General features: G+C 71.2%; 113 protein-coding genes and 1 pseudogene (2 of these 114 running past the window's edge). 69 read left to right on the top strand and 45 right to left on the bottom strand.

The features are described from left to right. The 3 genes from dapD to ABD875_RS20220 all read left to right on the top strand — a co-directional run. Positions 1–759, top strand: the 3' portion of a protein-coding gene (gene dapD, locus ABD875_RS20210) for a 2,3,4,5-tetrahydropyridine-2,6-dicarboxylate N-succinyltransferase (RefSeq protein WP_345181637.1). Its footprint begins 192 nt before the window's first position; only the last 759 of its 951 coding nucleotides appear in the window; its start codon lies beyond the left edge, outside the window; the stop codon is at positions 757–759. A gap of 40 nt (positions 760–799) precedes the next feature. Further along, positions 800–1,765 carry a VldE C-terminal domain-containing protein gene (locus ABD875_RS20215; protein ID WP_345181639.1) on the top strand — a complete coding sequence of 322 codons (966 nt, stop codon included), beginning with the start codon at positions 800–802 and terminating at the stop codon, positions 1,763–1,765. Between the two features lie 113 nt (positions 1,766–1,878). Further along, complete coding sequence (locus tag ABD875_RS20220) at positions 1,879–2,052, top strand: DUF5999 family protein (protein WP_345181640.1); 174 nt, start codon at positions 1,879–1,881, stop codon at positions 2,050–2,052. On the opposite strand, the gene dapC is transcribed toward ABD875_RS20220, so the two are convergent. Both dapC and fdxA read right to left on the bottom strand, forming a co-directional pair. After that, positions 2,049–3,167: a succinyldiaminopimelate transaminase gene (gene dapC, locus ABD875_RS20225; protein ID WP_345181908.1), complete on the bottom strand. Its 1,119-nt coding sequence runs from the start codon at positions 3,165–3,167 to the stop codon at positions 2,049–2,051. The genes ABD875_RS20220 and dapC overlap by 4 nt on opposite strands. Beyond that, positions 3,164–3,490, bottom strand: a complete 327-nt coding sequence (gene fdxA / locus ABD875_RS20230; protein WP_345181642.1) for a ferredoxin — start codon at positions 3,488–3,490, stop codon at positions 3,164–3,166. Before fdxA ends, dapC begins: the two co-directional genes overlap by 4 nt. Positions 3,491–3,547: 57 nt before the next feature. Between fdxA and ABD875_RS20235 the strand changes: the two genes are divergently transcribed. Continuing rightward, a complete protein-coding gene (locus ABD875_RS20235; protein ID WP_345181645.1) occupies positions 3,548–4,474 on the top strand; it encodes a GNAT family N-acetyltransferase in 927 nt (308 codons plus the stop codon). A 1-nt stretch (position 4,475) separates the two neighbouring features. On the opposite strand, the gene ABD875_RS20240 is transcribed toward ABD875_RS20235, so the two are convergent. Beyond that, positions 4,476–5,444: a DUF389 domain-containing protein gene (locus ABD875_RS20240; RefSeq protein ID WP_345181647.1), complete on the bottom strand. Its 969-nt coding sequence runs from the start codon at positions 5,442–5,444 to the stop codon at positions 4,476–4,478. A 33-nt stretch (positions 5,445–5,477) separates the two neighbouring features. Here ABD875_RS20240 and ABD875_RS20245 point away from each other — a divergent pair, with 33 nt between their 5' ends. Next, positions 5,478–6,650: an AGE family epimerase/isomerase gene (locus ABD875_RS20245; RefSeq protein WP_345181649.1), complete on the top strand. Its 1,173-nt coding sequence runs from the start codon at positions 5,478–5,480 to the stop codon at positions 6,648–6,650. On the opposite strand, the gene ABD875_RS20250 is transcribed toward ABD875_RS20245, so the two are convergent. The 6 genes from ABD875_RS20250 to ABD875_RS20275 form a co-directional block, all read right to left on the bottom strand. Further along, positions 6,628–7,455 (bottom strand): esterase/lipase family protein, encoded by an 828-nt coding sequence (locus ABD875_RS20250; RefSeq protein ID WP_345181651.1) that lies wholly within the window; start codon positions 7,453–7,455, stop codon positions 6,628–6,630. The genes ABD875_RS20245 and ABD875_RS20250 overlap by 23 nt on opposite strands. Positions 7,456–7,703: 248 nt before the next feature. Next, on the bottom strand, positions 7,704–9,440 hold the full coding sequence (locus ABD875_RS20255) for a VanW family protein (protein ID WP_345181653.1): 1,737 nt from the start codon (positions 9,438–9,440) through the stop codon (positions 7,704–7,706). Beyond that, positions 9,437–9,763, bottom strand: coding sequence for a hypothetical protein (locus tag ABD875_RS20260; protein WP_345181656.1), 327 nt, complete (start codon positions 9,761–9,763; stop codon positions 9,437–9,439). Before ABD875_RS20260 ends, ABD875_RS20255 begins: the two co-directional genes overlap by 4 nt. Continuing rightward, on the bottom strand, positions 9,764–10,672 hold the full coding sequence (gene mshB / locus ABD875_RS20265) for an N-acetyl-1-D-myo-inositol-2-amino-2-deoxy-alpha-D-glucopyranoside deacetylase (protein ID WP_345181658.1): 909 nt from the start codon (positions 10,670–10,672) through the stop codon (positions 9,764–9,766). 36 nt (positions 10,673–10,708) lie between these two features. After that, positions 10,709–10,987 (bottom strand): SPOR domain-containing protein, encoded by a 279-nt coding sequence (locus ABD875_RS20270; protein WP_345181659.1) that lies wholly within the window; start codon positions 10,985–10,987, stop codon positions 10,709–10,711. A gap of 4 nt (positions 10,988–10,991) precedes the next feature. After that, on the bottom strand, positions 10,992–11,369 hold the full coding sequence (locus tag ABD875_RS20275; protein WP_345181661.1) for a (deoxy)nucleoside triphosphate pyrophosphohydrolase: 378 nt from the start codon (positions 11,367–11,369) through the stop codon (positions 10,992–10,994). 22 nt (positions 11,370–11,391) lie between these two features. Here ABD875_RS20275 and ABD875_RS20280 point away from each other — a divergent pair, with 22 nt between their 5' ends. Beyond that, positions 11,392–12,249 carry a hypothetical protein gene (locus ABD875_RS20280; protein ID WP_345181662.1) on the top strand — a complete coding sequence of 286 codons (858 nt, stop codon included), beginning with the start codon at positions 11,392–11,394 and terminating at the stop codon, positions 12,247–12,249. Positions 12,250–12,524: 275 nt separating this feature from the next. On the opposite strand, the gene ABD875_RS20285 is transcribed toward ABD875_RS20280, so the two are convergent. Then, positions 12,525–15,131, bottom strand: a complete 2,607-nt coding sequence (locus ABD875_RS20285) for a beta strand repeat-containing protein (RefSeq protein ID WP_345181664.1) — start codon at positions 15,129–15,131, stop codon at positions 12,525–12,527. 229 nt (positions 15,132–15,360) lie between these two features. Here ABD875_RS20285 and ABD875_RS20290 point away from each other — a divergent pair, with 229 nt between their 5' ends. Then, positions 15,361–16,968, top strand: coding sequence for a hypothetical protein (locus ABD875_RS20290; RefSeq protein WP_345181666.1), 1,608 nt, complete (start codon positions 15,361–15,363; stop codon positions 16,966–16,968). Between the two features lie 6 nt (positions 16,969–16,974). Here ABD875_RS20290 and ABD875_RS20295 read toward each other — a convergent pair whose 3' ends face one another. Then, positions 16,975–17,787, bottom strand: coding sequence for a thioesterase family protein (locus ABD875_RS20295; RefSeq protein WP_345181667.1), 813 nt, complete (start codon positions 17,785–17,787; stop codon positions 16,975–16,977). A 22-nt stretch (positions 17,788–17,809) separates the two neighbouring features. Between ABD875_RS20295 and ABD875_RS20300 the strand changes: the two genes are divergently transcribed. Next, on the top strand, positions 17,810–18,163 hold the full coding sequence (locus ABD875_RS20300; protein ID WP_345181669.1) for a YidH family protein: 354 nt from the start codon (positions 17,810–17,812) through the stop codon (positions 18,161–18,163). On the opposite strand, the gene ABD875_RS20305 is transcribed toward ABD875_RS20300, so the two are convergent. Beyond that, entirely contained in the window at positions 18,160–18,627 is a 468-nt protein-coding gene (locus ABD875_RS20305; protein WP_345181671.1) for a hypothetical protein, read from the bottom strand. The two genes, ABD875_RS20300 and ABD875_RS20305, sit on opposite strands and share 4 nt — an antisense overlap. A gap of 146 nt (positions 18,628–18,773) precedes the next feature. On the opposite strand from ABD875_RS20305, the gene uraD reads away from it, so the two are divergent. The 9 genes from uraD (at position 18,774) to ABD875_RS20350 (ending at position 26,190) form a co-directional block, all read left to right on the top strand. Beyond that, the gene (uraD, locus tag ABD875_RS20310) at positions 18,774–19,265 is read left to right on the top strand and encodes a 2-oxo-4-hydroxy-4-carboxy-5-ureidoimidazoline decarboxylase (protein WP_345181672.1); all 492 of its coding nucleotides are present in this window, start codon (positions 18,774–18,776) and stop codon (positions 19,263–19,265) included. Then, entirely contained in the window at positions 19,262–19,552 is a 291-nt protein-coding gene (locus ABD875_RS20315; RefSeq protein WP_345181673.1) for a hydroxyisourate hydrolase, read from the top strand. Before uraD ends, ABD875_RS20315 begins: the two co-directional genes overlap by 4 nt. A 1-nt stretch (position 19,553) precedes the next feature. Beyond that, entirely contained in the window at positions 19,554–20,399 is an 846-nt protein-coding gene (gene pucL / locus ABD875_RS20320) for a factor-independent urate hydroxylase (protein WP_345181675.1), read from the top strand. Next, on the top strand, positions 20,396–21,706 hold the full coding sequence (gene allB, locus ABD875_RS20325) for an allantoinase AllB (protein WP_345181677.1): 1,311 nt from the start codon (positions 20,396–20,398) through the stop codon (positions 21,704–21,706). Before pucL ends, allB begins: the two co-directional genes overlap by 4 nt. Continuing rightward, entirely contained in the window at positions 21,703–22,890 is a 1,188-nt protein-coding gene (locus tag ABD875_RS20330) for a pyridoxal-phosphate-dependent aminotransferase family protein (RefSeq protein ID WP_345181679.1), read from the top strand. Before allB ends, ABD875_RS20330 begins: the two co-directional genes overlap by 4 nt. Then, positions 22,887–24,125, top strand: coding sequence for an allantoate amidohydrolase (locus tag ABD875_RS20335; protein WP_345181681.1), 1,239 nt, complete (start codon positions 22,887–22,889; stop codon positions 24,123–24,125). The genes ABD875_RS20330 and ABD875_RS20335 overlap by 4 nt, the downstream gene beginning before the upstream one ends. Beyond that, positions 24,122–24,931 carry a MurR/RpiR family transcriptional regulator gene (locus ABD875_RS20340; RefSeq protein WP_345181683.1) on the top strand — a complete coding sequence of 270 codons (810 nt, stop codon included), beginning with the start codon at positions 24,122–24,124 and terminating at the stop codon, positions 24,929–24,931. Before ABD875_RS20335 ends, ABD875_RS20340 begins: the two co-directional genes overlap by 4 nt. Next, positions 24,928–25,407 carry a nucleoside deaminase gene (locus ABD875_RS20345; protein WP_345181684.1) on the top strand — a complete coding sequence of 160 codons (480 nt, stop codon included), beginning with the start codon at positions 24,928–24,930 and terminating at the stop codon, positions 25,405–25,407. Before ABD875_RS20340 ends, ABD875_RS20345 begins: the two co-directional genes overlap by 4 nt. 96 nt (positions 25,408–25,503) lie before the next feature. Then, positions 25,504–26,190 carry a flagellin N-terminal helical domain-containing protein gene (locus tag ABD875_RS20350; RefSeq protein ID WP_345181687.1) on the top strand — a complete coding sequence of 229 codons (687 nt, stop codon included), beginning with the start codon at positions 25,504–25,506 and terminating at the stop codon, positions 26,188–26,190. Between the two features lie 2 nt (positions 26,191–26,192). On the opposite strand, the gene ABD875_RS20355 is transcribed toward ABD875_RS20350, so the two are convergent. Further along, complete coding sequence (locus tag ABD875_RS20355) at positions 26,193–26,741, bottom strand: TetR/AcrR family transcriptional regulator (protein ID WP_345181690.1); 549 nt, start codon at positions 26,739–26,741, stop codon at positions 26,193–26,195. Positions 26,742–26,796: 55 nt separating this feature from the next. Between ABD875_RS20355 and ABD875_RS20360 the strand changes: the two genes are divergently transcribed. Continuing rightward, complete coding sequence (locus ABD875_RS20360) at positions 26,797–27,123, top strand: DMT family transporter (RefSeq protein WP_345181692.1); 327 nt, start codon at positions 26,797–26,799, stop codon at positions 27,121–27,123. On the opposite strand, the gene ABD875_RS20365 is transcribed toward ABD875_RS20360, so the two are convergent. From ABD875_RS20365 to ABD875_RS20385, 5 genes are all read right to left on the bottom strand, one after another. Continuing rightward, on the bottom strand, positions 27,117–27,965 hold the full coding sequence (locus tag ABD875_RS20365) for an ABC transporter permease (protein WP_345181694.1): 849 nt from the start codon (positions 27,963–27,965) through the stop codon (positions 27,117–27,119). The genes ABD875_RS20360 and ABD875_RS20365 overlap by 7 nt on opposite strands. Next, positions 27,962–28,765: an ABC transporter permease gene (locus ABD875_RS20370; protein WP_345181696.1), complete on the bottom strand. Its 804-nt coding sequence runs from the start codon at positions 28,763–28,765 to the stop codon at positions 27,962–27,964. The genes ABD875_RS20365 and ABD875_RS20370 overlap by 4 nt, the downstream gene beginning before the upstream one ends. Then, positions 28,762–29,583, bottom strand: a complete 822-nt coding sequence (locus tag ABD875_RS20375) for an ABC transporter ATP-binding protein (protein WP_345181698.1) — start codon at positions 29,581–29,583, stop codon at positions 28,762–28,764. Before ABD875_RS20375 ends, ABD875_RS20370 begins: the two co-directional genes overlap by 4 nt. 6 nt (positions 29,584–29,589) lie before the next feature. Then, a complete protein-coding gene (locus ABD875_RS20380) occupies positions 29,590–30,723 on the bottom strand; it encodes an ABC transporter substrate-binding protein (protein WP_345181700.1) in 1,134 nt (377 codons plus the stop codon). Between the two features lie 211 nt (positions 30,724–30,934). Next, positions 30,935–32,581: an FAD-binding dehydrogenase gene (locus ABD875_RS20385; protein ID WP_345181703.1), complete on the bottom strand. Its 1,647-nt coding sequence runs from the start codon at positions 32,579–32,581 to the stop codon at positions 30,935–30,937. Between the two features lie 203 nt (positions 32,582–32,784). On the opposite strand from ABD875_RS20385, the gene ABD875_RS20390 reads away from it, so the two are divergent. After that, a complete protein-coding gene (locus ABD875_RS20390; RefSeq protein WP_345181705.1) occupies positions 32,785–35,382 on the top strand; it encodes a putative bifunctional diguanylate cyclase/phosphodiesterase in 2,598 nt (865 codons plus the stop codon). Positions 35,383–35,529: 147 nt separating this feature from the next. Here ABD875_RS20390 and ABD875_RS20395 read toward each other — a convergent pair whose 3' ends face one another. The 7 genes from ABD875_RS20395 to pilM form a co-directional block, all read right to left on the bottom strand. After that, the gene (locus tag ABD875_RS20395) at positions 35,530–37,542 is read right to left on the bottom strand and encodes a sensor domain-containing protein (RefSeq protein ID WP_345181708.1); all 2,013 of its coding nucleotides are present in this window, start codon (positions 37,540–37,542) and stop codon (positions 35,530–35,532) included. Between the two features lie 124 nt (positions 37,543–37,666). Beyond that, positions 37,667–38,452: a prepilin peptidase gene (locus tag ABD875_RS20400; protein WP_345181710.1), complete on the bottom strand. Its 786-nt coding sequence runs from the start codon at positions 38,450–38,452 to the stop codon at positions 37,667–37,669. Beyond that, a complete protein-coding gene (locus ABD875_RS20405; RefSeq protein WP_345181712.1) occupies positions 38,449–39,123 on the bottom strand; it encodes a hypothetical protein in 675 nt (224 codons plus the stop codon). The genes ABD875_RS20400 and ABD875_RS20405 overlap by 4 nt, the downstream gene beginning before the upstream one ends. Next, positions 39,123–39,650 (bottom strand): hypothetical protein, encoded by a 528-nt coding sequence (locus ABD875_RS20410; RefSeq protein WP_345181715.1) that lies wholly within the window; start codon positions 39,648–39,650, stop codon positions 39,123–39,125. Before ABD875_RS20410 ends, ABD875_RS20405 begins: the two co-directional genes overlap by 1 nt. Before the next feature lie 2 nt (positions 39,651–39,652). Continuing rightward, complete coding sequence (locus tag ABD875_RS20415; RefSeq protein WP_345181717.1) at positions 39,653–40,318, bottom strand: type IV pilus inner membrane component PilO; 666 nt, start codon at positions 40,316–40,318, stop codon at positions 39,653–39,655. Beyond that, the gene (locus tag ABD875_RS20420) at positions 40,318–41,001 is read right to left on the bottom strand and encodes a hypothetical protein (RefSeq protein ID WP_345181719.1); all 684 of its coding nucleotides are present in this window, start codon (positions 40,999–41,001) and stop codon (positions 40,318–40,320) included. The genes ABD875_RS20415 and ABD875_RS20420 overlap by 1 nt, the downstream gene beginning before the upstream one ends. Further along, complete coding sequence (pilM, locus tag ABD875_RS20425; RefSeq protein ID WP_345181721.1) at positions 40,998–42,101, bottom strand: type IV pilus assembly protein PilM; 1,104 nt, start codon at positions 42,099–42,101, stop codon at positions 40,998–41,000. Before pilM ends, ABD875_RS20420 begins: the two co-directional genes overlap by 4 nt. 131 nt (positions 42,102–42,232) lie before the next feature. Here pilM and ABD875_RS20430 point away from each other — a divergent pair, with 131 nt between their 5' ends. The 14 genes from ABD875_RS20430 (at position 42,233) to ABD875_RS20495 (ending at position 57,270) form a co-directional block, all read left to right on the top strand. Continuing rightward, positions 42,233–43,366 (top strand): type IV pilus twitching motility protein PilT, encoded by a 1,134-nt coding sequence (locus ABD875_RS20430; protein ID WP_345181724.1) that lies wholly within the window; start codon positions 42,233–42,235, stop codon positions 43,364–43,366. Beyond that, on the top strand, positions 43,363–43,860 hold the full coding sequence (locus tag ABD875_RS20435) for an RsiG family protein (protein WP_345181727.1): 498 nt from the start codon (positions 43,363–43,365) through the stop codon (positions 43,858–43,860). The genes ABD875_RS20430 and ABD875_RS20435 overlap by 4 nt, the downstream gene beginning before the upstream one ends. Then, a complete protein-coding gene (locus ABD875_RS20440) occupies positions 43,857–45,551 on the top strand; it encodes a GspE/PulE family protein (RefSeq protein WP_345181729.1) in 1,695 nt (564 codons plus the stop codon). Before ABD875_RS20435 ends, ABD875_RS20440 begins: the two co-directional genes overlap by 4 nt. Positions 45,552–45,706: 155 nt before the next feature. Further along, positions 45,707–46,915: a type IV pilus twitching motility protein PilT gene (locus ABD875_RS20445; RefSeq protein WP_345181731.1), complete on the top strand. Its 1,209-nt coding sequence runs from the start codon at positions 45,707–45,709 to the stop codon at positions 46,913–46,915. A gap of 2 nt (positions 46,916–46,917) precedes the next feature. Continuing rightward, complete coding sequence (locus ABD875_RS20450; RefSeq protein ID WP_345181733.1) at positions 46,918–48,138, top strand: type II secretion system F family protein; 1,221 nt, start codon at positions 46,918–46,920, stop codon at positions 48,136–48,138. Between the two features lie 2 nt (positions 48,139–48,140). Then, a complete protein-coding gene (locus tag ABD875_RS20455; protein WP_345181736.1) occupies positions 48,141–49,406 on the top strand; it encodes a carboxypeptidase regulatory-like domain-containing protein in 1,266 nt (421 codons plus the stop codon). A 44-nt stretch (positions 49,407–49,450) separates the two neighbouring features. Further along, positions 49,451–50,128: a hypothetical protein gene (locus ABD875_RS20460; protein ID WP_345181738.1), complete on the top strand. Its 678-nt coding sequence runs from the start codon at positions 49,451–49,453 to the stop codon at positions 50,126–50,128. Further along, complete coding sequence (locus ABD875_RS20465; protein WP_345181741.1) at positions 50,125–51,903, top strand: hypothetical protein; 1,779 nt, start codon at positions 50,125–50,127, stop codon at positions 51,901–51,903. The genes ABD875_RS20460 and ABD875_RS20465 overlap by 4 nt, the downstream gene beginning before the upstream one ends. Before the next feature lie 153 nt (positions 51,904–52,056). Continuing rightward, positions 52,057–52,524: a type IV pilin protein gene (locus tag ABD875_RS20470; protein WP_345181743.1), complete on the top strand. Its 468-nt coding sequence runs from the start codon at positions 52,057–52,059 to the stop codon at positions 52,522–52,524. A gap of 24 nt (positions 52,525–52,548) precedes the next feature. Further along, entirely contained in the window at positions 52,549–52,932 is a 384-nt protein-coding gene (locus tag ABD875_RS20475) for a hypothetical protein (protein WP_345181746.1), read from the top strand. Between the two features lie 10 nt (positions 52,933–52,942). Further along, positions 52,943–54,595 carry a peptidoglycan DD-metalloendopeptidase family protein gene (locus ABD875_RS20480; RefSeq protein WP_345181748.1) on the top strand — a complete coding sequence of 551 codons (1,653 nt, stop codon included), beginning with the start codon at positions 52,943–52,945 and terminating at the stop codon, positions 54,593–54,595. Between the two features lie 38 nt (positions 54,596–54,633). Further along, the gene (locus tag ABD875_RS20485; RefSeq protein ID WP_345181750.1) at positions 54,634–55,362 is read left to right on the top strand and encodes a FliA/WhiG family RNA polymerase sigma factor; all 729 of its coding nucleotides are present in this window, start codon (positions 54,634–54,636) and stop codon (positions 55,360–55,362) included. A 4-nt stretch (positions 55,363–55,366) separates the two neighbouring features. Then, the gene (locus ABD875_RS20490) at positions 55,367–55,951 is read left to right on the top strand and encodes an LOG family protein (RefSeq protein ID WP_345181752.1); all 585 of its coding nucleotides are present in this window, start codon (positions 55,367–55,369) and stop codon (positions 55,949–55,951) included. A gap of 68 nt (positions 55,952–56,019) precedes the next feature. Further along, the gene (locus ABD875_RS20495) at positions 56,020–57,270 is read left to right on the top strand and encodes an MFS transporter (RefSeq protein WP_345181755.1); all 1,251 of its coding nucleotides are present in this window, start codon (positions 56,020–56,022) and stop codon (positions 57,268–57,270) included. Between the two features lie 6 nt (positions 57,271–57,276). Here the strand turns inward: ABD875_RS20495 and ABD875_RS20500 are convergent, their stop codons facing one another. After that, positions 57,277–58,245, bottom strand: coding sequence for an alpha/beta hydrolase (locus ABD875_RS20500; protein ID WP_345181756.1), 969 nt, complete (start codon positions 58,243–58,245; stop codon positions 57,277–57,279). Between the two features lie 71 nt (positions 58,246–58,316). On the opposite strand from ABD875_RS20500, the gene ABD875_RS20505 reads away from it, so the two are divergent. From ABD875_RS20505 to ABD875_RS20515, 3 genes are all read left to right on the top strand, one after another. Then, complete coding sequence (locus tag ABD875_RS20505) at positions 58,317–60,842, top strand: hybrid sensor histidine kinase/response regulator (RefSeq protein WP_345181759.1); 2,526 nt, start codon at positions 58,317–58,319, stop codon at positions 60,840–60,842. A 108-nt stretch (positions 60,843–60,950) separates the two neighbouring features. Continuing rightward, on the top strand, positions 60,951–63,491 hold the full coding sequence (locus tag ABD875_RS20510) for a hybrid sensor histidine kinase/response regulator (RefSeq protein WP_345181761.1): 2,541 nt from the start codon (positions 60,951–60,953) through the stop codon (positions 63,489–63,491). Between the two features lie 100 nt (positions 63,492–63,591). Next, a complete protein-coding gene (locus ABD875_RS20515; RefSeq protein WP_345181764.1) occupies positions 63,592–66,126 on the top strand; it encodes a hybrid sensor histidine kinase/response regulator in 2,535 nt (844 codons plus the stop codon). A gap of 53 nt (positions 66,127–66,179) precedes the next feature. Here ABD875_RS20515 and ABD875_RS20520 read toward each other — a convergent pair whose 3' ends face one another. Then, positions 66,180–66,584, bottom strand: coding sequence for an ArsI/CadI family heavy metal resistance metalloenzyme (locus ABD875_RS20520; protein WP_345181766.1), 405 nt, complete (start codon positions 66,582–66,584; stop codon positions 66,180–66,182). A gap of 77 nt (positions 66,585–66,661) precedes the next feature. Here ABD875_RS20520 and ABD875_RS20525 point away from each other — a divergent pair, with 77 nt between their 5' ends. From ABD875_RS20525 to ABD875_RS20545, 5 genes are all read left to right on the top strand, one after another. Further along, a complete protein-coding gene (locus ABD875_RS20525) occupies positions 66,662–67,021 on the top strand; it encodes a metalloregulator ArsR/SmtB family transcription factor (RefSeq protein ID WP_345181767.1) in 360 nt (119 codons plus the stop codon). Next, complete coding sequence (locus ABD875_RS20530) at positions 67,018–67,689, top strand: aquaporin (RefSeq protein WP_345181769.1); 672 nt, start codon at positions 67,018–67,020, stop codon at positions 67,687–67,689. The genes ABD875_RS20525 and ABD875_RS20530 overlap by 4 nt, the downstream gene beginning before the upstream one ends. Continuing rightward, positions 67,689–68,087: an arsenate reductase ArsC gene (locus ABD875_RS20535; protein ID WP_345181772.1), complete on the top strand. Its 399-nt coding sequence runs from the start codon at positions 67,689–67,691 to the stop codon at positions 68,085–68,087. The genes ABD875_RS20530 and ABD875_RS20535 overlap by 1 nt, the downstream gene beginning before the upstream one ends. Next, on the top strand, positions 68,084–68,590 hold the full coding sequence (locus tag ABD875_RS20540; RefSeq protein ID WP_345181774.1) for a GNAT family N-acetyltransferase: 507 nt from the start codon (positions 68,084–68,086) through the stop codon (positions 68,588–68,590). The genes ABD875_RS20535 and ABD875_RS20540 overlap by 4 nt, the downstream gene beginning before the upstream one ends. 102 nt (positions 68,591–68,692) lie before the next feature. Further along, positions 68,693–68,830 carry a hypothetical protein gene (locus ABD875_RS20545; protein ID WP_345181776.1) on the top strand — a complete coding sequence of 46 codons (138 nt, stop codon included), beginning with the start codon at positions 68,693–68,695 and terminating at the stop codon, positions 68,828–68,830. A gap of 14 nt (positions 68,831–68,844) precedes the next feature. On the opposite strand, the gene ABD875_RS20550 is transcribed toward ABD875_RS20545, so the two are convergent. After that, entirely contained in the window at positions 68,845–69,192 is a 348-nt protein-coding gene (locus ABD875_RS20550) for a MerR family transcriptional regulator (protein WP_345181778.1), read from the bottom strand. A 62-nt stretch (positions 69,193–69,254) separates the two neighbouring features. On the opposite strand from ABD875_RS20550, the gene ABD875_RS20555 reads away from it, so the two are divergent. Further along, positions 69,255–69,728 carry a VOC family protein gene (locus tag ABD875_RS20555; RefSeq protein WP_345181780.1) on the top strand — a complete coding sequence of 158 codons (474 nt, stop codon included), beginning with the start codon at positions 69,255–69,257 and terminating at the stop codon, positions 69,726–69,728. A 136-nt stretch (positions 69,729–69,864) separates the two neighbouring features. After that, positions 69,865–71,253, top strand: a complete 1,389-nt coding sequence (locus ABD875_RS20560; RefSeq protein ID WP_345181782.1) for a recombinase family protein — start codon at positions 69,865–69,867, stop codon at positions 71,251–71,253. 1,330 nt (positions 71,254–72,583) lie between these two features. On the opposite strand, the gene ABD875_RS20565 is transcribed toward ABD875_RS20560, so the two are convergent. Then, the gene (locus ABD875_RS20565; protein ID WP_345181784.1) at positions 72,584–72,889 is read right to left on the bottom strand and encodes a hypothetical protein; all 306 of its coding nucleotides are present in this window, start codon (positions 72,887–72,889) and stop codon (positions 72,584–72,586) included. Between the two features lie 459 nt (positions 72,890–73,348). On the opposite strand from ABD875_RS20565, the gene ABD875_RS20570 reads away from it, so the two are divergent. Then, positions 73,349–74,176, top strand: coding sequence for a serine/threonine-protein kinase (locus ABD875_RS20570; RefSeq protein ID WP_345181786.1), 828 nt, complete (start codon positions 73,349–73,351; stop codon positions 74,174–74,176). Then, the gene (locus ABD875_RS20575; protein WP_345181787.1) at positions 74,176–75,327 is read left to right on the top strand and encodes a hypothetical protein; all 1,152 of its coding nucleotides are present in this window, start codon (positions 74,176–74,178) and stop codon (positions 75,325–75,327) included. The genes ABD875_RS20570 and ABD875_RS20575 overlap by 1 nt, the downstream gene beginning before the upstream one ends. Here the strand turns inward: ABD875_RS20575 and ABD875_RS20580 are convergent. The 5 genes from ABD875_RS20580 to ABD875_RS20600 form a co-directional block, all read right to left on the bottom strand. Then, entirely contained in the window at positions 75,310–76,023 is a 714-nt protein-coding gene (locus tag ABD875_RS20580; protein ID WP_345181789.1) for a hypothetical protein, read from the bottom strand. The two genes, ABD875_RS20575 and ABD875_RS20580, sit on opposite strands and share 18 nt — an antisense overlap. A 120-nt stretch (positions 76,024–76,143) precedes the next feature. Then, complete coding sequence (gene darG / locus ABD875_RS20585; protein WP_345181791.1) at positions 76,144–77,211, bottom strand: type II toxin-antitoxin system antitoxin DNA ADP-ribosyl glycohydrolase DarG; 1,068 nt, start codon at positions 77,209–77,211, stop codon at positions 76,144–76,146. A gap of 14 nt (positions 77,212–77,225) precedes the next feature. Beyond that, the gene (locus ABD875_RS20590; RefSeq protein ID WP_345181792.1) at positions 77,226–77,921 is read right to left on the bottom strand and encodes a DUF4433 domain-containing protein; all 696 of its coding nucleotides are present in this window, start codon (positions 77,919–77,921) and stop codon (positions 77,226–77,228) included. Between the two features lie 87 nt (positions 77,922–78,008). Beyond that, a complete protein-coding gene (ychF, locus tag ABD875_RS20595) occupies positions 78,009–79,088 on the bottom strand; it encodes a redox-regulated ATPase YchF (protein WP_345181794.1) in 1,080 nt (359 codons plus the stop codon). Between the two features lie 39 nt (positions 79,089–79,127). Continuing rightward, positions 79,128–79,985 (bottom strand): MOSC domain-containing protein, encoded by an 858-nt coding sequence (locus ABD875_RS20600; RefSeq protein WP_345181796.1) that lies wholly within the window; start codon positions 79,983–79,985, stop codon positions 79,128–79,130. A 91-nt stretch (positions 79,986–80,076) separates the two neighbouring features. Between ABD875_RS20600 and ABD875_RS20605 the strand changes: the two genes are divergently transcribed. The 4 genes from ABD875_RS20605 to ABD875_RS20620 are packed head-to-tail and all read left to right on the top strand — an operon-like array spanning position 80,077 to position 84,332. Further along, positions 80,077–81,990, top strand: coding sequence for a multicopper oxidase domain-containing protein (locus tag ABD875_RS20605; protein ID WP_345181799.1), 1,914 nt, complete (start codon positions 80,077–80,079; stop codon positions 81,988–81,990). A 34-nt stretch (positions 81,991–82,024) separates the two neighbouring features. After that, on the top strand, positions 82,025–82,804 hold the full coding sequence (locus tag ABD875_RS20610) for an exodeoxyribonuclease III (protein WP_345181801.1): 780 nt from the start codon (positions 82,025–82,027) through the stop codon (positions 82,802–82,804). Positions 82,805–82,839: 35 nt separating this feature from the next. After that, complete coding sequence (locus tag ABD875_RS20615) at positions 82,840–83,880, top strand: DNA recombination protein RmuC (RefSeq protein WP_345181803.1); 1,041 nt, start codon at positions 82,840–82,842, stop codon at positions 83,878–83,880. Next, positions 83,877–84,332 (top strand): DUF6542 domain-containing protein, encoded by a 456-nt coding sequence (locus ABD875_RS20620; protein WP_345181805.1) that lies wholly within the window; start codon positions 83,877–83,879, stop codon positions 84,330–84,332. Before ABD875_RS20615 ends, ABD875_RS20620 begins: the two co-directional genes overlap by 4 nt. Here the strand turns inward: ABD875_RS20620 and ABD875_RS20625 are convergent. Further along, positions 84,278–84,901, bottom strand: a complete 624-nt coding sequence (locus tag ABD875_RS20625; protein WP_345181808.1) for an L-threonylcarbamoyladenylate synthase — start codon at positions 84,899–84,901, stop codon at positions 84,278–84,280. The two genes, ABD875_RS20620 and ABD875_RS20625, sit on opposite strands and share 55 nt — an antisense overlap. Then, the gene (locus ABD875_RS20630) at positions 84,901–85,899 is read right to left on the bottom strand and encodes a 4-hydroxy-3-methylbut-2-enyl diphosphate reductase (protein WP_345181810.1); all 999 of its coding nucleotides are present in this window, start codon (positions 85,897–85,899) and stop codon (positions 84,901–84,903) included. The genes ABD875_RS20625 and ABD875_RS20630 overlap by 1 nt, the downstream gene beginning before the upstream one ends. 46 nt (positions 85,900–85,945) lie before the next feature. Between ABD875_RS20630 and xseA the strand changes: the two genes are divergently transcribed. The 3 genes from xseA (at position 85,946) to ABD875_RS20645 (ending at position 89,944) form a co-directional block, all read left to right on the top strand. Next, positions 85,946–87,193: an exodeoxyribonuclease VII large subunit gene (xseA, locus tag ABD875_RS20635; protein ID WP_345181811.1), complete on the top strand. Its 1,248-nt coding sequence runs from the start codon at positions 85,946–85,948 to the stop codon at positions 87,191–87,193. Next, complete coding sequence (locus ABD875_RS20640; protein WP_345181812.1) at positions 87,177–87,416, top strand: exodeoxyribonuclease VII small subunit; 240 nt, start codon at positions 87,177–87,179, stop codon at positions 87,414–87,416. Before xseA ends, ABD875_RS20640 begins: the two co-directional genes overlap by 17 nt. 209 nt (positions 87,417–87,625) lie before the next feature. Continuing rightward, positions 87,626–89,944, top strand: coding sequence for a hypothetical protein (locus tag ABD875_RS20645; protein WP_345181814.1), 2,319 nt, complete (start codon positions 87,626–87,628; stop codon positions 89,942–89,944). Between the two features lie 13 nt (positions 89,945–89,957). Here ABD875_RS20645 and ABD875_RS20650 read toward each other — a convergent pair whose 3' ends face one another. Next, a complete protein-coding gene (locus ABD875_RS20650) occupies positions 89,958–90,524 on the bottom strand; it encodes a DUF4245 family protein (protein ID WP_345181816.1) in 567 nt (188 codons plus the stop codon). Positions 90,525–90,558: 34 nt separating this feature from the next. Here ABD875_RS20650 and ABD875_RS20655 point away from each other — a divergent pair, with 34 nt between their 5' ends. From ABD875_RS20655 to glpX, 6 genes are read left to right on the top strand one after another with little or no spacing between them, the layout of a single operon-like run. Next, the gene (locus ABD875_RS20655) at positions 90,559–91,794 is read left to right on the top strand and encodes an SLC13 family permease (RefSeq protein ID WP_345181818.1); all 1,236 of its coding nucleotides are present in this window, start codon (positions 90,559–90,561) and stop codon (positions 91,792–91,794) included. A gap of 24 nt (positions 91,795–91,818) precedes the next feature. After that, positions 91,819–92,214, top strand: coding sequence for a TOBE domain-containing protein (locus ABD875_RS20660; RefSeq protein ID WP_345181820.1), 396 nt, complete (start codon positions 91,819–91,821; stop codon positions 92,212–92,214). Continuing rightward, positions 92,211–92,954: a molybdate ABC transporter substrate-binding protein gene (modA, locus tag ABD875_RS20665; protein ID WP_345181823.1), complete on the top strand. Its 744-nt coding sequence runs from the start codon at positions 92,211–92,213 to the stop codon at positions 92,952–92,954. The genes ABD875_RS20660 and modA overlap by 4 nt, the downstream gene beginning before the upstream one ends. Further along, entirely contained in the window at positions 92,951–93,721 is a 771-nt protein-coding gene (locus tag ABD875_RS20670; RefSeq protein ID WP_345181825.1) for an ABC transporter permease, read from the top strand. Before modA ends, ABD875_RS20670 begins: the two co-directional genes overlap by 4 nt. Further along, positions 93,718–94,743 carry a sulfate/molybdate ABC transporter ATP-binding protein gene (locus ABD875_RS20675; RefSeq protein WP_345181827.1) on the top strand — a complete coding sequence of 342 codons (1,026 nt, stop codon included), beginning with the start codon at positions 93,718–93,720 and terminating at the stop codon, positions 94,741–94,743. The genes ABD875_RS20670 and ABD875_RS20675 overlap by 4 nt, the downstream gene beginning before the upstream one ends. A 20-nt stretch (positions 94,744–94,763) precedes the next feature. Continuing rightward, on the top strand, positions 94,764–95,780 hold the full coding sequence (glpX, locus tag ABD875_RS20680; protein WP_345181829.1) for a class II fructose-bisphosphatase: 1,017 nt from the start codon (positions 94,764–94,766) through the stop codon (positions 95,778–95,780). Here the strand turns inward: glpX and ABD875_RS20685 are convergent. Next, positions 95,745–96,581, bottom strand: a complete 837-nt coding sequence (locus tag ABD875_RS20685; protein WP_345181831.1) for an esterase/lipase family protein — start codon at positions 96,579–96,581, stop codon at positions 95,745–95,747. The genes glpX and ABD875_RS20685 overlap by 36 nt on opposite strands. Before the next feature lie 88 nt (positions 96,582–96,669). Between ABD875_RS20685 and ABD875_RS20690 the strand changes: the two genes are divergently transcribed. Continuing rightward, positions 96,670–97,575, top strand: a complete 906-nt coding sequence (locus ABD875_RS20690; protein WP_345181834.1) for an alpha/beta fold hydrolase — start codon at positions 96,670–96,672, stop codon at positions 97,573–97,575. A 63-nt stretch (positions 97,576–97,638) separates the two neighbouring features. On the opposite strand, the gene ABD875_RS20695 is transcribed toward ABD875_RS20690, so the two are convergent. Continuing rightward, the gene (locus ABD875_RS20695) at positions 97,639–98,721 is read right to left on the bottom strand and encodes an ABC transporter ATP-binding protein (RefSeq protein WP_345181836.1); all 1,083 of its coding nucleotides are present in this window, start codon (positions 98,719–98,721) and stop codon (positions 97,639–97,641) included. 170 nt (positions 98,722–98,891) lie between these two features. Between ABD875_RS20695 and ABD875_RS20700 the strand changes: the two genes are divergently transcribed. Genes ABD875_RS20700 through ABD875_RS20715 form a run of 4 tightly spaced genes read left to right on the top strand, consistent with a single transcriptional unit; the run spans position 98,892 to position 103,156 of the window. Next, complete coding sequence (locus ABD875_RS20700; RefSeq protein WP_345181838.1) at positions 98,892–100,154, top strand: extracellular solute-binding protein; 1,263 nt, start codon at positions 98,892–98,894, stop codon at positions 100,152–100,154. Beyond that, the gene (locus tag ABD875_RS20705) at positions 100,151–101,107 is read left to right on the top strand and encodes a carbohydrate ABC transporter permease (RefSeq protein ID WP_345181840.1); all 957 of its coding nucleotides are present in this window, start codon (positions 100,151–100,153) and stop codon (positions 101,105–101,107) included. The genes ABD875_RS20700 and ABD875_RS20705 overlap by 4 nt, the downstream gene beginning before the upstream one ends. Further along, entirely contained in the window at positions 101,107–101,946 is an 840-nt protein-coding gene (locus ABD875_RS20710; protein WP_345181842.1) for a carbohydrate ABC transporter permease, read from the top strand. The genes ABD875_RS20705 and ABD875_RS20710 overlap by 1 nt, the downstream gene beginning before the upstream one ends. 4 nt (positions 101,947–101,950) lie before the next feature. Next, positions 101,951–103,156 carry an ABC transporter ATP-binding protein gene (locus tag ABD875_RS20715; protein ID WP_345181844.1) on the top strand — a complete coding sequence of 402 codons (1,206 nt, stop codon included), beginning with the start codon at positions 101,951–101,953 and terminating at the stop codon, positions 103,154–103,156. Here the strand turns inward: ABD875_RS20715 and ABD875_RS20720 are convergent. After that, the gene (locus ABD875_RS20720) at positions 103,143–103,763 is read right to left on the bottom strand and encodes a DUF1707 SHOCT-like domain-containing protein (RefSeq protein WP_345181846.1); all 621 of its coding nucleotides are present in this window, start codon (positions 103,761–103,763) and stop codon (positions 103,143–103,145) included. The genes ABD875_RS20715 and ABD875_RS20720 overlap by 14 nt on opposite strands. 12 nt (positions 103,764–103,775) lie before the next feature. On the opposite strand from ABD875_RS20720, the gene ABD875_RS20725 reads away from it, so the two are divergent. After that, positions 103,776–105,485, top strand: coding sequence for a fumarate hydratase (locus ABD875_RS20725; protein ID WP_345181848.1), 1,710 nt, complete (start codon positions 103,776–103,778; stop codon positions 105,483–105,485). Positions 105,486–105,529: 44 nt separating this feature from the next. Here the strand turns inward: ABD875_RS20725 and ABD875_RS22620 are convergent. Continuing rightward, positions 105,530–105,763, bottom strand: a pseudogene (locus ABD875_RS22620) (DUF559 domain-containing protein); the annotation flags it as partial. Positions 105,764–105,779: 16 nt separating this feature from the next. After that, complete coding sequence (locus tag ABD875_RS20730; protein ID WP_345181850.1) at positions 105,780–105,989, bottom strand: hypothetical protein; 210 nt, start codon at positions 105,987–105,989, stop codon at positions 105,780–105,782. Between the two features lie 70 nt (positions 105,990–106,059). Here ABD875_RS20730 and ABD875_RS20735 point away from each other — a divergent pair, with 70 nt between their 5' ends. The 3 genes from ABD875_RS20735 to ABD875_RS20745 are packed head-to-tail and all read left to right on the top strand — an operon-like array spanning position 106,060 to position 108,432. After that, positions 106,060–106,338 (top strand): TFIIB-type zinc ribbon-containing protein, encoded by a 279-nt coding sequence (locus ABD875_RS20735; RefSeq protein WP_345181852.1) that lies wholly within the window; start codon positions 106,060–106,062, stop codon positions 106,336–106,338. Positions 106,339–106,366: 28 nt separating this feature from the next. Continuing rightward, complete coding sequence (locus ABD875_RS20740; protein ID WP_345181854.1) at positions 106,367–107,050, top strand: spermidine synthase; 684 nt, start codon at positions 106,367–106,369, stop codon at positions 107,048–107,050. Then, positions 107,047–108,432, top strand: coding sequence for a class II fumarate hydratase (locus ABD875_RS20745; protein ID WP_345181856.1), 1,386 nt, complete (start codon positions 107,047–107,049; stop codon positions 108,430–108,432). Before ABD875_RS20740 ends, ABD875_RS20745 begins: the two co-directional genes overlap by 4 nt. Before the next feature lie 6 nt (positions 108,433–108,438). On the opposite strand, the gene ABD875_RS20750 is transcribed toward ABD875_RS20745, so the two are convergent. From ABD875_RS20750 to ABD875_RS20760, 3 genes are all read right to left on the bottom strand, one after another. Continuing rightward, positions 108,439–109,107, bottom strand: a complete 669-nt coding sequence (locus ABD875_RS20750) for an aggregation-promoting factor C-terminal-like domain-containing protein (protein ID WP_345181858.1) — start codon at positions 109,105–109,107, stop codon at positions 108,439–108,441. 209 nt (positions 109,108–109,316) lie between these two features. Further along, complete coding sequence (phoH2, locus tag ABD875_RS20755) at positions 109,317–110,687, bottom strand: RNA 5'-3' helicase PhoH2 (RefSeq protein ID WP_345181860.1); 1,371 nt, start codon at positions 110,685–110,687, stop codon at positions 109,317–109,319. A gap of 255 nt (positions 110,688–110,942) precedes the next feature. After that, complete coding sequence (locus ABD875_RS20760) at positions 110,943–111,719, bottom strand: isoprenyl transferase (RefSeq protein WP_345181862.1); 777 nt, start codon at positions 111,717–111,719, stop codon at positions 110,943–110,945. 95 nt (positions 111,720–111,814) lie between these two features. Here ABD875_RS20760 and trhA point away from each other — a divergent pair, with 95 nt between their 5' ends. Both trhA and ABD875_RS20770 read left to right on the top strand, forming a co-directional pair. After that, positions 111,815–112,534, top strand: coding sequence for a PAQR family membrane homeostasis protein TrhA (gene trhA / locus ABD875_RS20765; protein WP_345181864.1), 720 nt, complete (start codon positions 111,815–111,817; stop codon positions 112,532–112,534). 195 nt (positions 112,535–112,729) lie between these two features. Further along, positions 112,730–113,537, top strand: the 5' portion of a protein-coding gene (locus ABD875_RS20770; RefSeq protein ID WP_345181866.1) for a methyl-accepting chemotaxis protein. It continues 761 nt past the right edge of the window; 808 of the gene's 1,569 nt are visible here — the first part of the coding sequence; its start codon is at positions 112,730–112,732; the stop codon falls past the right edge of the window.

A 113,537-nucleotide genomic window follows, 5' to 3' on the forward strand; every position in this document is an offset into this window, starting at 1 on the left:
GAGATCGCCGACCTCCAGGCCGCGCCGGCCACGACCGAGGACGTCTGGCTGCGCCTGCACCTGCTCTCGAGCCGCCTGGTCACCCCGCACTCGGTGTCGCTGGAGGGCCAGTTCGGCCTGCTCGCCAACGTCGTGTGGACCAGCGCCGGCCCGTGCGCGGTCGAGGGCTTCGAGCTCGTGCGCGCCCGGCTGCGCACCAACGGCCGGCACCTCACGGTGTTCGGGGTCGACAAGTTCCCGCGGATGGTCGACTACGTGCTGCCCGCCGGCGTGCGGATCGCCGACGCGGACCGGGTCCGGCTGGGCGCCCACCTGGCCGAGGGCACCACGGTCATGCACGAGGGCTTCGTGAACTTCAACGCCGGCACGCTCGGCGCGTCGATGGTCGAGGGCCGGATCTCGGCCGGCGTCGTGGTCGGCAACGGCTCGGACGTCGGCGGTGGCGCCTCGATCATGGGCACCCTGTCCGGCGGCGGCACCCAGGTGATCTCGGTCGGCGAGCGCTGCCTGATCGGCGCGAACGCCGGCGTCGGCATCTCCCTTGGCGACGAGTGCGTCGTCGAGGCCGGCTGCTACGTCACCGCGGGCACCAAGGTCACCGTGCTCCACCCGGGCGCCGAGCCGAGGGTCGTCAAGGCCCTCGAGCTCTCCGGGGCGAAGAACGTGCTGTTCCGCCGCAACTCCGTCACCGGCGCGGTCGAGGCGGTCCCGTGGCGCAGCGGCGGCATCGAGCTGAACGCGGACCTGCACGCCAACTGACGATTCGTCGCCGTTTTCCCCTCCCCCGCAAAATGGCTGCATGAAGGTGCGGACGGGCGCGGCCCTGGTGGCGCTCGTCGGGGTCGGCGTCGCCGCCGCCGTCGGGTACGGCGTGCACCACCACGTCACGCCGCTGCTCGACCTCGGCCCGGACGACTGCACCGCGACCGTCGGCGGCCGCACCGTCGAGGTGACCACCGAGCAGGCCGAGAACGCCGCGCTGATCACCGCGATCTCGGTGGGCCGCGGCATGCCGGCGCGGGCGGCCACGATCGCGCTCGCCACGGCGTACCAGGAGTCGAAGCTCTACAACATCGAGAGCGGTGACCGGGACTCGCTCGGCCTGTTCCAGCAGCGGCCGTCCCAGGGGTGGGGCAGCCCCGAGCAGGTCCTGGACCCGTACTACTCCGCGAACGCGTTCTACGACGAGCTCGCCGAGGTCGAGGGCTACGAGACCATGGAGGTCACCGACGCCGCGCAGGAGGTGCAGCGCTCCGCCTTCCCCGAGGCGTACGCCGACCACGAGGCCGACGGCCGGATCCTCGCCTCCGCACTCACCGGCAACTCCCCCGCGGCGTTCAGCTGCACGCACACCGACGAGCCCGACTCCGAGTCCGACCGCCTCAACGACGCTGGGCTCACGCACCGCGCCGCGGTCGTGCGCCGCGAGGTCGACGGCCTGTTCGGCAACCCGTTGGGCGGCTTCGCGCCCGGCGGGGTGACCACCGGCCACATGCCCGGCTCGGCGCACTACGACGGCCGCGCGATCGACATCTTCGTCCGGCCGGTGAACGCGGAGAACACCACCCGCGGCTGGGCGATCGCGCAGTACCTCGTCGCCCAGGCCGACCGGCTCGGCATCAAGACGGTGATCTTCGACGACCGGATCTGGACGTCCGGGAGCCGCTCGGACGACGGTTGGCGGGACTACGACGCGCCGGACGGACCGGGTGACCGGGCGGTCCTGGAGCACCGCGACCACGTGCACGTCGACGTCTTCGACTGACTGTGGAAAGTGCCCCACATTTGTCGGCGGGGAGGCGCATGCTGGGAGACAGACAAAATCTCTCAGCCCACGTCGGCGGCGTCCGATGTGAAAGGCAACACACGGAGGACGACATGTGCAACCACACACCGCGCTGTCCGACCACCCAGGACTCGGACTGCTGTACCGCCCACGTGGTCGCCGACCGCAGCGACCAGGGCTGGTGCCAGCTCTGCAACGGCGTCATCTTGTTCGATGACGGCCACTACCTGACTCCGGACGGCCGCGACCACCCGATCTCGGCCTAGCCCCCTGAGGACAGCCGCGCGACCGCGGCGTCGACGCGCTCGTCGGTCGCCGTGAACGCCACCCGCACGTGCCGGCGGCCGGCCGTGCCGTAGAACGCTCCGGGCGCGACCAGGATCCCGCGCTCGGCCAGCCAGCCCACCGTGTCCCAGCAGTCCTCGTCGCGCGTCGCCCACAGGTACAGCGATGCCTCCGAGTGGTCGATCCGGAAGCCCGCCGACAGCAACGCCTCGCGCAGCTTGGCGCGACGAGCGGCGTACCGAGCGTGCTGCTCGACGACGTGGTCGTCGTCGTCCAACGCCGCGACCATCGCGACCTGCTGGGGGCCGGGCATCTGCAGGCCGAGGTTCTTGCGGACGGCGAGCAGCTCGCCGACCAGCGCCGGGTCGCCCGCGACGAACGCACACCGGTAGCCCGCGAGGTTCGACCGCTTCGAGAGCGAGTGCACGGCGAGGATGCCCTCGTGGGAGCCGCCGCAGACGTCCGGGTGCAGCACGGAGAGCGGCGTCTCGTCCCACGCGCACTCGAGGTAGCACTCGTCGGACACCAGGATCGTTCCGCGCTCACGACACCACTCGACGACCTTGCGCAGGTGCTCGAGCGGCAGCACCTTGCCGGACGGGTTCGAGGGCGAGTTGATCCAGAGCAGCGCGGGCGTCTCCGGGCCGAACGACGTGAGCGAGTCGGTCGCGACCGCGCGGGCGCCGGCGAGCGCGGCGCCGACCTCGTACGTCGGGTACGCGAGCTCGGGGTAGCCGATCAGGTCACCGGCGCCGAGGCCGAGGTGGCCGGCCAGCGAGGCGATCAGCTCCTTTGAGCCGATCACCGGCAGCACGCCGTCGAGGCCGAGGCCGGTCACGCCGTGGCGGCGCGCCAGCCAGTCGACGCAGGCCTGGCGGGTCTCGGGGCGCCCGATCGTGAGCGGGTACCCCGGCGAGTCCGCGGCGGCGCGCAGGGCGGCCTGGACGACCTCGGGGGTCGAGTCGACCGGCGTACCGATCGAGAGGTCGACGATGCCGTCGGCGTGGGCGCGGGCCCGCTCCGCCGTCGGGAGGAGGCGGTCCCAGGGGAAGTCCGGGAGCCGGGACGAGACCGGCGCAGTCGGTCGGCCGATCAGTGGTCGGTTTCCTGCGGCGGGAGCGCGGCGATCATCGGGTGGTCCTTGTCGATCTCACCCATCTTGGCGGCACCACCCGGCGAACCGAGGTCGTCGAAGAACTCGACGTTCGCCTTGTAGTAGTCCTTCCAGTTCTCCGGCACGTCGTCCTCGTAGAAGATCGCCTCGACCGGGCAGACCGGCTCGCACGCACCACAGTCGACGCACTCGTCCGGGTGGATGTAGAGCATCCGCTTGCCCTCGTAGATGCAGTCGACGGGGCACTCGTCGACGCAGGCCCGGTCCTTCAGGTCGACGCACGGCTGGGAGATGACGTAGGTCACCGGATTCCTCCTGGAGCTCAAGGGAGCAGGTGCTCGGGCACAGCCTAGTATCCCCGCGTGGCTTCTGGAGACGCACCCCACGATGTGGCCAAGCACATGCTTGGTCCGCACGTGGTCGGGCAGCGCATCGTGGTCCGCCGGGTGCTCCCCGGCGAGACCGGTCCGAGCGGGGGTCCGGCGCTCACGGACGTCCTCGGCGTCTGCCTCTCCTGGGCCGACGGCACCTGCGTGGTGCAGCGCGAGGACGGTACGTCGGTCACGATCGAGACGGCCCACATCGTCTCCGGAAAGCCCGTCCCGCCCCGGCCCCCGGCGCGGCACCGGGTCTCCGCCCAGGAGGCGCAGCGGCGCGCCCTCGCGCTCTGGCCGGACCTGGAGACGGCGCCGCTCGGCGACTGGGTCCTGCGGCACTCGGCGACCTCGACCGCGCGCCGGGCGAACTCGGTCCTGGCGGCCGGCCCGTCCGGGGTCGACGACGCCTACGACCGCGTGCTCGCGTTCTACGCCGGGCACGGCAGCCGCCCGATCGCCGCGGTCCTGCCGGACTCCGACGAGGACGCCCTCTTCCGCGGCCACGGCTGGGTGCTGGAGAGCCACGACGCGGACACGCTGTTCCAGATCGCGTCCGTCGCCTCGGCTCGGCGGGCGGTGTCGAGACGGGCGCCCGAGCGCCTTCCTCATCCACCGTCCTTCGAGGAGGCCGGCGACCTGGTCACGGTGCGGATCGGGGACCGGGCCAGCGGCGTCGCGGCGTACGCCGACGACTGGGTCGGCTTCCGTGGCATCGAGGTCTCCCCCGAGCACCGGCGGCAGGGCCTCGGGCTCGCGGTGATGGACGCGCTGCTGGAGTGGGGCGCCGAGCGCGGCGCGACGACGGCGTACCTCCAGGTCCTCGCCGACAACGCACCCGCGCTGGGTCTGTACGACCAGCTGGGCTTCGCGACGCACCACGCGTACCGCTACCTGGCCCCGCCGCACTCCTGAGCTAGACGCCCAGGTCGGCCTGCCGCCCGAAGAACCGCTCCGACCAGCGGGTCAGCCACGCCCAGCGCCATCGCATGAGCAGCAGCACGGCGGCGCCGGCGAGCACCATGCCGGCGATGTTGACCCCGAGCTGGGCGAGCGAGCCGCGGATCTCCCCGGTGTCGCCGAACGCCAGGCCGAGCGCGAGGTTCCCGGCGGCCGGCACGGTGGTCACGCTGATGAAGACGCCGACCATCGTCGCCGACCGCGACACCGCGAGGGCCAGCGCACCGGCCGCGCCCGCGAGCAACGCGACGATGAACGACCACTCGTCGGGGTGCCAGATGAAACCCGTGTTCGGCCGCGGCCGCGTGATCTCGTCCGCGGTGATCAAGCCCGTCCCGCGGGCCAGCAGGGAGAGCGCCGTGACCACCGCGACCGCGAACGCGAAGGAGTAGGTGAGCAGCCGGAGCCCCCGGCCGATCAGGCCCCACCGGGCGAGCGCGATGCCGGCGCTCGCGGCCGCGACGGCGCTGTACTCGGGACCCACGACCATCGCGCCGACGACCAGGACCGCCGAGTCCGTGATCACCGCGATCGCGGCCAGCGCGACCGCCAGAACCAGGAACAGGTGGTACGACACCGTCGGCACCGCCCCCGACGCGGCCTGCGCCTCCACGGCCTCCCAGATCACGGCGTCGTCGGGATGGCCCGGTGCCGCGGCCTCGAGGCGCCGCGCGGCCTCGAACGGGGTCCCGGTGGGCGTCGTGACGACGATGCCGCCAGCCCGGTCCAGGCCGAGCTCCTTGAGCTCGTTGAGGAGCACACCGGCCTTCTCACGCGCGACGTCGCACTCGACGAGGTCGCCCGGAGGCTGCACGACGACGCCCGGCTGCAGGGTGACGTTCGTGACCCACTCGCGCTTCCCGAGCGCGTCGACGAGGGCCCCGGTCAGGTCGGATGGCGAGGTCAGCCGGAAGTGGACGAGCACGCGCGCAGCGTACGACTCCCTAGGCTGGCGCCCATGGATCTCGAGCAGGAGGGCGAGCGGCTGCTGGCGTTCGCGCGGGGGTCGGTTCACCCCGACGGCGGCTTCGGCTGGCTGTCCGAGGACGGCGCCCTCGAGCCGGAGCGCCCGGTGGAGCTGTGGATCAGCTGCCGGATGACCCACGTGTTCGCGCTCGCGCACCTGATGGGCCACGACTGGGCCGGCGATCTCGTCGACCACGGGGTGAGCGCGCTGACCGGCCGGTTCCGCGACCACGTCAACGGCGGGTGGTACGCCGCGGTCGGCCCGGACGGGCCCGTGACACGGGCGAAGACGGCGTACGAGCACGCGTTCGTGCTGCTCGCCGCGTCCTCGGCCGCCGTCGCCGGCCGACCCGGCGCGGACGCGCTGCTGGCCGACGCGCTCGACGTGCTGGACCGGCACTTCTGGGACGAGGACGCCGGGATGGTCGTCGAGGAGTGGGACGAGGCGTGGACGACGCTGGACGACTACCGCGGCGTCAACGCGAACATGCACACGGTCGAGGCGCTGCTCGCCGTCGGCGACCTGGCCCGCGCCGAGCGGATCGTGACCCGGGTCGTGCACGGCTTCGCGCGCGAGCACGACTGGCGCATCCCGGAGCACTTCGACGCGGCGTGGAACCCGCTCCCCGACTACGACCGCGACGATCCCGCGCACCCGTTCCGGCCGTACGGCGCGACGGTCGGCCACTGGTTCGAGTGGAGCCGGCTCACGCTCTCGCTGCGCGCGGGCCTCGGCGACGCCGCGCCCGCATGGATGCTCGACGACGCCGCCGCGCTGTTCGACGCGGGCGTGCGCGAGGGGTGGGCGGTCGACGGCGCCGACGGGTTCGTCTACACGGTCGACTGGGACGCGACACCGGTCGTGCGTCAGCGGATGCACTGGGTGGTGACCGAGGCGCTGGCGGCGGCCGCGACCCTCGACAGGCTCACCGGCGACCCGGCGTACCGGGAGTGGCACGAGCGCTGGTGGGGGTACGCCGACGCGTACCTCGTCGACCGCGAGCGGGGCTCGTGGCACCACGAGCTAGGGCCGGACAACCGGCCGGCGGCCGGGACGTGGGCCGGGAAGCCCGACGTCTACCACGCGTTCCAGGCGACCCTCGCGCCGCGGCTGCCGGCGTACCCGCCGTTCGCCCGCGCGCTCAGAGACCGCAGGCGGGCCTGAAGGCCGGGTCCGCCGGGCCGGCGTGGGTGAGCGCGTCGAGCGTGACCGCGATCGCGGTGCGGCTCATCGGGATGAGGACGTGCTCGGCGAGGTCGGCCGGGCAGAGGTCCTGGATGGTGACGTTGGTGGTGCGCGGGCCCTCGGCGAGGTACGCGGAGGTGTAGGGCACCACGACCTCGTCGTACCGGGTGGTGATCTGGGTGTAGCTGACCAGGCCCGGGGTCTCGTCACCGGCGTTGAGCCGGGTGAGGAACGGCGAGCCGGCCGCCTGCTGCGTGCACGCGGTGCAGAAGCCACCGGTCGCCGAGCCGGGCGAGCCCGAGCCCGTGAGCGTCGTGCCGTGGTTCGACGGCGAGAGGCCCACGAGGTCGTCGACGACCTTCGCACCGCCGAGGAACCTGATGTAGTAGCGCGGCATCATGCCGCCCTGCGAGTGCCCGACCATCGACACCTGCGCCGCGCCCGTGGCGTCGAGGACCTTGCGCACGAACTTCTTCAGCTGCCTGGCCGATGCTGCGATGTCGCCGGTCCCGCGGTTGCCGTAGTCGAGCGAGTAGACGCAGAAGCCGTCGTCGACCATGGCCGACGAGAGGCGGTCGAGCAGGCTCTTCTTGTCGCCGAACGTGCCGTGCACGATGACCACCGGTGTCGGACGATCGGCGGACGGCCGGCAGAACCAGTCGTTCGCGCCGGTCGGGTCGCCGAACGGCGAGGTCGGCAACGGCAGCGGGTCCGCGTCGGCGGGCGTGGAGAGCCCGACGACGGCGAGCAGCGAGACGAGCAGGAGTCCGAGGGCGCGGCGCATGCTCGCTCAACGAGCGGGCCGAGGGGCGGTCACGGCGGCGGTGGTTTCGAGGCTCGTCGCTAGCGCTCCTCGCACCTCAACCACCGAGCTCCTGGTCGAGGTGCAAGCCAAGCGAGCCCCGCCACCTCGGCGAGTCGGTGGTTGAGGTGCGAGCGAAGCGAGCCTCGAAACCACCACCCCCGCCACCTCGGCGAGTCGGTGGTTGAGGTGCGAGCGAAGCGAGCCTCGAAACCACCGCCGCTGCGGCCTCAGCCCTTCGGCGGCTTGCAGATGACGGTGTCGGACGGCGTGTACGCCGTGTGGAACTTCTCGGTCTTCACGACCTCGTCCGACCCGGGCCTGCGGAACGTGCGGGTCACGTCGACGTCGAACCCGCTGTACCCGGTGTTCGGGTAGCAGTCCGGCGTGTCCAGCGTGCGGGTCGCCGGCGGCCGGAAGTTGTAGCGGTCCGAGGTGGTGGTCGAGATGTCCCAGTACTTCGTGGAGTACATCGACACCGTGACCACGCCCTGCGAGGACGGCGTGCTCGGCGTGACGGTCGCGTGGACCAGGACGCCGTACGGCGTGTCGTTCTGGAACCGCAGGTCGACCGACCCCCAGGCCACGGTGGCCTCCCGGCCGACCGGGTAGCGGTCGATGTAGAACGAGTGCGGCTTGTGCTCGATGTCCTTCAGACCGGCGAAGAACATCGCGTTGAACGTCGTGGTCGCCATCTGCGAGACGCCTCCGCCGAGGTCCTCCTTGAAGATGCCGTTGCTGATGATGAAGCCCTCGGTGAAGCCGTTCTCGCGGGTGCGCTCACCGACGATGTCGTTGAGCGAGAAGATGTCGCCGGGCTTGAGCACGGTGCCGTCGATGATCTCGGCGGCCCGGCCGATGTTGATGTTGCGGTACTCCGCGTAGGGGTAGTACGTCGTGAACGTCGACACCCGCTCCTTGATCTTCAGCGCGCGGGCGTCGGCGGTGGTGAAGTCCGGCTCCGCGACGGTCGCCTCGACCTTCATCTCACGCTCGCCGCTGGGCTTGGTGACGAGCTCGAGGAACGTCGCGCTGACGTCCTCGGGGTCGTAGGTGACGCCGGGCTTCGCGGGGATCACCTTCGGCTTGCCGTCGACGAGCTCGACCGTCGCGTCGACGGGTGCGCCGTCCTCGCCGACCCCCTGGTCGACGAGCTTCGTGAGCAGCTTCTCGTCGAGGCTGGGCACGAGCTCGCCACCCTCGGGCTCCAGGGCGAGCACGTTCGAGAACTCGCGCGGGAAGAGCTGGACCGGCGAGTCGCCGAACACCAGCGTGACCGGGCCGGACATCGCGGGGTTCGCGAACTCGTCGAGCGCCTGCTGCACGTCGGTGTCGTCGATCTCCGGCTCGGCCGGCGTGAGCTCCAGCTCGACCGCCTCGGCGTCCTCCGCGAGGTAGGCGTCGGTGATCGCCGCGCGGGCGTCCCCCGGGTCCACCGCCTCGCCGGCGACCGGCTCGGTCGTCTCGATCTCGCCGTCCTCGAACGACACCGCGCCGTCGACGGGCGGGGTGCCGACGTCGTCGGTCAGCCCGGCGAGCGCATCCTCCATCGCGGCCTCGTCGACGACGACCACGGCGTCCAGGTCGTCGCCGCCGGTCCAGTAGGTCCAGAGCCGGCCCGGGCTCCAGCTCTTCTCCGCGCCGGCCTCGTCGATCGAGGCGGCGTAGTCGACCGACAGGCCGGCCGCGCTCGGCTCGACCTCGCTGGTGGCGCCGTCGACGCTCACCGCGACCGGACGCTCCACGCGGTCGGCCAGCCCCGCCACCAGCGCCGCCTCCGCCTCCTCGGCGGAGCGGCCCCCGACGTCGACCCCGGAGATCGTGGTGCCGCGCGGTGTCTTGTCACCGGCGGCGGCGTACGCCGCGAAGTAGCCGCCGAGGCAGAGCAGGGCCAGGCCGGCGAGCATGAGGAGGATGACCTTGGCGCCGGCCTTCTCGGGAGTGGGCGAGGTCTCGGGCGAGGTCACGAACGCATCCTAGGTCGCGGCAGGGTGGCGACCGCGAACACCACGAGGACGACGCCCAGGCCGAGCAGGGAGTAGCCGGCCAGGTCGGAGCTCACGAGGTAGTCCCCCGCGTCGCGTGGGACGGTCAGCCAGCCGAGCATCGCCGCCCAGCCGGCGACGAACGCGAGCCGGGACCACCAGCCCGGCGGCAGTGCGTACGCCGTCACGAACGTCGCCGTGAACGCCAGCACGAAGCCCCACCAGATCTGGTGCAGCCCGACGGTGGCGATCGCGGTCGCGGCGCCGACCAGCAGCAGGCCGGCCGCCGCCAGGGCCTTCCTCACTCAGAGTCCGGCGAACAGGTCGGTCTCGAGGCCGTCCTCGCCCAGCGGGCCGAGCTCGCCCTTGACGATCCGGTAGTACTCGATGCCCCAGGCGGTGCTGCCGACGTTGTTCGAGAGCGCGAAGAACGGGCCGTCGGTGGTCACCTGGGTGCGGTGGGCGCGCAGCGCGTCGAGCTTCTGGTCCACGTGCTCCTGCGCGTCGATCGCGGCGGAGAGGTTCTCGTCGGCGGTGACGAACGGCGGCAGCGGGCCGTCGGGGTCCATCCCCTCGAAGCTGGTCGCGTCGCCGGCGTCGCGCAGCGCGCGCAGCCCGGCCCGCATCCGGCTCTCCGACATCGCGTTCCAGTAGATCTTCGCGATCTCCCACGGGTCACCGAGGTCCTTGCGGTACGACGGCACGGCCGCCAGCTGCGCGGCGTACATCGCGACCCGGTGGGCCTGGATGTGGTCGGGGTGGCCGTAGCCGCCGAACGGGTCGTACGTCGCCAGCACCTGGGGGCGCACCTCCCGGATGATCTCGACGAGGTGGTCGGCGGCGACGTTGAGGTCGGCGTTCCAGAAGGCGTTCTCGTGGACCTCGTCGGCGGCCACGGCGTGGCCGTCCTCGTGCCACTTCATGCCGGAGTCGCGGAACGTGCCGAAGCCGCCGAGCCAGCGGTGGTCGGTCACGCCGAGGACCTTCATGGCCTCGGCGATCTCGCCCTTGCGGTGCTCGCCGAGACGGTCCTCCTGGTCGGCGGCGAGGTGCTCGAGCTCGGGCACGAGGATCTCGCCCATCTCGCCGGCGGTGCAGGTCACGAGGGTCACGCCGCGACCCTCGGCGACGTACTTCGCCATGGTGGCACCGTTGCCGATGCACTCGTCGTCGGGGTGGGCGTGGACGAGCAGGAGGCGCTGGTCGGACGTCATGGTCTCGATCCTAGAGAGAGGGGCAGACACTCCCTCTCAAACGTCGTGGGGGCGCTTGATCTTCCGCGGCCCGGTCGGAAGATCCAGCGGCGGCAGCGGCGCCGGCTCCTCGCCGAGGTCGAGCCAGCCGTCGTACTCGTCGACGAGCAGCTCGAGGACCAGCTCGGGAGCGTCGGTCAGGACCGCCCAGGGATGGTCCTCGTCATCGTCCTCGCCGGACAGCCGCTCGCGCTCGGTGTGGGCGTCGTAGCCGTCGGCGACCAGCCGGGCGACCACGGCCCGGGCGTCGTCCTCGTCGAAGAAGATGCCGCGCACCGGGTCATTCTCCCAGCCCGAGGTGCTCGAGGAAGGGGCGGTCGGGCTCGAGCCAGTCGACGCTGCCGAGCTCGGTCGGCCCGAGCCAGCGCACGGCGTCGTGCTCCGTCGGCGTCGGCTCGCCAGTGACCAGCTCGGCGACGGCGACCGTCAGGACGTGCCGCTCCCCGATCGCGACCTGCCCCGGGAGCCAGCGCCGGACCGCGACCACGCACCCCAGCTCCTCGGCGACCTCGCGCACCAGCGCCTGCTCCGGGCTCTCCCCCGGCTCGACCTTGCCGCCCGGGAACTCCCAGCGGCCCGCGGCCTGCGCGGGGAACGTCCGCCGCGCGGCGAGCACCTGGCCGTCCCGCACGATCGCCGCACCCACCACGCTCCGCACGCCACGACGCTACCGTTCCCGCGTGCACCTCACCCGCACCGACGACCACGGCACGCAGGTCGACGCCCTGCCCGGCCGCGTGGGTCTCGCCGCGGTGCTCGACGACCTGGACCGGCGGCTGCGTCGTACGGTCGCCCCCTGCCGGACCCCGCACCGAGCCTGGACGTGGGAGACCCTTGACCAGCGGGACCCGGTCTGGTGGCCGCAGGGCATCTCGGTCGGCGCAGAGCCCGCGCAGGTGCTGGTGTCGTGGTACTCCACGGAGGGCGGCAGCCGGGTCAGCGTCCTCGACCTGCGCTCGCGCCGCTACCGGCACGTCGAGCTCGTCCGCCCCACGGCCGACGGCTACGAGCCGCTGCGGGTGCACGCCGGCGGTCTGGCCTGGCGGGGCACGACGCTGTACGTCGCCGCCACGAGGGCCGGGCTGTGGGTGTGCGACACCGGCGACGTCGTGCGCACCGCGAACGGCTACGTGCTCCCGGTGCGGCACCGGCTCGCGCCGTCGGAGCCGTTCCGGTTCTCGTTCGTCGGTCTCGACGGTGAGGCGCTGGTGTTCGGGGAGTACGACAACGCGACCGCCACGAAGCGGCTGGGGCGCGGGCTCCCCGACGGCCCGATCGCCGTGCACGAGGCCGGGGTACGTCGCGCGCAGGGCGTCGCCCACGTGGACGGGCGGTGGTACGTCACCGCCTCCAACGGCACCCGGCGTCTCGGGACCGTGTGGAGCGGTCCGGAGGGCGGCCTGCGCGAGCACCGCAACGCGGTGCCGGTGGGTCCCGAGGACCTGGCCTACGACCCGGCGTCCGACCGGCTGTGGACGGTCACCGAGCACCCGGGGCGGCGCTGGGTCGTCTCCGTCAGGCGCCGCCGGTTCGGCTGATCCTGGCTGATCCTGGCTGGTCCAGACATGCAAGAAGCGCCACCGAGGTGGCGCTTGCTTACCGAGTGTTCGAGACCGTTTGCCCTAGGGTGAGACAGGCGGTCCGGACCATTCTCGCGCAGCGGCAAACAGAGAATGGCCCGGACCGCGTCTGTGTGTCCCGACTTGTTGCTTCAGTTGTTGCTCGGGGGTTGCGGGAGCAGCGCCCCCTGCGAGGCTGGTTCCGGGACAGTCACTCAGCTGTCCCGGAACCCGCCCGTTGGACGATCAGATCGTCACTTGATCTTCGCGCTGGCCTTGTCCGCAGTGGTCAGGTCGGTCGCCGAGATCTTGACGACGTACTTGGTCGCCTTCTTGCCGTTCTTGTCCTTGATGGAGAACGTGAAGTTGCCCGACTCGTTGAGCGTGCCGGTCTTCTTCTTGACACCGCCCACCCAGAGGGTGGCCTTGGCGCCGGCGGCGTCAGCGATGGCGTTGGCCTTGACCTTGTCGGTCTTGCCACCCTTGCCCGACACCACGAGCTTCGGGTCGACCGGCTCGGGCTCGGCAGCCTCGATCACGGTGGTGGCCGACGCCTGGTTGGCCGAGACGGTGAAGCCCGGAGCCGAGTTGGCAGCAGCAGCCGAGTCGAGCTGGTTGGCGCCCGCACCGAACTGGTTGGTCACAGCGTTCGGCAGACCGGTGACCGTGATCCCGACCTCGCCCTCGGCGTCAGCGTCCGCACGGACGTTGACGGTGAGCTCACCGGCGGCGTTGGTGACGCCGCTGCTGTCCTGGAACTGGCCGGGGCCGGTCACCTGGATGTTGAGCGACGAGACCGCGACGTTCGGAACACCGTTGCCGAAGGCGTCGGTGACCGTGACGGTGAACGGAACCTGCGTGGTGCCGGACTCGACCGTGTCCTCGCCCTCGACCGCGACGTTGCGGGCCGTGGTGGTGTCGGTCTGCGCGGAGACGGTGAACTGCGCCGTCTCGGTGCGGTTGGCCGAGGTGATGGTCAGCGTGGTCACACCGGACTTGGTGCCGATGATCCGCAGGCCCTCCGCCGTAAGGATGTCGCCACCACCGTCGGTGTTGACGGTGACGCTCGACTTGCCCTCCGCGACAGTGTCGCCACCGGCGGTGGCGTCGACGATCAGCGCACCGTTGTCGACCGACAGGGTGACAGCCTGGCCCGCCTCGCCGTCCAGGAGCTCGATGGCGACGAACTCGGTGGCGTCGGTGTCTGCCACGCCGTCCGAAGCGAGCGGAGCGACGGTGACGTCGGACGCCTTGTAGGTCGGAACACCGGTGTTCTTGGTGTCCAGGAAGGTGTTGAAGTCAGCACCCTGGCCCGTGGCCGTGTACTTGATCGTGGCCGTGTCGGTCTTGGCCTGACCGATCGGGGTGAACTGGTCCGGAACCCACGCGAGGGTCACGGTGTCCGACTGACCGACGGCCGCGTTGGTGTCGGTGAAGTCGAAGGACACCGTGCCGTCGGCGCCGACCGGCTTGATCTGACCCGGAGGCGTCTCCGCGTTCGGAGCAACCGCGTCACGGAAGGCCGAGACGAAGCCGGTGGTGATCGGGTTGCCGAACTGGTCCACGACCGTGCCGGTCACCGTGGTGGTGGCCTTGAGCGCCGAGAAGTAGATGTCCTGCCCGATGACGACGGCGGAACCGGCGGCGCGCTGGAAGACCAGGTCCTCCGTGAAGCCGCTACCCGAGACCGCGATCTCCTCGTTCTCCTGGACCGTGCCAGTGTCCGGGGTGATCGTGATCGAGCCGTTGCCCTGGGCGTCCAGAACGGTGGAGACCGTGGACGTCGCCTGACCACCGAAGGTGATCTGGTTGGGGCCCGCGTGGCCGTCGAGGTTCAGCGTGACGGTGGCGCCGGCGTTGCCCGCGCCGCCCTTGATGTCGATCTTGATGCTGCCCTGGTCCACGCGGACCAGGGTCTGGGTGTTGTCGCCGTCGACGTCCGGGTTGTTGCCGAAGCCGTTCCACGAGTCCGCGGCGGTGACGATGTCGACCATCGCGTCGGTCAGGGAGGCAGCCGCGCCAACCGTCAGGCTCGCGGTGGCGTTGGGAACGCCGGCGCGCGACGGGTCCAGGGTGATCGTGTGAGCGCCGGTCGGGGTCGCACCCGTCGTGGTCGCCTTGAACTTGAAGGTGCCCAGCGGCGCCTCGGCGGCGGAGATCGTGTCGTCCGCGTCGTTCGTGTCGATCGAGGCGTGGTCGGTCGAGATGCCGATCGTCTCGGCCGGGGTGCCCTGGAGCTGCGTGGTCCGACCAGCGGAGTCCTTCAGCGTCACGGTGTAGTCACCCGAGGTGTTGCCCGCGGCGACAGTCTGCGAGGCCGGAGCGATCTCGACCGAGGCGAGTGCACCCGAGGTGGTCTGCGAGACCTGGACGCGAGCCTCGGAAGCCTGAACGGTCTGGTCGTCGCCACCGGTAGTGGCGTCGTCCATGTAGATCGCGTAGGCCGCCGCCGCACCGGGGTCGGAGGTCGTCACGGCGACACGAAGGGTGACCTCGTCGTAACCGTCGGTCTTGTTGGAGTCGTTGGCAGTGCCCGACTCCACCCACACCGGCACGCCGACGAGCGAGACCGCCTGGTTGGCGTTGGTCGGGCTGCCGTTGAGGTTGGTGTTGCTCAACTGGAACGCCGCGGTGTTCGCGGCGCCCGGGTCGCCCTCAGCCTGGGCCTCGGAGATGTTCTTCGTCTTGAGGACGACAACACCACCGGTGGTGCCACCGTTAAGGGTCGGGCCAACCGAACCGAGGACGATCTCGTCGCCCGGCTCGGCGGACGCAGAAGAGGCGAGGAGCGGAATGCCCGCGATCGCCAGTGCGGAGACGGCGGTAGCCGCCAGTCCCCGCTTGATGCCGCTGCTGTTCATGCTGTGTTTCCTTCCGGAGTGAATGAGCGGGAATGTCTCCCGGCTCCTTACATGAAGCCCGAGAGCTTCGTGTGTCGACACACGGACACGGATCTCCGAGCGCCGTGGGAGAGACTAGGGGATGCCTGGCACTCCACGGGGCTGTTCTTGCGGTGTCGATCGAAAACTGCAATAAAAGAGGCAGATGGGACGGGGAGCACGACCAGTGCAGCCCGACGATCGGGGGATCATGCCAGCAGAGCTCACGCCCGCGCCAGCCCGGCGTCGGGGGCGTCCGCAGCGCCTGCCTGAGGACCCGCACACCGTCGCCTCCGGCCAGGTGGGCTGCGACCAGCGGATCGCCTGGCTCCTGAGCGTGAACCGGGTGCTCGGCCCCGACCCCGACCTGGCCCGTCGCGACGGGTTCATCGCCGCCCTGCGGGAGAACGGCGTCGCGGTCGATGCGTCCCGGGTGTCGCGCTGGGAGTCCGGCCTCCAGCCGCTGCCGAGCCGGGTGGTGGCGACGTACGAGCAGGTGCTCGGCCTGTCGTCGGGCTCGCTGGTCTCGGTCGCCGCGGGGCTCCGCCGCTCGTTCGGCTCCGGGCCGACCCCGCGCGAGAACGCGCTCAGCGACACCGAGATGTCCGACGCCGAGCTGAACCGGCTGATCGACCTGACCGAGGCGGGCAACGCGACCGGGGCGGACTGGCTGCGTCTCGCCGACCACCTCAGCCGGTTCGACCGGGTGTTCCTGCGCGAGCAGGACTGGACCGCGCTGTGCCACGAGCTGGTCACCGAGCTCGGGTCCGCGGTCGGCGCCGGCTACGTACGCCGCTACGAGGCCGCGGCGGCGTTCATCCGGCACACCAACGCGCGCCGGCACCTGATCATGGCGATCGGCCGCTTCGTGACCCACCCCGACGCCCAGGTCGTGGCGCCGGTCCTGAACCTGCTCAGCGAGGTGCCCGACCCCGCGGCCGCCGCGCTCACCCTGCGGATGCTGGCAGCGGACACCGACAACATCTACCTGCGTCGCGCGGCGTCGTCGGTCGCCGCGGTGAAGCTGGCCCGCGGCCACTTCGACGACGCCGCGCTCCCCCGGCTGGAGTCCCACGTGCTCGGCGCGCTGCGCCGTGGCGAGTCGCTCGACGGTCGCCTGGACTCCTTCGACCTCGCGGTCCGGCTCCCCGCCTCCTCCTGGCAGCAGGTCACGGGTGGCCTGCGGACCCGCCGCGCGCACGGGCTCGTCGAGCAGGCCCGCCAGGGTGACGAGCTGGTCCCGTCCGCCCGCGCCGCGTCGGTGGTCGCCGAGCTCGCTCCGTCGATCCAGGCCGCCACCCCCACCCACCAGGCGCAGGACCCGGACCTGATGCTGCGCCGGTTGCTGCGCGAGGCACTGCTGCACTCGCACAAGCCCCGGCGCCACCACGCCGCCCTGCTGATCGCCGCGTCGCCGTACGCCCCGGCCGCAGCCCGGCTGCTCCTGGACCTCGCCGCCGACACCAACGACCTGATGGCTGCGCGGGCCTGGACGGTGCTGATGCGTCTCGGCGACGGTGGCCGGCGCGACCGCGTCGTCGAGCTCGCGGCCAAGGAGGAGCGGCCCACGATCCGCGCCCGGGCGCTGGTCAACGCCGGCCTCGGGGGCGCGATGACCTCGGAACAGAACCGCGCGATCACGGCCGGGTACGACGAGCGGCGCAGCCTGGAGCGGCACGCGACCCTGTTCGCGCTCGGGATGGCCGGAGCGCCCGAGCTGGGCGAGCTCGCCGACCACCCCGACCCCGAGACCCAGCGCGCCGCGAAGTGGTGGCTGACCCAGGGGCCGGCCATCCACGACGCCGACGTCGCTCGCTGACCCGCGCTACCTCATCCCGCGGGGCTGGCGCGCGAGCTGCCGGCTCTGCGCGACCAGCCGGCCCGCGGAGTCCCACACCTCGCAGTCCTCCTCGAACATGCCCCCGGCCAGGTTGCGGGTCGCGTGCCGGACCGTGAGCCATCCGGGCGCCGGCTTCGCACGGACGTGCGCGGTCAGCTCGATCGTCGGGGCCCAGCCGATCACCCCGAGGTCGAACGTCACCGGCGGCAGGGCGTCGACGACCGTCAGCAGCGAGATCGGGTCCGGCTCGCGGCCGTCGGCGAGCTTGAACCACGCGCACAGCTCACCGCGCCCGCTCGGCGACCCCACCGCCCACCCGACGTGCTGCGGGTGGAAGCGCATGTCGAAGCGCTGCATCAGCGGTGCGATCTTGAGCAGCTCCGGCGGCGCGAACGTGTTCGGCACGCACTCGTCGACCGGCGGGATGCTCGGCGGCTCGGCGGTGGTGCCCACGTCGTCACCCAGCTTGTCGAGGTCGCCGTACGACGCGAGGGCGGTGATCCGCGCGACGCCGTCCTGCGTCAGCGACGCCGACACCGTGGAGATGGTTCCACCGTCGCGCAGCGGCTCGATCTCGATCCGCGCCTGGCCCGGCTTCGACGCGGACAGGTAGTACGCCGAGAGCGCGACCGGGTCCGGCTTGTCGGGGAACGTCCGCTTGATCGCGTTGCCGAGCACGGAGAGCAGGTAGCCGCCGTTCAGTCCGCCGCCGACCACCCAGCCGGGGTACAGGTCGGCGGTGTAGGCGTGCTTGGACTCGCGGGACACCGCGATCTGGCGATCGAACTCGAAGGTCACGGCGCGACTCTAGAGTTGCCGTGTGACAGACCGGCACCCGCGGTGGGTCTACGACGCGGGCGACGAGCCCGATCCGCGCTACTCCCTGGCCAACGAGCGGACGTTCCTCGCGTGGGTGCGCACCGCGCTGGCGCTGGTCGCCGGCGGGATCGCCCTCCACGCGATCGGCGTGCCGGAGACCGATTGGCTCCGGTCCACGCTCGCGGTGACCCTGGTCCTGTTCGGCGGGCTGACCACGGCGCTCGCCCTGGCCCGCTGGGCGCGGGTCGAGCGGGCGATGCGGACCGGGCAACCGCTGCCGGCGTTCACCCTCGGCTACCTCATGGTGGCGGCCGTGGTGATCGGCGCGGCGCTGCTGGCGGTCGCGTTCCTCTAGTCCTCGCAGGTGAAGGTGGCCACCACCTGGAGCGTGACCGGCTTGTTCTTGATCGTCCCGGTCACGTCCGTGTCCACCTCGGCCCCGCTGCCGTCGGGGTCGGCGTTGATGCCCTTGGCGTTCGGCTTCGACTGGAAGATGTCGCCGGCGACGGCCACCGTCACCGACCCAGGCTGCTTCTTGACCCCGGAGCTGACCAGCACGTTCGCGTCGCCGTCGGCCGTCGAGTACGTCACCCCGCCGCCGCCCTCGGTCAGGTCGGCTCCGCCCTCCCACGACTTCTCGGCCTTGCCGGTGATCTCCACCGTGGCCGTGCAGGGCGCCTCGTACGCCGGCGTCTCGCTCGCGGAGGCGCTGCTGTCGCCAGCGTCGCCGCCGTCACTACCGTCGCTGCCGCTGCAGCCGGTCAGCAGCGTTGCGGCGCAGAGTGCGGTCACGGCCAGAGTGCGTCGGGTCGAGAACATGGCCTGCAGTCAAACAGAGCCGCACAAACGGTGCACATCGGCGCCGGCGGGGTTTCGAGACAAGCGCGAGAGCGCCTTCCTCAACCACCGTGAAACCAGTAGCGTCCGGTGAAACGATTGTTTCGCCGGACGCCGGAGGACGCGACGTGCTGCTCGACGAGTTCAACGCGATGACGCCAGAGGACGCGGCCGCGGCCGTGCGCCCGTGCGCGGACATCGACTCGTGGGTCGACGCCCTGGTCGCCGGGCGGCCCTACTCCGACGTCGGCGCGCTGCTGATCCTCGCCGACGCCCACGCCCGCACGTGGAGCGGAGCGGAGGTCGAGGCCGCGCTGGCCGACCACCCGCGGATCGGCGAGCGACACACCGGGAGTGGCACCAGCGCGGCGATGTCGGGTCGCGAGCAGGGTGGGGTCAGCCGCGACGCCGACGTGCAGGCGCGGCTGACGGCGGGCAACGCGGCGTACGAAGAACGCTTCGACCGGATCTTCCTCGTGCGCGCGGCCGGTCGCGACGCCGACGAGATCCTCGCGCTCCTCGAGGAGCGCCTCGAGAACGACCCGGAGACCGAGCTCGGCGTCACCGCCGGGCAGCTCCGCGAGATCGCCGTGCTGCGGCTGAAGGGACTGTTCGCGTGACGACGCTCTCGACGCACGTGCTCGACACGGCAGCGGGGGCACCGGCCGCCGACATCGCGGTGGTCCTCGACGGAGGCGCTGCGGAGGGCCGCACCGACGCCGACGGACGGTGCCGCTTCGACGTCGACCTCGGCCCTGGGACGCACCGGTTGACGTTCGACACCGGCGCCCGCTCCGCGTTCTACCCGGAGGTCACGGTCACCTTCTCGGTCCCGGCTGACCGCCCGCACGTCCACGTGCCGTTGCTGCTGAGCCCGTACTCCTACTCGACCTACCTGGGGAGCTGACATGGCCGGACGGATCGTGCTCGGCGCCAACCAGTACGGCAAGGCCGAGGTCCGCCTGGTCCGGGTCGACAGGTCCGCCGACCGGCACACCATCAGCGACCTCAACGTCACGACGCAGCTGCGCGGTGACTTCGAGGCCTGCCACACGCAGGGCGACAACAGCCAGGTGGTCGCGACCGACACCCAGAAGAACACCGTCTACGCGTTCGCGCGCGAGCACGGCGTCGGCGCGCCCGAGACGTTCCTCCTCACCCTCGCCCACCATTTCGTCGACGGCTTCGACCAGGTGACCGGCGGGACGTTCAGCGCCGAGCAGTACGCCTGGGAGCGCATCGAGGACGGGGACCACTCCTTCGTCCGCAGCGGCCGTGAGACCCGCACCGCGACGGTCGAGGTCGACGGCGACGAGGAGGTCGTGGTCGCAGGGCTCAAGGACTGCACGGTCCTCAAGACCACCGACTCGGAGTTCCACGGCTTCCCGCGCGACCACTACACGACGCTCGCCGAGACCACCGACCGGATCCTCGCGACGAGCATCACCGCGACGTGGCGGTACGCCGCCTCGTGGATCGACTACGACGCGACGTACGCCGGTGTCCGCGACACCCTGCTCGCGACGTTCGCCGACCACCACTCGCTGGCGCTGCAGCAGACGATCTTCGAGATGGGCAAGGCCGTGCTCGAGCGGTACGACGCGGTCACCGAGATCAGCCTGTCCTGCCCCAACAAGCACCACTTCCTCGTCGACCTCGCGCCGTTCGAGCTCGACAACCCCGGCGAGGTGTTCTACGCCGCCGACCGGCCGTACGGGCTCATCCAGGCGACGGTCCGCCGGGAGCCTGAATGACGGTGGATGCCCTCAGGAGCCGGCGGGTGCTGGTGGCCGACGCGTTCGTGCCGGCGACGGTGGTCATCCGGGACGGCCGGATCGACGCGGTCGCGCCGTACGACGGCGAGGTGGCGGGCACCGTGCTCGACGTGCCCTGCGTCCTGCCCGGGGTGGTCGACACGCACGTGCACGTCAACGAGCCCGGCCGCACCGAGTGGGAGGGCTTCGTGACCGCGACCCTCGCTGCGGCGGCCGGCGGCGTCACGACGATCGTGGACATGCCGCTGAACTCCGTCCCGCCGACGACGACGCTGGAGGGGCTACGGGCCAAGCAGGAAGCGGCGTCCGGCGAGTTGGCGGTGGACGTCGGGTTCTGGGGCGGCGCGGTGCCCGGCAACGTCGCGGATCTCGAGCCCTTGTGGGACGCGGGGGTGTTCGGCTTCAAGTGCTTCCTGTCGCCGTCGGGGGTCGACGAGTTCCCGCACCTGTCTCCGCCCGAGCTCCGCGACGCGCTCGCGGAGGTGGAGCGCCTCGGCGCGCTGATGATCGTGCACGCCGAGGACGCCGCGGTGCTCGCCGCCGCACCGGCGCCCCCGAGCCGGGCCTACCAGGACTTCCTGCTCTCCCGGCCCGATCGCGCGGAGACCGAGGCGATCGGGCTGCTGCTCGACGGCGCCCGCGAGACCGGCGCCCGCGTGCACGTCTTGCACCTGTCGAGCGCCCGCGCGCTCGACCAGCTCGCCGAGGCCAGGGCCGAGGGGCTGCCGGTCACCGTCGAGACCTGCCCGCACTACCTGTGCTTCGCCGCCGAGTCGATCCCGGACGCGGCGCCGGCGTACAAGTGCTGCCCGCCGATCCGCGACCGCGGCAACCGTGATGCCCTGTGGCAGGGGCTGGTCGACGGGATCGTCGACGTCGTGGTCAGCGACCACTCCCCCGCCACCGAGGCCGAGAAGTCCCGTGGCGACGGCGACCTCCAGCAGGCGTGGGGCGGCGTCGCCGGGCTGCAGGTCGGCTTCACCGCCGTCACGCACGAGGCGCGGACGCGCGGGATCGGCCTGGAGCAGGTCAGCCACTGGATGTCGCGCGGCACGGCCGACCTCGTCGGGCTGACGCGCAAGGGACGGATCGAGGCCGGCGCCGACGCCGACCTGGTGGTGTACGACGAGGCCGCCGAGCTCGTCGTCGACGCGCGCGAGCTCGCGCACCGCAACCCGATCTCGGCGTACGACGGCCAGCGCTACGTCGGCCGCGTCGTCGACACCCTGGTCCGCGGCCGAGCCGGAGCGACCGGCTGGGGCCAGCAGCTGAGGAGGACCGCATGACCGCGCTCGACCCGCCGCGCCGCCTGCTGATGGGGCCAGGCCCGATCACCGCCGACCCGCGCGTGCTGCAGGCGATGTCGAAGCAGCTCGTCGGGCAGTTCGACCCGTGGATGACCGCTGCCATGAACGACACGATGGCGCTCTACCGCCAGGTCTTCCGTACCGCGAACGAGCAGACGTTCCTCGTCGACGGCACGTCGCGCGCCGGGATCGAGGCCGCGCTGGTGTCGCTGATCGAGCCGGGCGACCGGGTGCTGGTGCCGGTGTTCGGCCGGTTCGGCCACCTGCTCGCCGAGATCTCCGAGCGCTGCCGGGCCGAGGTGCACACGATCGAGGTGCCGTGGGGCGAGGTGTTCGAGCCCGACGCCGTCGAGGCCGCGGTCCGCGACGTACGCCCGAAGGTGCTGGCGATCGTCCAGGGCGACACCAGCACCACGATGTGCCAGCCGCTGGCGGACATCGGCGAGATCTGCCGGCGGCACGACGTGCTGCTCTACTGCGACGCGACGGCGTCGATCGGCGGCAACGAGTTCGAGACCGACGCGTGGGGCCTCGACATCGCGACCGCCGGGCTGCAGAAGTGCCTGGGCGGCCCGTCGGGAAGCGCGCCGATCACGATCTCCCCACGGGCGGCGGACCTGATCAACGCCCGCAAGCACGTGGAGGCCGGGATCCGCGACGACTCCGACACCGACGTCGGCACCCGGATCGCCAGCAACTACTTCGACCTCGCGCAGGTCATGGACTACTGGGGACCGCGGCGGCTCAACCACCACACCGAGGCGACCACCATGCTGTACGGCGCGCACGAGTGCGCGCGGCTCCTCGTCGAGGAGGGCCTCGACACCGCGATCGCGCGCCACGAGCTGCACGGCCGGGCGATGCTCGCCGGGGTGCGCGGTCTCGGGCTCGAGGTGTTCGGGGACGTCGAGCACAAGATGCACAACGTGGTCGCGGTCGAGATCCCCGACGGCGTGGACGGCGACCGGGTCCGCGCGGAGCTGCTCGACGACTTCGGGATCGAGATCGGGACGTCGTTCGGTCCGCTGCACGGCCGGGTCTGGAGGATCGGGACCATGGGCTACAACGCCCGCTCCGAGGCCGTGCTGACGACGCTCGACGCGCTCGAGAAGGTGCTCGGTCGCGGCGGCGGCGTCGCGGCGGCCCAGGAGGTCTACGCATGACGACCGCCCGCGAGGTCCTCGACCGCTGCGTGCTGCTGGACCGGATCACGTCCGACCCGCCGCGGCTCGAGCGGGTCCACCTGTCGGCCGAGCACGCCGCCGCCAACGCCCTGGCGGCGACGTGGATGGAGCAGGCCGGGCTGCGCAGCTGGCAGGACGCCGCCGGCAACCAGTGCGGCCGCCGCGAGGGCCGGACCCCCGGGCTTCCCGCGCTGCTGCTGGGCTCCCACCTCGACACCGTGCCGGACGCCGGGTCGTACGACGGGATGCTCGGCGTGGTGCTCGCGATCGCGGTCGCCGAGCGGCTGCGGGACGCCGACCTGCCGTTCGCGCTGGAGGTGATCGGGTTCAGCGACGAGGAGGGCACCCGCTTCGGCACCGCGCTGCTCGGGAGCGCGGCGGTGGCCGGGCACTGGCGCGAGGAGTGGTGGGACCTGCGCGACCGCGACGGCGTCACGCTGCACCAGGCGTTCACGAAGTTCGGGCTCGACCCGCGCCGCGTGGGCGAGGCCGCCCGCGCGCCCGAGGAGCTGGTCGGCTACCTCGAGGCGCACATCGAGCAGGGGCCGTTCCTCGAGGCCGCGGACCGCTCGCTCGGCTACGTCACCACGATCGCCGGCGCCCGGCGGTTCCGGCTCTCGATCATCGGCGAGGCGCGCCACGCCGGCGGGACGCCGTACCCCCGGCGGCGCGACGCGCTGGTCGGCGCCAGCGAGGCGATCACGACGATCGAGCGGATGGCGCGCGCGACGGGAGACCACGGCTGCATCGCGACCGTCGGCCGGATCGAGGTGCAACCCGGCGCGGTGAACGTGATCCCCGGCCGCGCGGACCTCAGCCTCGACCTGCGGGCCGCGACCGACGCCGAGCGGGACGCGATGTGGGACGCCATGCGTGGCGAGATCGAGACGCTGTGCGCGGCGCGCGGGCTGCGGCTCGAGGTCGTCGAGCACCACACCGCACCCGCGGTCCCCTGCGCGCCGTGGCTGCAGGAGGCGGTCTGCGACGGCATCCGCAGCACCGGCGACGAGGACCCGATGGGCCTGTGGAGCCGGGCCGGGCACGACGCGATGGCGATCGGCCTCACCACCGACGTCGGCATGCTGTTCGTCCGCTGCCACGACGGCATCAGCCACCACCCCGACGAGGACGTGCGCGAGTACGACGTGGCCGCGGCGCTGGACGCGTTCGAGGCCGCGGTCCTGCGGGTCGCCGCGGCGGTGGAGGCGCGATGAGGATCGACGAGCGCATCACCGAGCGGTACGCCGCCCTGTCGCCGCAGGAGCAGCGGGCGGCCCAGACCCTGCTGGAGCACCTGGACGAGCTGGCGACGTACCGCTCCGCGGAGCTCGCCGAGCTGGCCGGGGTGTCGAAGGCGACGATGAGCCGGCTGTTCCGGCACCTCGGGTTCACCGACTTCGACGAGGTGCGCGAGCACCTGCGCGAGCTGCGCTCGGCCGGCGAGCCGCGCCGCGTGGACGGCACGCCCAGCCTCGCCGCACACCTCGCGCACGAGACCGACGCGGTGCGCACCGCGCTGGACAGCCCGGCGATCCCCGAGGTCGTCGCGCTGCTGGCGGCAGCCCGGCGGGTGCTCGTGGTCGGCTGGCGCAACAGCCATCCCGTCGCGCTGCACCTGCGCCAGCAGCTCACGCACGCACGCGGCGACGTGCGCCTCGCGCCGCTGCCGGGGCAGGTCGTCGGCGAGGAGCTCGCGGACCTCGAGGCCGGTGACGCCGTGCTCGCGGTGGGCTTCCGGCGTCGGCCGGCCGGCTTCGGCGACTTCCTCGCCGAGGCCGCGAGCACCGGCGCCACGGTGGTGCTGCTCGCCGACGGGACCGCCCGCCAGCACGCGGCGCGGGCCGCGCACTGGATCGAGTGCCCGGTGTCGAGCACGCTCGCGTTCGACAGCTATGCAGCAGCCATGAGCGTGGCGAGCGTGCTCGCGGACGGCGTGCTGTCCGCGTCCGGGCGGTCCGCCCGGGACCGAGCCTCGGGGATCACCGCGGCGTACACCCGACTCTCGGAGGTGGAGAAGTGACCGACCAGGCGCACGACAGGGCATGGCTGGAGAAGGCCGTGTCGCTGGCCGTCGACAACGTCGCCGAGGACGGCGGCCCGTTCGCGGCGCTGATCGTCCGCGGCGACGAGCTGGTCTCCGTCGGGACGAACCGCGTCACGCGCGACCTCGACCCGACCGCGCACGCCGAGGTGGTGGCGATCCGGGAGGCGTGCGCGAAGCTCGGCGACTTCTCGCTCGCCGGGTCGGTGCTCTACACGTCCTGCGAGCCGTGCCCGTTGTGCGTCGCGGCCTGCCTGTGGGCCCGGCTCGACCGGGTCGTGTACGCCGCCGACCGGCACGACGCGGCCCGTGGCGGCTTCGACGACCACGAGTTCTACGAGCTGATGGACCGCGACCGCGAGCTCTGGCCGATGCCGGTGCACCAGGGCGAGCGCGACGGATCCTTCGCGCCGTTCGCGGCCTGGCTGGCGAAGCCGGACCGCGTCGAGTACTGACCCTCAAGTCGAGGCCCGGATCGACCGATACCTCGTGGTAGGTGGGACGCGTCCACGGACGGACGCGGTGTGGCTCGGCATTCAGGAGGAGCGTCGATGAGTCTCAGCATCAACCCGGACGAGATGGGGGTCCAGGACTCGTCGCGGCTGCAGCAGCTCTGGGAGGTCGCGCTCCTGGGCAACGCGACGGCGGCACCCCGACCGCCGGAGGCCACCGACGAGGTGGCGGTCGCGCCGCTCACGGTCGTGTCCGGGAGCCTCGGCGCCGGCGCCCGCAGCGCCCAGGACGGCCTGGCGGTCGTGCAGACCGCCGACAGCGCCTACGGCGACGTCGCCTCGCTGCTGCGGCGGATGGACCTGATCGCCGCGCTCTGCGGCGCCGCCACCCCCTTGAGCCCGACCGCGCAGAGCGCACTGCAGGCCAAGTTCGAGGACCTGCAGGTCGAGGTGCAGCGGATCCAGGCCGCCGCGAGCTGGAAGGGCCTCGACGTGCTCGCCGGCCACGACCTGACGTTCAAGGACGGACCGGCCACCGAGGACAACGTCACGCTGGACGGCGCGACGACGCTCACCCCGGTCGACGTCTCCGACGCCTCCGTCGCCGATCCCTCCTCGGTGACGGCGGCGCTCGAGTCGGTCCAGGGCAAGCGCGCCGACCTCGCCGTGGCCAAGGACCGCCTCACCGAGGGGCTCCGGGCGTTCGGGGCCGTCGAGCAGCAGGTCGGCGTGCCGTTCCCGCGCCAGAACGACGTTCCGGGCGCCGGGCTCTCGCTGCTGCTCTGAGGTCAGCCGGCCAGCGCCTGCGCGGCCCGCGCCAGGTCGTCGACGCCGCGCGCCAGCTCGTCGGGCCGGTCGGTGGCGAGGTCGAGGTGGAAGCCGTACAGCGCGGAGTCGACCAGGGTCACGATGCGCCCGACCCGCCGCGCCGGGGCGCCGCTGCGCACCAGGTACCCGGCCAGCGCATCGGCCCAGCGCGCGTTGCTCGCGCGCGCCTCGCTGAGGTACGGCTCGCTGCCGAACAGCCCGCTGGCCGCAGCCTGGACGTAGACGTCGAGGCAGCTGTTGAGCGGCTCCTCGCCGTACGCCGTCCAGAGCCGGTTCACCGCGGACCGGACCGACGGCGCGCCGGGCATGGCGTCGACGTACGCCACTGACCGCTCACCGGAGTGCGCGACGACCGCCGAGACCAGGGCGTCGCGGTTCTGGAAGTGGTAGATGAGCATGCGGTCGCTGGTGTCGATCGCGGCCGCGAGCGGGCGCAGCGTCAGCCCGATCAGCCCGTGCTGCAGCACGTGGTCGGTGGCCCGCTCCAGCAGCTCCTCGCGACGACTCATACCTCCAATCGTAGCGACTGCTACATTTGTAGCAACTGCTACAGAAAGGTGCGTCATGCTCGGCGCAATGGTGCTGCTGGTCGTCGCGATCGGGATCGAGGTCGTGGCGACCTCCCTGCTGCCCAAGGCCGACGGGTTTCGCAACCCGGGCTGGACCCTCGCGGTGCTGGCGGGCTACACCGTGAGCATCTGGCTGCTGACCGTCGTCGTGCGCAACGTCCCGGTGTCGGTCGCCTACGCGATCTGGTCGGGCCTGGGCACCGCCGTGGTCGCCGTCATCGGCTACCTCTACCTCGACGAGTCGATGAGCGCGGTCAAGGCGATCTCACTCGTGATGATCGTCGGCGGCGTGATCGGGCTGAACCTCGCGGGCGCTCACTGAGCGTCCGCCATCCCCATCCGGGCGAGCACGACGCTCTCCGCCAGCTGCACGAGGTTGTACAGCACGAGGGTGATCACGGTGATGATCGCGACCGAGGCCCACAGCTCGTCGAAGCGCGCCGAGGCGTTGAACTTCTGGATCATGCCCCCGATGCCGGTGCCGGTGGAGAGCCACTCGGCGAGCAGCGCGCCGGTGACCGCGCCAGGGACCGAGACCCGGGCGGCCGCGAACACCGACGGCAACGCGCCCGGCATCGCGACCCGGCGCAGGGCGGACCAGCTGCCGCCGCCGTACACCCGGACCAGGTCCAGGCTCTCGGGGTTCGCCCGGCTCAGCCCGAACAGCATCGACGCCAGCGCCGGGAACAGGACCACGATCGTGCCGATCACCGCGACCGACGCCTGGGTGCCGCGACCGGTGGCCAGGATGATCACCGGCGCGATCGACACCAGCGGGACGCTGCGCAGCAGCAGCGCGAGCGGCATCACGCCGGCCTCGACGGTCTTCGACAGCGTGAAGAGCACGGCGAGCACCATCGCGGTCGTCATGCCGACGACGAACCCGATCGCCGCGTCGCGCAGCGTGACCCAGGTCAGCTCCATGAGCTCGGCGCGGTTCTCGGCGGCACCCTCCTCGACGAACAGGAAGCGCCAGACGTCCGCCGGCCCCTTGGCGACGTACGGCGAGACGTCGGTCAGGCTGATCACCGCCTGCCAGAGCAGCAGCACGATGCCGAGGGTGACCGCGGTGTTCACGAGGGACCGGGCGACCGATCGGGCGAACGCACCGGTCCGCTCGCGGCGCAGGCGCTGCGAGACGTCGGCGACGGCCACGTGGCTCATGGCTGCGTCCTTCCCGAGACCCACGGCGTGACCAGCCGGGACACCAGGCCGAGGGCGGCGTAGCCGATCAGGGCCACGACCGCGCAGAGCAGGAAGACCGCCCAGACCCGCTCGGAGTCGAGGTTGCCCTGCAGCCGGATGAGCAGGATGCCCACGCTGCGATCGGTGGCGCCCATGTACTCCCCCAGCACCGCGCCGAGGAACGCCGTGGGCACAGCGACCTGCAGCGCGTTGAGGATCGCGGGCAGCGCCGCGACGAGTCGTACCTTGCGGAGCTGCGTGAAGCGGGTGCCGCCGTACACGCGGACCAGGTCGAGGCTGGCCCGGTCGGCCGCCTTGAACCCGAGCAGCGCGCCGACGACCGTGGTGAAGAAGACCGCCAGCGCGGCCAGGAAGACCGCGGTCTTCGACGGGTCGCCCGGCTGCTCGGCGCCTCCGAGGATCACGATGGCGATGCCGCCGACCGCGACGAGCGGCAGGCAGTAGCTCACCACGGCGACCTGGACGACGACCGGCTCGAGCCGGGGCGCCAGCAGCACGGTCGCGGCGAGCAGCAGCGCCAGGCCGTTGCCCCACACGAAACCCCAGGCGGCCTCGGTGATGGTGACCTGGAACGACGGCCAGTACGCCGCGAGCCCGTCCTCGACCAGCTGCGCGATGACCGCGAACGGCGAGGGCACCGGGGTGTAGGTGGTGCCCTCCTCCGGCACGAACGCCAGCGAGACGACCCACCACACCACGACGAGCACGGCGGTCCCGATGAGGGCCGACAGCCAGCCGGGGACCTGTCGACGCGTCATGACTCGGCGGCTGCCCGTCCGTCGGCCCCGAAGAGCAGTTCCGAGGCACGGTCGGCCAGTGCGTGGAACTCGGGGGTGCGCATGAGGTCCGGGGTGCGCGGCCGCGGCAGGTCGACGTCGATGATCTCCTTGATCCGTCCCGGCCGTGGGCTCATCACCGCGACCTGGTCGGACAGGAAGATCGCCTCGTTGATGCCGTGCGTGACGAGCAGGGTCGTGGCGGGCTTCTCGGTCCAGATCCGCAGCAGCTCGAGGTTCAGGTTCTGCCGGGTCATGTCGTCGAGCGCGCCGAACGGCTCGTCGAGCAGCAGCACCGACGGCTTGAGCGCCAGGGCGCGGGCGATCGAGACACGCTGCCGCATGCCGCCCGAGAGCTGAGCGGGCTTGGCGTCCTCGAAGCCCCGCAGCCCGACGAGGTCGATCAGCTCCTCGACGTACGCGCGGTCGACCGTGCGTCCGGCGACCTCGAACGGCAGCCGGATGTTCTTGCGCACGCTGCGCCACGGCAGCAGCGCGTGGTCCTGGAACGCGATGCCCAGCTCGCTGTCGCGGCGGAGCTCGGTCGGCGTCCGACCGTCCACGACCGCCTGTCCGGTCGACGGCTCCTCCAGGCCCGCGAGGATGCGGAGGATCGTCGACTTGCCACACCCCGACGGGCCGAGCAGCGCCAGGAACGAGCCCTGGTCGGTGTGCAGGTCGGTGTCCTGCAGGGCGACCACGCTGCGGCCGCCCCGGCCCTTGAAGGTCTTCCCCAGCCCGGTGACCTGGATGCCGGTGCCCAGGCGGGCACCGGCAGCCAGGGTGTTGTCAGTCGTCATCGGCCCTCAGGGGAGGTAGTCCTTGAGGTCCGGGTTCTCCTCGTAGATCTCGTCGATGATCGACGTGTCGAAGAGGTCCTCGACCGAGACGTCCCAGCCGGCCGCGGCGAGCGAGTCCACCGTCTGCTGCTGGAGCTCCTCGGTGATCGTGAACAGCCCGTTCGCCTCGGTGTCGGCGGTCGAGATCAGCTCCTTCTCGGCCTCCAGGCCCAGGGCGGTCTTCGTCGGGTCGAGCGCGCCGAAGACCGACTCGAGACCCTCGGAGTTCTCCGAGGCTGCCTTGTCGTAGTACTTCGTGATCAGCTCCACGGTGGCGTCGGTGGGCTGCCGGAAGACGTCGGTCCAGCCCTTGATCTCGGCGATCAGCAGCGCCTTCAGCAGGTCCTCGTTGTCCGCGAGGTACTCGTCGGTGACCGTGTAGGTCTCGGCGACGTAGGGGACGCCGTTGTCGGCGTACGGCAGGTTCGTGATCTCGAAGCCGGCCTGCTCGACGGTGATCGCCTCGTTGGTCAGGTAGGCCATGAAGCCGTCGACCTCGCCCTCCATCAGCGGCGTCGGGTCGAAGTCGACCGGCACGACCTCGACGTCGTCGGGGTCGATCCCGTTGGCGTTGAGGATCGCGGCGAACACGCTGGCGTTGGAGTCCTGGACACCGATCTTCTTGCCGATCAGGTCCTGCGGCGTCGCGATGTCCGCCCCGTCCTTGAGCGACAGGATCGTGAACGGGTTCTTCTGGAAGGTGGCGGCGATGATCTTGAGCGGCGCCTCCTCCTGGGCGATGGCGGCACCGACGGAGGCCGCGTCGCTCAGCGCGACCTGAACCGTCCCGCTCAGCAGCTTCGCCACACCGGTGTCGGGGCCCGAGATCCCGTTCACGGCGTCGAAGCCGGCCTCGCTGTAGTAGCCGTTCTCCTCGGCGTAGAACTCGCCTGCGAACTCCTCGTTCTTGATCCAGGAGTACTGCATGCTGATCTCGCCGTACGACGCGTCGGCAGCGTCGCTGCCCGACGTCGCGTCCGACTCGTCGTCGTCGGAGCCGCAGCCGGCGAGCGCCAGCGCGAGGACCGCGACGAGCGACACGGCGGTCGTCGCGGTCTTGGGGCGCCGGGCCAGGCGGCGGGCGTGCGGAAGTACTGCCATGAAGAGGTCCTCCCAGGTGTGCGTCTCGGGTGGGCGGGACGCTACTGACGCTGGGTTTCGTGCTTCGGCACGCGTGTTTCCGGCCGGTAAATCCTTCATCCACCGCCGCGCACCACGTTGAATCGGGACTTTCGGTCGCTTCAATCGGGAGTTCCGGTCGGCGCGCTGACCAGAACTCCCGATTCAACGGACCGGAAGTCCCGATTCGACGTCAGATGGCGGCGGCTGCGGCGCGTCCGGCGGTGCGTCCGGAGAACAGGCAGCCGCCGAGGAACGTGCCCTCGAGCGCGTTGTAGCCCATCATCCCGCCGCCCCCGAAGCCGTTGACCTCGCCCGCGGCGTACAGCCCGGGCAGCTGGTCGCCGGACGCGGTGAGGCAGCGGCCGTCGAGGTCGGTCTCCAGGCCGCCGAGCGTCTTGCGAGTCAGCACGTTGAGACGTACGGCGATCAGCGGGCCGGCCTTGGGGTCGAGCAGCTTGTGCGGGGTCGCGACCCGGATCAGCTTGTCGCCGCGGTAGTTCCGGGCGCCGCGGATCGCGGTGATCTGCGCGTCCTTGGTGAACTCGTTGTCGATCTCGCGGTCGCGCGCCTCGATCAGGTCGCGCAGCTCGGCCTCGATGATCAGCGGCTTGTCGCCGATCTTGTTCATGCCGCGCACCAGCTCGGCCAGGTCGTCGGCGACCACGAAGTCCTCGCCGTGCTGCTTGAACGCCTCGACCGGTCCCGGCGCGCCGGCCTTCACCCGCGACAGCAGCAGCTTGACGTCCTTGCCGGTGAGGTCGGGATTCTGCTCCGACCCGGACAGCGCGAACTCCTTCTCGATGATCTTCTGCGTCAGCACGAACCACGAGTAGTCGTAGCCGGTCGTGCGCAGGTGGTTCAGGGTGCCGAGGGTGTCGAACCCCGGGAAGTACGGCGCGGGCAGCCGCTTGCCGGTCGCATCGAGCCAGAGTGACGACGGGCCCGGGAGGATCCGGATGCCGTGGTTCTCCCAGATCGGGTCCCAGTTCCGGATGCCCTCGACGTAGTGCCACATCCGGTCGGGGTTGATCACCCGGGCGCCGGCGGCCTCGGTGATGCCGAGCATCCGCCCGTCGACGTGCGCGGGGACCCCGGCCACCATGGTCTTCGGCGGCGTGCCGAGCCGCGCGGGCCAGGTCTTGCGGACCAGGTCGTGGTTGCCCCCGATGCCGCCACTGGTCACGATCACGGCCTGCGCGCGGAGCTCGAAGTCGGAGACCTCGACCCGGCTGCTGGGCCGGCCGCGGTCGACGCTGGTCGGCTCGAGCAGCTTGCCGCGGACGCCGACGACGGTGCCGCCGTCGAGCAGCAGGTCGTCGACGCGGTGGCGGAAGCCGAACCGGAGTCGTCCCGCAGCGGCGTGCTCGCGGCAGCGGCGCTCGAAGGGCTCGACCACGCCGGGGCCGGTGCCCCAGGTGATGTGGAAGCGCGGCACCGAGTTGCCGTGGCCGTCCGCGCGGCCGTCGCCACGCTCGGCCCACCCGACGACCGGGAAGATGCGGTGACCCATCTCCCGCAGCCACGAGCGCTTCTCGCCGGCCGCGAAGTCGACGTACGCCTCGGCCCAGCGGCGCGGCCACCGGTCCTCCTCGCGGTCGAACTGCGCGCTGCCCAGCCAGTCCTGCATGGCCAGCTCTCGGGAGTCCTTGATGCCCATCCGGCGCTGCTCGGGGCTGTCGACGAGGAACAGCCCGCCCAGGCTCCAGAACGCCTGTCCGCCCAGGGACTGCTCGCCCTCCTGGTCGAGCAGCAGCACCCGCTTGCCGGCGTCCGCGACCTCGGCGGCCGCAACCAGGCCGGCGAGGCCGGCACCCACGACGATCACATCGGTGTCCACGGCCGGGATCCTCCCACGAGCCCGACCTCGGGCATGTCTGGACCGGTTCGTCCGAAATCCCGCGGATCGTCGTCACAACCGTCACACTCTTCACGCGCGGTTCAACCCTCAAGTACTTCCGAAGCGTGCCGATGAGAGATCTCGGGAGGTCGACTATGCAGCGTGGAGCAGTACCGCCGCATAGCCCCCTGCCCACGGTTCTCGTGGTCACGGCCGGCACCGGCGAGAACGGCGCGGTCGCCCGCGCGGTGAACGCCGCCGGCGACTCCCTGCTGGTCACCCACGCCCTCACGCTCTCCGCCGCGCTGCGCGCCCTGAGCACCAGTGCCTTCGACTGCGTCTTCGTCGACGCCGGCGGTCCGGGCCTCTCGGCCGCCGACCTGGCCAAGGCGCTGCGCGCACCATCCGGCTGCGCCGCCCTCGTCGTCGTCGACCCCGAGCCCGCGAACCAGGAGCTCGAGGACACCGCCGACCTCGTGCTGAGTCCCCGCGACCTGCTCCGCGACTGGCTGCGCCCGCTGGGCCGCGCCGTCGAGCACGGCCGGATGCGGCTCGCGCTGCGCGCCGCCGAGAGCCGCGTCGAGCGCCTCTCCGGCATCGTCGAGTCGGTCACCGACGCGGTCTTCACGACCACCACCGAGGGTGTCGTCACCGGGTGGAACAACGGCGCCGAGCTCCTGTACGGCTACCCGTCCGCCGAGATCGTCGGCGCGCACGTCTCGAGCCTGCACCCCCCGGGCTCCGACGAGCCGCGCCGGATCATGGCGATGATCCACGAGGGCAAGTCGGTCCTCGGCCTGGACACCCTGCGTCGTACCCGTGACGGCCGGCTGGCCGAGGTCACCATGAACGTGACCCCGCTCGCCGACGACGACGGTGAGCTGGCCGGAGCGGTGATCGTGGCCCGCGACATCAGCGACCGCCTCGAGCTCGAGGCCGAGTTGGTCCGCGTGACCATGCACGACGCCCTGACCGGGCTGCCGAACCGCTCGTACCTCACCTACCGTCTCTCGCAGGCGCTCTCCGACGCGCGCAACGGCAACCGCGAGGTCGCCGTGCTGCACATCGACCTCGACCAGTTCAAGGCCGTCGACGACGTCTACGGCCACGTGCTCGGTGACCGGGTCCTCGCCCGGGTCGCGGAGCGGCTGCGCGCGCTGGCCGGGCCGACCGACATCGTGTCCCGCGTGGGCGGCGACGAGTTCGTCTTCGTCTGCCCCGACGTGGGCGTCGAGGAGGCCGGCGAGTTCAGCGAGCAGGTGCTCGCCGCGATCGCCGAGCCGATCGCCATCGACGGCCGCGGCCTGCGCGTCGGCGCGAGCATCGGCATCGCGGTCGCCCCGCCGCTGGAGTTCGACACCGAGCTGCTGCTCAAGCACGCCGACGCGGCGATGACCGAGGCCAAGGCCCGCGGCCGCGCCCGCAGCCAGCTGTTCGACCCGGCACTGACCCGTCGCGCTGGCGAGCAGAACCGGCTGGCCAGCGACCTGCGCGAGGCGATCGCGCACGACCTGCTCGAGGTGCACTTCCAGCCCGTCATAGGCCTCGCGTCCGACCAGGTCGTCGGCGTCGAGGCGCTCGCCCGCTGGGAGCACCCCGAGCTCGGCACCGTCTCCCCCGGCGTCTTCGTGCCGCTCGCCGAGACCCACGGCATCGCCGCCGAGCTCGACCGCTGGGTGCTCGACCGCGCCTGCCACGAGACCGTCGACGCGATCGACGCCGGCCTGGTGCCGCCGACCATGCACGTGGCGGTGAACCTGTCCGCTCGCTCGCTCGACGACCCGCGCCTGGTCGACGTGGTCGACGACGTCGTACGCCGCTCCGGCCTGGAGCCGGGCTCGCTCGTCCTCGAGATCACCGAGACCGCGCTGCTGCACAACCGCGACGCCGCCCGCGCCACCATCGACGGCCTGCGCGACCTCGGTGTCGGCGTCGCGCTCGACGACTTCGGCACCGGCTACTCGTCGCTGAGCTTCCTGCGCGAGCTGCCCGTGACCGTCGTGAAGATCGACCGCTCGTTCGTCCGCGACGCCGCCGAGCGCCCCGAGGACCTCGCGATCACCGAGGCGATCGTGCGGCTGGCCAACGGCCTCGGGCTGCAGACCGTCGCCGAGGGCGTCGAGACCGTGGAGCAGCGCGACCTGCTGCGCCGGCTCGGCTGCGAGAGCGCCCAGGGCTTCCTGTGGAGCGGCGCCGTACCGATGTCCGCGCTGCCGGACAAGCTGCTCGGCGACCGCGCCCGCGCCCGGGTCGCCCGCCTGCGCGATCCCCAGTCCGCCCGTTTCAGCGGCGAGCGCCGCGTGGCGAGCCCGCGCCGCCGGGTGCTCGAGGCCGCCGCCCCCGTCGAGCACGAGACCGCCTGCTGCCTGCGCGGCGGGCTCGAGGCCGGCCAGGGCTGGCTCGTCGTCAGCACCCCGGACCGCCGCGAGGCGTTCGCCCGCTCGCTCGGCTCGCTGCACGCGACCGCGATCGCCAACGGGCAGCTCGTCGAGCTCGACGCCTACGAGACGCTGCGCAAGGTCAGCGGCGCGGACGGTCGCCTGGACACCACCCGCTTCGAGAACGTCGTCGGCACCGCGCTGCGCTCGCTGGGCTCCACCAGCGACCTGGTCGGCGTGCACGCCGAGCTCGGCCACGTCACCCAGCCGCTGCTGAGCCTGCGCGTCTCCACCGACCTGCGCCGCCGCCTGCACACGGTCGGTCAGCTCACGCTGGAGTACGGCGACCACCCGGCCGACTGCGCCGGCCACGGCGAGCGCGCGCTGCAGCAGCTCGGTCTCGACGACTCCGCGTCGGCGTAGTCGCTGCTGCGGTCGCGCCGTCCCAGGTTCACCAGGGTGCCCTGGTGAACCGTCACTTCCCACGGCCTGCACGCCATGGGAAGTGCAGCTTCGCCTACACACCCGGTGAAACCGCGAGCGACGACGCCGACCAGCGACCGGACCGCGCTACTCCTCGCGGCCCGCGACCACGATCCGGCGGCCACCGCTCTGCTTGGCGCGGTACATCGCCTCGTCGGCGCGACGCAGGACCGCATCGAACGGGTAGTACGGCGCCAGGGCGACGCCGATGCTGAGGCTGGCCTCGTGGTCGAGCTCGTCGACGCGGACCGGCGTCGCGAACGCGTCCAGGATGCGGTGCGCCACGATCAGCGCCTCCTCGACGCCGGTGTCCTCGCAGATCACCGCGAACTCGTCGCCGCCGAGACGGCCGACGGTGTCGGTCGCGCGCACCGAGGCCTGCAGCCGGTTCGCGACCTCGCGCAGCACGTCGTCGCCGGTCTGGTGGCCGAACGTGTCGTTGATCTGCTTGAACGCGTCGAGGTCGATGAAGAGCACGGCGGTCTCGCGGCCCTCGTAGCGGCGCTGGCGGGCGGCGGCGGTCTCGAGCCGATCGAGGAAGAGGTAGCGGTTGGGCAGCGCGGTCAGCGGGTCGTGCAGCGCCCGCCGCAGCAGGGCGCGCTCGGCCTGCCGCGCGTCGGTGACGTCCGACAGCGTGATCAGCGAGCCGAGGCGGTTGTTGCGGCTGTTGAGGGGCCGCAGCGAGACCTTGAGCGTGCGCTCGCGCCCGTCCGGCAGCTGGTGCACCACGTCGTGCACCTCGCTGTCGTCGGCGTCGTCGGCGAGACCGAACAGCCGCAGCGGCGTCTCGCCGTGCATCTCCGCGACCGAGCGGCCGACGATCTCGGCGGCGGTCTCGTTGGCGAAGATCACGGTGCCCTCGGGTGAGGTCGCGATGATGCCCTCGGGCGCGGTCTCGACCATGGCGCGGTGCAGCGCCTCGGAGAGCCGCAGGGCCTCCTCGGTGCGCACCCGCTCGGAGATGTCGGTGACGTTCGCGACGAGGCCGCCGATCTCGGGATCGGCCAGGCAGTTGGCGGCGGTCACCTCGACCCAGCGCCACTGGTCCTGTGCGTCGCGCAGCCGCAGCACCACCCGGTCCTGCCGGTGCGGCTCGGCGAGCAGCCGGGCGAGCAGGTCGACCACGGCGGTGACGTCGGTCGGGTGGATGTACTCCCAGCCCAGGTGCGCGCCCCCGTCGTCGGGCTCGTAGCCCAGCAGCCGGTCCAGCGCGGCGGACGCGAACGTCAGCGTGAGGTCCTCGTCGAGGATCGCGGCCGTGTCCCAGCCGCGCCGGTGCAGCACCTCGGTCAGCGGCTGCGGGTCGTCCTCGGGTCCGGCCTCGCGCACCGACGCGGCGACGGCGTACGGCGTCCCGTTCGGCTCGCGCAGCAGCGCCGCGTCGAGCACCAGCGGCAGGTCGTGGCCGTCGGCGCCGCGGAACCGGCCCCGGTGGCTGATCGACTCCACGCCGCCGGCCCGCAGCCGCAGCAGCGCCGCGTCGAAGGCGGCGACGTCGTCGGGGTGGATCAGCTCGGCGAGGTTGGAGTCGGCGAACCAGCCCTCGCCGCGACCGAACAGCTCGCACCAGGCGGGGTTGGCCGAGTCGAGCTTGCCCTCGAGGTCGAGGATCGCCTGGGCGGTGACCGCCTGGTCGAAGTGCGCCCGCGACATCTCGAGGGCGAGCGCGAGCTCGCGCTGCTCGCGCAGGAACGCGGTCACGTCGCGCAGGATCACGACCGCGCCGCACGGGGTCCCGTCGCTGCCCGTCACCGGGCCGAGGGTGACCTGCACCTTGAACGTCGCCCCGTCGCGCCGGCGCCCGGTCTCGACGAACGGCTGGACGCGGTCGCCGGCCATCAGCCGGCGTACCGCCACGGCGCGCATGTCGGCGCCGTCGGCGGTGAAGAGGTCGTCGAGGACCCGGCCGAACAGGCTCTCGGGCCGCCAGCCCAGGACGTGCTCGGTCGCCGGGCTGGCCCACACGATGGAGCCGTGCTCGTCGAGGGAGAGGATGCAGTCGTCCGACGCAGCGGCGATGCTGGTCAGCAACCGGCCCTGGTCGATCTCGCGCATCATCCCCCCGGACGGCGTGCTCTCCGCGAGGCCGTTCCAGCTCATCTAACGCGGTCCTTCCGCTTCCTGGAGAAGATACAAGTCAGCGCCACCCGACCCGGCGAACTCGCGCAGGTCCGAGCGATGCGTGTCCAGGTCATCGGTGCCGACGCGCCGCGACTTGAGGGCCTCAGGACAGTCCGACCAGGCGCAGGTACGCCGCACCGAGCGGTCCGCCGGCGAGCATCCCCAGCGCCGCCCCGCTGACCAGGAACGGACCGTGCGGGACCCGGGAACCGGCCGCGGCACGGCCGGCCAGCACGAGCACCACACCGACCACCGCGCCGATCGCGAATCCGGCGCCGAGGCCGACCAGCGCGGGACCCCAGCCGAGCCAGCCGAGCGCGAGGCCGAGCACCGGCGCCAGCGCCACGTCGCCGAGACCCATCCCGCGGCCGGCGGTCACCAGCCAGATCCCGCCGTACACGGCGAGCCAGAGCGCGCACGCCGCGAGCGCGGTCGGCACCGGGGCGGTGCCGTAGCGCGCGGCGTCGATGCCGAGCGCCACGACGGTGCCCACCGCCATGGCGCCGGTGACGCCGAACGGCAGCCGGCGGTGGTCGAGGTCGATCATCACCAGGGCGATGCCGGCGGCGGTGACGACCAGCGCGGCGGCGGCGTACGGCGTCGGGCCGAAGCGCCAGCCGACGAGGACGAACAGCAGCCCGGTGGCCAGCTCGACCAGCGGGTAGCGCGCGGCGATCGGCGCAGCGCAGTCGCGGCAGCGGCCGCGCAGCACCAGCCAGGACAGCACCGGCACGTTGTCGAACGCCCGCACCGGGTGCGCGCAGGCCGGGCAGGCCGAGCCCGGCGACACCAGCGACAGCCCGGCCGGCACCCGGTGGATGACCACGTTGAGGAACGACCCGATCAGCAGGCCGAGGACCCCGACCAGCGTCAGGTACGCCGTCGTCACGAGGCTCGCTCCGCCCACCCGAGCACGGCCGTGAGCCGCTCCGGCGCCGGGTCCTCGCCGGCGAGGTCCCAGCGCAGGTCGACGGTGACCAGCGCCTCGTCGCCCCCGCGGATCGCGGACGCCACGAGCTGCGCCTCGAACCCGGCGGCCTGGGCCTGCCGGGCGAGCCGGTCGCCGGCCTCCACGTCGCCGTCGCCGAGAAGGATCTCGGCGATCGCGCGGCAGTCGGCGGCCGCGACCCGCAGCTCGGCGAGCAGGTCGGACGGGGCGAGACCGGAGAGCCGGGCCGCGGTGCGCGCCTCCGGGTCGACCGCGCCACGGCCCGGACCGCGGTCGAGGTGGTCGAGGTCGCCGAACCCGCCGGTCAGCAGCTGGTGCACCGAGGGGTCGAACGTCGAGACCAGCGCGGCGCGCGCGACCTCGACCAGGTCACGCCCGGTCGGCCCGGAGTCGACGAGCCCGGTCGCGGCCGCCTCGATCGACGCGGCGACGCTCTCACCGATCACCGCGAGCTGGGCGGCGGGGTCGGGCGCCTGGCCGAGCCCGTTGCTCCAGAGCAGCTCCTCGAGCACGTGCACGTCGGCAGCCCAGGCGGCCAGCTGTGCCATCCGCGGGTCGCCGGCCGCGGCGTAGCGGCGCGAGAGCTCGCCGTACTCCTGCGCGGTGGTCATCACGCGGCCGTGTGCCGGAGCCGGCGCCGGGCGCGGCGGGGCTCCTCGTGCGCGGGCGGCGGGACGGGCAGCACGAGCTCCTCACCCGGCTCCTGCTGGGCGGGCTCCTCGATCACCACCGGCGTGCTCGCGATGGCGGCCAGGGGCGGCGGGGCGGCGATCGCGCGCGTCGCGATGCCGGGCAGCGCCGGGCGGGCGAAGCCGTCGGCGTCCAGCCTCTCGACCGCGGCCACGACCCGGGCCGCGGCGTGCCGGGGGTCGTCGTGGTCGCCGGCCCGGGCCGCGACCGCACGGACCGCGAGCAGCACCCGCCGGCGGTACGCCGCGTCCGAGGGCGCGACGGCCCGGGCGACCGGGACGTCCGGCGCGGCCTCCAACGCCTGCTCCAGGGCGCGCACCTGGGCGCGCAGGGCACGCACGGTCGCGGCCTCGCCGGGGAGCTCCTCGGGGACCTCGACCGCCTCGGGGTGCTCCTCGGGGTGCTCCTCGGGCAGGTCGGCGTGACGGCGGCGCAGCGACAGGTTCATGGTCAATCCTCCGACGTGACGGTGCTGGCGGCGAGGTTGAGCGACCTCCCGGGGTCGGCGACCGGGGGCATCACGAACATGTCGCCCCCGACGGTCGTGGTGTAGATGCCGGTCGTCGGGTCGCCGGCGAGGCTCACGGTGCGCACCAGGAAGGCGCGCGGCATCTGCTCGAGGTTCTCCAGCAGCCGCTGGGTCTGGTCGTAGCTGCCGGTGATCGACACCGTGACCGTCTGCCGGGCGAGCTGGCCACCGGTCCCGGTCGTGGCGGCCGCCGGGTCGGCGGCGGGAGCGGCCGCGGGGTCGTCGGCCGCGCCGATGGTCGGCGGGGTGGGGCTGAGCGTGGTGACACCGTCGGCCCCGATGCCGGCGTCGACCGCGGCGGTCGTGACGGCCTCGAACAGGCCGGGCTGGTCCGCGGTCGGCGGGAACTGCTCGGCGAGCGCGGCCGCGATCCGGCGGGTGGCGCCGAGCTTCTCGGCCTGCTGCTCCAGGGCAGCGAGCTGGGTGGCGAGCACCTGGTTCTGCGCCCGGGTCGTGTCGACCTGCTCGCGCCGCTCGGCCAGCGTGCTGGTCTCCGGCCCGACCACGAGCGTCCAGCCGAGGGCGGCCACGGCCAGCAGCGACACGGCTCCGACGACCTTCGTGGCGGTGGGGGTCCCGAGGTCCATCAGCTCTCCCCTGCCGGCTGTCGCGGCGCGTAGCGCTCGCTGAACACCTTCTCCGAGAGCCCGACCGATCCGCTGAACGCCACCTCGTCGGTCTCGCCGGTGGTGGTGGTCGAGATGAACGGCTCGACGAACAGCCCGTCGGCGCCGAGGCTGACCACCATCTCGCCGACCTCGGCGCGGCTGGCCGCGGTGCCCGAGAGCGTCACGCACCCGACGACGACCCGGGTGTTGAAGGGGTCCGGGCCGGGGCAGGCGCTGGCGGGGTCCGCGGCCGGAGGCGCCGCCGGGTCGACCGGCTCGGGGTGGCCGGTCACGGTGATGGCGACCGTCGCGAGCTCCGCGCCGACCGGCGTCGCGGCACGGATCCCCTCGAGCACCTCCGACAGTTGGACGTCGTCGGCCATCGCGGCCTGCACGGTCACCTGCTGGACGGCGACGCCGTCGACATACACGCGCACCGGCTGGAGCCGTTCGGTCTGCGAGATCAGCCGCGAGGTCGTGGCCGCCTCGATGGCGACCAGCTTGTCGGCGTCCGCCACGCGCACGTGCTGGTAGGCCCAGGCCCCGCCGACGAGCAGCACCAAGACGACGCCGGCGGCGACGAACCGGCGCCGCAGCCGCCGCGCGGCCATCCGCTCGAACGCCGACTCGGGCAGCAGGTTGACGAGGGGCAGGGTGCTCACGAGGCGGCCCCCACGCACAGGCCGGCCGGTACGGCGAGCGCCACCAGGTCGTCGTTGCTGAGCCGCATCCGGCCGGGGACCTTGACCCGGGCCCCCACGTCGAGGGTCTCGACCGGGACGCCGACGCGGTCGGCGAGCAGCTCGTCGAAGCCGCCGAGCAGCGCACCGGAGCCGGTCAGCACGACGCGGGCCACACCGGCGCCGTCGGCCGTCGAGTCCCGGTAGAAGTCGAGCGTGGTGGCGATCTCGTCCGCGAGCGTGCCCGCCGCCGCGGCGACCACCTGCTGGGCCGCGTGGTCGAGGCCGTCGGAGCGTTGTCCGACCACGCTCTGCTGCAGCGGGTCGAGGTGCGCGTGCCCCGGCAGGCCGACGTACCGCTTGGTGCGCTCGGCGTCCTCCCAGGACCACTCGTAGCGCTCCTGGACGGCCGTGGTGATCGCGTCTCCACCGACGCCGGGGATCATCCGGACGTAGCGGGGGGTGCCGCCGACGTGCACGACCAACGAGACGACGTCGGCGCCGACGTCCACGATCGCCTCACTCTCGGCACTCGCGCCGGCCAGCGGCGCGCGGGCCCGGACCAGCGCGAACGGGAGCAGGTCGACGCCGCGGGCGCGGAGACCGGCCCGGCGGGTCGCGTCGACGAAGCCGTCGACCATGTCGCGGGAGGCGGCGACCAGCAGGATCCGCGAGACCCGGCGGGTGGTGCCGTTCTCGCCGGGCAGCTCGAGCTCCTCGAGCTGGTGGTAGTCGAGGTTCGCCTCGTCGACCGAGATCGGCAGCACGTCCTGCACCTGGTAGCGCAGCGCCTTGCGGAAGTCGGCCGACGGCATCCAGTCGAGGTCGAGCTGGCGGACGAGGACCCCGGCGTTCGCGATGCCGAGGGTCACGGTCTTGGTGCGGAACCTGCCCCGCGACCACAGCGCCTTCAGCGCCTCGGTCAGTGCGGCGCCGTCCACGACGCCGCCGGTGCGGACCACGCCGGGCGCGAGTGGCACCTCGGCGTACCGGCGCAGCGTCGGGCGCCGGCGGCCGGGAGCGAACTCCGCGGCTCGGACACCGGAGCTGCCGATGTCCAGTCCGACCAAGGTGCGTGGCATTGAAGTCTCCGAGATATGCCAAGGGGTGGGTCTCCCGGTGTCTTCGGTCCCGACACGCGGCGACTTGAGCCCTGACCTGGACATTTCGTGGACGGTCCTGGAGCGCCTCTCGGACGTGGTACACAAGGCGCGTGACGAGCTCTCGGGAGACGGCGGCGACGAGCCTCCGGATCGCTCCCTTCCTGCAGGCGGTCGTGGTGAACCACGGCTCGGACCTGCACCTCAAGGTGGGCGGACCGCCGCGGGTGCGGATCCGAGGCTCGCTGGTGCCGCTCGACGCCGAGCCGCTCACCGCGGACGCATTGGAGGCGGTGGTCCGCGAGACGATGACGCCCGAGGTCGAGGCGCAGTTCCTCGCGACCAACGAGGCCGACTACGCCCTGGCGGTCGCGGGCATCGGCCGGTTCCGGGCCAACGCGTTCCGCTCGCGCGGGACCGTGGGCTGCGTGCTGCGGCTCGTGGGCGACGAGCCCCGTTCGCTGGCCGACCTCGGCATGCCCGACGTGATCCGGTCCCTGGCGCTCGAGCCGCGTGGCCTGGTGCTGGTGACCGGCCCGACCGGCTCGGGCAAGACCACCACGCTGGCGGGCATGGTGGACGCGGTCAACGAGGTCCGCCCCGTGCACATCCTGACGATCGAGGACCCGATCGAGGTCATCCACCGCGACAAGGTCGCCTCGGTCAACCAGCGCGAGCTCGGCACCGACACGGCGGACTGGGGCGTCGCGCTGCGGGCGGCCATGCGCCAGGACCCGGACGTGATCCTGATCGGCGAGATGCGCGACGCCGACACGGTCCGCGCCGCGCTGTCGGCCGCCGAGACCGGCCACTTCGTGATGTCGACGCTGCACACGACCGACGCCAAGGAGACCGTCAACCGGATCATCGACTTCTTCCCGCCGCACGAGCAGAAGCAGGTCCGGCTCGGCCTCGCCGCGTCCCTGCGCGGCATCGTGTGCCAGCGGCTGGTGCCGCGCGCCGACGGCCAGGGCCGCGCGGTGGCGATGGAGATCGCCGTGAACACGCCCCGGCTCGCTGAGGCCGTCGCGGACCCCGAGCGCACCGACACGATCGCGGACATCGTCGCCGAGGGCGCGTACTCCGGGATGCGGACGTTCGACCAGCACCTCGTGACCCTGGTGCTCGACGGCAGCGTCTCGATCGCGGATGCGAAGCTGGTCAGCTCCAACACCCACGACTTCACCGTCATGCTCAAACGCGCCGGCGTCGACCCGGCCCTCGTCGATGCGGAGACCACGCCATGAACGAACGCCGTCGCACCGTGACCAGCGCGGTCCCCTCCGAGGTGCTGGCCGACCTGGACCTCGCGCAGCTGCGCGACTACCGGCACAAGCTCGAGGCCGAGGAGGACCGGGCGTCGTACTGGCGCCGGCTCGTGCACGCCCGGCTCGACCTCCTCGCCGCCGAGTCGAAGTCCGACCACCCGCTGACGCTGGAGGAGCTGGTGCGCGTGCTCGGCGACACCGGGACCGGCCAGAGTCGGCAGGCGCTCGTCGCCGTGCACGCCTCGGACCCGCTGCCCGAGCTGCCCGAGCTGGCCCGGATGTGGGCGACCGACGTCGACCCGCACGACCCCGAGCAGGTCGAGGACGCGGTCGCCCGGCTGACCGAGGCCGAGTCCCAGCTGACCGACTACCGCCGCGCGCTGCACCAGCGCATCGACGAGGCGACGGCCGAGCTGATCGTGCGCTACCGCGAGAACCCCGCCGCGGCGCTCACCGCGATCCCGGACCGATGACCCTGCGGTCCGAGCCGTCCGGCGACACCGTGCGCGCGCTGCTCGACGCGGGCGCCGTCACGCAGGCCCAGCTCGACGAGGCCACGCGGCTCGCCGCCGAGCGCGGCCAGACGGTGGTCGAGGCCCTGATCGACGGCGGCTGGGTGGACCGGCCGACCGTCGTACGGACCGCCGCCACGTCGGCCGGGCTCGAGTACGTCGAGCTCTCCGAGTTCGCCGTCGACGTGACGGCGGTCAGCCTGGTGCCGGCCGACTTCGCGCGCCGGCTCCACGTGCTGCCGCTGGCCCTGCAGGACGGCGAGCTCGTCGTCGCGGTCAGCATCCGCCAGGCCGGCAACATCGAGCTCAAGGACGACCTGAGCCGGATCACCCGGAGCCGGGTGCGCTTCGCCATCGCCAACCGCGCCGACATCGAGGCACGGATCAACCAGGTCTACCGCGCCGAGGGCGAGCTGCTCGACATCAGCTCCGACCTCGTCCCCGAGGCCGACGTCGCCGAGGACCTCGCCGGCTTCACCGAGGTCTCCGACGAGGCGCCGGTCGTGCGGTTCGTGAACCTCCTGATCAACCAGGCGATCAGCGACCGGGCGTCCGACATCCACATCGAGCCGACCGAGCGGGACATGCGGGTGCGCTACCGCATCGACGGCGTCCTGCACGACGCGCACCGCTCCCCCAAGAACATCCAGAACGGCGTGATCTCGCGGCTCAAGATCATGGCGGAGATGAATATCGCCGAGCGCCGGGTCCCCCAGGACGGCCGGATGTCGGTCAACCACGAGGGGCGCCGCGTCGACCTGCGCGTCGCGACACTGCCGACCGTGTGGGGCGAGAAGGTCGTGCTCCGGATCCTCGACACCTCCCAGACCCAGCTCGGCCTCGACGACCTCGGCTTCAGCCCGGACAACTACGCGCGCTACCGGGCGTCGTACTCGAAGCCCTACGGGATGATCCTCGCCACCGGTCCGACCGGCTCGGGGAAGTCGACCACGCTGTACGCGACGCTGAACCAGCTGAACCGCACCGACGTCAACGTGATCACCGTCGAGGACCCGGTGGAGTACCGGCTGCCCGGCATCAACCAGGTGCAGACCAACACCAAGGCCGGCCTCACGTTCGCCTCGGCGCTGCGCTCGATCCTGCGGGCCGACCCCGACATCGTGCTGATCGGTGAGATCCGCGACCACGAGACCGCGCAGATCGCCGTCGAGGCCGCGCTCACCGGCCACCTGGTCCTTTCGACCATCCACACGAACGACGCCCCGTCGACCGTGACCCGGCTGGTCGAGATGGGGATCGAGCCGTTCCTCGTCGGCTCCGCCCTCGACGCCGTCGTCGCGCAGCGGCTGTGCCGGTCGCTGTGCGAGCGCTGCAAGGAGGCCTACCGGCCCGAGCCGACCGAGCTGCTGCAGGTGGGCTTCCCGTGGGCCGAGGGCAGCGAGCTGCCGGTGCTGTACCGCCCCGGCAGCTGTTCGGCGTGCTCCCAGACCGGCTACCGCGGCCGGATGGCGCTGCACGAGGTGATGACCGTGACCGAGGAGATCTCGAGGCTCGTGGTCGACCGCTCGTCGACCGACGAGATCGGGCGGGCCGCCCGCGAGCAGGGCATGGCCACCCTCAAGGCCGACGGCTGGGCCAAGGTCGCCCAGGGCCGGACGTCGATCGAGGAGATCCTCCGCGTGGTCGCCTGACCGACCGCCGTCTCGCAACCACCTGTGACCTGAGCCTCAAGTCGGCACCGGTCCAGACCGAAGACCCCGATGTGACCGACCCATCTCGGAACGGATTCGGCCTGCCGTTGGCCGGAGACCGGGGCCCGGCCACGGCACCGACCGTGGTCGCGCCCGTGGCGGTCGCGCCTGCGCCCGTCACCCCTGCGCCCGTCGCCCCTGTCGTCGCCCCTGTCGTCGCCCCCGCACCTCCCCCTCCCGTGGTCGCCGCCCCGCCGACCGAGGTGACGACCCGCCTGGTGCTCGACGACCTGCTCGTCGCGGTGCTGAACCTCGGCGGCTCCGACCTGCACCTCACCGTCGGCGCGCCACCCACCGTGCGGCTGCGCGGCGAGATGACGGCGCTTGAGGGCTACCCCGAGCTGACCGGCGACCAGCTGCGCACGATGCTGTACGGCGTCCTCACCGAGCGGCAGCGCAAGGTGTTCGAGGAGGAGCTCGAGCTCGACCTCGCGTACGCCGTACCGGGCCATGCGCGGTTCCGCGTCAACATCTTCCGCCAGCGCGAGGCGATCGGCGCCGTGATGCGGCTGATCCCGTGGGAGATCCTGCCGCTCGAGAAGCTCGGGATGCCCGAGGTGCTCGCGAGCTTCACGAACCTGAAGCGTGGCCTCGTCCTGGTCACCGGGCCGACGGGCTCCGGCAAGTCGACCACGCTCGCCGCGATGATCGACCGCATCAACCGCACCCGGCGCGGCCACATCGTGACCATCGAGGACCCGATCGAGTTCCTCCACGAGCACCGCGGCTGCCTGGTCAACCAGCGCGAGGTCGGCGCCGACACCCACGCGTTCCGTGCCGCGCTGAAGCACGTGCTGCGCCAGGACCCCGACGTGATCCTGGTCGGCGAGCTGCGCGACCTCGACACCATCTCGGTCGCGCTCACCGCCGCCGAGACCGGCCACCTGGTGTTCGCGACACTGCACACCCAGTCCGCGCAGGACACCATCACCCGCATCGTCGACGTCTTCCCCGCCGACCAGCAGCAGCAGGTCCGCACCCAGCTCGCCGCGACCCTCCAGGGCGTCGTGTGCCAGACCCTCGTGAAGACCGTCGACGGTACGGCGCGGGTCGCGGCGGTCGAGGTGATGGTCTGCAACTCGGGCATCCGGGCGATGATCCGCGACGACAAGCTCCAGCAGATCCAGGGCTCACTCCAGGCCGGCGCCAAGGACGGGATGCAGACCCTCAACGCGCACCTCGCGGCGCTGGTCCGCGAGGGCCGGATCACCTACGAGGCCGGCCTCGAGCACTGCTCGCACCGCGACGACTTCGAGACCCTGGTGGGCGCGAGCGTGACGCGCTCCCACGCCGGCTGGGAGTGACGATGTCCGGCGCCACGCAGTACAGCTACAAGGTCCGCGACGCCGCCGGCAGGTTCACCGAGGGCAAGGTCGAGGCGGTCTCGGAGGCCGCGGTCGCCGAGCGCCTGCGGTCGATGGGCTACGTGCCGCTCGAGGTCCGGCCCGCGAACGTCGGCCTCCAGCGCGAGATCAAGCTCGGCCTGAAGAAGCGGGTCAAGACCCGGGACCTGGCGGTGTTCTCACGCCAGTTCGCGACGATGATCGACGCGGGCCTCACGATGCTGCGGGCGCTGACGATCATGTCCGAGCAGGTGGACAACCCGGAGCTGCGCCGCGTGCTCCGCGGCGTGAAGCAGGACGTCGAGACCGGGCAGAGCCTCTCCAGCGCCTTCGCGAAGTCGCCCGAGGTGTTCCCGGCGCTGATGATCAGCATGACCCGGGCCGGCGAGGCCGGCGGGTTCCTCGACACCTCGATGCGCCAGATCGCCGACAACTTCGAGGCCGAGGTGAAGCTGCGCGGCAAGATCAAGGCCGCACTCACCTACCCGATCGTGGTGTTCTGCCTGGCGATCATCATGTGCGTCGGGCTGCTCGTGTTCGTGGTGCCGGTGTTCGCCGGCATGTTCGAGGACCTCGGCGGCGAGCTCCCGCTACCGACCCGGGTCCTCGTCTTCATGTCCAACGCGATGCGGTTCCTGCTGCCGTTCCTGGTGGTCGCGACCGTCGTCGGCCTGTTCCTCTGGCGCAGGTACCGGCACACCGAGCGGGTGCGCAACGTCGTCGACCCGCTCAAGCTGCGGCTGCCGGTGTTCGGCAAGCTGTTCCAGAAGCTCGCTCTGGCACGGTTCTCCCGCAACCTCAGCACGCTGCTCTCCTCCGGCGTACCGATCCTGCAGTCGCTCGACATCGTCGCCGAGACCACCGGCTCGGTCGTGATCTCCCGGGCCCTGTCGGAGGTGCAGCAGTCGGTACGGCGAGGCGAGACCGTCGCCGGCCCCCTCGCGGAGCACGAGGTGTTCCCGGGCATGGTCGTGCAGATGATCGCGTCCGGCGAGGAGTCCGGCGCCATCGACCAGATGCTCGCGAAGATCGCGGAGTTCTACGACCAGGAGGTCGAGGCGACGACCGAGGCGCTGACCGCGCTGATCGAGCCGCTGATGATCGCGTTCCTCGGCGCGGTCGTCGGGTCGATGATCATCGCCTTGTACATGCCGATCTTCAAGGTCTTCGAGCTGATCGGCTGACCGTGCGCACCCGGACTGAGCCACGCGAACGGCGCGACGACGGGATGACCCTCATCGAGGTCGTCGTCGCGTTCGGCCTGTTCGCGATCATGTCGACAGCGGTGCTGTCGGTGCTGGGCAGCGCGATCTCGGTGACCCGGGACGACAAGGCGCGGATAGCGGCGGTCAACCTCGCCTCGCGCGAGCTCGAGATCGTCCGGGACTCGTTCTCGTCGGTCCTCCGAGGGCCGGGGCACGTCGCCGATGCCACGAACCCCAACCAGCTGCCCGGCGGGCAGGCGAACGCCCCGATCGTGATCGACGGGGTGCCGTACACGGTGGTCCGCGACACCCGGTGGGAGGCGGTCGGCAACGGTGCCAGCTCCCCGTGCGACGACGGGACGTCGGACGAGCTCGCCTACCTGCACGTCACGGTGAAGGTCAGCTGGCCCGCACTCGGTGATCGCCCGCCGGTGACCATGGACACGGTGATGACGCCGTCCAAGGGCACGTACTCGGCGCTCCAGACCCAGAGCCACATCGGGATCAAGGTCATCGACAGCTCCGGCAACCCCAAGCCGGGGGTGCACGTGACCGCGCGGAACAGCCTCAACCAGACCGCGCCGCTCCAGGTCACCGCCGCGGACGGCTGCGCGCTGCTGGAGAACCTCGCTCCCGGGGACTGGACCGTCACCGCCTCGAACGCGGGATTCGTCAGCCTGGCCGGCGACCCGACGGCGCAGACCACCGTGCACCTCGAGGCCGGTCAGCTGTGGCGCGGAGCCATCCAGTACGACCAGTCGGCGCGCATCATCCCCACCCTCGTCGCGCCGACGGGCTACCAGCTCCCGGCCGGCGCCGAGGACCTCCCGGTGACGATCGGCAACAGCGGGCTCCAACCGATCGGCGCGCGCGTCTTCGCCGACGGACAGGCGCTGGCCTCGGCCGACCTGTGGCCGTTCCCCAGCGGGTACGTCGTGTGGGCGGGCGGCTGCGAGGACGGCAACCCGGCCCTCTCCGGGGAGTCGCTGCCGGTTCCCGCGGAAGCCGGAAGGGCGACCGCGGTGGAGGTCGCCCTCGGAGCGGTCGAGGTGCACGCCCCCGCCGGCACGGCCGTCGTCGCCACCCATCCCGGTGACCGGCTGTGTCCCGGTGGCGCGACGATCGAGCTCGGCACGACGGGCGCTGACGGCGTCTTGATGACCACCCTGCCGTACGGCACCTGGACGGTGGGCACGCAGGCCGACGTGGTCGTCGGCCAGGGTGAGCCCGTGGTGGTGCTCTCGTGACGCCGCGACCCGGACCCGATCACCCGGGCCACCGCGACGACGGCATGAGCATCGTCGAGGTCCTCGTCGCCGGCGCGCTCTTCACCGTGCTCACCACGATGATCGCCTCGGTGGCGATCCTCGGGCTGCGCACCACGACCGGCATGGAGGTGCGGCTGGACAACTCCACGCAGGGCGACGTCGGCATGGCGGCCAGCGGCAAGGTGCTCCGCACCGCGGTGCTCCCGGACCAGCTGGACTCGCTGGCCTGCGACGGGTGCGCCGACACCGCGATCGTCCAGGCGACGAGCACCCGGGTCACGTTCTACGCCAACCTGGACAACACCGGCCAGGGCCCGAGCCTGACCACGTTGGAGGTGCTCCAGGACCCGCTGGCCAGTGGGACCGCGATCCTGCGCCAGACGACGATCCCGCCCACACCGACGAGCGGGGGCCACTACCGGTTCTGCAACCCGGCGACCGAGCCCGCCTGTGTCGTGAGCGTGCGGACGCTGGCGCGCGGCCTCGTCTGGCCGACCGCCGCCGTGTTCACCTACTACGACTTCGACGGCGCCCGGATCGCCGGCACGTCGCTCCCCGCGGCCGACCTGCCCCGGGTGTCGAGCGCCGACATCTCGATCACCGTGCAGAGCCAGCCCGGCGCCGGCTACCCGACGACCACGGTGGTGCAGCGGGTGCGGCTGCCGAACGCGGACATCAACGTGCTGGTGGAGGCGTCGTGAGGGTCCGGCGCGACGAGGGCTCCGCGCTGATCATGGTCCTCGGCGCGATGACGGTCGCCATGCTCGTGGTGAGCGGCGCGCTCCACTACGGGCTCCAGACCTCGCGGCACGCGAGGCAGTCGAACGCCTGGTACCAGGCGTTCGCCGCCGCGCAGGCCGGCATCGACGACTACCTGGCCCGGCTGAACAAGAGCGACAACTACTGGCAGACCGTCGACTGCGAGAACCAGGCCCTGAAGGGTGCGACGACGCGCGCCAACTCGTGCGGGTGGAACGCGTCGACCGCGCCGGGCTGGCTCGACGTACCGGGATCCACCGATGCGCAGTTCCACTACGACGTCGACGTCTCGAGCACCCCGGTCGACGGCACGGTCGACCTGGTCGTGACCGGCCGAGCCTCCGGTACTGAGCGGGACACGACGCGGAGTCTCCAGGTCACTCTGCGCCGCGGCGGGTTCGGCGAATTCCTCTACTACACGGTGTACGAGACCAGGGACCCGGCCGACTACGCGGATCCCACCTCGAAGGCCTCGTGCGCGCGCTACGCATGGGCCGACCCGAAGCGGCCGGACCACCCCACGTGCACCAACATCGCCTTCTCGGGTGACGACGTCATCAACGGCCCGCTGCACACCAACGACACCATGCTGCTGCGCGACAACTCCAGCCGGCAGGGACCTCACTTCAAGGGAACGGTCACGACGTCCCGGCCGGCCTGCCGCGACGCGAGCGGACCGTCCCAGGCATACAAGTGCTACACGTTCGACAGCTACTCCTCGGTGCATCCCAGGTTCGACAAGGGCATCGCCTACCGGGAGGTGGTCGAGATCCCGGAGAGCATCGGCGACCTCCGGAAGTACGTCACCGCGGGCCTGGACCCCGAGCCGCCCCTCGGCTGCCTCTACACCGGCCCGACCCGCATCCAGTTCATCCCGCAGCCCGGCACGGCGCCGGCAACGATGCGGGTCTGGAGCCGCTGGTCCAAGACCCTGAACCCGGGGTGCGGCAACCCGAACAGCTCCTGGCCGCAGGTCGTGAACGTCCCGCAAAACAACCTGATCATGGTCCAGGACGTGCCGGTGAGTCAGCCGCAGCCGTCGAGCGGCGCCTGCCCGGCGAGGTCGATCGACGCCACCGGGACCTGGAGCGCGACCGGCAGCACCACCACCAACGGCAGCCTGCCGCAGGCCGGGGACTTCAACCAGCGCTCGACCAACCCGGACGCCAACTGCCGGTACGGGACCGTGTACCTCGACGGCACCCTCAAGGGCAGGGTGACGATCTCGGCCGACAACAACATCGTGGTCGTCGGGAACGTGACCTACCAGGGCGGCCAGAACGGCACCGACGCGCTCGGACTGGTCTCGTCGAACTCCGTGCAGATCTACCACCCGGTCACGACCGTGTGCACCCGGGAGGACCGCTACGACAACTGCGTCGCCTGGGGCCCAGGCTCGAACATGAGCCGACCGTCCTCGTTGGGCGGCACGACCTTCCGCGACCCGGTCGTCCAGGCGGCGATCCTGACCCTGCAACACAGCTTCGAGGTGCAGGAGTACGACGTGGGCTCCGGACTCGGCGACCTCACGATCTTCGGCACGATCGCCCAGCGGTTCCGCGGCGCGGTCGGCACCAGCTCCGGCACCGGCTACGACAAGAACTACAACTACGACAGCCGGCTGCGGTACGCGCCGCCGCCGTACTTCCTGGACCCGGTCAGGTCCTCCTGGGGCATGAAGACGTTCGGCGAGGTCACGCCTCGCTACGACGACTGACAGAAGCCCGAAAAATTCTCCAGATTTCCTCAAGTCGTCTGCGTCACACTCCGAGAACTGGGGTGACAACCGCCGGCAGTCCCGCCCCCGAGGGATCGGCACAGACAGCGCAGCACCATCACCCCCCCAGGAGAACCGCCCATGCTTGCTCGGATGCAGAAGGCCCTGAAGGAGAAGGACCAGGGGTTCACCCTGATCGAGCTTCTCGTCGTCATCGTGATCATCGGCATCCTCGCCGCGATCGCGATCCCGCTGTTCCTCAACCAGCGCCAGAAGGGTGTCGACTCCTCGATGAAGTCGGACCTCAAGAACGCGGCCACCGCGGTCGAGACCTACACGACCGACAACCCCTCGGCCACCGGGTTCGGCACCGACCCGAAGGCAAGCCTCGTGGCCGCCGGCCTCAAGACCTCCCCCGACAACGACGTCGAGATCAAGGGCAGCCCTGCGGCGGGCTACTGCATCCGCGCGAGCAACGACGGCGGCAGCGCCAAGGGCGGCAGCGGCGGCGAGTTCTTCTACTACGACTCCACCGCCGGTGGTCTCGACGCCGAGTCCAGCACGACCGGTCCGACCGGCGGCGCCTGCGCCACCGCAGGAACCTTCGTCGCGATCAACTGAGCACGACCACACCCAGGACCCGCCATGGAGATCGTGACGCACGACCCGGCCACCATGCTCGAGCGCGACCAGGCCCAGCGCCTGCTGCTCGAGATGGCCGCGGTCGTGCGCACGATCTTCGGGGTCCAGCGACCGGAGGCCGACCAGGCCCCCGACGCACCCAGCGTGGTGGTGGCGACGACAGACACGGAAGCCTTCCCGGGGGTTGCCGTACCTGCCGTCGCCACCACCCCATCCCTCGCAGCTCCCCCGGCGCCGGTGCCGTCCATCCCGGTGCCTTCGCTCGCGGTGCCGTCCATCCCGGTGCCTTCGCTCGCGGTGCCGGCCGTGCCGGTGCCCGACCACCACGATCCCGAGGAGCGGCACTCGCTCACGCTCCTCCAGGAGATCGCCTTCCTCGACGAGTGACGTGACCTCGATGGCCTGGCTCCAGCGCACCACGACCTGCCTCGCCGCGACTCTCGTCCTCGTCGCACCGGTCGGTCCGGCCGAGTCCACGCCCGACTCCCCGACCCTCACGATCTCCGCGGCCCCGGCCGAGTCGGCGCGGGCTGCGTACGACGAGGCCCAGGCACGGGTGGCCGCCCTCAGCGCGAACAGCGTCCGGCTCGCCGAGACCGCGCAGCTCGCCGCCGACCAGGCCGAGCTCCTGCGCGCGCAGGTCGGCGACGACGACGGCGGCTTCCTCGGCGCGGTCGGCGACCTCTTCGACTCCGAGCCGTCCGACCTCGACCGCGCCGCGGATGCGGCGGACAACGCCGAGCTCGCCCGCGAGCTCGCCGAGCGGGGTGCGGCCGCTCTCGCCGAGGCGATCGACGAAGCCCAGGACGCGCGCGTCGCCTGGGAGCGGGCCGAGCGCCGGCAACGCCGCGCCGAAGCCGCGTGGACGGCCGACGAGGCAGCGCAGGCCGCCATCGAGCGCTCGAAGTTCAGCGCGTCGTACGACGTGCCCGACGCGCGCCAGGACCGGCTCAACCGCAGGGCGCAGCGCGCCTGGCACCAGCAGCTGCGCGCGGTCGCCCGCACCGCGATCGTGCCCCCGACCGCGCGCGACCTCGCCGACCCGGACTCGCTGCCCGCACCGCTCGAGCCGGTGCGCGACCTCCACAACGACCTCACCCCCGGCGTCGCCGAGGTCGACCTGCCCGGCAGCGCACCGGTGACGGTGCTGCCCGCCGAGACGGTCCGCGCCGTGTCGGAGGCGTTCCACCGCGTCGGTGCGGCCGACGAGGCCGACCCGACGACCGCCACCTGCGGCGGCATGGTCGCGCAGGCCTGGACCGCCGTCGACCTGCCCACGGACGCCGCCGGCCAGTGGGAGGAGCTGCGCGCGGTGCCGGAGAGCGCGGCCCTGCCCGGCGACGTCGTCGTCCTCGGCACCGAGGGCGACGGCATCGACGGCACCGGGGTGTACGTCGGCGCCGGCCGGGCGGTCGTCGCCGACGCCGAGACCGGGGTCGTGGAGGTGCGGCCGATCGACGCCGCGGTGCTCGGGATCCGCCGCCCCGGCGTGCCCGCGCGCGGGTCCCGCGCGCAGGCGCCCGTCGGAGGCCGGTGCGGCACGGACCCTGCGACCTCCGCGGGCGGCTCGCTCCTCCTGCCGATGGCGCCCGGCTCCTACGTCCTGACCACCGACTTCGGCGAGACCGGGCACCTCTGGTCGTCCGGCCAGCACACCGGCCTGGACTTCGCGGCAGCGACCGGCACCGCCGTCCACGCCGCCGGCGCCGGCGTCGTCACGCTCGAGCACCCGTCGTGGGCCGGGAACCTCGTGCGCATCGACCACGGCGGCGGCGTCGAGACCTGGTACGCCCACCTGTCGAGCACCGACCTGGAGACCGGCGACGTCGTCGCCGCCGGCGACCCGGTCGGCCTGGTCGGCGACCTCGGCAACACGACCGGACCACACCTGCACTTCGAGGTCCGGCTCGACGGATCGTCGTACGACCCGGCTCCTGTCCTCGGCCTGTCCGAGGGCCCGGACGCCGCGCTCTGCCCGGCGATCGCCGGCGGCACGACCCTGCTGCCCTGCGATGCCGCCATCGGTCTCCGCCTGCTCTCCGGCGGGTGACTGCTGACTTCGCGACCGGTCGCGCTAGCGTGACCGCCGTGGACACCGAGCACTCCGTAGACGCGCTCTGGGAGCGGTACAAGAAGGACGGCGACCTGGAGGCGCGCAACCGCCTCGTCGTCCAGTACTCCCCGCTCGTGAAGTTCGTCGCCGGCAGGGTCCGCTCCGGCCTCCCGCCGGCGGTCGAGCAGGCCGACCTGGTCTCCGACGGCGTGATCGGGCTGATGGACGCCATCGACAAGTTCGACCCCGACCGCGGCCTACAGTTCCAGACCTACGCGGTGTCGCGCATCCGCGGCGCGATCGTCGACGGCCTGCGCGCGTCGGACTGGGTGCCGCGCTCGGTGCGCGAGAAGATCCGCGACATCGACGCGGCGTACGCGAAGCTCGAGAAGAGCCTCGGCCGGGCCCCGAAGGACTCCGAGGTCGCCGAGGAGCTCGCGATCACCGTCGCCGAGCTGCGCAAGGTCTACAGCCAGACCGCCCACACCAGCGTCGTGAGCTTCGAGACCTCCGTCGACGACGAGGAGACCCCGCGCGCCACCGGCGACCTGCCCGGCGCCGACGACGACATCCCGCCGGGCTTCCTGGCCGCCGTTCGCGAGCTGCCCGAGCGCGACCAGATCGTGGTCGCGCTGTACTACTGGGAGCGGCTCACCCTCGCCGAGATCGGCCAGGTGCTCGGCGTGACCGAGTCCCGCGTCAGCCAGCTGCACAGCCGAGCCGCGCTGACCCTGCGCCGCAAGCTCCTCGCCGCCGCGGGCTGACGTCGTGAGCCGCTCGATCCGCCGCGTCGCCGTGTTCTGCGCCTCGAGCCCCGGCGTCGACCCGGACCTGGCGCGCCAGTCGTACGACGTCGGTCGCGGTCTCGCCGAGCGCGGGATCGGACTGGTCTACGGCGGTGGTGGGTACGGGCTGATGCGCGACGTCTCCCAGGGCGCCCTCGACGCCGGCGGGGAGGTGATCGGCGTGATCCCGCGGTCGATGGTCGAGCGCGAGTGGGGCCGCGACGACCTCACCGAGCTGCACGTCGTCGAGACCATGCACGAGCGCAAGGCGATGATGGCCGAGCTCGCCGACGCGTTCCTCTGCCTGCCGGGCGGACTCGGAACCCTGGAGGAGATCGTCGAGGTCTGGAGCTGGCGGCACATCGGCTTCAACGACGACCCGATCGCGTTCCTGAACCTCGGTGGCATCTGGACGCCGTTCCTCGACGCCCTCCACGGACTGGTCGATGCGGGCTTCATCCGCCGAGCGGTCCTGGAGGACGTGGTGGTCGCGGAGGACCTGGACGCGGCCCTCGCCGGTCTCACCGACCGTCTCGACGCGGAGATCGGCGACAAGCTCCGAGGCTGAACCACGTCGGTTCCGCTCAGCGGAATGGGTGGTGTGTGACCGCGGGAACACCCGGGCACCAACGGCCCATGTCCACCTCGACGTCGCGCGCCGCCGCCCCGGCCCGGCGCACCCCCGCCGCCGACGGGCTCTGGCCCGTCGCCCTCTGCTGGATCGCCGTCGCCCTCGACGGCTTCGACCTGGTCGTGATGGGGGCCGTGATCCCCACGCTCAGCGCGACCGGCGCGCTCGGCTTCACCGACGCCTCCCTCACGACCGCGTCCACGATCGGCCTGGTCGGCGTCGGCGTCGGCGCCACCGCCATCGGGCCGATCGCCGACCGCTTCGGCCGGCGCCGGAGCCTGATCGGCTGCGTCGCCTGGTTCTCGGTGCTCACGGTGGCGACGGCGTTCGCGACCAGCTCGGACATGTTCATCGCGCTGCGCTTCCTCGCCGGCCTCGGCCTCGGGGCGTGCCTGCCCTCGGCTCTCGCGCTCATGTCCGAGTACGCCCCGCGGGACCGCGGCGCACGCGCGATGACCCGGACGATGACCGGCTACCACGTGGGCGCCGTGCTCACCGCCCTCCTCGCGCTCTGGGTCATCGACGCCTGGGGCTGGGAGGCGATGTTCGTGATCGGCGGCGTCGCGGGTCTGGTCGCGGTGCCCTTCTTCTGGTTCAAGCTCCCCGAGTCCGAGGCCTTCCTGAGCAGGCGCGAGACCGCCGCGCCGGCGGCACCGAGCGCGGTCGAGGTCGTCCGCGGCCCGTACCTGCGCGTCAGCCTCGGCTTGTGGGTCGCGTCGTTCATGGGCCTGCTGCTGGTCTACGGCCTCAACACCTGGCTGCCCAAGATCATGGGCGAGGCCGGCTACTCGATCACCGCAGGTACGACGCTGCTGCTGGTGCTCAACCTCGGCGCGGTGATCGGCCTGGTCGCGGCCGGCCACGTCTCCGACTCCCGCGGCAACAAGCCGACCGTGCTGGCGTGGTTCGCGATCGCCGCGGTGTGCCTGGCCCTGCTGTCGATCAAGCTGGAGAGCAACGCGCTGGTCCTGCTCGCGGTCCTCGTGACCGGGGTGTTCGTGTTCAGCGCGCAGGTGCTCGTGTACGCGTTCGTCGGCCACCTGTACCCGCCGGAGATCCGCGGTACCGCGCTCGGCTTCGCAGCCGGCGTCGGCCGCGTCGGCGCGATCGTCGGCCCGTCGATCACCGGGGCGCTGGTGACGGCCGGGATCGCCTACCCGTGGGGCTTCTACGTGTTCGCGGCGGCGGCACTGCTCGCGGTCGTGGCGCTGGCGACCGTGCCGGCCCACCTGCGCACGACGACACAGGCAGGGTAGGAGCGGTCAGCGGAGGGCCTCGCGCTGGGCGGCGACGACCGCCTCCATCGCGGGCCGGGCGCCCTTGCTGAAGTAGGGGAAGCTCAGGAATCCGTGCGGCATCTGGTGGAAGTCCTCGACGCGGACCCGGTTGCCGGCGTCGGCGAGCGCCTGCGCGTAGCGGACCCCGCTGTCGTGCAGGGGGTCGAGCCCGGCGACCACCACCAGCGCGGGCGGCAGCCCGCCGAGGTCGGCGGCGTGCAGCGGCGACAGCCGGAAGTCCGTCGGGTCGACGTCGTCGGTGACGTAGTGGCCGTGGAAGACCTCCATGTCGGCGTTCGACAGCACGATGCCGCGGACGTTCTCGACGTACGACCGGTCCTGCTGGACCGCCTCGGTCATGTCGGTGACCGGGTAGACCAGCGTCTGGTGCGCGATCGCGGGCCCGGCGTCGCGGGCCAGGATCGCCACGACCGCGGCGAGGTTCCCGCCCGCGCTGTCGCCCATCACCGCGAGCCGCGTCGGGTCGCCGCCGAGGTCCGCGGCATGGCCCGCCGCCCAGAGCAGGGCGTCGTAGCAGTCCTCGACCGCGGCCGGGAAGCGGTGCGTCGGTGCCAGCCGGTAGTCCACCGACACCACGACCGCGTCGAGCTCGCCGGCGACGATGCTGCAGCTCCAGTCGTACTGCCGGGCACTGCCGAGCACGAAGCCGCCGCCGTGGAAGTTCACGACCACCGGCCGCGGCGTGCGCGACCAGGCCTCCGGCAGGTAGATCCGCAGCGGGAGCTCCCCGTGCCGGGCCTGGAACGTCGAGGTCAGGACCGCCACCCCGCGCTGGAGGCGGCCGAGGAATAGGTTCGCCGGCCCTCGGTCCGGGATGATGGTGGACTGCACCTTCGTGAGCCGCTCGGGACTCATCCTCGCCACGGAGAACGCGGGGTTCGCCTTCATCACTCGATCGATCGCGCGGACCCCGGGACGCAGCCTCGTCGTCATGGTTAAAGGATTCCAGAACGCCGGTCGGCCGGCGGCGGCGTCTTTACACTCGTGACGAAAGGGGGAGCCTGATGCTGGGGCGCAGCTGGTCGTGGCTGATGGCGGCGGTGTGGGTGCTGACGGGCGCCTGCATCGTGGTGCACGTCGCGCGTCCCACGGGCGCCGTCGGAGACCTCACCTACCTCGCGGTCGTCGGCCTCGCGACGGTCGTCGGCCTGGTCGGCACCCTGCGCAGCCCACGCGGCAAGCGACTGGTGCCGGGGCTGCTCACGGCGGGGATCGCGGGATCCGCGCTGGGTGACCTGATCTGGATGTACTTCTACTGGCAGGGCACCGAGCCCGACGTGTCCGTCGCGGACCTCGTCTACACCGGGAGCTACCTCGGCCTCGCCGGCGCGCTCCTCGTGATGACGCTCGTGCGCCACGGCGACCGCGTCCGCGTCGACGTCGACGCCGTGATCGACGCCCTCACCGTCGTGGTCGTCAGCCTGCTGCTCCTCTGGAACGTCTCGGTCAACGAGATCCTCGCCGACCAGACGGTGCCGGCCTTCACGCGCGCCGTGTGGGCGATGTACCCGGTGGCCGACGCCGTCGTGCTCGCGCTCGCGATCCGCGCGCTGTCGCAGCGGCGCACCCGCGAGATCCTCGGCATCCCGTTCGCGCTCGGCATCTGCTGCTGGCTGGCCGCGGACCTCGGCTACTACGTGCTCGAGGTCGAGGGCACGGTCTCCGCCTTCCTCGACGTCGGCTGGATGCTCGGCAGCATGCTGATGGCGAGCGCGACCTGGCGCCGGCAGGCCGTCCCCGAGCCGGAGGAGGTGGACGAGGTCGCCTTCCGGTCGCCGCTGCGCACGCTCAGCATCGCGATCCTGCCGCTGATGGTCCCCCCGGCGCTGCTGCTCGTCAGCGACCTCGCCGGCGAGCGGGCCGATGCCGTCGAGATCGTCGTGGGCATGGCCGCCCTCGCGCTCCTCACGTTCGCGCGCACCGCGCGGCTGCTGCGCTCGGAGACCCGTGCGCGCACCGATCTCGCCGCCGCCCGGGACGAGGCCCTCGACGCCTCGCGCGCGAAGTCGGCGTTCCTCGCCACGATGAGCCACGAGATCCGCACCCCCATGAACGGCGTCATCGGGCTCACCAGCCTGCTGCTCAACACCGAGCTCGACACCCGGCAGCGCCAGTACGCCGAGGGGGTCAGCAGCGCCGGCAACGCGCTGCTGACGATCATCAACGACATCCTCGACTTCTCGAAGGTGGAGGCCGGGCGCCTGGACCTGGAGGAGATCGACTTCGACCTCGTCCGGGTGATCGAGGAGGCGGCGGAGCTGATCGCCGAGCCGGCCCAGGAGAAGGGCCTGGAGCTGCTCGCCTACTGCTCCCCGGAGCTGCCGGTCGCCCTGCGCGGCGACCCGTCCCGGCTGCGCCAGGTGTTGCTGAACCTCGCCAGCAACGCCGTGAAGTTCACCTCGGCGGGCGAGGTCGTCATGCGCGCCCACCTCGACACCCGCACCGACCACGGGGTGCAGGTCCGCTTCGAGGTCGTCGACACCGGCATCGGCGTGGCTCCCGACGACGCGGCGCGGTTGTTCGAGCCGTTCTCCCAGGCGGACTCCTCGACCACGCGACGGTACGGCGGCACCGGCCTCGGCCTCGCGATCTGTCACCAGCTGGTGAGCGCGATGGGCGGCACGATCGGGGTCGAGAGCCGGCCCGGACAGGGCAGCACGTTCTGGTTCACGGTGCCGCTCCGGCTCGCCGAGGACCCGTCGGTCACGCCGCAGCGGCACACCGAGCTGCTCGGTGGGTTGCGCGTGCTCGTCGTCGACGACAACGCGACCAACCGGATGATCCTCCACGACCAGCTGACCGTCTGGGGCATGTCGGTCACGCTCGCGAGCTCCGCCGCGGAGGCACTGGCAGCCGCGCGGACCGCCGCCGGGCAGGACCGTGCGTACGACCTCGCCGTGCTCGACCTGTGCATGCCCGAGACCGACGGCCTGGAGCTGGCCCGGCAGCTCTCGGCTGACCCGGTCCTGTCGACGACCGGGCTGGTGCTGCTCACGTCGGGCCCCGACATCAGCCAGACGGAGGCACGCGCGGCCGGCATCACGGTGAGCGTGACCAAGCCGGTCCAGCTGTCCCGCCTCCACACCCTCCTCCAGGACGTCGCCGGTTCCCGCCGTCAGCCGGCCACCGGGCCCGGCGTGGCCCCGGACACCGTGCGCCGTGGTCGGGTGCTGGTCGCCGAGGACGGCGACATCAACCAGATCGTCGCCACCGGCATGCTCGAGCACCTCGGCTACACGGTCGAGATCGCCGCCGACGGCCTGGCGGCCGTCGCCGCGCTGGCGCGCACGTCGTACGACGCCGTGCTGATGGACGTGCACATGCCCGGCCTGGACGGTTACCAGGCGACCGCCGAGATCCGGCGCGCCGAGGGCACGGCGCGGCACACGCCGATCATCGCGATGACCGCGGGCGCCATCGAGGGCGACCGGGAACGCTGCCTCGCGGCCGGCATGGACGACTACGTCTCGAAGCCGATCGACGTCGCGACGGTGCGCGACGTGCTGGCCCGCTGGGTCCCAGCCGGCTGACAGCAGCGGCACAGGATTTCCACACAGTCCCGTCCATTACCCCAAAGGATGAGGGCTGGTCAGCCGATGGGAGCAGCACCAGGACCCTGCGCACCCGAAGGAGGACCCGTGCGACCCACCAGCTGGCCGCGACCCGTGGTCGTTCTCTGGGTGTTCGCGGTCGTGCCCGCGGTGATCCACCTGGTCCACCCCGAGGGCGTGATCTCCCGGTTCGCCTACCTCGGCGCCTCGCTGCCCCCGATCGTCGCCGTGATCGGCACCGTCCGCGCTCCCCGCGGCGCCCGCATGGTGCCGGGGCTGATCGCCGCCGGGCTGTGCCTGCTGCCGCTGGGGTTCTTCGTCGCGCGGCTCGTCCACCCGGACGGCGACATCCCGGACGCCTCGATCGCCGACGTCTTCTACATGCTCGGGTACGGCGCCATCCTCGCCGCGCTGCTGCGCGCCACGCTGGTGTCCGGCCGGGGCCGCACCCGGCTCGACGTCGACGCGGTCATCGACTCGGTCACCGTCGTCGTCGTCAGCGTGCTGGTGTTCTGGAACATCTCCATCGGCGCGATCGTGACCGACGGCTCCGTCTCCGGCTTCACGCGGTTCATCACCGCCAGCTACCCGATCCTCGACGTCGCGATGTTCGCCCTGGTGCTGCGCGCGTCGAGCACCCGGCGCAGCCGCGACGCGCTCGGTCTTCCGTTCGCGCTCGGCATCTGGTGCTGGCTGCTCTCCCACGTCGGCTACGTGCCGTTTCCCGGCGAGGCCGGCACGCAGGCGACGGCGCTCTTCGACGTCATCTGGCTGATCGGCTCGGTGTTCCTGGCGAGCGCGACGTTCCGTCCGGAGGTCCGCCTCGGCCCCGAGGCGCCGGCCGAGATCACCACCACGGTCCCGCTGCGGACCCTCGGCCTGGCCGTCCTTCCGCTGATGGTCCCGCCCGCGCTGGTGCTCTACAACGTGGTCGCCGTCGACGGGCGCACGCTTCCGGCCGCCGAGGCGATCGTCGGCATGACGCTGCTCGCCGTCCTCACGTTCGCCCGCACGGCGCGCCTGCTGCACCTCGAGGCCCGCGCCCGCATCGACCTCGCCGCCGCCCGCGACGCCGCGCTCGAGGGATCGCGCGCGAAGTCGGCGTTCCTCGCGACGATGAGCCACGAGATCCGCACGCCCATGAACGGCGTCATCGGCCTCACCGACCTGCTGCTCGACACCGAGCTCAACGAGCGCCAGCGGCAGTACGCCGACGGCGTGAAGAGCGCCGGCAACGCGCTGCTGACCGTGATCAACGACGTCCTCGACTTCTCGAAGATCGAGGCCGGCCACCTGGAGCTGGAGGAGATCGACTTCGACCTCGTCCAGGTCGTCGAGGAGGTCGCCGAGCTGATCACGGAGCCGGCCCGGGCCAAGGACCTGGAGCTGCTCGCCTACTGCTCGCCGCAGCTGCCACTGGGCCTGCGTGGCGACCCGTCCCGGCTGCGCCAGATCCTGCTGAACCTGGCCAGCAACGCCGTGAAGTTCACCTCCGCGGGCGAGGTCGTCATCCGCGCCCACCTCGAGTCCAGCGCGCCCGGCGCCGTGACCGTCCGCTTCGAGGTCGTCGACACCGGCATCGGGATCGCCGACGAGGACTCCGGCCGGCTGTTCGAGCCGTTCTCCCAGGCGGACTCCTCGACCACCCGCCAGTTCGGCGGCACCGGCCTGGGACTGGCGATCTCGCGCCAGCTGGTCACCGCGATGGGCGGCGAGCTCGGCGTCGAGAGCGTGCCGGGCAAGGGCAGCACCTTCTGGTTCACCATCGAGTTCGAGCTCGCCCGGGACGGCTCGATCGTCCCGGCCCGGCGCACCGACCGGCTCAAGGGCCTGCGTGCGCTCATCGTCGACGACAACACCACGAACCGGCTGGTCCTGCGCAACCAGCTGGCCGCGTGGAGCATGGACGTGACCGTCGCCGACAACGGCGCGACCGCGCTCAACACGCTGATCGAGGCCGCCCGGCAGGGCGAGCCCTTCGACCTCGCGATCATCGACATGACCATGCCGGGGATGAACGGGCTGGACCTCGCGCGCCAGATCAACGCAGCACCGATCCTGACCGGCACCGGCCTGGCCCTGATGACCTCGGGCGGCAACCTCACCGAGGAGGAGGCCCGCGAGGCCGGGATCGTCGCCATGCTGAGCAAGCCGGTCCAGCTCGCCCGCCTGCACGCCACGCTGCACGAGGTGATGGGCGCCCGCCGGGTGCCGGCGCCGCGCCCGGACCTCCCTGCCGAGCCGGTCGACGTCGGGCGCGGGCTGGTGCTGGTCGTCGACGACGGCGAGATCAACCAGATCGTGGCGACAGGCATGCTCGAGCGGCTCGGCTACACCGTCGAGATCGCCAACGACGGCATGGAGGCGGTCCAGGCGATCCGTCGTACGTCGTACTCCGCGATCTTCATGGACGTGCAGATGCCCATCATGGACGGGTACGAGGCCACCCAGCGGATCCGCCGCATCGAGGGCGAGATCCAGCACACGCCGATCATCGCGATGACCGCGGGCGCCATCGCCGGCGACCGCGAGCGCTGCCTGGAGGCCGGGATGGACGACTACATCTCGAAGCCGGTCGCCCTCGCGACCATCGAGGAGACGCTGGCGCGCTGGATCCGCGTCCCCTGAGCGCAACCGGGATCACACCGGACGATCGCCGCTCACGGCGAAGGTCGGCGCCCGAACGGCCGATGAGAGGGGTACGTGCACGCTGCCCTGAGGAGGTCCGGTGCGTCGATCCGTGTCGACCCGCGTGGTCGTCGTGCTCGCCGCGGTGCTCGTGGCGCTGGCCGTGCTCTACGCGTTCCGGCCCGACCAGGCGATCAGCCTGCTGACCTACCCCGTCGTCCTGGTGCCCGGGGTCGTCGCCTGGGTCGGGACCGCCCGGACCCCGCGCGAGGCGCGGCTCTTCCCCGCGCTGCTCACGGTCAGCCTCTTGGCATCCGGCATCGGCGACCTCACCTGGCTGCTCGCGACGTACCTGAACGGCGACGACCCGACGGTCTCCCCCGCGGACGCCATCTACCTCTCCGGCTACCTCGCCCTCATCGCCGCCCTCCTCGCCGTCACGGCGGCCCGGCACGGCGACCGGCTGCGGCTCGACGTCGACGCCCTCATCGACGTGCTCACGGTCGTGGTCGTCAGCATGGTGCTGTTCTGGAACCTGTCGGTCGAGCACATCGTGACCGACGAGTCCGCACCCGAGCTGGAACGCATCGTCCAGTCGATCTACCCGGTCGCCGACGCCGTCCTCATCGCGCTCGTGATCCGCGCCCTGCTGGTCCCCCGTACCCGCCAGGCGCTCGGCCTCTCGTTCTCCGTGGGGATCTGCCTCTGGCTGGCGGGCGACCTCGGCTACATCGTCGTGGGCTACGACCTGGCGGTCTCCGTCGTCTTCGACATCCTGCGGACCTTCGGCGCGATCGCGATGGCGGTCTCGACGTTCCGCCCCCACGTCCTGCCTCCCGCCCGGCCGAGCCTGGAGTGGAAGGCCTGGCTGTCGCTGCCCAAGCTCGTCTTCGCGGTCCTGCCGCTGCTGATCCTGCCCGGGCAGCTGCTGGTGAACGAGATCACCGGCACCGCGACGGTCGTCCCGATGCAGACGATCGTCGTCATGACCGTCCTCGCCCTCCTCGCGTTCGGGCGCACCGCACGGCTGCTGTACGTCGAGCGCCAGACCCGGCTCGAGCTCGCCGCGGCCCGCGACGAGGCGCTCGAGGGGTCGCGCGCGAAGTCGGCGTTCCTCGCCACGATGAGCCACGAGATCCGCACGCCGATGAACGGCGTGATCGGGCTCACCGGGCTGCTGCTCGACACCGAGCTCGACCGCCGGCAGCGGACCTACGCCGACGGCGTGCGCACCGCGGGCAGCGCGCTGATCACCGTCATCAACGACATCCTCGACTTCTCCAAGATCGAGGCCGGCCACCTCGACCTCGAGGAGCTCGACCTCGAGCTCGTGCAAGTGGTCGAGGAGGTCGCCGAGCTGGTCGCGGGACCGGCCCGCGAGAAGCACCTGGAGCTGCTGGCCTACTGCTCCCCCGAGCTCCCGGTCGCGCTGCGCGGCGACCCGTCCCGGTTGCGCCAGGTGCTGCTGAACCTGGCCGGCAACGCCGTGAAGTTCACCGACGCGGGCGAGGTCGTCATCCGCGCGCACCTGGAGAGCCGCGACGAGGACGGCGTACGCGTTCGCTTCGAGGTGGCCGACACCGGCATCGGGGTCGCGCCCGAGAACCAGGCGCGGCTCTTCGACCCGTTCTCCCAGGCCGACTCCTCGACCACCCGGCAGTACGGCGGCACCGGCCTCGGGCTGGCGATCTGCCAGCAGCTGGTCACCGCGATGGGCGGCGAGCTCGGCGTGGACAGCGAGCTCGGGAAGGGCAGCACGTTCTGGTTCACGGTGCCGCTCGGGTTCGCCGAGAACAAGGCGCCGGTGCCGCGGCCGATCCCGGCCCTGGAGAACCTCCGCGTGCTGGTCGTCGACGACAACGCCACCAACCGGATGATCCTGCACGACCAGCTCGCCGCGTGGGACATGAACGTCGCGGTCGCCTCGAGCGGGCCGGAGGCGCTGGCGCTGCTCGCCGGCGCGGCCCGGCTCGGGACGCCGTACGACCTGGCGGTGCTGGACTTCCGGATGCCGGAGATGGACGGCGTGGAGGTCGCCCGGCGCATCTCGGCCGACCCGACCCTGGCCGGCATCGGGCTCACGCTGCTCACCTCCGACACCGTGGACCGTCCCGAGGAGGCCCGCCGGGCGGGCGTCTCGGCGATGCTGACCAAGCCGGTCCACCTCGCCCAGCTCCGCACCGCGCTGCTCCAGGCAGCCGGGGCCGCCGGGGCCGTCGCCGAGCCGGCGACGGAGCGGCTGGCGCAGCCGCTCAGCACCGGACGCGGCCGGGTGCTGGTGGTCGAGGACGGTGAGATCAACCAGATCGTCGCCATCGGCATGCTCGAGCGGCTCGGCTACACCGTCGAGGTCGCCGACGACGGCGTCGCGGGCGTCGCGGCGCTGGCGCGCTCGACGTACGACGCGGTGTTCATGGACGTGCAGATGCCGGGCCTGGACGGGTACGAGGCCACCCGCGAGGTCCGCCGGATGGAGGCGGGTGCGCGGCACACGCCGATCATCGCGATGACGGCCGGCGCGCTCGACGGGGAGCGCGAGCGCTGCCTGGCCGCCGGCATGGACGACTACGTCTCGAAGCCGATCGAGCTGGCCGCGATGGAGAGCGCACTGGAGCGCTGGGTGCCGGTCCGCTGAGCCGCGATCTGCGCCGCCCCGGCACCCGGGGCGGCGCAGACCTCACCCGCCCCTCAGGCGGTGCAGCAGGCGGACTCCACGGTGTCGACCGGGGCGTCGGCGAGGACGGTGTAGATCTCCCAGCGCTCGCCGTTCGGTGCGCCCTCGACCCAGAACTTGTCCTGCTTGGCGTAGCAGCAGGTCGTGCCCTTCTCCTCGATCGAGGCGAAGCCGGCCTCCGCGAGACGGGTCTGCTCGGCGTCGACGGTGTCGGTGTCGGCGACCTCGACGCCGAGGTGGTTGACCGAGCCGCCCTGGCCGGGGTTCTCGATCAGCACGAGCTTCAGCGGCGGCTCGGCCACCGCGAAGTTGGCGTAGCCCGGCCGGACCTTGGCCGGCTCGGTGGCGAACAGCTTCGAGTAGAACGCGATCGAGGTGTCGAGGTCGTCGACGTTGAGCGCGAGCTGGACTCGGGACATGGGGTTCCTCCTAGACATTGATGAACTTCGATGTGATGAGACTGGACCAAGACATCGAGATCTGTCAATATCGACGCATGTCGAAGTCTCTCCTCGAGCTGACGCCGGTCGAGGCCGTCGCCTGCTGCTCCCCCGTGACCCGCGAGCCGCTGTCCGCCGACGCGGCCGAGCGGATCGCCCCGCTGGTGAAGGCGATCGCCGACCCGGTCCGGCTCCGGTTGCTCTCGATCGTCGCCTCGCACGGCGACGGCGAGGCGTGCGTCTGCGACCTGAACGACGCGTTCGACCTCTCGCAGCCCACGATCAGCCACCACCTCAAGCTGCTGCACGAGGCCGGCCTGCTCGACCGGGAGAAGCGCGGGGTCTGGGTCTACTACCGCGTGAACGCCACCGCGCTCGGCGACCTCGCCTCCCTCCTCGGCGGCGTCGGGGCGTGACGACCACGCTCGTCCGCCGCGCGACCGCCGAGCTGGTCGGCACGGCGTTCCTCGTCGCCGCCGTCGTCGGCTCCGGCATCGCGGCCCAGCGGCTCTCCCCCGACGACACCGGCCTCCAGCTGCTCGAGAACAGCCTCGCGACCGGCGCCGTGCTGGTCGCGTTGATCCTCGCCCTGCAACCGGTGTCGGCCTCGTTCAACCCGGTGGTCACGCTCGTCGAGCGGGTCCTCGGCCGCATCGACTCCGTCACCACGGGCGTCCTCGTCGTCGCCCAGCTCGCCGGCGGCCTGGCGGGCGTCGTGGTGGCCAACCTGATGTTCGACCTCGACGCGGTGTCGGTCTCGACCCACGAGCGCGGCGGCTCCGGACAGCTCCTCGGCGAGGTCGTCGCGACGCTGGGCCTGGTCCTCGTCGTGTTCGGGTCGCTGCGCTCAGCGCGCATCGAGACCGTCGCGTTCGCCGTGGGCGGCTACATCACCGCGGCGTACTGGTTCACGAGCTCCACCAGCTTCGCCAATCCGGCGGTCACCGTGGCCCGGATGCTCTCCGACACCTTCGCGGGCATCGACCCGGCGTCGGTGCCTGCCTTCGTCCTCATGCAGCTCGTCGGCGGCGCCATCGGCGCCGCGCTCGTCCTGCTGCTCCACCCCACTCCTCAGGAGGCGTGATGTCCCGTCCCACCGTGCTGTTCGTGTGTGTCCACAACGCCGGCCGCTCGCAGATGGCTGCTGGATACCTCCAGCACCTCGCCGGCGACCGGATCGAGGTCCTGTCGGCCGGCTCGCAGCCCGCCGACCAGGTCAACCCCGCCGCGGTCGCCGCCATGGCCGAGGAGGGCATCGACATCGCGGCGCAGGTGCCGAAGCTGCTCTCCGACTCGGCGGTGCAGCAGGCCGACGTCGTGGTGACGATGGGGTGCGGCGACGAGTGCCCCTTCTACCCGGGCAAGCGCTACGAGGACTGGGTCCTCGACGACCCGGCCGGCCAGGGCGTCGACGCGGTCCGGCCGATCCGCGACGAGATCCGCGGCCGCGTCGAGGCACTGATCGGCGAGCTGGCCCCGTGACCGTCGTACCTCTCGAGGCCGCGCACTGGCCGGAGGTCGAGCGCATCTACGCCGCCGGCATCGCGACCGGGCACGCGACGTTCGAGAGCGAGCCGCCGACCTGGGAGCAGTTCGACGCCGGGAAGCTCCCAGGGCAGCGGCTGGTGGCGGTCGAGGACGGGCGGGTGGTCGGCTGGGCGGCCGCCTCCGGCGTCTCCGACCGCTGCGTGTACGCCGGCGTCGTCGAGCACTCCGTGTACGTCGCCCCGACTGCCGGCGGCCGGGGCGTCGGCCGGCTGCTGCTGGACGCCCTCGTCGCCTCCACCGAGGCGGCCGGCATCTGGACCATCCAGTCCGGGGTGTTCCCCGAGAACGCCGCCAGCCTCGCCCTGCACCGCGCGGCCGGGTTCCGCGCGGTCGGGACCCGCGAGCGGGTCGCCCGGATGTCGTACGGCCCGATGGCCGGCGCGTGGCGCGACGTCGTGTTCCTCGAGCGGCGCAGCGAGCGCGCCGGCACCGACTGAGCCGTGCGTCACTCCGTCCGGCCGGTTTCGACCGGTGTCCGCGTGGATACGTTGAAGCGGGGACGCAGTCGAAAGGGATGAACGATGGCGAGTGACCTGGAAATGATCTTGCTGACCGTCTTCGGCACCCTCGGTGGGATCTTCGGCCTGCTGTTCCTGATGGCCGCTCTCGAGCCGCCGCGGATCACGCCGCAGGCCGCCACGGGCACCTCCCGCGCCACCGCCGACGCCACCGAGTAGCCGGCTGGTCCGCGTCAGACCACCGGCGGCGCTTGGGCGATGACGTCGTCGAGGAGACGACGCATCCCCTCCAGCCTGGCGATGTCCGCGTCGATCCGCGCGCGCTCCTCCAGCAGGGTCCGGGTGAGGCGCGGGGTCTGGATGGCCGGCTCACTCACGCAGGGCAGCACGTCGTCGATGGTCTCGGTCGACAGGCCCGCCGCCAGCAGGCTCCGGATCAGGTGGACCCGCTCGACCGCCACCTCGTCGTACTCACGCTGGTTGCCGCTGGACCGCTCGGACCGCAGCAGGCCGCGCTGCTCGTAGTACCGCAGGGACCGCACGCTCGTCCCGGTCCGCTCCGCCAGCTCCCCGATCCTCATCGACGTGATCCTCGTCTCCCGGGCTTGCACCTGACATCGGTGTCAGGTTGCACGATCGTCCCATGAGCACCTCTCCTGCATCCCCAGCACCCACCCAGCTGCGGCTCATCATCGAGGCCGCCGACTTCGACGAGGCCGCGACGTTCTTCCGCGACGTCCTCGGCATGCCCGAGCAGCCCGCGTTCGCCACCACCGGCGACGACCGGGTGGCGATCCTGCACGCCGGGTCGGCGACCATCGAGATCGCCTCGACCCAGCACGTGCGCAACATCGACGAGATCGAGGGCGCTCCCCCGGCGACGGGGCCCACGCTCCGTCTCGCGCTGGAGGTCGCCGACACCGGCCGTGCCGTCGAGGTCGCGACCGCCGCCGGTTCGCGGCTCATCGCGCCGCCGGTCGAGACGCCGTTCCGCAGCCTGAATGCCCGCGTCCAGGGGCCGGCCGGCTGGCAGGTCACCTTCTTCCAGGAGCTCGAGCCCCTCGAGACGCGATCTCGGCGCGAGGGCTTCCACACGGATGACACGAGGCCCGGCTGATCTCGGCTGGTCTCGGTCGCGCTGGGTCGGGCTCGGTCGTCACAGGCCCGCGGCCACCCCCCGGCGGCTCACACGTTGAAGCGGAACTCCACCGGGTCACGCTTCCGGTCACCGTCTACGCATCTAGTAGGTCATGGTGAACGACACTCAGAGACGCTGCGCCATCTATTTCCGAATCTCACTCGACCCGACCGGCGAGGGATTGGCGATCGAACGGCAACGGGAGGACTGCACCCTTCTCGCCCGAATACGTGGCTGGGAGATCGTCGAGACATACGTCGACAGCAGCATCAGCGCCTCCGATCGCCGGGCTCGGCGACCGGCATACGAGCGGATGGCGCAGGACTACATGGACGGCCGATTCAGCGCACTCATCTGCTACGACCTCGACCGGTTGACGCGGCAGCCACGCCAGTTGGAGGACTGGATCGAGGCGGCTGAAGAGCGGAACTTGGTCTTGGTCACGGCGAACGGAGAAGCCGACCTATCAACCGACGGCGGCCGCCTGTTCGCCCGGCTCAAGGCTTCCGTCGCCCGCGCTGAGGTGGAACGGAAGTCTGAGCGGCAGAAGCGGGCGATGGCTCAGCGCGTGGCCCGTGGGCGAATCCCGTCTGGGGTCCGTCTGACCGGATACGACAGAAGCGGCGAGGTCGTCCCAGAAGAGGCGCTTCACGTTCGTGAGATCTTCGAGCGCTTCATCGCTGGAGACTCACTAAGGGCTATCGCCGCATCGCTGGCCGAGCGCGGAGTGATGACTCGACGCGGGGCGTCGTGGAATCCTTCGACGGTGCGGACCATCCTCCTCAATCCTCGATACGCCGGGCTCGCCAGCCTGCACGGCGCGGTTGTGATCGAGAGTGGGGAGCGCGTCCGCGGCAGCTGGGAACCAATCGTCACTGAAGCAACCTTTGACGCCGCCAATTCCATACTCGCCGAGCCAGGGCGGAAGATGAACCGGGTTGGCACAGATCGTCGCCACCTCGGGAGCGGGCTCTTCCTATGCAGCGTGTGCGATCGCCGAGTGCGCTCCCACAACGGGCGCTATCGGTGCCCGGAAGGTCACCTGATTCGTTCGATGAAGCAGGTCGACCTCGCCGTCCTCTCGGTGGTGCGGGCACGCTTGGGAGCACCGGATCTGGTTGACCTGCTCGACCCAGAGGTGAGCGACGAAGCGACAGGAGCCGCGAGCGAGACGGCTGATCTTCTCCGACGCCTCTCGAACATCGAACGCGACTACGACGACGGGCTGATCGACGGCCACCGCTATGCCGTCGCGCGCGAGAAGGTGACTTCGCTGTTACGTGAGGCCAGTGCTCGACGCCTCCGGTTGACGACCAACGATGCAACTGCCCGCACGCTCAGCTCACGTGATCCTGTCGCAGCGTTCGACCTAGCCACGCTAGGAGTCCGTCGACAGGTCCTGGACACGCTGATTCAGGTTCGCCTCCACAGCGCACCGAGGGGCCGTAAGACATTCGACCCCTCGACGGTCTGTATTACGTGGCGGTCCGTGACCAATGCCTAGCGTTGGCTCGCAATCTCAACCGCGGCCGCTGCGATTGCTTCCCCAACCGCAGGCGCCCGACCGTCTGGGATGATGAGCCATCCGCCCTGGGACGAGAGCGGCCAGGGTCGGACGACGTGGGTGAGCCGACCCGAGGCCCTCCTTCGGCGGGAGCGTGGTGGCGGCAGGTTGGCACTTGCCCACCGGCGAGCGAGTCGAGCCGCCCACTTGGCCTCCAGCGGAGTGAGTTGATGCTCCTCCTCGACGGCAACCATCCCGCGCACGCCCCAGACGCGCCTCAAACCACAGCCAGGTTCGAGCCAACTCGGCGGCGGCATGTCCTGATTGCGACCGGAGCGGCCTGGTTTCCAGAAACTGAAGTACCGCGCGGCACGGCGAGCTGGTTCAGCGCCTTCCACCAACTGTGCCCAGACACCGTGGATCAACCACTGCCACTCTTCCACCGGATCCAGGCCGGACGCGGCTACCGAAGCGGTCCACGCACGAGCAAGCCAGCAGTGCCACTCGCCAAAACTCATGTCTTCCGGGACCGTTGCCAGCACATGAAGGTGCGGAGCGATTCGATCATCCGTGGAGACAGTCCACTCCAGCTTCCACACGAGCGCCACAGACCCCCAAGCCCGCTCCCAGCGTGAGAAGAGCCGGTTCAGCGCCTTCCGATACTCCGGGCCACTCGCTGCTGCTGGGACGCCGTCCAGGCGGCCGGGAAGTGTGAAGGTCAGCCACACCGGGCGGGTCAGAGGTGATGTATCCAGGCTGGCAAGACGGCGGACCATCGTTCTGCGCGCTGCTCGGCTGAGTCCCACATGGACGACCGGCGCCGGGCGACGAGGCGCGACCTCACGTGGCCGACCTGCGGTCGCGGCGACTCGCTCCTTCGCGCGAGTGCGGCTAGCCTCGCGTTGCCGCGCCCGCCGGACACTTGGCAGAGTGCCGACCGCGAGCACTGAACCCGCAGCCGACACCCCGCCTCCGTGTGCGATCGCCACTTACTTTTCGAGAGGGCGCCACGGCCTCGGCACGCGCACCCTCCCTTGTCGGCCTCGCCTCGGCTCGCGCTGCTCGCTCGGCTCACCCTCCGAGCTCGGGGCTTGGCCTCGGGCAGCGGCACCCAACTCAGCCTGCAGCAGTGCCTCGGCCAAGGCCGACATGGCGGGCTCCAGACCGCCGAGGACGCTCCAACCGACATCCTCGCGAGCACATGCCTCCGGATCGGCCAGGTTCTCGTGACGTGCCGAGAAACGCACCCACGCTACGACCGCTTCCGACGCCGCATCGAGGACTGCCGGCGTCAGCACAACGCGAGCCTCCCCACGCTCCCATTCCCGGGTCACGACTTCTCCGCGATCGCCTGGATGGCAGTGGCAGTCAGGAAGGGGCCGGACTTGCCCCAGCCCGTCACCGCGGGGCGCTGCAGGTGGACCGGGCGCCCGGCATCGTAGACGCCGAGCGGGAGCGGGGGCGCCTGCGCCGCTACTCGGAAAGGAAAGCGACCCAGGTCCGACGAACACTCGATCTCCCAGATCGGGTAGCCGGTCGCGCGATCCTTGCGTTGCTCCCCGTCCCACACCGAAGGGGCACAACCCCACGCCTTGACGGCACCCAGGGACGCCGGATCCAAGCCGAGATTACTCATGTCGAACTCCTGAACTAGGTAGTTACGGCCACGCTCGTGAGCCGTGAAGCCGTGTTGGCCTCGCCCCTCTACATGCGGAGGCAGATCGACGTTTCGGGGCTTCAAGCGCCCCATTTCGTGTGACCTCCGCCACACGTCGGGCTCGTTCGCCGGTGGCGGTACGCTCAGGGCCGCCGAACCGTCGCCCTGGATGACTGGATCAGAGCTGCTCGGAGTCGAGATCGATCCCGTTCGAGAAGTGGTCGAGCGGTCGCGAGCAGGTGGGCAACCCACTCGACTAGCGCGTCGTCCGGCGCATGGGTGGAGTCAGCGTCCCGGTTCATGTCTTCATTCACACCCACTCTTCATGCGTAGACGCCGAGCACTCGGTGGCTAGATGGGGCGCTCAGCCGTTGGCAGCGGACCCGGAGTTGCCCAATTTCGGACGATTCGCGGATGTGCTGTGCGAAGGTTTCCCGCATGGCAGACCTTCTGGGAACCGCCTGCGACCAACTGGCTCTAACTCCTGTGCGTGCCCTTGTGCAGGGAGGCCAGAAGCAGGTCCACGTTGTATCGGACTCAGCGGGAGCCCACCTGGTCCTCAAATTGATCGACCTCGGGCAAGCTGCCGACCCGGCCGCCCTCGAACGGGCACGCCGCGAGGTCGCGCTGCTGCAGAGCGTCGATCACCCCAACGTTGTCAAGGTGACCTCGGAACTGCACGAGGTCGGAAGCCCACCGACGGCGACGTTCTGGCTGGAGGAGTACCTCGACGGCACCGACCTGCGCTACTGCGGGTCCGGGTGGGCGGCCGAGGAACTCGTCGCGCTTGGCCGGGATGTGGCGGCGGGCCTCGGCGCTCTACACGAAAAGAAGGTCATCCATCGAGACCTGAGCCCCGGAAACGTTCAGCGGCTGACCACTGGCGCGTTTGTCGTCATGGATCCTGGATTTGCCAAGCACACCCTAAGAAGTGGAATCACGATTGGCGGACAACCCGGCACCAGAGGCTTCATGACACCCGAGCATCTTCAAGCGTTCTCCGGGTCTCCCACGGCTGCTTCAGACGTCTTCGGCTGCGGCGCCTTGGTCTACCTGGCAGCAACAGGGCATCCTCCTGTCCCGTACAAGGGCGATGACAGCGAATACATGCAGCGATTGCGCACGGCGAACCACATCCCGCTACGCGATCTTCGACCCGATCTGCCGTCAGGTCTCGCCGACCTAATCGAGCGCACCCTTCATCCACAGCCAGCCCGTCGCTACCGAAACGGCGTGGCTCTCGCCAAAGCGTTTGGAGCGCTCTGATGGGTGTCCTGATCCAAGACACTGCCCGGAACAATCTCGTCACCTGGTCTGTCCACGCAGTTGCGGGCGGCTACGGCGTGGGCACGATGCTGTCGCCGTTCGCCTCTCCTTTCGAGGCCAACGGATTCAAGCGGTCGGCCCTCGCCACGTCCGAAGCTATTCGGGAGGCTGGCGGTGAGTTCTGGCTTGACCCGATGACGTACGCACTCGACATGCCGCGTGCTGGCGACTTCCGCCACTACGCCGAATGGGACTTCTGGTCAACAACGAGGGGCGACCTCACCAGCAGAGCGGCCATGCGCGAGCACGTCCAGAGGGTCTTCCGGGCCCAAACGGCCTTGGACAGTCCCGCTCTCGCACCGACGGTCCTTGTTTCGTATCCCGACACCCCGAGGAGCCAGACTGCGCTCGAACTCGCACAGGTGGCGATGGAGGCCGACACGGGAGCCTGGCTAAGCGTCGCAGGCGATCAAGAGTTCTGGAGTGCTGGCGCGGAACTGGACGCCCACGTTGGTGCGCTGGATCAGCTGGAACCGGCGGGTTGGATGTTCATAGTCACCCGCGGCGACAACTCCATGCCGCCGAGCGCGTCGACGAACGAGATCTTTGGCCTGATGCGGGCAACATACGCACTCAGCCAGGACCGACCGGTCCGAGTGGCGTATGGAGACCTAGCGGCTGTTCCGGCCTTGGCGGCCGGAGCTGAGGTCGTCGGTACCGGTTGGGACATCCGACAGCGCATTTGTGCCTACCAGGACTTCGAGGAACGACCCGCGGATACCCAGGACGGGGGCGGCTGGTACCAGCGGCCAACCTTGGCGGGTCTACTTGGTGGACTAACGAGTCGGGAGTACGAGGTCCTTGTCTCCGAGGAGGCTGCCCTCGCTGCGAGACTCACGCCCGCCGCTATCGGCCCCAGACCTGAGCAGGCATTTCGGCATCACGCCACGGTCCTAACCAACGTTGCGACTGCCCTCTCATCATTGAGCGGGCGCGCCCGAGCAGAGGCAATGCGCCAGATGTACCTGGATGCGGAGGGCGAATGGCCGGCGGTCCAGGCGATCACCGGTACCCGACTCGGCCCCTCCCGCTGGATCGCGCCCTTTAAAGCGGGTCTTGAAGTCTTCATGACTTCAGAAGGATGGCTGTGAGCCAATCGCCGCGAATAGATGCTCAAAGCCCTGCAGGCGTCGCGTCGCTGCCGGATCTCGTACGGCTGGCCGAACGACCCAACCTGCTCGCGTGAACAACCCCGCAGCGTCCTCCGCGACGCCCTCTCTGGCGCGATCGACTGCAGTCGGACCGACATCACCCAGGACGACGATGTAGTTGTTCGCCCACGTCCGGTAGGTACGGCCCTGCAGGACGGCACGCCGCCAGTCCTTAATCTTGGCTTCGACGGCGAAGACGGTTCCGATCGGCTTGAGGGCGGGGTGCACAGTCACCGCGCCTCCAGAACTTAGGGTTAGCGCTCCGGAACGGACCAGCCTGCCGACGGCAGGCTCCAACTCACGCTTGCTCCAGCCGAGGCGACGGCTCAGGGTATCGATCCTCAGCGGCCTTGCCGGGCTCGTTGCAGCTAGGACAGCACAGTCGATGTCGGACAGAACCGGACCGATTCCGGCGGCACTACGGCGCGCGAGCCATTCGGTTCCGCCGACCACCGCTACGAAGTCAGGAAGACCGAGCGGACTGGGCATCTCCGGAACCACCAGCACGTCGCCCCGCGGTCCGGGCAACGAGGAAGCCAAGGCATCGATGAGGTCATGCAATGCCAGTTCATCAACAGGCTCAAATCGACGACCGCCCCTGGATGACACAGGGGCGATGATTCGGACGTTCCTCATCTGCTCATCCGAACCACGCGACGAATGCTACGGCGAGCGTTCTCATACCAGTCACATCAGGGTCTGGTTCGAGCAGGACTCGACCGGGTTGACCGTTGGCCGCCTGACCCACGGGGCCGACTAGATGAGCGCCCCGGACGTGTGCAGTTGATCCAGAGCCCTTCCTACGTGGTGCTCTGTGAAGAGCCGGCCCTTTCGGTGAGTCCACTCGTGAACCAACTTCGTCGCCTGCACCACGCCTTCAGCCGCTTGGCGTCGGCAAACCCAGTCGGCGCTGGCGAGCAGTTCGACGCCGTACGGCCCCTCGAAGCCCTTCACCACCTCCATAACTCGATCAACGAGGACGGGAACGTGAACGTACTTCTCGTCGTCGAGGAACTTGCTCGCCTCAGCTAGGCCGCGCTCGGTCGGCGCAATTGGATTGAGGTCCAAGACCCGATCGGCGCCATCACCAAGACCGACTGTGTACGCACCCTCCATGCCTTGAAGCAAGTGCCGCACACGCTCGCTGTACGGACCGTAGCGTCCTGGCTGAAAGCGAAGGTCTAGTTTCGGCTCAAGGAGATCCGCGAAGTACATCAACTTCTGAATCTCAAGATGCGAGGCACCTCGCTGGTCTTCCCAGGGCTCGGCCAACTCACGCTGAGCGACGTATCGGTCAAGCAGGGCAATGAGGAGCGCTCGTCCCCAGGTCATCTTGATCTGTTCAGGCGCCTCGACATTGCGCCTGCCGGCGGACGGTTCGTACAACACCACGCGAACGTCAGTCAGGTCGCCGAGTGATTGAACGATGAGTGGCTCCACGTCCGCCCAATCGAGGCCGCCGTTGCCGGCGCCAAGGGGTGGGATGGCGACCGACTCGATCCCGTACTCCTTCAAGGTTCGCTTCAGGTCGTCCAGCCCAGTGCGGATGTATTCAAGACGGGAAGGGGATCGCCAGTGCTTCTTCGTGGGGAAGTTGATGACCCACTGGGGCCCGTCGAGCAAACCTGTCGGGACGACATGCATGTGGCCGACCTCTACGCGTCCATCGCGGCAAGCTGCTGCGTACTCCTTGAACACGGCCGGAAACCTTCGCTTGAACTGCAGCGCGATTCCCTTTCCCATGACACCAACGCAGTTGACCGTGTTGACAAGCGCATCCACCTCAGCAGCGAGAAGGTCGCCACTTGTCTTCTCCAAAGCCATTGTCCGACCCTCCTTCAGTAGAACAGTTCGCGTACGACGTGATACTGCCTGTCTCCACCGACACCTTCGAACGCCTCACGAGCCGTTTCAAGTGTGCGCTCGTTCTTCGCTACTACAACCTGCACCATCTCGAGTGGAAACTCCGCGTACACGAGAACCTCGGCGGCGCGTCGACTCTGGCGGTCCGGGTCGTCGAGAGTGTTCCTCCACATCCGTTGGCACAACAAATCGAAGTCAACGAACGTTCCGAGGGTCTCCAGGTCCCTGGTGAACGCAACTCGACTCGTCGCTGCGTTCTGATCACTAACGCACCAAACCGCGTCACTCAACGCGAGGTCCTCAAGCACGAACCCGAGGAACACCAGGTCGTCACAACCTCCGTCGTAGTCATCGTGCCCCCGATTGACGACGTAGAGCATCGGTGACTTGGCAGCGATGTAGAAGGGCACATGCTCACTGACGACGGACTCCGGGTAGTCCGCGTCAGGATCGACCCGGATAGTGGCGCGCCGCTCCTTGACACCTCGATTGGCCACGTTTACGACCGGATCGACCTCCGAGGACGGAAGCAATGCCCCTTCAGCAACGATCTCCGGCAAGTTGTCGACATGCGTGAAGTGCCATGCAAGCCACTCCGATGCGCCATCCTGAGCGGGTGCCTGCCCGCCTCGAGCCACGAAGCCCGATGCGCTCAGGTAGGTCAGGTCCACGCGCGCATCCTAGGCCTCTGACATCTGGGCGGACGGGCATCTAGTTGGCCGTGTCGAGCGTGCTCATTGACGGCGATTGGCGCTCGCTCAGGTTACATTGAAGCGGAACTCGACCACGTCGCCGTCGGCCATGACGTAGTCCTTGCCCTCCATGCGCACCTTGCCGGCCTCCTTGGCCTTGAGCATGGTGCCGGCCTCCATGAGGTCGTCGAACGAGACGATCTCGGCCTTGATGAAGCCGCGCTGGAAGTCGGTGTGGATGACGCCGGCGGCCTCGGGAGCGGTCGCGCCCTTGGGGATCGTCCAGGCCCGGGTCTCCTTGGGGCCGGCGGTGAGGTAGGTCTGCAGGCCGAGGGTGTCGAAGCCGACGCGGGCCAGGACCTCCAGGCCCGGCTCCTCGACGCCCATCTCCCGCAGCATCTCGCGGGCCTCCTCGTCGTCGTCGAGCTCGACCAGCTCGGCCTCGAACTTCGCGTCGAGGAAGATCGCCTCAGCCGGCGCGACGAGCTCCTGCATCTTGGCCTTGAGCGCCTCGTCGGCAAGCTCGTCGGCGTCGCAGTTGAAGACGTAGATGAACGGCTTCGCGGTGAGCAGCGAGAGCTCGCGGATCAGGTCGCGGTCGATCGTGGTGGCGCTGATCGGCGTACCGGCCTCGAGGGCGGCGAGCGCCTCCTTCGCGGCGGCGACGACGGCGCCGAGCTCCTTCTTGGTCCGAGCCTCCTTCTCCAGCCGCGGGATCGCCTTCTCGACCGTCTGCAGGTCGGCGAGGATCAGCTCGGTCTGGATCGTGGAGATGTCGCTGGCGGGGTTGACCTCGCCGTCGACGTGGGTGACGTCCTCGTCGCGGAACACCCGCGTCACCTGGCAGATCGCCGCGGACTCGCGGATGTGCGCGAGGAACTTGTTGCCCAGGCCCTCACCCTCCGACGCGCCCCGCACGATGCCCGCGATGTCGACGAACTCGACGGTCGCGGGCAGGATCTTGGCCGACCCGAACACCTCCGCGAGCTTGGCCAGCCGCTCGTCGGGGACGCCCACGACGCCGACGTTCGGCTCGATCGTCGCGAACGGGTAGTTCGCCGCGAGCACGTCGTTCTTGGTCAGTGCGTTGAAGAGCGTCGACTTGCCCGCGTTGGGGAGACCGACGATGCCGATGGTGAGTGCCACGGGCGGCCACTCTACGGCGCGGGACGACGGCGCTCCGAATCAGCGGCCCGGCCGGATCGGGCCGCCCCCGGGCGGCACGGCCTCGAGCACCTCGAGCTCGTCGCCCACCCGGATCGTGACGTCGTAGGTGTCCGGCACGAGGTTGATCGCGAACCACGTCGCCCCGTCCCAGCGGCGGACCCGCGCCAGGGAGGCGATCGGCTCCTTCTCGCGTACGGCGGTGTCGGGGTCGATCGTCGTGATCACGCAGCGCGCGCAGCCCTTGACCGCACGGAACACCGCGTCGCCGATGCGGATCCGGCGCCAGTCGTCCTCGGCCCACGGCTCGACGCCGCTGACCACGACGTTCGGCCGGAACCGCGTCATCGGCAGCGGATCGCGCCCGGTCGGCGACACGGCGAGGACCTCGTCGTTCAGCGCGGCGAGCGACTCCTCGGTCGCGAGCAGCAGCGGGTACCCGTCCGCGAACGACACCCGGTCACCGGGCTCGCTGAAGCCGGGGCTCGTCGGGCGCTTGCGCGGGTCGTCGAGGTGCACCAGGTGCACCGACCGTTCCAGCGCCTTGCTGAACCACGCGTCCGCCTCCGCACCGGCGGGCACGGCGTCGAGCCGCGACGACCAGAGCGACACGGGGGTCTGCGCGGCGGGGTCCGGCGTCGCCACCTCCAGCGTCGGCAGGCCGGACATCGCGATGCGCAGGCCGAACGCCGTGATCTCGGGGTCCACGAGCAGCAGCCGGTTGGCCTCGCGGGCGGTGACGGCGGCGCCGTGGTCGTCGACGACCATCCAGCGTCGGTCGCCACCGAGCCCCCAGGGCTCGACCAGCGCGGAGTCGACCGACTCGCCCCGGCAGGACTTCACGGGGAAGCGGTTGATCGCGGTCAGGCGGGCGGTCACTGGATCACGGTAGGGCGACCGCCGGCCTCCAGGCGAAACGATCACGGCCGTTTCGCCACCGAGGGCACGGCCGAAGCGCCAAGATGCCGTGGTGAACCGCCCGCGCCCTCGAACCACCGGGTTCGTCCTGATCGCTGTCGCCACCCTCGTCACGGCCCTGTTCGTGCACGTCTCGGGGGTCGTCGGTTCGTCCGGGCGCGAGGACGGCATCGCCGCCGCGGGGCTCGGCGCGGGCACGGCGGGCGACGGCGAGGAGCCGGTCTCCGCGGTCATCAGGATCGGCCTGGCCGGCCCGACCGGCGACTACGAGACGCCGCGGGTGACCATCTCGCAGGACGGCCAGCTGTCGGTGGTCAACGGCGACCGGTTCACGCACACGGTCACCTCGGAGGTCACCGACTCGCGGGGCAGGCCGCTCTTCGACGTCAGCGTGCCTCCCGGCGCGACCCGTGAGATCCCGGACGCGACCGGCCTCGCGGCCGGGAACTACGGCTTCTACTGCCGCCTCCACCCGAACATGCGCGGCACCCTCACCGTCACCGGCGGCCCCGGTGGCGTCGGCGGCGACCGGCAGCGCTTCGAGCTGCCGCTCGCCGTGCCGCGGACGGTCCGCGACGCCCACGTCCGCCTCGACATGCGCCGTACGCAGTCCCGGATGCTGCCCAGCGGGAGGCGCACCACGGCCTGGACGTACGGCGGCAGCTGGCCCGGCCCGACGATCCGGCGCCCGGCCGGCCAGCGCACGCTGGTGACGGTCGCGAACCACCTCCCGCCCCGGGCCGGCTCGATGTCGATGCACCTGCACGGCGACCACCACGCGTCGCGCTACGACGGGCAGCCGACGACGTTCCTGGTCCGGCGCGGGATGTCGCGGACCTACCGCTATGACCTCGTCGACGACGGCAAGCCCGCACCCGGGTCCTTCTTCTGGTACCACGACCACCGGATGGACAAGACCACCCGCAACAACTGGATGGGCCTGCAGGGGATGTTCATCGTCGAGGACCCTCGCGAGGCCGCCGCCGGGCTGCCGCAGGGCGAGCGCGACGTGCCGCTGATGATCTCCGACCGCTCCTTCACCCGGCGCAACCAGCTCGGCGCGCTGCACGAGCCGTCGATGGTGCACGGCGGCCACGGGGAGCACAGCGGGCACGGGGAGCACGGGGGCGGCATGGCCTGGACCGGTCCGCACGCGCCGCCCAACGACGCCTCGGTCGGCAACCGGCTGCTGGTCAACGGCCGGGTGGCGCCGCACCTGCGCACGACGGCGACCCGCTACCGGCTGCGGCTGCTCAACAGCTCGGCGTTCTCGTCGTACAACCTGGCGCTCTCGAACGGCCGCCCGTTCACCCAGATCGGCACCGGTGACGGGCTGCTCCCGCACCCGGTCGTGCGCAAGCACATCCTGCTCGGGCCGGGCCAGCGCGCCGACGTGGTCGTCGACTTCCACGGCCTCGCGGGCAAGAACGTCGTGCTCAAGACGGTGCCGCGGGCCAAGCGCATCGAGGGCACCGGCTCGCGGGTCGGCAACCTCCTGCAGTTCCGCGTCCGCGGGACCGCGGCCGACGACTCCCGGGTGCCCCGGAACCTGCCGACGCCCGAGCTCGTGCGGGCGCCGAGGAAGATCTCGATGACGTGGGACTTCTCGCTCGAGGGCGACGAGGAGAGCGGCACGTTCTGGGCGATCAATGGCAAGGCGTACGACGCGGACCGCGTCGACCACCGGGTGAAGCTCGACACCGTCGAGGCGTGGCGGCTCAAGAACACCAGCGACATCACCCACTACGTGCACCTGCACCAGCTGCAGTGGCGCACGGTCAGCCGCAACGGCAGGCGGCCACCACCGTGGGAGCGCGGCCTCGAGGACACCTGGAAGCTGGACCCCGGCGAGCAGATCGTGGTCGCGGCGAAGTTCACGGACTACACCGGGCCGTTCATGGTGCACTGCCACATGCTCGACCACGAGGACCACGGGATGATGGCGACCTTCAGGATCCACCGCTAGCGGCGACCCATTGGGCGACTCATAGGGTGGCGCCGTGCGCATCGCGACCTGGAACGTCAACTCCCTGCGGACCCGCATCGGCCGGGTGGAGGCCTTCCTCGACCGGCACGACGTCGACGTGCTGGCGGTGCAGGAGACCAAGGCCCGCGAGGAGCAGCTGCCGCTGATGGGGCTGCAGGCCCGCGGGTACGAGGTCGCCGCCGCCGGCACCAACCAGTGGAACGGCGTCGCGATCATCAGCCGGGTCGGGCTGGAGGACGTGGAGACCGGGTTCCCCGGCCAGCCCGGCTGGGGCGAGCCGGCCGAGCCCGAGTCGCGCGCGATCGGCGCGACCTGCGGCGGCGTACGGATCTGGTCGCTGTACGTCCCGAACGGCCGCAAGCCCGACGACCCGCACTACGTCTACAAGCTGGACTGGTACGCCGCGCTGCGGGAGGCGGCGCGCGGCTGGCTCGACCGCGACACCGTGCTGGTCGGCGACTGGAACGTCTGCCCCACCGACGACGACGTCTTCGACGTGAAGCAGTTCAAGAACTCGACGCACGTGACCCCGGCCGAGCGGGCGGCGTTCTTCGCCCTCGCCGAGGACGGTTGGGTCGACACGGTGAAGCCGCACGACCCGTCGTACACCTACTGGGACTACTACCGGCAGCGCTTCGAGCGCGACCGTGGCCTGCGCATCGACTTCCTGCTCGGCTCGCCGTCCCTGGCCTCCCGCGTCGCCGGCGGCTTCGTCGACCGCGCCGAGCGCGACCCCGCCCAGGGCACCGGCGCACCCTCCGACCACGCCCCCGTCCTGCTCGACCTCACCTGACGCACGTTGTCGGTGGTCGCCCTCATGCTGGCGGCATGGACATCCTGACGATCTTCCTCACGCTGCTGGTCGGGCTCGGCCTCGGCGTCCTCGTCGGTGTGCTCTGGTCCCGCTCCCGCCCGACCTACACCGCCGGCCTGGTCGACCAGGCCGAGGTGATGCAGGGGCTGGACCGGCTCAGCGACCAGATGCACCACCTCGACCGCGCCCGGGCCGCCTGGCAGGGGCAGTTCGACGCGCAGGTCGACTCGCTGCAGCGCGAGACCCGGTCGCTGTCCACCGCGTTGCGCAAGCCGCAGGTGCGGGGGCGCTGGGGCGAGATGCACCTGCGCCGCGCGGTCGAGCTCGCGGGTCTGGTCGACCGGTGCGACTTCGCCGAGCAGGTCCGCCTCGACGACGGCGCGCGGCGCCCGGACCTCGTGGTGCGCCTGGTCGGCGGGCGCCGGGTCGTCGTCGACGCCAAGGTCCCCCTGGACGCCTACCTCGACGCCACGTCCACCGACGACCCCGCCGAGCAGGAGCACCACCTCCGCCGGCACGCCGGCCAGCTGCGCGCCCACGTCGACATGCTCGGCTCCAAGCAGTACTGGCGATCGCTGCCCGAGAGCCCGGAGTTCGTCGTGCTGTTCGTCCCGGCCGAGTCGTTCCTCGCCGCCGCCCTCGAGACCGACGGCTCGCTCATCGAGTACGCCGCCGCCCGGCAGGTCGTGCTCGCCACACCGACCACCCTGATCGCGCTGCTGCGCACGGTCGCGCACGGCTGGAGCCACGAGACGCTGGCCGAGCAGGCCCGCGACATCCACCGGCTCGGCCGCGAGCTGCACAGCCGGCTGGCCAGCATGACCGGCCACCTCGACCAGCTCGGTCGCTCGCTCAACGCCGCGGTCGGCCACTACAACCAGACCGTCGGCTCCCTGGAGTCGCGGGTGCTGGTCGCGGCCCGTCGGTTCGGTGACCTGCCGGCACCGCGCCAGGTCGAGTCCACCAGCCGGTCCCTACCACCCACCGAGCTGCATGTCGTGGAACGGCGCGCCGCCGACGACCCGGAGGACGGCGACCATACGGTGGCCCTGTGACGCAGCGCCGCACCCTCTGGGAGCAGGGGCACGAGTCGGGCCGACAGGTGGTCGCGCTCGGGTTGGCCCTCGCGCTGACGGCGGTCGTGCTCGACCAGGCGGTCACCGGCAGCATCGGGTGGTTCTTCGACGTCAGCTTCGTGCTGATCTGCGTCGGCACCGCCCTGCTCGTGCGGCCCACCGACTTCTTCACCGTCGGCGTGCTGCCGCCGCTGCTGATGGTCGCGGTGTTCACGCTGCTCGGCATCGCGCGTCCGGAGGTCATCGCCGACCGGGGCGACGGCGTCATACAGGCGGTCGTCTCCGGGCTCGGCCACCACGCGGGCGCGCTGATCGTCGGCTACGTGCTCTGCCTCGGCATCCTCGCCGTACGCCAGCGCGTGCTGGGCCAGCAGCGTCAGCCCTCGAACCGCCCCGGGTCACCGGCGCCCACGCGCACGACGTCCGGGTAGCCCTCCGACCAGTCGACGACCGTCGTCGGCTCGGCGAGGGTCTCGCCGGCCTCGACCACGATGTCGACCTGGTGGTCGAGCTCCTCCTTGATCTCCCAGCCCTGGCTGCGCGGCTCGGTCTCGCCGGGCAGGATCAGCGTGCTGGTGAGCAGCGGCTCGCCGAGCGTGTCGAGCAGCGCCTGCACGAACGTGTGGTCGGGGATCCGGACCCCGACGGTGCGCTTCTTCGGGTGCAGCAGCCGGCGCGGCACCTCCTGGGTGGCCGGCAGGATGAACGTGTACTGACCGGGCGTGGCCGCCTTGATCGCGCGGAACGCCGAGTTGTCGAGCTTCACGAACTGGCCGAGCTGGGCGAAGTCCTTGCACATCAGCGTGAAGTGGTGCTTGTCGTCGAGCCCGCGGATCCGCAGGATCCGGTCGCGGCCGTCGCGGTTGCCGAGCCGGCAGCCGAGCGCGTAGCCCGAGTCGGTCGGGTAGGCGATCAGCTGGTCGTCGCGCAGCCCCTCGGCGATCTGCTCCAGGAGCCGCGGCTGCGGGTTGTCCGGGTGGACGTCGAGGTAGCGCGCCATCAGCGCCCCGCGGCCTTGAGGTCGCGGCGCAGCTCCGGCGGCAGCGCGAAGATCAATGACTCCTCCGCGGTGTGCACCGCCTTGGCGTCCGGGAAGCCGCGCTCGGCGAGGAACTCGAGTACGCCCTGCACCAGCTCCTCCGGCACGCTGGCGCCCGAGGTGACGCTGACGGTCTTCACGCCGTCCAGCCAGGCCTCGTCGATCTCGGAGGCGTCGTCGACGCGGTACGCCGTGCGCGCCCCGACCTCCAGGGCCACCTCGACCAGGCGCACGGAGTTCGAGGAGTTGCCCGAGCCGACCACGATCATCAGGTCGGAGTGGTGGGCGATGTCCTTGACCGCGAGCTGGCGGTTCTGGGTGGCGTAGCAGATGTCGTCGCTGGGCGGGTCGAGCAGCTCGGGGAACCGCTTGCGGATCGCGGCCACCGTCTCGAGGGTCTCGTCCACCGAGAGGGTGGTCTGCGAGAGCCAGGCGACGCGGGACGGGTCCCGGACGACGATGCTGTCGACGTCCTCGGGGCCCTGCACGAGCTGGATGTGGTCGGGGGCCTCGCCCGCGGTGCCCTCGACCTCCTCGTGACCGGCGTGACCGATCAGCAGGATGTCGTAGTCCTCGCTGGCGAACCGCTTCGCCTCGTGGTGCACCTTGGTCACCAGCGGGCAGGTCGCGTCGATCGTCTTGAGCGAGCGCTCCTCGGCCTGACGGTGCACCTCGGGCGAGACCCCGTGCGCCGAGAAGACCACGGTCTCGCCCTCGGGCACCTCCGAGAGCTCCTCGACGAAGATCGCGCCGCGGGACTCGAGGTTCGAGACGACGTGCTTGTTGTGCACGATCTGCTTGCGGACGTAGACCGGGGCGCCGTAGAGGTCGAGCGCCTTCTCGACGGTGATCACGGCGCGGTCGACACCGGCGCAGTAGCCCCGCGGCGCCGCCAGCAGGACCGCCTTCTCGGCGTCCTCCGGCGACAGGATCGGCGGCATGCCCATGTCGGTCGTCATGTGGGCCAGTCTAGGTGCGTCGGCGTCATGTCCTAACCTCGCCCGCATGGCCCTGGAGACCTCGCTCGAGTCACCGGCCCCGGTGCGGCAGATCGCGAACGCGATCGCCGGCTGGGTCGATCGGCTCGGCGCGGTGTGGGTCGAGGGCCAGGTCGCCCAGGTGAGCCGCCGTCCCGGCATGAACACCGTGTTCATGACCCTGCGCGACGCGGTCGCCGACATCTCGGTCCCGGTCACCTGCTCGCGCACCCTGTTCGACGGGCTGAACCCGCCGCTGGTCGAGGGCGCGAGCATCGTCGTGCACGCGAAGCCGTCGTACTACGCCAACCGCGGCACGCTCTCCCTCTACGCCCGCGACATCCGGATGGTCGGCCTCGGCGAGCTGCTCGCCCGGCTCGAGCGCCGCCGCCAGCTGCTCGCGGCGGAGGGCCTGTTCGCCGCCGAGCTCAAGCGCTCGCTGCCGTTCCTGCCCGGCACCGTCGGCCTGGTCACGGCGCCGAGCTCCGCGGCCGAGCGCGACGTGCTCGAGAACGCCCGGCGACGCTGGCCGGCGGTGCGGTTCGAGGTCGCGTACGCCGCCATGCAGGGCCCCCGCTCCGCGGCCGAGGTGATCGAGGCGGTCGAGCGCCTGGACCGCAACGCCGCCGTGGAGGTCATCGTCGTGGCCCGTGGCGGCGGATCGGTCGAGGACCTGCTGCCGTTCTCCGACGAGGCGCTGATCCGGGCGGTGCACGCGATCCGCACTCCCCTGGTCTCCGCGATCGGCCACGAGCCCGACTCGCCGCTGCTCGACCTGGTCGCCGACGTGCGCGCGTCGACCCCGACCGACGCCGCCAAGCTGGTCGTGCCCGACGTCGTCGAGGAGCTGCGTCAGGTCGAGCACGCCCGCGTCCGGGTGCGCGGCGCCCTGGAGCGCTGGCTGGCCCGGGAGCAGGCCGGCCTCGACGCGCTGCGCTCCCGCCCGGCGCTCGCCGACCCCCGCACCCTGCTCGACGCGCGCCGCGACGAGGTCGAGCAGCTCCGCGACCGCGCGCGGCGCACCCTCTCCCACGCGCTCGACCGCGCCGCCGACGACATCGGCCACCAGCGCGCCCGGGCCCGGGCGCTGTCGCCCCTGGCCACGCTCCAGCGTGGGTACGCCGTGCTCCAGGACGCCGACGGGCACGTGCTGACGTCGGTCGACGGCGTCGCCGCGAAGGACGAGATCAGCGTGCGGGTGGCCGACGGCCGGATCCACGCGACCACCACCCGCACCGAACCGATCGATGGGAACCTCGATGGCCAAGAAGACTGACGACCAGCAGAAGCCGTCGTACGAGCAGGCCCGCGAGGAGCTCATCGACGTCGTGCGCCGCCTCGAGGCCGGCGGCACCACCCTCGAGGAGTCGCTCGCGCTCTGGGAGCGTGGTGAGCAGCTCGCGACGATCTGTCAGGACTGGCTGGACGGCGCCCGGGAACGTCTCGACGCCGCGATCGACGCCGACCAGGACCACGGCCAGGACGGCGAGCCGGACTAGTCCGGTCTGGTCCGGTGGACCGGGCGTCACCGCTGCGTTGAGCGTGCGTGGACGTCTGTTGCCGTCGCGTGGACCGCGTGTTGCAGAAATCTTGCGATCCCTACAGACCTGCGGCGCTGCGTCACTTACCTTCTCAACGATCGGGTAAGTCTGAGAGCGGTGCGTGATCGGGCACGTCGCCCTGGTGAGGGGAATCAGGAATGCGACGGATGCGGGCGAACGCGCGCGCGGCGACACTGGCGGCGATCGGGGCGGCGGCCCTGGTGGTTCCGCTCCTGGTGGCCACGGCGCCTGCCGAGGCCCTGATCCCGAAGGCCGAGCTCTCGATCGCCAAGACCGTGGGCAGCCACGGGCCGGTGCAGAAGCTCGACACGGCGCTGAGCGGGACCGGTCTGAACGGTCACCTCGAGTGGGTGGAGGACGGCCTGCGCATCTACACCGAGGCCGACCGGGACTCGTGTGTCGTGCCGGTGCCGGCCAGCTCCCCGACCTGCAACATGCAGGCGGAGGGGCCGGAGATGCGGATCACCGAGTACCTCGACACCGACACGCTCCTGGCTGACGTCGTCAACGCGCCGCAGCCGTTCTCGATCCCCTACATCTCGTTCGTGCCCGCCGGCAACGTCGGGTTCGTCCCCGACTACCACCTGCTGGTCGACCTGAACGACGACGGCAACCCCGACATCAAGCTCGTGCGGACGCTGTTCAGCCCCGACTGGACCGCCACCCTGATCATCGGCGGGACGCCGTTCGCCGCACTCACCACGGGCAACCCGCCCGTCCCGACGAACGTCGGCAGCCTCGCTGCCTGGCTGAACGCGCTGACGCCGAACCCGCAGCAGTTCCCGAACGCGCCGAAACCCACCGTCACGGCCTTCGGGTTCGCCGTCGCGCCGGGCGCGCTCGTCGACGGGGTCATCCAGTCGATCGACTTCGCCGGCAACCGGATCTCGTTCGCCCGCGTGTACCAGTCGGGCATCACCGCCGCACCCGGCGAGACCGTGAGCTACAAGCTGACGATCGCCAACGGGAACAGCTCCAACAGCAGGTCGGCCCAGGGCGTCCAGGTGGCCGACGTGCTGCCGCCCGACATGACCTACGTCCCGGACACGCTGAAGATCCAGGTCGGGAGCCAGTGGCAGACCCCCTCCGCGTCGAACTGGCCCTGCACCTTCGCGAACAACATGCTCACGTGCGCCGCCAGGACGTTCGCCAAGGGCGAGTCGCGGACCATCCGGTTCTGGGCGATGCTGTCCGAGAACATCAGCGCGGCCGGCCTTCCTGAGTCCGAGGGCCACTGGATCGACGTCAAGCACGACGACACCGCGGGCGTGCTGAACGTCGGGCAGACCCGGACCGTCACCGCGGTGTGCCCCGTGGACTACATGGCGACCGACGGCGGCCTGCTGCTCGACCAGGCCGGTGCGTCGGCGGACGTCGTGATCGAGTCCAGCAAGGTCACGACCGTCGGCGGGGCCGCCGCCTGGGCGGTCCGGGCGACGAACCTCGGCACCGAGGTCGCCGACGTCACCGCCCAGGTGACCTGCCTCGCCGTCGAGGTCGGGGCGAGCGGTGGCCACACGCACCTGCTCGACGCGATGACGATGGCGATGAAGCCGGGTTCGCTGGCGAGCGACCCGGCGACCGACGGTCAGCAGGTGCAGCGCTCCTGCCCGGTCGGGTACACGCCGTACGCCCCGGAGTTCGAGGTCGCCTCGGGGATCGCCGTCGTGCGTGAGTCCTACGTCGTCGACAACACCTGGTACTGGGTCATCGACCACACCGACGGCACCGCCTCGTCGTTCGGGATCAGCTGCCTGGCCCCGCAGACCATGGCGGACAGCGGGCACATGGCGGACCTGGTGATCTCGACGCCCGACGACACGATCTCGGTCGGGCCCGAGACCCAGACCGAGGGCGTCATGGCGTGCCCGGCCGACAGCAACGCGATCGTCGGCGGCTACGGCGGCTACACCTCGCAGGTGCGGTCCCTGGGCGCGGAGCCGCGCGGCGACGCGTACATGTTCCGCTTCTACAACGCGGACTGGACCCAGGCGCGCAGCGCCGACATCCAGGTCACCTGCGTGGGCGCGCTCACCGCGGACGAGCCGACGTACAAGGACGTCGTCAACACGGCGTACGTGACGACCACCACCAAGGACCGCGACTACTCCGACAACGCCTCCTCGGCGGGCGTGGCCGTGAACGGCGATCCGGTGGCCGGGCTGCCGTCGGGAGTGATCCTGACCCAGCTGGCCGCCACGCGGACGGTGGCCAACAACAAGACCACGGCCCTCACCCTGTCGATGCAGTGCACCAAGACCAACCCCTGCAACTTCACGGTGAAGGCCTTCTCGGGGAGCAACCTGGTCGCCAGCAAGACCAGCTCGATCCTCGCCCTGGCCACGAAGAACATCGTGGTCCCGACGACCAGCCTCGGGAAGAACCTCGCGTTCGGCGACAACGTCGTGGTGAAGATCAAGACGACGGCCGGCACGACGAGCTACAACGTCGGCATCGTCAGCTGAACCAGCCGGTCCGTCAGGGGGTCAGGGAGTCCGTGGTGAGGGACGCGGCGAGCTCGCGGAGCTCGTCCTCGTCGGCGTCGCCGTAGACGAGGACGGTCTGGCCGCCGACCTCGGCGGCGAAGGCGTGGTCACCGCCCGGGTCCGAGAAGGTCTGCCACACCGGGGCGACCGACCCGGCGAGCTCCACCTCGTCGCCCTCGACGGCCTCGGAGCCGACGTACTCCGCGACCAGGTCGTCGACGTCGCGGTCCTCCTCGTGGATCCCCGCGAACTGGTCGTCGTCGGTGACCATCGCGAGGCGGAGCACCGGCCGGTCGGTCGGCTCGAAGTCGACCTCCTTGACGAACCAGCCGTCCGGGAGCGTGGGCGGGTACGCCGGCGTCAGGCCGGCCTGCTGGACGCTGGCGACCAGGTCGAGGTACTCGACGGGCTCGGGGTCGTACTCCGGGGTGTCGCGGAAGGCGCCACGGAAGACCACGATCCCGAGCACGACCAGCAGCAGCACGATCATCGAGCCGACGAGGCCACCCGTGGACCGGTTGTAACGACCCGGGCTGCCGGTCTGCTGAACCTCGCTCACCGCGCCATTCTCCCTGGTGACCTAGGGTTCCCGCGTGCCGGCCCTCGATCTCGTCCCCGCGGCCGCACTGCTCGCCCTGCTGGTGACGGCGTACCTGCACCCACGCGGCCGGGTCGAGGCGGCCGTCGGGCTGACCGCCGCGGCGGCGACGCTCGCGACCGGGATCCTCGGCTGGGCGGACGTCCGCGACACCCTCGAGCACCTCGGCCCGGTGGTGTTGTTCCTGGTCACGATCCTGGTGGTGGCCGACGTCTGCGGGCGGGCCGGGCTGTTCACGGCGGCGGCGTCCCGGGTCCGCGATGCCGCCCACGGCCGGCCGGTGCGGCTGTTCACCGGCGTCTTCCTCCTCGCCGCCGCGGTGACCACCGTCCTCAGCCTGGACGCCACGGTCGTGCTGCTGACACCGGTGGTCGTCGGGGTCGCGGTGAGCACGAGCACCTCGTACCGCCCCGGCGCCCACGCCTGCCTGCGGATGGCGAACTCCGCCTCGCTGCTGCTGCCGGTCTCGAACCTCACCAACCTGCTCGCGATGCCCCACCTCGACCTCACGTTCGGGGGGTTCGCGCTGACGATGGCGCCGGTGCTCGCGGTGGTGCTCGTCGTCGAGTACGTCGCCCTCCGGCTGCTGTTCCGCCGCGACCTCGCCGCGCCGCCCGGACCGGTCTCCGAGGGCGAGCACCCGCCGCTGCCGGTCGTGCCGCTGCTGGCCGTCGGCCTGATGCTGGCCGGGTTCGCGGTCGGCTCGCCGTTCGGGATCGAGCCGTTCTGGTTCTCCGGTGCCGCGGCGCTCGCGCTCGCCTGGTGGGGGCAGCGCCGCGGGCTGCTCGGCGCCCGCGACGCGGTGGCCGCCGCGCACCCGGCGTTCGCGCTGTTCGTGCTGTGCCTCGGCATCGTGGTCGCGGCACTGGGGACGGGCTTCCTCGGCGAGTGGGTCGCCGACGTCCTGCCCACCGGCACCGGGTTCGCCGACCTCCTGCTGGTCGCGGTGCTCGCGACCCTGCTCGCGAACGTGCTCACGAACCTCTCCGCCACGCTGCTGCTGGTGCCGCTGCTGGGCTCGCTCGGCGACACCGCCGTGCTGGCCGCGCTGCTCGGGCTCAACATCGGCTCCGGGCTGAGCTACACCGGGTCGCTCGCGAACCTGCTCTGGCGCCGCAGCATGGTCCGGCTCGGACATCCGCCGCCGCTGCGGGAGCTGCACCGGGTCTCGTTGCTGGTCACGCCCGTCAGCCTGGTCTCCGCAGTTGCGGTTCTATCCCTGGTCGTATAGCCGCATCTGCGGCATGATCGCCGGGTGAGCACCTACCGGATCGCGGAAGCCGCCGAGCTCCTCGGGGTCAGCGACGACACCCTGCGCCGCTGGGTCGACGCCGGGCGTGTGGCCAGCGCGCAGGAGGACGGGCGCACGGTCGTGGCCGGGGCCGACCTGGCCCTGCTCGCGGAGTCCCTCGCCGACCACCCGGACCGCGCAGCCACCCGGGCCGCGGCCGTGAGCGCCCGCAACCGGCTCGCGGGCATCGTCACCAAGGTCACGAAGGACACCGTGATGGCCCAGGTCGAGATGATCTGCGGGCCGTACCGTCTGGTCTCGCTGATGAGCTCCGAGGCCGCCGACGAGCTCGGGCTCGAGCGGGGCGTGCGCGCGATCGCGTCGGTCAAGTCGACGAACGTCGTCGTGGAGCGCCCATGAGGTGGCCGTTGCTGCCGCTCCTGCTCCTCCTGCCGCTGACCGCGTGCGGCGGCGACGACGGAGCCAGCAGGACGCTCACCGTGTACGCCGCCGCCTCGTTGACCGCGTCGTTCGAGGAGATCGCCGAGGAGTTCGAGGCCGAGCACGACGGTGTCGACGTCGAGCTCAGCTTCGGCGGCTCCTCCGACCTGGTCACCCAGATCCAGGGCGGCGCACCGGCCGACGTGTTCGCCTCGGCCGACGGCGCCACCATGACCGAGCTCGTCGACGACGACCTCGCGGCCGCGGCCCCGCAGGACTTCGCGACCAACACCCTCGAGATCGTGGTGCCGTCGGACAACCCGGCCGGCATCGCGTCGCTCCAGGACCTGGCGCGGCCCGGGCTGAACCTCGTGGTCTGCGCGCCGGAGGTCCCCTGCGGCGCCGCGGCCCAGCAGGTCGCCGGGAACGCCGGGGTCGCGCTCTCGCCCGTCAGCGAGGAGCAGTCGGTGACCGACGTGCTCGCCAAGGTCAGCTCGGGCGAGGCGGACGCCGGCCTGGTCTACGTCACCGACGTGCGGGCCGCCGGCGACGACGTCGGGGGCATCACGTTCCCCGAGGCGGCCGAGGTGGTGAACACCTACCCGATCGCGCCGGTCGACGGGTCCGACGAGCCCGACCTCGCCACGGAGTTCGTCCGGTTCGTGCTCGGTGACACCGGCCAGGGCGTGCTCGCGGGCTTCGGGTTCGGGCAGCCGTGATCCCGCGCTGGATCTACGCACCCGCCGCCCTCGGAGCGGCGTTCCTGCTGCTCCCCCTGGTCGCCATCGTCGCCCGGGTGGAGTGGACGGACTTCTTCACCCTCATCACGTCGGAGGCCTCGAAGGACGCGCTCTGGCTCAGCCTGCGAACCTCCGCGGTCGCGACCCTGCTCTGCCTGCTGCTCGGCACACCGATGGCGATGGTGCTCGCACGCACGTCGTTCCCCGGCCAGGGCGTGCTCCGCTCCCTGGTGCTGCTGCCGCTGGTGCTGCCTCCCGTCGTCGGCGGGGTCGCGCTGCTCTACACGTTCGGCCGCCGCGGCCTGCTCGGCGACGAGCTGGAGGTGCTCGGGATCCAGGTCGCGTTCTCGACCACCGCGGTGGTGCTCGCCCAGACGTTCGTCGCGACGCCGTTCCTCGTGGTGAGCCTCGAGGGCGCGCTGCGCACCGCGGGCCTGCGCTACGAGGTGGTCGCCGCGTCCCTCGGCGCCGCGCCGACCACCGTGTTCCGCCGGGTCACGCTGCCGCTGGTCCTGCCCGGACTGGTGTCGGGGGCGGTGCTGTCGTTCGCCCGGGCGCTCGGGGAGTTCGGTGCCACCGTCACGTTCGCAGGAAGCCTCCAGGGCGTCACCCGGACGCTGCCGCTCGAGATCTACCGGCTGCGGGAGACCGACGTGGACGCCGCGGTCGCGCTGTCGCTGGTGCTCGTGGTCGTCGCGGTCCTGGTGATCGGCTTCGCGGGCCGGCCGGGACGGAGCCTCGGATGAGCCTGCACCTGAGTGCCGTCGTCGAGGAGCGCGGCCTCGACGTGGACCTGGAGGTGGCCGAGGGCGAGACCCTGGCGGTCCTCGGCCCCAACGGTGCCGGCAAGTCCACGGTGCTCGCGGTCGCGGCCGGGTTGCTGCGCCCCGACCGGGGCCGGGTCGTGCTCGACGGACGGGAGCTGACCGGACGGACCGCCTGGGTCGCTCCGCACGACCGCCGGGTGGCGCTGATGGCCCAGGAGCCGCTGCTGTTCCCGCACCTCGGCGTCCTCGACAACGTCGCGTTCGGGCCCCGCAGCACCGGCGCGAACAGGCGTACGTCGCACGACGCGGCGCGCCGGTGGCTGGCGGAGGTCGACGCCGCGGACCTCGCAGACCGCAGGCCGGGACAGCTCTCCGGCGGCCAGGCCCAGCGGGTGGCGGTGGCGCGCGCCCTCGCGGCCGAGCCCCGGCTGCTGCTGCTCGACGAGCCGCTGTCCGCGCTCGACGTCGCCGTGCTCCCGGCGCTGCGACAGACGCTCAAGCGGGTGCTCGCCGGGCGCACGACGTTGCTGGTCACCCACGACGTGCTCGACGCGCTGCTGCTCGCGGACCGGGTCGTGGTGCTGGAGGGCGGCCGGATCGCCGAGGCTGGCCCGACCGCCGACGTGCTGGAACGGCCGCGCAGCGCGTTCGCGGCCCGCATCGCCGGCTTGAACATGGTGTCCGGGGCCTGGCGCGACGGCGTCGTCGACGGCATCCGCGGCATCGCCATCGACCCGGCGCCGGTCGACGGCGACCAGGTCGTCGCGGTGTTTCGGCCCAGCGCGGTCTCGGTGTTCCGCAGCTCGCCGGGCGGCAGCCCGCGCAACGCGCTCGCGGTCACCGTGACCGAGCTGGAGCCACGCGGCGACCAGGTGCGGGTGCGCGCCGGCCACCTCGCGGCCGACCTGACCGTCCAGGCGGCGGCCGAGCTCGACCTGGCGCCCGGATCCGAGGTCGTCTTTGCCGTGAAGGCCAGCGAGGTCGCGGTCTACCGGAGGTGACTCCCCGCTATCCTCGCCCCATGACCGACAGCCTGTCGCCGGCCCCCGAGTCCCCCGACCGCAACCTGGCGCTGGAGCTGGTCCGGGTCACCGAGGCGGCCGCGATGGCCGCGGGCCGGTGGGTCGGCCGCGGTGACAAGAACGGCGCCGACGGCGTCGCGGTCAACGCGATGCGGGTGATGATCTCGACCATCGGGATGAACGGCACGGTCGTCATCGGCGAGGGCGAGAAGGACAACGCCCCGATGCTCTTCAACGGCGAGCAGGTCGGCGACGGCACCGGCCCCGAGTGCGACGTCGCCGTCGACCCGATCGACGGCACCACCCTGACCGCGAAGGGCATGACCAACGCGGTCTCGGTCATGGCGGTCTCCCCGCGCGGCTCGATGTACGACCCGTCCGCGGTGTTCTACATGGAGAAGCTGGTGACCGGCGCGGAGGCCGCTGGTGTGGTCGACATCCGCTACCCCGTCGCCGAGAACATCCACCAGGTCGCCAAGGCCAAGGGCAAGAACGCCTCCGACGTGACCGTCGTGCTGCTCGATCGCCCGCGGCACGCCCAGCTGGTCGAGGAGATCCGCGCCACCGGCGCGATGATCAAGTTCATCAGCGACGGCGACGTCGCCGGCGCGATCATGGCCGCTCGGCCCGAGACCGGCATCGACCTCCTTCTCGGCGTCGGCGGCACCCCCGAGGGCATCATCACCGCCTGCGCGATGAAGTCGCTGGGCGGCGTCATCCAGGGACGGCTGTGGCCGCAGGACGACGACGAGCGGCAGAAGGCGCTGGACGCCGGCCACAACCTCGACGCCGACCACGTGCTGACCACCGACGACCTCGTCACGGGCGACGACTGCTTCTTCGTGGCCACCGGGATCACCGACGGCGAGCTGCTGCGCGGCGTGCGCTACCGGGCCGGCGGCGCGACCACGCACTCGCTGGTGATGCGCTCGCGCAGCGGCACGATCCGGTCGATCACCTCGGAGCACCAGCTCCAGAAGCTACGCGCTTTTGCCGCGATCGACTTCGACAGCTGACGAGACCGACCGGTACAGCCCGGCCGTCACGACGTCGGCCACCCGTGGGTCGAACGCCATCCCCAGGTGCGACGCGGTGACCTCGACCGGCGCCGCCGCCGGGTCGACGCAGGCCTTCCAGTCGACGATGCCGTCGCGCTTGGAGTAGATCGCGGTGAATCCGACCCCGGCCGGCAGCGGCTCACGACACTCGGAGAAGCTCTGCCGGGCACACGGACCGGCCACGCACTCCTCCGACATCAGTCCAGGCACACCGGCCCGGCTGAGCCGGATCAGCATCTCCACGCTCGCGGTCAGGGACCGGTGGTGCGCGCCGGGCGCGAGCATCGGGCTGCCCATCGTCACGATGTTGGACACCAGGTCGGGCCGGCGTACGGCGATGCCACGGGCGAGCATGCCGCCCAGGCTGTGCCCGACGATCTGCACGCGCGAGTCGCGCTGGATGGCGATCGACTCCAGCCGAGCCTCGAGCTGCGCGGCGGCGTTGAGGGTGCAGCCGACGTTGGCGTGGATGTGCGACCGGTAGGTCCGGAAGCCCTGGGAGCGCAGGGTCCGCGCCAGCAGCGCCAGCGAACCGTCCCCGGCGAGGAAGCCGGGCACCAGGATCACCGGGTCGCTGAGCCGGTGCGCGGCGGCGCGGGCGGCGTACGGCGTGGACCGGCGCGACCGGCGCTCGCCGGCGGCCCGGAGCGCGTAGCGGCCGATCTCCGCGACCGCGCTGCCCTCGCGCAGCACCGCTGCCGGCCGCGGGCACTCGAAGCCCGTCGGCAGCAGGAAGTCGGCCAGGGTCGACGACGACATGTGGCGCACGTTACGTCCTCGCATGGACATTCCGTTGCCGTTTCGGGGGTGTCGTAACCCTTTCCTGGCCGACTGGTTGACTTGAGCCATGTCTCCCGTCGCGTGCTCCGAGGAGCTGTTCGCCCCGGTCGGGCGCGGTATCGAGCTCTGCTACCAGACGTTCGGTGACCCGGACGACGACCCGCTGCTACTGGTGATGGGCCTCGGCGGCCCGCTGAACTGGTGGGATCCCGAGCTGTGCGAGGCCTTCGCGCGCGCGGGCTTCTACGTGATCCGCTACGACAACCGCGACACCGGCCGCTCCACCGTGCTCGAGGGGCGGGTCGCCCGGAGCACGCTGGTCCGCGCGTTCGCCGGCACCCGCGTGCGCGCGCCGTACTCGATCTCCGACCTGGCCGCCGACGCCTGCGGACTGCTCGACCACCTCGGGCTCGACTCCGCCCACGTGGTCGGCGTGTCGATGGGCGGGATGATCGTGCAGACGATGGCGATCGAGCACCCCACGCGGGTGCGCTCGATGACCAGCATCATGTCGACCACGGGCAAGCGCACCGTGGGCTGGCAGCACCCGTCCCTGCTGCCCGGCCTGATCGGCGGGCGCAAGCCCGGACGCGAGGCGTACGTCGCGATGAGCTCGGCGTTCTGGCGCCAGATCGGCTCGCCGGCGTACCCCCAGCCGGTCGAGACGGTCGAGAAGCGCGCCGCAGACACCTTCGACCGCGGTGTCAGCGCCAGCGGCGTGATGCGGCAGATGCTGGCGGTGCTCACCCAGCCGAACCGCAGTGCCCGGCTGCGCAGCGTGCGCGTGCCGACCCTGGTCGTGCACGGGCTCGCGGACAAGATGGTGCACGTGTCGGGTGGCCGGGCCACCGCGGCCGCGGTCCGCGGCTCGGAGCTGCTGCTCATCGACGGCATGGGCCACGACCTGCCGCCGGAGCTCTTCGAGACGTTCGTCGGGGCCGTGCGGCGTACCGCCGACCGCTCCAGGCCCTGAGACGCCGAGTCGGCGTGGATGCGGGTGCATCCACGCCGACTCGGGGGTGCCTCGGGGGGGTGATCAGTCGGAGAGGCGTTCTCCGGTGTCGGTGTCGAAGACGTGCACGTTCTGCGGGTCGGTCGTGACGTACATCGTCTCGCCCTTCTGCGGGTGGTCGCGCCCGCTGACCCGGATGATGATGTTGTTCGGCGTGCCCTCGACGTCGCAGGTGCCGTAGACGAAGGCGTCCGAGCCGAGGTCCTCGACCACGGTCACCTGGACCGGCAGGCCGTCCTCGCTGTTGCCGACCACGCGCCACGCCTCCGGGCGGACACCGACGGTGATGTTGCCCTCCATCTTCTTGGAGGCGGTCGGGTCGACCGGCACCAGGTAGGTGCCGATCCGCGCCTGGCCGTCGACGGCCTTGGCGTGCATGAGGTTCATCTGCGGCGAGCCGATGAACCCGGCCACGAACAGGTTGACCGGCTTGTCGTACAGCCCGAGCGGGGTGTCGACCTGCTGGAGGATGCCGTCCTTCATGACCGCGACCCGGTCGCCCATCGTCATCGCCTCGACCTGGTCGTGGGTGACGTAGACGGTGGTGACGCCGAGGTCGGCCTGGAGCTTGGCGATGTCGGTGCGGGTCTGCACGCGCATCTTGGCGTCGAGGTTCGACAGCGGCTCGTCCATGCAGAACACCTGGGGCTGGCGCACGATCGCGCGGCCCATCGCGACCCGCTGACGCTGACCACCGGACAGCGCCTTCGGCTTGCGCTCGAGGTACTCGGTCAGGCCGAGGATCTTGGCGGCCTCCTCGACGCGGCGGCGCCGCTCGTCGGTGGGCACCTTGGCCATCTTCAGCGCGAACGCCATGTTGTCGGCGACCGACATGTGCGGGTAGAGCGCGTAGTTCTGGAACACCATCGCGATGTCCCGGTCCTTCGGCGGCATGTTGGTGATGTCGCGGTCCCCGATGAAGATCCGACCCTTGTTGACCTCCTCCAGGCCCGCGAGCATGCGGAGGGTGGTCGACTTGCCGCACCCGGAGGGGCCGACGAGAACCATGAACTCGCCGTCCTCGATCTCGAGCGAGATCCCCGGGACGGCCGGGCGGTCAGTGCCGGGATACCAGCGCTGCGCCTCTTCGAACCTGACTGTAGCCATGCGTGAACAACTCCTTCACCGGCAGGTACGTGCCGGACGATCCGTAGTAAAGGTGAGCGCGCTCACAGTAGCCGACCGCCACGGCACCCGGACGACCTCGCCGGATTCGGGCGACCTCCACCGGGGTACCACGCGATAACGTGACGGTGACCACAGGGAGGAGCACCTTCATGGCGGTACGACGCGGCGTCGCGGCAGCAGCCGCTCTGGCCACGTTCTCGGGCCTGCTGACGGCGTGCTCGAGCGGCGGCTCGGGCACCACGCTCTACTGGTACGTCAACCCCGACGCGGGCGGGCAGGCCAAGGTCGCGGAGAACTGCAGCACCGACGACTACACGATCGAGGTGCAGGTCCTCCCGCAGGACGCCAGCCAGCAGCGGATCCAGCTCGCGCGGCGGCTGGCCGCCGAGGATCCCGAGATCGACATCATGAGCATCGACCCGCCGTTCACGGCGGAGTTCGCGAACGCCGGGTTCCTCGCGCCACTGCCCGACGAGCTCCAGCAGAAGCTCCAGCAGCAGTCGTTCCAGGGCGCGGTCGACGCGGCGACCTGGGAGGACGAGCTGGTGGTCGCGCCGTTCTGGTCGAACACCCAGGTGCTCTGGTACCGCACGTCGTTCGCCGACAAGGCCGGCATCGACATGTCGCAGCCCGTCACCTGGGAGCAGGTCATCCAGGCGGCGGCCGACAACGACGGCAAGGTCGCCGTCCAGGCGAACAAGTACGAGGGCTACTCGGTGTGGATCAATGCGCTGATCTCCGGCGCGGGCGGCGAGATCGCCACCGACACCGAGCAGGGCATCGACGCCACGCTCCAGGTCGACAGCCCGGCCGGTGACGACGCCGCCAAGGTGATCGCGGACCTCAGCGGCTCGCGTGCCGCTCCGGCCGACCTCTCGGTGTCGACCGAGGGCACCGCGGGTGCGACGTTCGGCGGGCCGCAGGGCGCGTTCATGGTCAACTGGACCTACATCTGGACCAACTACGACGCCACTCAGCCCGAGGTGAAGAAGGACCTCGGCTTCGCCCGCTACCCCCAGACCGTCGAGGGCGAGGAGTCCCGTCCGCCCTACGGCGGCATCGGGGTCGGCGTGAGCGCGTACTCCACGCACGTGGACGAGGCGATGCAGGCGATCGAGTGCATCACCGAGCCGGAGAACCAGGGCGTCAACGCCGAGCTCACCGGCAACATGCCGGCCAGCGCGGAGGGCTACGACTACCCCGCGTTGAAGGAGGTCTACCCGCAGGAGCTCCTCGACCTGTTCCAGGAGAGCCTCGACGCCGCTGCACCGCGCACGGTCACGCCGTACTGGAGCGACATCTCCGGCGCGATCCTCAACACCTGGCACCCGTCGAACTCGGTCGACCAGGACACCCCGGCGGACTCGCAGTCGTTCATCGACGACGTGCTGCACGGAAGGAGGCTGCTGTGAGCACCACCTCCGCCACGGCGGCGACGAAGCCGGCCCCGAAGCGCGGCAAGCCGCCGGCAAGCGACCGGTCCCGCGCGGAGAACCGCCTCGGGCAGCGGCTGGTCGCGCCCGCCGTGGTGGTGATGCTGCTGGTGACGGCCTGGCCGATGTTCCAGGCGCTCTACCTCTCGCTGTTCCGCTACCGGCTGACCTCCCCGGACGACAAGGAGTTCATCGGCCTGTCCAACTACGGCACGGTGCTCACCGACCCGCTGTTCTGGCAGGACACCTGGAACACCGTGCTGATCATGGTGGTCACCGTCGCGATCGAGCTGGTGATCGGGTTCGCGTTCGCGATGGTGATGCACCGGATCGTGTTCGCGCGTGGCGCCATCCGCACCTCGATCCTGATCCCCTACGGCATCATCACCGTGGTCTCGGCGTACGCCTGGCAGTTCGCGTTCAGCCTCAACAACGGCTTCGTGAACGCCTGGTTCGGGTGGCTGCCGTGGATCAGCGCGGACACCAACTGGTTCGGCAGCCACTGGCCGGCGATGTTCGCGATCATGGTCTCCGAGATCTGGAAGACCACGCCGTTCATGGCACTGCTGCTGCTCGCCGGTCTCTCGCAGATCTCCGAGGACATGATCGAGGCCGCGAAGGTCGACGGGGCGACCTGGTGGCAGCGGCTGTTCAAGGTGATCCTGCCGAACATGCGCGCCGCGATCATGGTCGCGGTGCTGTTCCGGGCGCTCGACGCGTTCCGGATCTTCGACAACATCTACGTGATGACGCGCGGCGCCCAGGACACCGAGTCCTCGTCGTTCCTGACCTATCGCCAGGTGATCGAGCAGATGCAGCTCGGCCTGGGCTCGGCGTTGTCGGTGCTGCTGTTCCTCAGCGTGCTGCTGCTCGCGGCGCTGATCGTCAAGCTGTTCAAGGTCGACCTGGCGCAGGCGAGGGGTGAGGGCTGATGGCCGCCAACGATGCTCGGACCAAGGTCGGCACCTGGGCCGGCTTCATCTTCATCCTCGTCTGGTGCCTGCTGCCGGTGGTGTGGATCATCTCGCTGTCGTTCAAGGGCCCCACCGAGACCTCGGCCGGCAGCCCGCAGTTCCTGCCCAAGGAGCCGACCCTCCAGAACTACCGCGACATCCTCGACAACCCGGACTTCCAGCAGTCGCTGATCAACTCGTTCGGCATCGCGGCGATCTCGACGTTCCTGTCGGTGATCCTGGCGACACTCGCGGCGTACGCCATCGCCCGCCTGGAGTTCAAGGGCAAGCGCCTGGTGCTCTCGGTCGCCCTGGCGATCGCGATGTTCCCGGTGGTGGCGCTGGTGGGCCCGCTGTTCGACCTGTGGCGCACGCTCGGCATCTTCAACACGTGGGTCGGGCTGATCATCCCGTACATGTCGTTCACGCTGCCGCTGGCGATCTGGACGCTGTCGGCGTTCTTCCGTGAGATCCCCTGGGAGATGGAGCAGGCCGCCCAGGTCGACGGCGCGACCTCGTGGCAGGCGTTCCGGAAGGTCATCGTGCCGCTGGCGGCACCGGGCGTCTTCACCGCCGCGATCCTCACGTTCTTCTTCGCGTGGAACGAGTTCGTGCTCGCGATCTCACTGACGTCGACGACCCAGGCACGCACCGTGCCCGCGCAGCTGTCGTTCTTCGTCGGGCCCGACCCGTTCAACCCGCCGTACGGGCAGCTGGCCACCGCCTCCGTGGTGGTCACCGTCCCGATCATCATCATCGTCCTGCTGTTCCAGCGAAAGATCGTCGCCGGCCTGACGTCCGGCGCGGTGAAGGGGTGACCCGATGGCTTCCATCGACATGAGGAACATCGTCAAGCAGTACGGCGACGGCTTCCCCGCCGTGAACGACGTCAGCATCGACGTGCAGGACGGCGAGTTCATGATCCTCGTCGGTCCGTCCGGCTGCGGGAAGTCGACGCTGCTGCGGATGATCGTCGGCCTCGAGGACATCACGTCCGGCGACATGATGATCGGCGACCGGCGGGTCAACGACCTCGCACCGCGCGACCGGAACCTCGCGATGGTGTTCCAGAACTACGCGCTCTACCCCCACCTGACCGTCTACGAGAACATCGCGTTCCCGCTGCGGCTGGCCAAGGTGTCGAACGACGAGGTCGACAAGCTGGTGCGTGAGGCATCGAAGACCCTCGAGCTCGACGAGCACCTCGAGCGCAAGCCCGCGAACCTGTCCGGTGGTCAGCGCCAGCGGGTCGCCATGGGCCGCGCGATCGTGCGCAAGGCCGACGCGTTCCTGTTCGACGAGCCGCTGTCGAACCTCGACGCGAAGCTGCGCGGCCAGATGCGCACGGAGATCTCCCGGCTGCAGAAGCGGCTCGGCATCACGACCGTCTACGTGACCCACGACCAGACCGAGGCGATGACGCTCGGCGACCGGGTCGCCGTGCTCAAGCGCGGTCTCCTGCAGCAGCTCGCCACCCCGCGCGAGCTGTACGAGAACCCGGGCAACCTGTTCGTGGCCGGCTTCATCGGCTCGCCGCCGATGAACTTCCTGCCCGCGACCGTCGAGGGCCGCCGGGTGAAGCTGCCGTTCGGCGAGGTCGAGATCCCGCGCGAGAAGGCCGACCGGGCCCAGGGCAAGGGACTGCTGATGGCCGGCATCCGCCCGGAGCACTTCGAGGACGCGTCGGTGAAGAGCGGGCCGATGACCGGCTCGACGTTCCGGGCGAAGGTCGAGGTCGTGGAGTGGCTCGGCAACGAGACCTACGCCTACATCCCCTTCGAGGCCCCGCCCGAGGTCGAGGAGCAGCTGCGCCAGCTCGAGCGCGACCTCGACGGCGAGTCCATGCACCGCCAGCTGGTCGTGTCGCTGGACGGCGCCAGCCGGATCAGCGAGGGCGAGGAGGCCGAGATCTGGGTCGACGGCTCGAAGATGCACCTCTTCGACCCCACCACCGGCGAGAACCTCACGGTCGACCGTGAGAACGCCGGCCGGATCCCCGAGCAGCAGGAGGCCGCTACGCCTTCATGAGGGAGCTCCCCTTCGGCGGTCCCTTGCGCACCACCGTGACAGCGCCCATCAGGGCGACTCCGCGCACCCGGACCACCGGCGAGTCCGGAGTCAGCTGCGGCTCGACCTTGTCGCGCGCCTGCTCGAAGGTGCCCATGACCCCGGCGCCCTCGACGATGACGCGGGTGTGCGCGTTCACGATGATGTCGATGCCGCCCATCAGCGTGTTCGCGGTGATCTCGACCTGATGGCTGGCGAAGACCGCCTCGCGCAGGTCGACGTCGACCCCACCCATGACGCAGAACGCGCTGTAGGACGGTCCGACCTCCCAGACGCCTGTGCGCGTGGACCCGCTCATGATCGCGACCGACGACTCGTGGCGCGTTGCCAGAGCGGCGGCGGGCTGCGGCGCCGGGGCATGCACGGGGCGCTGCGCCGGCAGGTCCTGCGTGATCGGCACCAGGTCGGCGTACGTGCGCGCGGCGTACGTCGCTGCCAGGCGCTCGTCGAGCTCGTCCAGCTCGAGACGGCCCTCGCCGGCGGCCTCGCGGAGGATCTCCGAGACGTGGTGCCGGTCGGCGTCCGAGATGCGCATCTGGGACCGGTCCGGCTCGAGCTCTCCCACCATGGGCCCAGCGTAATGGGGCCGATACTCTTGGCGTTCGTGAGCGAAGCTGAGTTCCTGTACTCCGACCTTCTGCCGACCGGGAAGGACGAGACGCCGTACCGGCTGGTCTCGACCGAGGGGGTCTCGACGTTCGAGGCGAACGGCCGGACGTTCCTGCAGGTCTCGCCGGAGGCGATCCAGCGCCTGACCGCCGAGGCGATGCACGACATCAGCCACTACCTGCGCCCGGCGCACCTCGCGCAGCTGCGCAAGATCATTGACGACCCGGAGGCGTCCGGGAACGACCGGTTCGTCGCGCTCGACCTGCTCAAGAACGTCAACATCTCCGCCGGCGGGGTGCTGCCGATGTGCCAGGACACCGGCACCGCGATCGTGATGGGCAAGAAGTCCGAGGGCGTGCTGACCGGCGCGGACGACGGCGAGGCGATCTCGCGCGGTGTGTACGACGCCTACACGAAGCTCAACCTGCGCTACTCGCAGCTCGCGCCGCTGACGACGTACGACGAGAAGAACACCGGCACCAACCTGCCGGCGCAGATCGAGATCTACTCGACGCCGCAGACGTCCGAGAAGCCGGAGTACAAGTTCCTCTTCATGGCCAAGGGCGGCGGCTCGGCCAACAAGTCGTTCCTGTTCCAGGAGACCAAGGCGATCCTGAACCCGCAGCGGCTGCTGAAGTTCCTCGACGAGAAGATCCGCTCGCTCGGCACGGCCGCGTGCCCGCCGTACCACCTGGCGGTGGTGATCGGCGGAACCTCGGCGGAGTTCGCGCTGAAGACAGCCAAGTACGCCTCGGCGCACTACCTCGACAACCTCCCGACGTCCGGCTCGATGTCCGCGCACGGCTTCCGGGACGTGGAGCTGGAGGAGGAGGTCTTCAAGCTGACGCAGTCGTTCGGGATCGGCGCGCAGTTCGGCGGCAAGTACTTCTGCCACGACGTGCGGGTCGTGCGGCTGCCCCGCCACGGCGCCTCGTGCCCGGTCGCGATCGCGGTGTCCTGCTCGGCGGACCGGCAGGCGCTCGGCAAGATCACCCCGGAGGGGATCTTCCTCGAGCAGCTCGAGACCGACCCGGCGCACTACATGCCCGACGCCGGGATCGCCGAGGACATCGCGGGCGGCGAGGTCGTCCCGGTCGACCTCAACCGGCCGATGTCGGAGATCCTCGCGCAGCTCTCGCAGTACCCCGTGAAGACCCGGCTCTCGCTCACCGGGCCGCTGGTCGTGGCCCGCGACATCGCGCACGCCAAGATCAAGGAGCGCCTCGACGCCGGCGAGGAGATGCCGTCGTACCTCAAGGACCACCCGGTCTACTACGCCGGCCCGGCGAAGACCCCCGAGGGCCTCGCGTCCGGCTCGTTCGGTCCGACCACGGCGGGCCGCATGGACTCCTACGTCGCGGACTTCCAGGCGGCCGGCGGGTCGATGGTCATGCTGGCCAAGGGCAACCGCTCCAAGCAGGTCACCGAGGCGTGCGCGACGCACGGCGGCTTCTACCTCGGCTCGATCGGCGGCCCCGCCGCCCGCCTCGCCCAGGACTGCATCAAGTCCGTCTCGGTGCTGGAGTACGAGGAGCTCGGCATGGAGGCGGTCTGGAAGATCGAGGTCGAGGACTTCCCGGCGTTCATCGTCGTCGACGACAAGGGCAACGACTTCTTCACCGACCCGTCCGGCACGGTGACGGTGCCGATCACCGGGCTGCGGGTGCGCTCCGCGGAGTAGCCGCCGCAGCTCCGGCTCCGCCCGGCCGACTCGAGCGCCTCACGGATCTGGCGGAAGAACTCATCAGGCTCGAGCCGCAGCCCCAGAAGTGGGATGCGCAGGACGACGTCACCCTGGAGCGCGATGGCGTGGTGTCGCAGTGCGTCACCGACGACGTTCTCCGCCCAGGCATGGTGGATGCCATCGATCTCGACGACCAGCCGCCAGCTCGGCCAGGCGAGATCGAGGTAGTAGCGACCCCGCCTGTCACGGCAGACGCGCAGGAGCTCGGTCCCGATGGCCTCCGCCGGGCAGTCAGCCCGTGGTCTCCACGTCGTCCTGGTCGGGGTGGTGGTCCTGGCGGGCGTCGTTGGTGACCGCGTCGGGGCCGGTGGGGCCCTCGTCGACGTCGCCGCTCACGGCCTCGGGCTGGCCGGCGACGGAGTCGCCGTCGGAGATCGCCTCGTGGGGGTCGCGCAGGGCGCTGACCTCGGACACCTGACCGTCCTGCGTGTTCTCATTCATGCGAGAGCGGTACCCGGAACCCTGCGCGGGACTCATCCGTTGCACCGGGTGAACGACGAGAGGACACCACATGCAGTGCCCCACCGACCAGACCACGCTCGTGATGAGCGAGCGCAGCGGTATCGAGATCGACTACTGCCCGACGTGCCGCGGCGTGTGGCTCGATCGCGGCGAGCTCGACAAGATCATCGAGCGCGCCGCTTCGCAGCCGGGTCCGCCGCCGCAGCAGCAGTACCAGCAGCCGCCGCAGCAGCAGTACCAGCAGCCCCAGCAGGGCTACCAGCAGGGCTACCAGCAGCCGTACAAGAAGAAGCGCAAGGAGAGCTGGCTCAGCGAGATCTTCGACTGAGCTGGGGCGGTCCGCCAGACTGACGCCCGTGGAGTACGTCGAGATCGCGCGGGCCGAGACCGAGCGCGGGGAGCTGGTGCTGCGCGAGCGCCGCGCCGAGCACGCCCCCGCGGTGCTGGAGCTGCGCGCCAACGGCGTGTTCGTGATGGACACGCTGCAGACCAGCACCGAGCAGGCGCTGGCCGAGGCGGCGCTCGCGCAGGTCGAGGAGCCGCGGGCGGTCGTCGTGGGCGGGCTCGGTCTCGGGTTCACCATGCACGAGGTGCTGCGCGACAGCCGGGTGGAGAAGTGCGCGGTCGTCGAGATCGAGCAGCCGCTGGTCGACTGGATGCGCGACGGCACCGTGCCGCACGGCCCCGCGCTGCTGGCCGACGAGCGGGTGCACATCGTCGTCGCCGACATCGCGGTGGCGCTCGCCGAGGCCACCCCGGCGTCGTACGACCTGGTCCTGCTGGACGTCGACAACGGCCCGGGCTACCTCGTGCACGACGCGAACGCCGCGCTGTACCGCGCACCGTTCCTCACCACCGCGCGCGCCGCCCTCCGGCCCGGGGGCGTGCTGGTGATCTGGTCCGCCGACAAGGCGCCCGAGCTCGAGCAGGAGATGCGCACCGTGTTCGGCGAGGCGCACGGCTACGGCCACGACGTGCTGCTGCAGGACCGCGAGGAGCAGTACTGGCTCTATGCGGCGCGGGTACCGTCCGACACATGACCGAGTCCCAGGGCGAGTACCGCGTCGAGCACGACAGCATGGGCGAGGTGCGCGTCCCGCGGGACGCGCTCTGGAAGGCCCAGACCCAACGGGCGGTGGAGAACTTCCCGATCAGCGGGACGCCGATCGAGCCCGCGCTCATCCGGGCGATCGGGCACGTGAAGGCGGCCGCGGCCGTGGTGAACGGCGAGCTCGGCGTGCTCGACCAGGAGCGGGCCCACGCGATCGCCGCCGCAGCCCGCGAGGTGATCGCGGGCGACCACGACGCCGAGTTCCCGATCGACGTCTTCCAGACCGGCTCGGGCACCAGCTCCAACATGAACGCCAACGAGGTGATCGCCACGATCGCCGGCGGGGGCGTGCACCCCAACGACCACGTCAACGCCAGCCAGTCGAGCAACGACACCTTCCCCACCGCGATCCACGTCGCCGCGGCGCTCGCCGTCACCGGCACGCTGCTGCCCGCGCTGGACGTCCTCGCGGGCAGCCTCGAGCGCAAGGCCGACGAGTTCGCCGGCCTCGTGAAGTCGGGGCGCACCCACCTGATGGACGCGACGCCGGTGATGCTCGGCCAGGAGTTCGGCGGCTACGCCGCCACGGTGCGGTACGCCGCCGAGCGCCTCGAGTCGGTCCTCCCCCGGGTGCGCGAGCTGCCCCTGGGTGGGACGGCGGTCGGCACCGGCATCAACACCCCGCCCGGGTTCGCCGAGCGGGTCATCGCCGTACTCGCCGAGACGACCGGGCAGCCGTTCACCGAGGCGCGCAACCACTTCGAGGCCCAGGCCACCCGCGACTCCCTGGTCGAGCTGAGCGGGGTGCTGCGCACCTACGCCGTCGGGCTGACCAAGATCTGCAACGACCTGCGCTGGATGTCGTCCGGCCCGACCACCGGTCTCGCCGAGATCCATCTCCCCGACCTGCAGCCGGGGTCGAGCATCATGCCCGGCAAGGTGAACCCGGTGCTTCCGGAGGCCACGCTGATGGTGTGCTTCCAGGTCGTCGGCAACGACGCCGCCGTCACGGCGGCCGGCGCGAGCGGCAGCTTCGAGCTGAACGTCGCGATGCCGGTCATCGCGCGCAACGTCCTCGAGTCGGTCCGGCTCCTGGCCGCGGCGTCGCAGCTGCTCGCGCAGCGCTGCGTGGACGGGATCACCGCGAACGCCGACCGGATGCGCCAGTACGCCGAGTCGTCGCCGTCGGTCGTCACGCCGCTCAACAAGCACATCGGCTACGAGGCCGCGGCGAAGGTCGCCAAGCAGGCGCTCGCCGACGGCGCGACCATCCGCGAGACCGTGATCAAGCTGGGGTACGTCGAACGTGGCGAGCTCACCGAGGAGCAGCTCGACGAGGCTCTCGACGTGGAGTCGATGACGCGGCCCTAGGGAGGGTCAGTACCACCCGACGGACTCGGAGTGCGCCCAGGCGCTGCACGGGCTGCCGTACCGCTCCTGGATGTAGCCCAGGCCCCAGGTGATCTGGGTGACCGGGTTGGTCTCCCAGTCCGAGCCGGCCGAGGCCATCTTGGACCCGGGCAGCGACTGCGGGATGCCGTGGGCGCCGGAGGAGGGGTTGTGGGCAGCCGGGTCCCAGTTGCTCTCGCGCGTCCACAGCGAGTCCAGGCAGCCGAACTGGTCGGAGCCGAAGCCGAACTGGGGCATCAGCGCCCGGGCGATGTCGCGCGGGTCGCCGTCGGCGAGGCTCACCGTGCCGGTGACCGCGGGGCCCTCGTCCACCGAGAGCGCCGCCTTCTTGGCCGGGTCGGCCGCGCGTCGGTCGAAGGCCCGGGACACGGTGGGCTCACGGTCGACCGGCGTACTCACGTCCGCGGTGTCCGCGGCGTCCGCGGATCCCGTGACCGTCGAGCCGATGTCCTCGGCCGCCGACGTGACGTCGTCCGGTGCCGCCAGGACGCCCGCGGAGATCGCGAGCCCGGTCGCTGCGGCGGCCAGTCCGGACGTCACGACGGTGCTGCGCAGGAACGTGCGCGGCACCTTCGTGAGAGCCGACGGCTCCGGGGCATGGCGGTGCTTCGGGACGTACTTCGGGGGCTTGGACAAGGGCTCGTCTCGGGTTCGGGTACGCGGACTCGGGGCGACAGGTCACGAAAAGGTCACGGGCCACCCTGCCTGATCGATCGGCGGCAGACCAATCGAACTGCGCAAACGTGACGCCTCATTCATCACATCTGCATCAGTGGCCTCAGACGTGTGTCGGAATCCCCGGCCCACCGGGGATTCCGACACAGATCACGACCAACGTCACACCGTCAGATCGCCACCGACTCCAGCATCTCGGTCACCAGCGCCGCGATCGGCGAGCGCTCGGACCGGGTCAGCGTGACGTGCGCGAACAGCGGGTGGCCCTTGAGCTTCTCCACGACCGCGACGACGCCGTCGTGCCGGCCGACGCGCAGGTTGTCGCGCTGGGCGACGTCGTGGGTGAGCACCACCTTGGAGTTGGCGCCGATGCGCGAGAGCACGGTGAGCAGCACGTTGCGCTCCAGGGACTGCGCCTCGTCGACGATCACGAACGCGTCGTGCAGCGAGCGGCCGCGGATGTGGGTCAGCGGGAGCACCTCGAGCATGCCGCGGTCGAGGATCTCGTCGATGACGTCCTTCGAGGTCATCGCACCGAGGGTGTCGAACACCGCCTGGCCCCAGGGCGACATCTTCTCCGACTCCGAGCCGGGCAGGTAGCCGAGCTCCTGGCCGCCGACCGCGAACAGCGGCCGGAACACCACGACCTTCTTGTGCTGCCCGCGCTCCATCACCGCCTCCAGCCCCGCGCACAGCGCGAGCGCGGACTTGCCGGTGCCGGCGCGACCACCGAGCGACACGATGCCGACCTCGGGGTCGAGCAGCATCTCCAGCGCGATCCGCTGCTCGGCCGAGCGACCGTGGATGCCGAACGCCTCCCGGTCGCCGCGCACCAGGTGCACGCGCTTGTCGGGACCGACCCGCCCGAGCGCCGTGCCGCGGTCGGAGAGCAGCACCAGGCCCTGGTGGCAGGGCAGGTCGCGCGCCTCGGCGAGGTCGAGCACGCCGTCGTCGTACAGCTCGTCGACCTCGACCGCCGTGACCTCGAGCTCGGCCATGCCGGAGTAGCCGGTGTCGGAGTCGCTGATCGCCTCGGCGCGGTACTCCTCGGCCGCGAGGCCGACCGCGGACGCCTTGATCCGCAGCGGCAGGTCCTTGGAGACCAGCGTGACGTCGTTGCCCTCGTTGGCCAGGTTGCACGCGACCGCGAGGATCCGGGTGTCGTTGTCGCCGAGCCGGAAGCCCGACGGCAGCGCCTCCGGGTCGGTGTGGTTGAGCTCGACCCGGATCGTGCCGCCCTCGTCACCCACCGGGATCGGCTCGTCGAGCCGCCCGTGCGTCACGCGCAGCTCGTCGAGCATCCGCAGGGCCGCGCGGGCGAAGTAGCCCAGCTCAGGGTGGTGCCGCTTGCCCTCCAGCTCGGTGATGACCACGACCGGGAGCACGACCTCGTGCTCCGCGAAGCGCCGCAGCGCCCCGGGGTCGGCCAGCAGCACGCTGGTGTCGAGGACGTACGTGCGAACGCCGGGCGTGGCTTTGGCACGAGCCTTCGAGGCGGTGGAGGAAGCGGAGCGCTGCGACTTCTGGACCGTTGTCGGCACCGGTGACCCCTTTTGTCAGCCGGCGAGCGCACTCTCCGCCGGCTTCGGTTTCAAGCAGACGGACCGGAACGAGCCCGAGCGCCGGAGTGCCGGCTCCCGGTCGCGCGGCAGCGAGGCTGCCGCACTGTGCAGTCGTGAGTTCTCACGAACGGGCCTCCCGGTACAGGGAGCTTCCCCACTCCCCGATATCCGGAAAGTACGCCGCGACCCCGGCGGTTTCGGGCGACACGCCGCAACCGGGACGTGAACCCTCTGTTACGACCCGAAGCGACGTTCGCGCTGCGCGTAGGCGCGGATGGCGCGCAGGAAGTCCACCCGCCGGAAGTCGGGCCAGTAGGCCTCGCAGAAGTAGAACTCCGAGCGGGCGCTCTGCCACAGCAGGAACCCCCCGAGCCGCTGCTCGCCCGAGGTGCGGATCACGAGGTCGGGATCGGGCTGGCCCTTGGTGTAGAGGTGCTCGGCGATGTGCTCGACGTCGATCATCTCGGCGAGCTCCTCCATCGAGGTGCCCTCGGCGGCGGCCTCCTGGAGCAGGGAGCGTACGGCGTCGGCGATCTCGCGCCGCCCGCCGTACCCCACGGCCACGTTGACCAGCATCCCGTCGACGTCGCGGGTGGCCTCCTCGGCGGCCTTGAGCTTCTCCGCCAGCGGGGCCGGCAGCAGGTCGAGGGCCCCGACCGGGTGGATCCGCCACCGCCGCTGGTCGGCGAGCGAGGCGACCGCGTCGCCGATGATCTCGAGGAGCGGGGCGAGCTGGGCCTCGGGCCGGTTCAGGTTGTCGGTCGAGAGCAGCCAGAGGGTGACCACCTCGATGCCGACCTCGTCGCACCAGCCGAGCAGCGGCTCGATGTTCGCCGCCCCAGCCCGGTGGCCGTGCGCGGTGTCGCGGCCGACGGCCTTGGCCCAGCGGCGGTTGCCGTCGAGCATGACCCCGATGTGCTTCGGGAGGTCCTCCGAGGGCATCCGGCGGAGCATCCGTGCCTCGTACGCCGGGTAGAGCACCCGCCGGAGTCCACGCTTCCAGTCCGCCACCCCTCGATGCTACAAGCGCGGCGTGGCCGAATGGTTGACATGACGTTCATCGCACGAGGGGGTTGCGTGCCCGCCCGTTGGGTAGGTTGCTACTCATGAGTCACTCGATGAACGAGACGGTGCGTGCCGGCCTGGACACGCTGTCGGACGTCATCGCCGACGTGAAGCCCAAGCTGCGCGGCTGGCTCCACCTCGGGATCGCGCCGCTGACGCTCGCCGCGGGCGTCGTGCTCATCGCGCTCTCCCCGAACGCCGCCACCCGCGCCGCCTCGGCGCTCTTCGTCGGCTCGGCGCTCATCCTGTTCACCGTGTCGGCGATCTACCACACCGGCACCTGGTCCCCGCGGACGTGGGCGTTCCTGCGCCGCTTCGACCACTCGAACATCTTCCTGCTCATCGCCGGCTCCTACACGCCGTTCGCGGTGATCCTGCTCGACGGCACCCAGCAGGTCGTGCTGCTCGCCACGGTGTGGACGGGGGCGATCCTCGGGGTCGGGTTCCGGGTCTTCTGGACCGACGCGCCCCGCTGGCTCTACGTGCCGCTGTACATCGCGCTCGGCTGGGCCGCGATCTTCTTCATCCCGAGCTTCCTCGACGGGGCGACCCGGCTCGGCGTCGGCGTCGGGATCGCGACGTTCACGCTGATCGTCGTCGGGGGTGCGCTCTACACGTTCGGCGGGGTCGTGTACGGCTTCAAGCGGCCGAACCCGTGGCCGCGCTGGTTCGGCTTCCACGAGGTGTTCCACACCTTCACGGTCCTGGCGTTCGTGTCGCACTACGTCGGCGTCTCGCTGGCGACCTACTCGCTGCGCTGAACGGACGGTTCTCGCCCGAAATTTCTCGGAGAAGCCCTCAGACACGGTCCGCGCTAGACCGATAGAACCTTTTCGCCCGAGCGGCTCAGGTTCACCTTTCAACAACCGATGCACCCCTTGACCGGGCTCCCTGGCTCGGCCTGTCTCGGCCCGTCGGTTGTGCGTCCCTGCCGGACGCTGGAAGGAAACGCCCTCATGAGAAACATCCGCTGGACGGTCGGTCGCCGCATCGCCGCCATCACCGCCATCGGACTCACGTCCGCGATCCTGATCTCCGCCATCGCCTGGTCGAGCGCCGGCGAGGTGAAGTCCGATGCCGAGCGCGCGAAGACGCACAACCAGGCCCGCGCGCTGGTCCAGTCGCTCGACACCCGCTCCAGCGAGCTCAAGGTGGACGCGTTCAAGGCCGTCACGCTCGACGACCCGTCCAGCGCCCAGGCCGACGTGGCCGACGACACCCAGCAGGTGGCCGACTTCATCGCCGAGATGCGCAAGCTCGACCTGGACACGGACGACAAGAAGACCATCGACGCCATGGAGGCGGACTTCGCGACGTACACCTCGGAGATCGCGGCGTTCGTCGACGCCGCCGTCGCCGACCAGGACGCCCAGCGCGCCAAGGCCGAGCAGATCCAGGTCTCCAACGAGAAGATGGACGACTCCCTCGGCGCCATGATCGAGATGCTCGACGAGGACTCGGTCGAGGCCTCGCAGGCGACCATCGACGCCGCCGACAGCATGCGCACGATCGTGCTGATCTTCTCGGTCATCGGACTGCTCGTCGCCGCGGGTCTCGCCTTCGTGATCACCCGCAGCCTGGTCCGTCCGCTTAAGGACGCCGTCGCCGCCCTGCAGCGCTTCGCCGCCGGCGACCTGACCCACCGCCTGGACGAGAAGACGTCCGGCGAGGCCGGCGACATCTCGATCGCGTTCAACCAGACCATCGAGTCCGTCAGCGCGATCGTCACGACCGTCGCGGGCTCCGCGGACGCGGTCGCCGCCG

It is taken from the genome of Nocardioides caricicola (assembly GCF_039541135.1).
Classification (GTDB): Bacteria; Actinomycetota; Actinomycetes; order Propionibacteriales; family Nocardioidaceae; genus Nocardioides; species Nocardioides caricicola.

Bases quoted from the DNA above. Each gene is read 5' to 3' on its own strand.
- ABD875_RS20215 (WP_345181639.1), top strand. From the start codon at position 800: ATGAAGGTGCGGACGGGCGCGGCCCTGGTGGCGCTCGTCGGGGTCGGC.
- ABD875_RS20220 (WP_345181640.1), top strand. From the start codon at position 1,879: ATGTGCAACCACACACCGCGCTGTCCGACCACCCAGGACTCGGACTGC.
- ABD875_RS20245 (WP_345181649.1), top strand. From the start codon at position 5,478: ATGGATCTCGAGCAGGAGGGCGAGCGGCTGCTGGCGTTCGCGCGGGGG.
- ABD875_RS20250 (WP_345181651.1), bottom strand. From the start codon at position 7,455: ATGCGCCGCGCCCTCGGACTCCTGCTCGTCTCGCTGCTCGCCGTCGTC.
- mshB (WP_345181658.1), bottom strand. From the start codon at position 10,672: ATGACGTCCGACCAGCGCCTCCTGCTCGTCCACGCCCACCCCGACGAC.
- ABD875_RS20285 (WP_345181664.1), bottom strand. From the start codon at position 15,131: ATGAACAGCAGCGGCATCAAGCGGGGACTGGCGGCTACCGCCGTCTCC.
- ABD875_RS20290 (WP_345181666.1), top strand. From the start codon at position 15,361: ATGCCAGCAGAGCTCACGCCCGCGCCAGCCCGGCGTCGGGGGCGTCCG.
- ABD875_RS20305 (WP_345181671.1), bottom strand. From the start codon at position 18,627: ATGTTCTCGACCCGACGCACTCTGGCCGTGACCGCACTCTGCGCCGCA.
- pucL (WP_345181675.1), top strand. From the start codon at position 19,554: ATGGCCGGACGGATCGTGCTCGGCGCCAACCAGTACGGCAAGGCCGAG.
- allB (WP_345181677.1), top strand. From the start codon at position 20,396: ATGACGGTGGATGCCCTCAGGAGCCGGCGGGTGCTGGTGGCCGACGCG.
- ABD875_RS20330 (WP_345181679.1), top strand. From the start codon at position 21,703: ATGACCGCGCTCGACCCGCCGCGCCGCCTGCTGATGGGGCCAGGCCCG.
- ABD875_RS20335 (WP_345181681.1), top strand. From the start codon at position 22,887: ATGACGACCGCCCGCGAGGTCCTCGACCGCTGCGTGCTGCTGGACCGG.
- ABD875_RS20340 (WP_345181683.1), top strand. From the start codon at position 24,122: ATGAGGATCGACGAGCGCATCACCGAGCGGTACGCCGCCCTGTCGCCG.
- ABD875_RS20350 (WP_345181687.1), top strand. From the start codon at position 25,504: ATGAGTCTCAGCATCAACCCGGACGAGATGGGGGTCCAGGACTCGTCG.
- ABD875_RS20355 (WP_345181690.1), bottom strand. From the start codon at position 26,741: ATGAGTCGTCGCGAGGAGCTGCTGGAGCGGGCCACCGACCACGTGCTG.
- ABD875_RS20360 (WP_345181692.1), top strand. From the start codon at position 26,797: ATGCTCGGCGCAATGGTGCTGCTGGTCGTCGCGATCGGGATCGAGGTC.
- ABD875_RS20365 (WP_345181694.1), bottom strand. From the start codon at position 27,965: ATGAGCCACGTGGCCGTCGCCGACGTCTCGCAGCGCCTGCGCCGCGAG.
- ABD875_RS20370 (WP_345181696.1), bottom strand. From the start codon at position 28,765: ATGACGCGTCGACAGGTCCCCGGCTGGCTGTCGGCCCTCATCGGGACC.
- ABD875_RS20375 (WP_345181698.1), bottom strand. From the start codon at position 29,583: ATGACGACTGACAACACCCTGGCTGCCGGTGCCCGCCTGGGCACCGGC.
- ABD875_RS20380 (WP_345181700.1), bottom strand. From the start codon at position 30,723: ATGGCAGTACTTCCGCACGCCCGCCGCCTGGCCCGGCGCCCCAAGACC.
- ABD875_RS20395 (WP_345181708.1), bottom strand. From the start codon at position 37,542: ATGAGCTGGAACGGCCTCGCGGAGAGCACGCCGTCCGGGGGGATGATG.
- ABD875_RS20405 (WP_345181712.1), bottom strand. From the start codon at position 39,123: ATGACCACCGCGCAGGAGTACGGCGAGCTCTCGCGCCGCTACGCCGCG.
- ABD875_RS20410 (WP_345181715.1), bottom strand. From the start codon at position 39,650: ATGAACCTGTCGCTGCGCCGCCGTCACGCCGACCTGCCCGAGGAGCAC.
- ABD875_RS20415 (WP_345181717.1), bottom strand. From the start codon at position 40,318: ATGGACCTCGGGACCCCCACCGCCACGAAGGTCGTCGGAGCCGTGTCG.
- pilM (WP_345181721.1), bottom strand. From the start codon at position 42,101: ATGCCACGCACCTTGGTCGGACTGGACATCGGCAGCTCCGGTGTCCGA.
- ABD875_RS20435 (WP_345181727.1), top strand. From the start codon at position 43,363: ATGAACGAACGCCGTCGCACCGTGACCAGCGCGGTCCCCTCCGAGGTG.
- ABD875_RS20440 (WP_345181729.1), top strand. From the start codon at position 43,857: ATGACCCTGCGGTCCGAGCCGTCCGGCGACACCGTGCGCGCGCTGCTC.
- ABD875_RS20450 (WP_345181733.1), top strand. From the start codon at position 46,918: ATGTCCGGCGCCACGCAGTACAGCTACAAGGTCCGCGACGCCGCCGGC.
- ABD875_RS20460 (WP_345181738.1), top strand. From the start codon at position 49,451: ATGAGCATCGTCGAGGTCCTCGTCGCCGGCGCGCTCTTCACCGTGCTC.
- ABD875_RS20470 (WP_345181743.1), top strand. From the start codon at position 52,057: ATGCAGAAGGCCCTGAAGGAGAAGGACCAGGGGTTCACCCTGATCGAG.
- ABD875_RS20475 (WP_345181746.1), top strand. From the start codon at position 52,549: ATGGAGATCGTGACGCACGACCCGGCCACCATGCTCGAGCGCGACCAG.
- ABD875_RS20480 (WP_345181748.1), top strand. From the start codon at position 52,943: ATGGCCTGGCTCCAGCGCACCACGACCTGCCTCGCCGCGACTCTCGTC.
- ABD875_RS20495 (WP_345181755.1), top strand. From the start codon at position 56,020: ATGTCCACCTCGACGTCGCGCGCCGCCGCCCCGGCCCGGCGCACCCCC.
- ABD875_RS20500 (WP_345181756.1), bottom strand. From the start codon at position 58,245: ATGACGACGAGGCTGCGTCCCGGGGTCCGCGCGATCGATCGAGTGATG.
- ABD875_RS20505 (WP_345181759.1), top strand. From the start codon at position 58,317: ATGCTGGGGCGCAGCTGGTCGTGGCTGATGGCGGCGGTGTGGGTGCTG.
- ABD875_RS20520 (WP_345181766.1), bottom strand. From the start codon at position 66,584: ATGTCCCGAGTCCAGCTCGCGCTCAACGTCGACGACCTCGACACCTCG.
- ABD875_RS20525 (WP_345181767.1), top strand. From the start codon at position 66,662: ATGTCGAAGTCTCTCCTCGAGCTGACGCCGGTCGAGGCCGTCGCCTGC.
- ABD875_RS20535 (WP_345181772.1), top strand. From the start codon at position 67,689: ATGTCCCGTCCCACCGTGCTGTTCGTGTGTGTCCACAACGCCGGCCGC.
- ABD875_RS20545 (WP_345181776.1), top strand. From the start codon at position 68,693: ATGATCTTGCTGACCGTCTTCGGCACCCTCGGTGGGATCTTCGGCCTG.
- ABD875_RS20550 (WP_345181778.1), bottom strand. From the start codon at position 69,192: ATGAGGATCGGGGAGCTGGCGGAGCGGACCGGGACGAGCGTGCGGTCC.
- ABD875_RS20555 (WP_345181780.1), top strand. From the start codon at position 69,255: ATGAGCACCTCTCCTGCATCCCCAGCACCCACCCAGCTGCGGCTCATC.
- ABD875_RS20565 (WP_345181784.1), bottom strand. From the start codon at position 72,889: ATGAGTAATCTCGGCTTGGATCCGGCGTCCCTGGGTGCCGTCAAGGCG.
- ABD875_RS20570 (WP_345181786.1), top strand. From the start codon at position 73,349: ATGGCAGACCTTCTGGGAACCGCCTGCGACCAACTGGCTCTAACTCCT.
- ABD875_RS20575 (WP_345181787.1), top strand. From the start codon at position 74,176: ATGGGTGTCCTGATCCAAGACACTGCCCGGAACAATCTCGTCACCTGG.
- ABD875_RS20580 (WP_345181789.1), bottom strand. From the start codon at position 76,023: ATGAGGAACGTCCGAATCATCGCCCCTGTGTCATCCAGGGGCGGTCGT.
- darG (WP_345181791.1), bottom strand. From the start codon at position 77,211: ATGGCTTTGGAGAAGACAAGTGGCGACCTTCTCGCTGCTGAGGTGGAT.
- ABD875_RS20615 (WP_345181803.1), top strand. From the start codon at position 82,840: ATGGACATCCTGACGATCTTCCTCACGCTGCTGGTCGGGCTCGGCCTC.
- ABD875_RS20625 (WP_345181808.1), bottom strand. From the start codon at position 84,901: ATGGCGCGCTACCTCGACGTCCACCCGGACAACCCGCAGCCGCGGCTC.
- ABD875_RS20630 (WP_345181810.1), bottom strand. From the start codon at position 85,899: ATGACGACCGACATGGGCATGCCGCCGATCCTGTCGCCGGAGGACGCC.
- xseA (WP_345181811.1), top strand. From the start codon at position 85,946: ATGGCCCTGGAGACCTCGCTCGAGTCACCGGCCCCGGTGCGGCAGATC.
- ABD875_RS20640 (WP_345181812.1), top strand. From the start codon at position 87,177: ATGGCCAAGAAGACTGACGACCAGCAGAAGCCGTCGTACGAGCAGGCC.
- ABD875_RS20645 (WP_345181814.1), top strand. From the start codon at position 87,626: ATGCGGGCGAACGCGCGCGCGGCGACACTGGCGGCGATCGGGGCGGCG.
- modA (WP_345181823.1), top strand. From the start codon at position 92,211: ATGAGGTGGCCGTTGCTGCCGCTCCTGCTCCTCCTGCCGCTGACCGCG.
- ABD875_RS20675 (WP_345181827.1), top strand. From the start codon at position 93,718: ATGAGCCTGCACCTGAGTGCCGTCGTCGAGGAGCGCGGCCTCGACGTG.
- glpX (WP_345181829.1), top strand. From the start codon at position 94,764: ATGACCGACAGCCTGTCGCCGGCCCCCGAGTCCCCCGACCGCAACCTG.
- ABD875_RS20685 (WP_345181831.1), bottom strand. From the start codon at position 96,581: ATGTCGTCGTCGACCCTGGCCGACTTCCTGCTGCCGACGGGCTTCGAG.
- ABD875_RS20690 (WP_345181834.1), top strand. From the start codon at position 96,670: ATGTCTCCCGTCGCGTGCTCCGAGGAGCTGTTCGCCCCGGTCGGGCGC.
- ABD875_RS20695 (WP_345181836.1), bottom strand. From the start codon at position 98,721: ATGGCTACAGTCAGGTTCGAAGAGGCGCAGCGCTGGTATCCCGGCACT.
- ABD875_RS20700 (WP_345181838.1), top strand. From the start codon at position 98,892: ATGGCGGTACGACGCGGCGTCGCGGCAGCAGCCGCTCTGGCCACGTTC.
- ABD875_RS20710 (WP_345181842.1), top strand. From the start codon at position 101,107: ATGGCCGCCAACGATGCTCGGACCAAGGTCGGCACCTGGGCCGGCTTC.
- ABD875_RS20715 (WP_345181844.1), top strand. From the start codon at position 101,951: ATGGCTTCCATCGACATGAGGAACATCGTCAAGCAGTACGGCGACGGC.
- ABD875_RS20720 (WP_345181846.1), bottom strand. From the start codon at position 103,763: ATGGTGGGAGAGCTCGAGCCGGACCGGTCCCAGATGCGCATCTCGGAC.
- ABD875_RS20725 (WP_345181848.1), top strand. From the start codon at position 103,776: ATGGGGCCGATACTCTTGGCGTTCGTGAGCGAAGCTGAGTTCCTGTAC.
- ABD875_RS20730 (WP_345181850.1), bottom strand. From the start codon at position 105,989: ATGAATGAGAACACGCAGGACGGTCAGGTGTCCGAGGTCAGCGCCCTG.
- ABD875_RS20735 (WP_345181852.1), top strand. From the start codon at position 106,060: ATGCAGTGCCCCACCGACCAGACCACGCTCGTGATGAGCGAGCGCAGC.
- ABD875_RS20745 (WP_345181856.1), top strand. From the start codon at position 107,047: ATGACCGAGTCCCAGGGCGAGTACCGCGTCGAGCACGACAGCATGGGC.
- trhA (WP_345181864.1), top strand. From the start codon at position 111,815: ATGAGTCACTCGATGAACGAGACGGTGCGTGCCGGCCTGGACACGCTG.